Here is a 112,037-nt window from a genome sequence, read left to right on the forward strand (position 1 = left end):
TAGCCCGCGCCGCGGATGGTCTCGATCGCCCGCCGCCCGAAGGGACGGTCGACCTTGTTGCGCAGATGCCGGACGTAGACCTCGACGATGTTCGGGTCGCCGTCGAAGTCGCCGTCCCACACCGCATCGAGGATCTGGCGCTTGGACACCACGTCGCCCTGGTGCCGGGCGAGGAAGGCCAGGACCGCGAACTCACGGGCAGTGAGGCCGATCTCGTCCCCACCGCGGCGCACCCGACGGGCCGCGGGATCGATGACCAGGTCGCCCACCTCCAGCGAGGTCGGCCGCTCGCGGGCGCCCCGGCGCGCCACCGCCCGCAGCCGGGCGACCAGCACGGGGAACGAGAAGGGCTTGGTCAGGTAGTCGTCGGCCCCCGTGTCGAGGCCCTCCACCTGGTCCCACTCCCCGTCCTTCGCCGTGAGCATCAGGATCGGCGTCCAGTTGCCCTCGGCACGCAGCGTCTCGCAGACCTTGTAGCCGTTGATGCCCGGCAGCATCAGATCGAGCACGATCGCGTCGTACGGGTTCTCCCGGGCCAACCAGAGTCCGTCGGTGCCGTCGTGGGCCACGTCGACCGCGAAGCCCTCGGCGCCGAGACCGATCTCGAGGGTGCGGGCGAGCCGCCGCTCGTCGTCGACGACCAGGACACGCATGCGACCTCCGGGAAAGCAGTCAGGGTGGCTCCATTGTCGCGGAGCCACCCTGAACGTGCGCTGAAGGATCAGGCGTACGAGACCTGCATCTCCTTGATGGCGTTCAGCCAGCCCGAGCGCAGTCGGCGCGGCTCACCGGCGAGTGAGATGTTCGGGGCCAGGTCGGCGAGCGCGTTGAAGATCAGGTTGATCTGCAGGCGGGCCAGGTTGGCGCCCAGACAGTAGTGCGCGCCGTGGCCGCCGAAGGCGACGTGCGGGTTGTTCTCGCGCAGGATGTCGAACTTGAACGGGTCCTCGAACACGTCCTCGTCGAAGTTCGCCGACGCGTAGAAGATGCCGACGCGGTCGCCCTTCTTGATCGCCTGGCCGGCCAGCTCGGTGTCCTTCTTGGCGGTGCGCTGGAAGACGGTGACCGGGGTCGCCCAGCGGACGATCTCGTCGATGGCGGTCTCCGGGCGGTCCTTCTTCCACAGCTCCCACTGGTCGGGGTTCTCGAAGAAGGCGTGCATGCCGTGCGTGGTCGCGTTGCGGGTGGTCTCGTTGCCCGCGACGGTCAGCAGGATGACGAAGAAGCCGAACTCGTCGTTGGTGAGCGCGCCGTGGTCGTCGTCCAGGCCGACGCTGATCAGCTTGGTGACGATGTCGTCCTGCGGGTTCGCGCGCCGCTCGTTGGCGAGCTGGTCGAAGTAGACGAGGATCTCCATGGACGCGACCGCCGGGTCGGCACCGATGTCCGGGTCGTCGTACCCCATCATCTGGTTGGACCACTCGAAGAGCTTCTTGCGGTCCTCCTGGGGCACCCCGAGGAAGTCGGCGATGGCCTGGAGCGGCAGCTCGGAGGCGACGTCCTCCACGAAGTCGCCGCTGCCCTTCGCGACCGCCTGCTCGACGATCTCGTAGGCGCGGTCCTTGAGGGCCTGCTTGAGCGAGCCGATGACCCGCGGGGTGAAGCCGCGGGAGACGATGCCGCGCATCTTGGTGTGGTCCGGCGGGTCGTGGTGGATCAGCATCGCGCGCTGGACCTCGACCTGGTCGCGGGTCATGTCCGGCGCGAACCGGATGATGACGCCGTTCTCCATGGCCGACCAGTTCTCGTTGTCCTTGGAGACCTGGCGCACCTCGGCATGGCGGGTGCACGCCCAGTAGCCGGTGTCGAGGAAGCCGGCGCGGGCCTCGGGGACCTGCTCGATCCAGCGGATCGGCTCGCTCGCGCGCAGCGCGCGGAACTGCTCGTGGGGCACGGCGACTTCGTTGATGTCGGGATCGGTGGGATCCCAATCCGTCGGGATGAGGAGCTCGGTCACACCACGAACCTTTCGCTACGGGACAGCCATGGGGTTGGAACACGTTCTAGAGCCACCGTACAAAGCATCGCGCCAATACGAAAGGGTTTCGTGAAATGACTTTCCCGAGGCGCGGCGTCGACAGGGACGAGACTAGAACGTGTTCTACTTGAATGCTACGGTGCGAGCATGGGAAACCCGGTGATCGTCGAAGCAGTCCGCACCCCTCTGGGCAAGCGCAAGGGCTGGTTGGCCGGCCTGCATCCGGCCCAGACCCTGGGGTTCATCCAGGCCGAGGTGCTCCGTCGCGCAGGCGTCGACCCCGCGCTCGTCGAGCAGGTGATCGGCGGTTGCGTGACCCAGGCCGGCGAGCAGTCCAACGACGCCGTACGCCGCGCGTGGCTGTATGCCGGACTCCCCCAGGCGACCGCCGGCACCGCCCTCGACGCGCAGTGCGGCTCCGGCCAGCAGGCCACCCACCTGGTCAACGACATGGTCGCGGCGGGCACCATCGACGTGGGCATCGCCTGTGGCGTCGAGATGATGTCGCGCATCCCCCTCGGCGCCAACGTGCCGCCCGGACTGGGCGACCCGCGGCCCGCCGACTGGTCGATCGACATGCCGAACCAGTTCGAGGCCGCCGACCGCATCGCGAAGCACCGCGGCATCACCCGCGCCGACCTCGAGGCGCTCGGCCTGGCGTCGCAGGCCAAGGCCCGCGTCGCCGTCGACGAGGGCCGCTTCAAGCGGGAGATCGCCGCGATCGAGGCGCCGGTCCTCTCCGAGTCCGGCGAGCCCACCGGTGAGACCCGGCTCGTGGACACCGACCAGGGCCTGCGCGCGACCACCGCCGAGGGCCTCGCCGGCCTGCGCTCCGTCCTCGACGGCGGCCTCCACACCGCAGGCACGTCCTCGCAGATCTCCGACGGCGCGGCCGCCGTCCTGATCATGGACGAGGACAAGGCAAGGGCCCTGGGCCTCCAGCCGCGCGCCCGCATCGTCGCGCAGTGCCTCGTCGGCTCCGACCCCTACTACCACCTCGACGGCCCGATCGACGCCACCCAGCGCCTGCTCGACAAGACCGGCATGGCGATCGGCGACTTCGACCTGTTCGAGGTCAACGAGGCCTTCGCGTCCGTGGTCCTCTCGTGGGCCGGCGTCCACGGCGTCGACATGGACAAGGTCAACGTCAACGGTGGCGCGATCGCGCTCGGCCACCCCGTCGGCGCCACCGGCGTCCGACTGATCACCACCGCCCTGCACGAACTGGAGCGCCGCGACGCCTCCACCGCGCTCATCTCGATGTGTGCCGGCGGCGCGATGGCCACGGGGACGATCATCGAGCGGATCTGAGGCCGCGCCGGCGACGACAGTTTCGCCGGTCGACCGGCGAAACTGTCTCCTGACCGACGAAGTTCCGTCGGCCAGGAGACAGTTGCATCGGTCAGGTCGGTGCGGGTCGTGCACCTCAATGACCGGTTGTCCACAGAGCGGTAGCTCGGCGGGGACGGGTCGGCGGGAATTCGAGCATCCTGATCCGCATGCTCGAATCGATGCTCGACGAGAACGGCATCCTCCTGCGCCGTGACGCGATCGCCATGGGCGCGGACGACAACTTTCTACGGCGCGCCCTCCGAGCCGGCCACATCGTCCGGATCAGGCAGGGCGCGTACACCCTGCGGGAACGTTGGGAATCAGCGAGCTCCGTCGAGCAGCACTCTCTGCTCCTGGCGTCTGTGCGAAAGCTGTACGGCGACACCGTGGCCGCTTCGCACGTCAGCGCCAGCGTCGAGCAGGGTGGGCCGACCTGGGGCCTGGACCTGTCATCCGCCCATGTGACGAGCCTCGACGGCACCAGTGAGCGCAATCAGGCGAAGGTCGTGCATCACCGGGGCGTGTGCCGGGTCGGCGACGTCACGCGTGACGCAACGGGCTGGATCACCGCTCCGACACGAACTGCTCTCGACACGGCCAGCCTCGCCGCGCAGGAGCCCGCGGTCGCCGTACTCGACTGGTTCCTGCAGGCTGGCTTGACGACACGCCCAGAACTCGAGGTCACCTTCGCCGCGATGAAGCACTGGCCGGACACCTTGGCCCTCCACCGGGTCCTCCAATTGGCAGACGGTGCCGCGGAATCGGTCGGTGAGACCAGGACGCGGTTGCTCTGCCGGCGCGAGGGATTGCCGATCCCGGTACCTCAACTCGAGATCCACCATCCCAGTGGGCGCCTCGCCGGCCGAGTTGACTTCGCATGGCCGGAGCGGCGCGTCATGTTGGAGTTCGATGGCCTGCAGAAGTACCACCGACTACGCCGCCCTGGGGAGACGATCGAACAGATGGTGATGCGGGAGAAGCACCGTGAGGACCTGCTCCGCGAACTCACGGGCTGGGTCATGATCCGCCTGGTGTGGGCCGATCTCGATCGTCCGCGCACGACGTCAGAGCGCATCCTCCATTGCTTCGCCATCGCCGCATGACGGACCACCCCTCGACCCGACCGTCAGAACTCGCACCTGACCGATGAAACCGCGTCGGTCAAGAGAGAGTTTCGCCGGTCGACCGGCGAAACTGTCCCGCGACTCAGGCCCCGTAGACCGGCTCGGGAACAGGCGCCTCACCCAACAGCTCCCGGAGGGCCGGACCGACCTTCTCGGCCTCCCAGCGGGCGCCGTTGTCGCGGGCCGGGCCGTGTGCCCAGCCACTCTCGACAGTGATCACCGACCCGTCGATCTCGATCACCCGGCCGGTCACGTCGCCGGCCTCCTCGGATGCCAGCCAGGCAACGATCGGCGAGTTGTCCTCGGGCAGGGCCATGGCGGAGGTGTCGAAGGCCCCCTCGGTCATCCGGGTCCTCGCCACGGGGGCGATCGCGTTCACGGTCACGCCGTACCTGCCCATCTCGGCAGCCGCGACGAGGGTGAGGCCGGCGATGCCCGCCTTGGCGGCGGAGTACGTCGCCTGGCCGATCGAGCCCTGGAGGCCGGCGCCCGACGAGGTGTTGACCACCCGGGCCGCACGCTGACGCCCCTCCTTCGCCTCGGCGCGCCAGTACGCGCCCGCGTGCCGCAGCGGCGCGAAGTGGCCCTTGAGGTGGACGCGGACGACGGAGTCCCACTCCTCCTCGCTGGTGTTGACGAGCATCCGGTCGCGCACGAAGCCGGCGTTGTTGACCAGGATGTCGAGGCCGCCGTACAGGTCGATCGCCTGGCGGACCATGGCCTCGGCGGCTGCGAAGTCCGCGACGTCGGCACCGTTGACGACCGCCGCGCCGCCCATCGCCTCGATCTCGGCGACGACCTCGTGGGCAGGGGTCTCCTCGGTGCCCTCGCCGGCGAGCGACACGCCGAAGTCGTTGACGACGACCTTGGCGCCGTGCCGGGCGAGCTCCAGCGCGTGGGCGCGCCCGATGCCTCGTCCGGCACCGGTCACGATCGCGACCCGCCCCTCCAGCAACCTGCTCACTTCGGTCTCCTCTACGACGTCGGGTCGTCCACTCGGACGCGGGACGCCACACATGCTACCAAGCAAATGCTTGGTAGCATGCGGGCATGACAGTCACCAGCGTGCTGCGGCCGGACGGGGTCCGCGTCGTCACCATGAACGCACCCCCGGTCAACGCCCTCACCGTGCAGGGCTGGTTCGACGTGGCGACCGCCCTCGACGAGGCCGGCCGCGACATGGCGACCAGAGCCGTCGTCCTGCGGGCCGAGGGCAAGGGCTTCAACGCGGGCGTCGACATCAAGGAGATGCAGAGCACCACCGGGTTCGACGCCCTCCTCGGCGCCAACAAGGGCTGCTTCGCGGCCTTCAAGGCCGTGTACGAGTGCGCGGTTCCCGTGATCGCGGCGGTCAACGGCTTCTGTGTCGGCGGCGGCGTCGGCCTGGTCGGCAACGCCGATGTCGTCGTGGCGAGCGAGGACGCCTACTTCGGCGTACCCGAGGTCAACCAGGGCGCCCTCGGCGCCGCCACCCACATGTCGCGCCTGGTCCCGCAGCACATGATGCGCACGCTGTACTTCACCGCCCGCACCATCCCCGCGAGGGACCTGGTCCGGTTCGGCTCCGTCCTCGAGGTGGTCCCCCGCGACCAGCTCGACGACGCCGCGTTGAAGGTCGCCGGCGAGATCGCCGCCAAGGACACCCGGGTCATCCGCGCCGCCAAGGAGGCGCTCAACGGGATCGACCCGATCGACGTCAACAAGTCCTACCGCTGGGAACAGGGCTTCACCTTCGAGCTCAACCTGATGGGCGTCAGCGACGAGCTGCGCGACGACTTCGCCGGAACCGACAAGGCCGACACCAAGGCCGACAACGAGGCAAAGGGAGCCTGATGAGCAGCAACCGCAAGCCGCGCGACAAGCGGATGTCGATCGACGACGTCGTCGGCAGCCTCGAGAGCGGGATGACCATCGGCATCGGCGGCTGGGGCCCGCGGCGCAAGCCGATGGCGCTGGTCCGCGCGATCTACAACTCCGACCTCACCGACCTGACCATCGTCAGCTGGGGCGGTGCCGACGTGGGCCTGCTCGCCCGCGCCGGCAAGATCCGCAGGCTCGTCTACGCCTTCGTGTCGCTCGACTCCGTCCCGCTCGAGCCGAACTTCCAGCGCGCCCGACAGTCCGCCTCGATCCCCGAGATCGTCGAGCTCGACGAGGGCATGTTCCAGACCGGCCTGCGGGCCGCGGCCGAGCGGCTGCCGTTCCTGCCCATGCGCGCCGGGCTCGGCTCCGACGTCCTGGTCAACAACCCCTGGATCACGACCGTCACCAGCCCGTACGACGAGGGGCACGGTCACGAGGAGCTCGTCGCCGTCCCGGCACTCCGGCTCGATGCCGCGCTCGTCCACCTCAACCGCGCCGACCAGCACGGCAACGCGTCGTACCTGGGTCCGGATCCCTACTTCGACGACCTCTTCGCGATGGCCGCGGACAAGACCTACGTCAGCGTCGAGCAGGTCGTCGACACGGCCGGCCTGACCGTCGACACGCCGGTCCAGCGCCTTCTGCTCAGCCGGATGATGGTGAGCGGTGTCGTCGAGACGCCGAACGGCGCGCACTTCAGCACGTGCACGCCCGACTACGAGCGCGACGAGAGGTTCCAGCGCGCGTACGCCGCCGCGGCGGCCGGCCCCGACGAGGACTGGCAGGCGTTCCACGACCGCTTCCTGTCGGGCGACGAGGCGTCGTACCAGGCCGCCGTCCAGGCCTTCACCGAGGAGAACGCCAAGTGAGCGACCGAACCAGCGACCAGGACTACACCCGTGCCGACGTCTGTGCCGCCGCGATCGCGGACGCCTTCAGCGAGGACGGCGAGATCTTCGCCAGTCCGATGGGGCTGCTGCCCACGCTGGGCGTCCGGCTGGCCAAGCTGACCTCGAACCCCGACCTGGTGATCAGCGACGGGGAGTCGGTCTTCCTCGGCGGCACCCCGCCGCTCGGCGGCAAGGACGTCGTGGAGGGCTGGATCCCGTTCCGCCGCGTGTTCGACGTCGTCGCCTACGGCAAGCGCCACGTGATGATGGGTGCCACCCAGGTCGACCGGCACGGCAACCAGAACATCTCCGCCATCGGACCGTTCGCGCAGCCCAAGCGCCAGCTCCTCGGCTCCCGCGGGGCCCCGGGCAACACGGTGAACAACCGGACGTCGTACTGGGTGCCGAAGCACTCCCCGCGCGTCTTCCTCGAGGACGTCGACATCGTCTCCGGCGTCGGCCCGCGCCGGGCCCGCGAGGCCGGTCCCGCGGCATCCCGCTTCAACGACATCCACCGGATCGTCAGCAACCTCGCGGTGTTCGACCTGGGCGGCGCCGACGGCACCATGCGGTTGGCCTCGGTGCACCCGGGCGTCACCGTCGACGAGGTCGTCGAGGCCACCGGGTTCGCCCTGGAGGTGCCGGCGGACGTGCCGACCACCCGCGAGCCGTCGTACGAGGAGCTGCTCCTCATCCGCGAGATGCTCGACCCGAGGGGCCTGCGCTTCAAGGAGGTCCCGGATGCGTGAGCAGCAGCTCCGGACGCCGTTCACCGACCTGGTCGGCGTCCCGCACCCGGTCGTCCAGACCGGCATGGGCTGGGTCTCCGGGCCCCGCCTGGTCTCCGGCACCGCCAACGCCGGCGGCCTCGGCATCCTCGCCTCGGCGACGATGACCTTCACCGAGCTGGAGCAGGCGATCGTCGAGGTCAAGGGCCGCACCGACGAGCCGTTCGGCGTCAACCTGCGCGCCGACGCCGGCGACGCGGCCGACCGCTGCCGGCTCCTCATCGACCACGGCGTCAAGGTGGCGTCGTTCGCGCTGGCGCCCAAGCCCGAGCTGATCGCCATGCTCAAGGAGCACGACATCGTCGTGATGCCCTCCATCGGCGCGGCCAAGCACGCCAAGAAGGTCGCCTCGTGGGGAGCGGACGCGGTCATGGTCCAGGGCGGCGAGGGCGGCGGCCACACCGGTGCCATCCCCACCACGCTGTTGCTGCCGACGGTGCTGGACGCCGTCGACATCCCGGTCATCGCCGCGGGCGGCTTCTTCGACGGACGCGGCCTCGCCGCCGCCCTGTCGTACGGCGCCGCCGGGGTCGGCATGGGCACCCGCTTCCTGCTGACCCGCGACTCCGCCGTCCCCGACGCGGTCAAGGAGCTCTACCTGTCCAAGGGGCTGGCCGACACCGTCGTGACGACCAAGGTCGACGGCATGCCGCACCGGATGCTCCGCACCGATCTGGTCGACTCGCTCGAGGAGACCTCGGCCGTGCGCCGCCTCGGCCCCACCATGCGCCGGACCCTGGAGTTCAAGAGGTCCTCCGGGATGTCGTGGACCGGCCTGCTCAAGGACGGGCGCGCGATGAAGAAGGCGCAGGGCCGCACGCTCGGCCAGATGGCCCTCGCCGCCAACACCCCGACCATGCTGCGCGCGGGCCTGGTCGAGGGCGACACGTCCGCCGGCGTCCTCGCCAGCGGGCAGGTCGTCGGCGTGATCGACGACCTGCCGTCGTGCGAGGAGCTGGTCGAGCGGATCGTGGTCCAGGCGGCCGCGGAGCTGAAGCGCGCGGCGTCGTACCTGATCTGATCTGGTGGCCGAGGACGCGACCGGTCAGTCCGGTCGCGTCCTCGCCGCGTCCTGCTGCGCACGTCGCTCGTGGAGCCGCTGCTCCGCCGCCGGCAGGAACTCCAGGCACGGCGCGTCGCTCGACGGGTGCTTCTCCCGGAGGTGGAAGACCCAGCGGTCCATCGCGGCCATGAAGCCGTTGTCGGCACCCGGACGGTAGGCCGACCACGGGCGGTGGCCCTTCGCCCTGCACTGGGTGCAGCTGATCTTGTAGACGAACTGCTCCTGCGCACCGACCTCGATCCGCACCTGGGCCAGCGGGCCGGCCTGCGCGGTCGCCTTGCGCTCGCGAGCGGATCTGCTCGCCACCATGTCGGCCCCTGACGTCGTCGGAAGCGTCGAGCCTAGCCCCACCCTCGGCAACTGTCGGACCACTCCCCTAGGGTCGGTCCCGTGAGCCGCCGATGAGCAAGATGGACGCAGTCCGCGCGATGCGCGAAGCCCGGTACGCCGAGGCCCAGGCCCGTGCCGGCCGCCCCGCCCCGGCAGCGAAGCGGGCGAAGCCCGCCAGCGCCGCTCCGGTCGCGCCTGCCGCGGCACCGACGCAGGACGACGGTGCCGCCGACGACACCGACGGCCTGTGCGGCCACCGCAACATGAGCGGCCGCACCTGCACCCGTGAGCGCGGGCACGCCGCCAAGAGCCACCGCTACTCCTGACGGGCGCCGCTCGTCACCCCAGCGGGCGCTGGTAGGCCCAGACCCGCCCCATGACCCGATAGGCGAGCACCTCGTTGACCTCGATCATCCTGTCGTTGGACTCGGCGTTCCAGGTGTCGATGGTGCGCAGCGCGGGCGCGGCGTCGCGCAGCCAGCGGAGCATGTCCGCCTTTAGCAGCACGCCGAGACGGTGGCCGCGGTGCGCCCGCGTGACGGACGTGTCGTGCTGGCCGCCCCAGGCCGGCTCGGTCCGGGAGACGGCGACGACGGTGTGGGCGGCCAGCTCGCCCGTCGGCACGTGCCGGGCGACCACGCGGTAGAGGTCGTCGCCGTGCGCGTCGACAGCGGTCTCGTAGGCGCGCATCCGCTCACCGTTGAAGACCTCGTCCTCACAGTCCAGGTCGTCGGTCGGCGCGTCGTTGATGGCGGAGGCCATCACGGCCAGCTCCTCGAGCCCCTCGTCCGGGGTAGGTCCGAATCGGCGCTCCAGGACGTAGTCGGCGGCGTGGGGAAGCGCCTCGTCGTAGCGGCGGTCGAGAGTGGCCCAGTCGATCTCGGCGAGGAACTGGCGCCGGTTGATCTCGGCGGACTTGCGGTCCAGGCCGTGCACCTTGGCGAAGCCGTCGGCCGCCTCGGACTCCCAGGCGTCGATGACGACGCTGGTCCGCCCGGCGCGCCGGGCCTCGGCCTCCATCGCGGCGAGCAGCGTCGAGCCGTGCCCCTGTCGCCGGTGGTCGGGATGGACGCCCAGGTCGAGCCAGGCCAGGTGCAGGTTGTCGTACTCGCTGGTCGAGTTCGCGGCCCAGCCGACGACGCGGTCGCCCACGCGGGCGAGGTACGGCGTCCCGGGCTCGCCGTCCCAGCCGTGGCGCCACCGGGCCTCGGCCCGCGCGGTCGTCATCGCCCGCTCCCAGGGCGCGTCGACCTGGGCGATCACGTTGACGAGGTCGGTCCAGGCGGCGAGCGCCGCGGTGTCGTCAGGGCCGAACGGGTGGATCTCCATGGGAGCAGCATGCGATGCCGCGGCCTCCGGTTCCACTGGATATCCTGAGAGCGTGAACCAGACGTCGCCGACCGGCTCCGCCAACGCAGGCACCTCGCGTCGGCGTCACCTGATGGACCCGAACGCGCCCCGCAAGGCGCCGGACCCGAAGGATCTCGAGCGGCTTCAGCGGGTGCAGCGCCGGGTCATCTCGGTGCTGGTGGTGACCACCATCCTGCACCTGTCCGTGGGATTCGTGATCGCGGCCGAACACGTCGCCGACGACCGGCTGGACGCCCGGATCGGGCTCAACCTGATCGCGGCGGCCTTCATGGTCGGCGGCATCGCGGCCACGCTGGTGATCAACGGCCGTTCGTGGAAGTCGGCCTGGCTGCTGCTCGGCCTGGTCCCCGGCCTCGTCGGCATCTGGTGGACGGTGCTCTGAGCTCACGCCGCCGGCGCCACGGCCGCCGCCGGCGCCACGGCCGCCGCGGCGCCGGCCGACGGCAGCGGGCTCAGCCGAGCCGCTCGATGATGGTGACGTTGGCCTGCCCGCCGCCCTCGCACATCGTCTGCAGGCCGTAGCGACCCCCGGTGCGCTCGAGCTCGGCGAGCAGGGTGGTCATCAGGCGGGCGCCGGTCGCACCGATGGGGTGGCCCAGGGCGATGCCACCGCCGTTGACGTTGACCTTCTCGTGGGGCGCGCCGGTCTCCTTCATCCATGCCAGGGTGACCGAGGCGAACGCCTCGTTGCACTCGAACACGTCGATGTCGTCGACGGTCAGGCCGGACTTCGCCAACGCGTGCTTCGTCGCCGGGATCGGGCCGGTCAGCATCCACACCGGATCGTCGCCGCGCACCGAGAGGTGCACGACCCGGGCCCGCGGCGTGAGTCCGTGCTCGCGCACGGCCTGCTCGGAGGCGACCAGGATCGCCGCGGAGCCGTCACAGATCTGCGAGGCCACGCCCGCGGTGATCCGGCCGCCGGGAGCGAGCGGCTCGAGGCCGGCCATCTTCTCCAGCGAGGTGTCGCGGGGACACTGGTCGGTCTCGAAGACGGTGCCGTCGTCGAGCGTCAGCGGCGCGATCTCGGCCCGGAACCGGCCGGCGTCGATCGCGGCACGCGCCCGCTCGTGCGAGGCGAGTGCGAAGCGCTCCATGTCCTCGCGGCTGATGTCCCACTTCTCCGCGATCATCTCGGCCGCGCGGAACTGGCTGACCTCCTGGTCGCCGTACCTCTTGAGCCAGCCCGGCGACTCCGCGAACGGCGTGGAGAATCCGTACTGCTGCCCCGCCAGCATGGCCGCCGAGATCGGGATGGCACTCATGTTCTGCACGCCGCCCGCGACGACGAGGTCCTGGGTCCCGGACATGACGCCCTGCGCGGCGAAATGGACCGCCTGCTGCGACGAGCCGCACTGGCGGTCGATCGTCACACCGGGCACGTGGTCGGGCAGCCCCGCGACGAGCCACGCCGTCCGGGCGATGTCGCCGGCCTGGGAGCCGAGCGTGTCGCAGCAGCCGAGGATGACGTCCTCCACCGCGCCGGCGTCGATGCCGGTGCGCTCGACGAGGGCGCCGATCGAGTGGGCGGCCAGGTCGGCGGAGTGGACGCCGGCCAGCGCGCCGCCGCGCTTGCCCACGGCGGTGCGGACCGCGTCGACGATGAAGGCCTCGGCCATGACTGGATCTCCTCTGCGTTGGGGTCGGGGAACAGGGATCAGGCGTGCTGGCTGCTGACGGAGAGGACCTCGCCCGTCAGGTACGACGAGTAGTCGCTCGCCAGGAAGACCATCACGTTGGCGACCTCCCACGGCGCGGCCGCACGGCCGAACGCCTCGCGCTGCTTGAGCTCGACGAGCAGCTCGGGCGACGTCACCTTCTCCAGGAACGGGTGCATCGCCAGGCTCGGCGAGACCGCGTTGACCCGGATGCCGTGGGGTGCGAGGTCGAGAGCCGAGCAGCGGGTCAGCGCCATGACACCGGCCTTCGCGGCGGCGTAGTGGGCCTGGCCCTCCTGCGCGCGCCAGCCGACGACCGAGGCGTTGTTGACGATGACGCCCTTCTTGCCCGCGGCGACGAACCGCTGGCCGACGGCGCGGGTGGCCCGCATGGTGCCGGTGAGGGTGATGTCGATGACCCGGTTCCACGTCTCGTCGGTCACCTCGAGGATCGTGTCCGTGCCGCCGAGCCCGGCGTTGTTGATCATGATGTCGACGCCGCCGAACTCCTCGGCCGCGTCAAGCAGCGCCGCGATGTCGGTCTCCTGCGTCACGTCGCAGACCAGCTGGCGGACCCGCTCGGCGCCGAACTCGGCGGCCAGCGTCTCCTCGGCCTCGGCCAGCCGGCGCGCGTGGGTGTCGCTGAAGACGACCGCCTTGGCGCCCTCCTCGAGCGCCCGACGGACGACGGCCGCGCCGATGCCCGCGCCCGCGGCCGCGGTCACGACGACCACCTTGCCGGCGAGCAGGTCATGGCCCGGGACGTAGTCGGGGGTGGGCTGCTCGGGTCGCATCGCAGTCATGGATTCAGGCTCCCTTGAGGTGCTTCGGATGGGTGACGCCGTCGCGAGCGTCGCGAGGCGCGTGCGATGGCAAGGCGCCGGAGTGAGGCATGCTGGTTGTACGTCGATCGACGGCAACGCGGCCAGCGTGCGTGGATCGCGGCGCGCAGCAGGCGTCATCCATTCGAAGCACCTCGAGGTTCGCGGGGCAGGCCGAGCACGCGCTCGGCGAGGATGTTGCGCTGGATCTCGTCGCTGCCGCCGTAGATCGTGTCGGCGCGCGAGAAGAGGAAGAGACGCTGGTGGTCGTCGAGGTCGTACGGCGTCGCGGACTGCCGCGCGAGGAGGCCGTCGCGCCCGGCGACGTCCATCGCCACCTCGCCCAGCGTCCGGTGCCAGCCGGCCCAGGCGAGCTTGAAGATCGACCCCGCTCCCCCTCCCGCGGCGGAGTCCTGGCCGCCTTCGACGAGGGCGAGCGCGCGCAGGGCGTAGCTGCGGATCACGGCGAGCTCGGCCTTGAGCGCGGCGAGCCGGTCGCGCACGACCGGGTCGTCGATCGAGCCGTTCTGCTTCGCACGGTCGACGACGCTCTCGAGCTCGCGGGCGAAGCCGACGGTCTGGCCGAGGGTGGACACGCCGCGCTCGAAGCCGAGCAGGCCCATCGCCACTCCCCAGCCGTGACCGGGCTCGCCGACGACCAGGTCGGCTGCGGTGCGGGCCCCGGTGAAGAAGACCTCGTTGAACTCGGATCCACCGGTCAGCTGCTCGATCGGGCGCACCTCGACGCCGTCCTGGCGCAGCGGTACCAGGAGGAACGAGAGCCCGTGGTGGCGGGCCGAGCCCGGGTCCGTGCGGGCCACGACGAAGCACCAGTCGGAGAGGTGGGCGAGCGAGGTCCACACCTTCTGCCCGTCGACCACCCACTCGCCGGTCGACTCGTCGCGGCGGGCCCGGGTCTGCACGTTGGCGAGATCGGAGCCGGCGCCGGGCTCGGAGTAGCCCTGCGCCCACAGCTCGCGAACCGCGACGATCTCGGGCAGGAACCGCTGCTGCTGCCGGGGTGTGCCGAAGGCGATGAGCGTCGGGCCGAGCAGCTGCTCGCCGAGGTGGTTGACGCCGGCCGGAGCGTTCGACCGTGCGTACTCCTCGTGGAAGATCACCTGCTGCCACAGCGAGAGTCCGCGGCCTCCGTGCTCCTTCGGCCAGCCGACGGCGGTCCAGCCGTGCTCGGCGAGGTGCTGGTTCCACGCGAGCCGCTCGTCGTGCGCCTCGTGCTCCCGCCCCGGCCCGCCCAGGCCGCGGAGCGTGGCCCACTCACCGGCCAGGTGGTCGCCCAGCCATTCCCGGATCTCGGCGCGGAACGCGCGGTCCTCGGACCCCTCGGTGAGGTTCATGGCTGGTACTCTACCAAGCAAGTGCTTGGTACGGTAACCATCCGGCGCACGTGTGCCGATCCCCACGCCGATGAGGAACGCGAACTGACATGGATCTCCAACTGAGCGAGTCGGAGCTGGCCTTCCAGGCCGAGGCCCGCGCCTGGCTGAGCGCCAACGTGCCGGCCGGGCCGCTGCCGTCCCTCGACACCCCGGACGGCTTCCGGCTCCACCAGGAGTGGGAGGCGAGGCTCGCCGCCGACCGCTGGTCGGTCGTGTCGTGGCCGGCGGACCACCACGGCCGCGAGGCGTCCCTCGTGGAGTGGGTCGTCTTCGAGGAGGAGTACTACCGCGCCGGCGCGCCCCTCCGGGTCTCGCAGAACGGCATCTTCCTGCTCGCGCCGATCATCTTCGAGCACGGCACACCCGAGCAGCAGGCCCGCTTCCTGCCGACCATGGCGACCGGGGAGCGGATCTGGGCCCAGTGCTGGAGCGAGCCGGAGGCGGGCTCGGACCTCGCCTCGCTGAGGTCCACGGCACGTCGCGACGACGCTCGCGGCGGCTGGGTCCTCAACGGCCAGAAGATCTGGTGCTCACGCGCCGCGCTCGCGCACTGGGGCTTCGGCCTCTTCCGCAGCGACCCGGACGCCCAGAAGCACGCGGGCCTGACGTACTTCCTCTTCCCGCTCGACGCCGCGGGCGTCACCGTCCGCCCGATCGCCCAGCTCGACGGCGAGGCCGGCTTCGCCGAGGTCTTCTTCGACGACGTGTTCGTGCCGGATGCCGACGTGCTCGGCGCGCCCGGCGACGGCTGGCGGGTCGCGATGAGCACCGCCGGCAACGAGCGCGGCCTCTCGCTGCGCTCCCCCGGCCGGTTCACCGCCGCCGCCGACCGGCTGCTGGCGCTGTACGACGAGCGGCCGGACCCCCGCGTCGCCGACCGCGTCGTCGACGCCTGGCTGAAGGCCGAGGCCTACCGCCTCTACACCTGGGGCACGGTGACGAGTCTGCGCGACGGCGGCGACGTCGGTGCGGCGGGCTCGGTCAACAAGGTGTGGTGGAGCGAGCTCGACGTCGCCCTCCACGAGACCGCCCTCGACCTGCTCGGCCCCGAGGCCGAGATCGAGTCGGCCTGGCTCGACGGCTACACCTTCTCGCTGTCCGGCCCGATCTACGCCGGCACCAACGAGATCCAGCGCAACATCATCGCGGAGCGGATCCTGGGCCTGCCCCGCGAGGCGAAGGGAAGCCGGTGACCAAGGTGACGGCAACGACCCACCGCACCCTCCCGGGTGTACTGAGCCTCGCGCACCAGCACAGTGAGGCGAAGGGAGATCAACAGTGAAGTTCGAGCTCACCACCGACCAGCAGGACTTCGCGGCCTCGCTGGAGTCGCTCCTGGCGGCCGCCGACACGGTCACCGTCGCCCGCGCCTGGGCCGAGGGCGACCACGGCCCCGGGCTGCGGCTGTGGCAGCGGCTCGCGGACCAGGGCGTGACCGCCCTGCTCGTCCCCGAGGACGCCGACGGCATGGGGGCGACCCCGGTCGAGCTGGTCGTCGCGTTCGAGGCGCTCGGCCGGCATGCCGTCCCCGGGCCCTGGGTCGAGGCCGCGGCCTACCTGGCCACCGAGCTGTCCGGAGAGGCCCGGACGGCCATCGCCGCCGGGGCGGTCGCGACCCTCGCCGTCGCTCCCCACACGCCGTACGCGCTGGACGCCGATGCTGCCGACCGCGTCTACCTGGCCGGCAGCGACGGCGTGCGCACGGCCACCGTGGGCGAGCCGCGCCCGTCGGTCGACCGGACCCGCCGGCTGTTCACGCTCGCCGCGGGACCGGTGCACGACACGGCCGACCGGTCGCGGGAGGCCTTCGACCTCGCCGTCCTCGCGACCTCCGCCCAGCTCCTGGGCGCGGGCGAGCGGGTGCTCGCCGACGCCGTGACGTACGTCAAGCAGCGCAAGCAGTTCGGCCGCGAGATCGGCTCCTACCAGGCGATCAAGCACAAGCTCGCCGACGTGCGCATCGCGCTCGACTTCGCCCGTCCGCTGGTGTTCGGCGCCGCCCTCGACCCGACCCCGCGGGCGGTGTCCGCGGCCAAGGTCGCGTGCGCCGACGCGGCCTATCTCGCCTCCCGCACCGGCCTGCAGGTGCACGGCGCGATCGGCTACACCCAGGAGTTCGACCTGAGCATCTGGATCACCAAGATCCGCGCGCTGGTCACGGCCTGGGGCACGCCCGGCTTCCACCGCGCCCGCATCCTCGAGACGCTGCGGAGCGCATGATGCGGTTCGAGCTGAGCGAGGAGCAGGCCGAGCTGGCGGCGACCGTGCGCGGCCTGCTCGCCAAGCGCGCCGACTCCCTCGCGGTCCGCACGGCGTCCACCGCCGAGACCGGCCACGACCCGGCCCTCTGGTCGGTGCTGTGCGAGCAGATCGGCGTGGCGGCGCTCGCCGTCCCGGAGGCGTACGACGGGGTCGGGGCGAGCTTCTTCGAGACGGCCGTGGTGCTCGAGGAGCTCGGCGCCACGTTCGCCCCGAGCCCGCTCCTCGCGACCACCGTCGCCACGGAGGCGCTGCTGGCCGGCGCGACCGAGGACGCCAAGCAGCGGCTCCTGCCCCGCATCGCGACGGGCGAGATCGCGACGATCGCACTGGACGACGAGCCCGTCCTCGACGGTGACCGCGCGGCCATCGTGCTCACCGTGCGTGGTGACGAGCTGGTGGAGGTGACCGGGGCGGTCGCGACCTGGGTCGAGTCGATGGACCAGAGCGTCCGGCTCGCCCGGCTCGACCTGTCCGGCGCGGAGCTCGCGGTGATCGGCGACGGCGCCGCCGCCCGGGCGCGGGCCGAGCTGGTGGGCGGCGCGGCCGTGACCGCTCTCGCCGTCGGCCTGGCGGACCGCGCCCTGCGGATGACGGTCGACTACAGCAAGGAGCGCGTCCAGTTCGGCCGCCCGATCGGCTCCTTCCAGGCGCTCAAGCACCGCATGGCCGACGTGCTGGCGCGGGTCGAGATGTCCCGCTCGGCCAGCTGGGCGGCGTCCTACGCCGTCGCGGACCCGGAGTCGGATCCCGCGGAGGCCGCGTTCCTGACGCACGCCGCGGCGTCGTACGCCCTGGAGACCGCCGCCCTGGCGGCCGGCGAGTGCGTCCAGCTGCACGGCGGCATCGCGATCACCTGGGAGCACGACGCCCACCTGGTGTTCAAGCGCGCGCACGCGCTCGGCCAGCTCTACGGCGCGCCGCACCGGCACCGGGCGGCCATCGAGCTGTGAGCCCCGAGCTGTGAGCCCCGGGCTGAGCCGGCGCTCAGCCCACGGGACTCGTGCAGCGGGTGGCGCTCACCACGGCCGGCGTGCGATCCAGCGGCAGCGGACACGGCAGGACCGTCACCACCACGGGCTTGCTGTGCTTCCTGCCCTTCCTCACCTTGATCCGGTACCACCGGGTCCCCGGCGAGAGGGCCTGGGTCACCACCGCGCCACCGCCGCGGGTCCGCACCGTGCCGACCCGCTGCCACGGCCCGGACGGCACCGTCCGGACCTGGAGCACGACCTTGCGCACCCGCCGGGTCGTCGCGATCAGCTGGTAGCTCTCGCCGAAGCCCACGGCGCTCGCCGTCGCGGTCAGCCGGAGCCGCGGCTTGCGCCCCTTCTGCGGGCGGTGGTCGAGGAGGCGCCCCGCGACCGGGCGCACAGCGGTCCGGGCGGCCGCGAGCAGACTCTCGATCGATGAGTCGAAGGGCGTCGCCAGCAGCACCGACCGCCCCTCGATCAGCCGTGAGGTGACCGCCCAGATGAAGCCGGTGTCGGCACTCGCCATCCGGAGGAACCACGGGCCGCCGCTCGATCCCTGGTTCATCGGGCAGGACAGCTGGGCATCGGTGCTCTGCGGCAGCGGGGTGGACGAGCCCGTGCACTCGTGCCGCGTCAGGCCGTCGTACGGCGGCTCGGCGGGCCAACCCACGATCCGTACGCCGTCCTCCCGCGCCGGGTAGTTCCAGGCCAGGCCGTTGCCGCCGACGACGTCCACCAGGTTCCGCCCGTTCAGCGGCGCCACCGTGATCATCCCCTGGTCGCGCGCGAACGCGTCGCACTGCTGGATCCACTCGCTGTGCGTCACCGCGTGCGTGCCGACCCAGGAGCCGAAGGGCGCCGCGCGCTGGTCGTAGCCGGGGACGAAGAGGAAGTTCGTGAAGTACGTGCCGGCGCGGCAGCCGAGGACCGTCGAGACCCCACCGGAGTTCACACAGTGTCCGGCGGTCACGACGAGGTTCCGCTCGGGCGTGTTCACGGCCGCGGCGGAGCAGACGTAGGTCGACGCCCCCTGGCTGAAGAACAGCTTGCCCGTGCTCCGTGGGCTCGGGTCGGCTGCGGCGGGCGCCCGCGCGGACGGCGCTCCCGTCACCCGCGGTGTCGTCGCGGGCAGCGGCTCCCCGGCCGGGTCGAGGTCGAGCGGCACCGCCTCCCGCATCCGCTCCGGCGTCCAGAAGGCGCGCACGCCCTGGTGGGTCAGCGCGTGCACCACCGGCTCCGGCGCCCGGACGCCCGGCGGCGTCGGTGTCGGGTCCGCTCGGGCCGCCGGAGCCGTCACGGACAGCCCGGCCGCCAGCCCGGCGGCCAGGGCGGTCGTCACGACCACCCCGAGCGACCTGCGCATCCTCATCGATCCCCCCGACCGGCGTCGTCGTACTCGAGTCAGGGGCTCAACGCACCGCGGTGAGGCAGGTCACGAGCCGGTGGTGCGGTAGCGCCCCTTGAAGTAGAGCAGCGGCTCGACGACGGGGGCGTCGTCGGCGTGGACCTCGAGGTGCTCGACCCGGCCGACCACGATGAAGTGGTCACCACCCTCGTAGACCGCGTGGATCGTGCAGTCCAGGTGGGCGAGGGTGCCGGCGATGACCGGCGATCCGGTGGACCGCGCGGGCGCCCAGTCGATGCCGGCGAACTTGTCGACGCCCTTGGTCGCCATCTGGCCCGAGACGTGCTCCTGGTCGGCGGCGAGGACGTTCACGCAGAACCGTCCCGCGCGCTGGATCAACGGCCAGGCCCGCGACGAGCGGGCGGGGATGAAGGTGACCAGCGGGGGGTCGAGGGAGACGCTCGAGAACGACTGGCAGGTCAGGCCCACCGGCTCGCCGTCGCTCATCGTCGTGATGACGGTGATCCCGGACGCGAAGCAGCCGAGCACGTCACGGAACCGACGCGCCGCGGCCTGAGCCTCGGGGTCGTCGTGGACCGCGACCTCCTCGCCCGGACGCAGCTCGAAGTCGACCTCGGCGTCACCGAGCCAGGACTGGATCAGCTCCGGGTGCGGCCAGGTCGCCCTCGCGTCGGCACTGATCCCTTCGGGGATGCCGCCCGCGGACGGGTCCTGGTTCTCTGCCGGCACGGCTCCCACGGTAGTGGCCCCCATCGTGACGTCCGTCAGCGCCCGCCGCTGAAATCGTGGCCCCAGTACGACACCGCCGTCGACTCCCGCGCGACCCAGCGGTCGTCGTCCACGGTCATGCCCTCGGTGCCGAACTCGACGTCGAAGCCTCCGGGCGACCTCACGTAGAACGAGATCATCTCGTCGTTCATGTGGCGCCCGAGCGTCGCCGACAGGGGCGCCTGGTGCTTGCGGACCCGCTCCAGCGCGCGGCCCACGTGGTCGAGCTTGTCGACCTCGAGCATCACGTGCACGCACTTGCTGGGGTTGGGCATCGGCAGGAACGCGAGCGAGTGGTGACGCGGGTTCACGCCGAGGAAGCGCAGCCAGACCTTGCTGCCCGGCTCCTTGCCGACGAACTCGCCGGGCATGCTCATCGAGTCGCGCAGCCGGAAGCCGAGCACCTCGGTGTAGAACCGCAGCGCCTCCACGTCGTCGAGCACCGGGACGACGATGTGGCCCATGCCCTGCTCGGCGGTCACGAAGGTCGCGGCGTACGGCGTCACGACGGGACGCGCCTCGTAGGTGATGCCGTGGAACAGCTCGAAGACGTTGTCCCACGGGTCGCGGAACCGGACCAGCTCCTGCACCCGGCGCTCGTCGAGCTCGGCGGGGGTGCCCTCCTCGAACTCCACGCCGGCCTTCTGCAGGTGCTCGCGCGCGGCCTGGAGGGCCTGGTGGTCGGCGAGCTCCCAGCCCGTGCAGTCGAGCTGGTCGACGTCACCGGGGAACACGACCAGCCGCGCGGAGACCTCGTCGATGCGCCAGTACTGGTGCTCGGGGTTCGGGCCGCGGCCCTCGGCCAGGCCGAGAACCTTGCCGGCAAAGGTCTTCCAGGCGCCCAGGTCGGTGCTGGCGACCCGGATGTAGCCCATGGACTTGATGTCGATCGACATCAGGAGCGCTCCTTGTGACGGTTGAGGAAGTTGACCGTGATCTCGCGGAACTCGTCGGCGGCCTCGATCTGCGCCCAGTGACCGCAGTTGGGGAAGACGTGCAGCTGCGCCTTCGGGATCAGCTTGAGTGCCGCGAACGCGCCGTCGAGCGGGTTGACCCGGTCCTCGCGGCCCCAGGTCAGCAGGGTGTGCTTGCGCAGGCGGTGCGCCTCCCGCCAGAGCATCCCGTCCTCGGCGGTCTCCGGGTTCCAGAAGGACATGCCCATCGAGCGCATCGCGTCCTGCGCGCCGGGGGCCGTCGCGTCGGCGAAGCGCTCCTCGACGAGCTCGTCGGTGACCAGGGCCTGGTTGACGACCATGGTCGAGATGAAGGCACGCAGGGACTCACGGCTGGGGTGGGCGCCGAAGTCCATCAGCCGCTGCACACCCTCGGTCGGGTCGGCGTGGAAGAGGTTCAGCGAGAGGCCGCCCGGGCCCATCAGCACCAGCCGGCCCACGCGGTCGGGATGGGTCAGCGCGAGCCGCATCGCCGTACCGCCGCCGAGGCTGTTGCCGAGCAGGTGGACCTTCTCGATGCCGAGCTCGTCGAGCAGCGCGACGACCGCGTCGGCGGCGAACCGGTAGAAGTTGCCCACCACAGGGGGCTTGTCCGACCCGCCGAAGCCGGGCTGGTCCACCAGGATCGTGCGGTACTCGGCGGCGAAGCCCGCGAGGGCCGGCCCGAAGTTAGACCAGGACGACGCGCCGGGTCCGCCGCCGTGCAGCATCACCAGCGGCAGGCGCCCGCTGTCGCTGGTCGAGCCTGTCGAGCCCCCCGCCTCGTAGTAGTTGAGGGTGATCTCGCCGGTCGCCTCGGTCTTCACCTGGGCGCTGCGACGCGACGTCTCCTTGAGCTGCTCCACCTCGGGGCCAGCCATCTCAGTACATCCCGGGGTCGACCTTGTGGCCGAACTGCTGCGCGCCGTACATCTGCAGCGCGCGCTCGGGGTCGTTGGCCGCGTGCACCCGTCCGGCGTGCGCGTCGCGCCAGGCCCGCTGGAGGTAGGTGCCCTCGGCGAGCGCCCGGCCGCCGGACGCCTCGAAGAGCGTGTCGATCGCCTCGATCGCCCGGGCGGTGCCGAGCACCTGGTCGCGCCGCACGCGCAGCCGCAGCTCGAGCGGGATCTGCTCCCCACGGGCGACATGGGCCTGCTCCTCGCGGATGTTGCTCGTGAGCAGCGCCCAGGCCGCGTCGATCTCGGAGGACGAGCGCGCGATCCGCACCGCGGCGAAGGGGTCGAGGGACGCCTTCTCCCCGAGGTACGCCGCACGCACGCGCTTCTGCTGCATCTCGACGTGCTCGGCGTACGCGCCCCTGGCCATGCCGATGATCGGCGTGGCGATGGTCGAGGTGAAGATCGAGTGGAACGGCAGCTTGTAGAGGTCGCTGGTGTTGACCGCCTGGCCGGGACCCTTGCACTGGCCGGTCTCCCCCATCGAGAGCGTGAACTCCTCGGGGATGAAGGTCTCCTCGACCACGATGTCGTTGGACCCGGTGCCGCGCAGGCCGACGACGTTCCAGACGTCGACGACCTGGTACTTCTCGCGCGGGACCATGAAGGTCCGGAAGTCGACCACCTGGCCCTCGGCGTTGAAGACCAGGCCACCGAGCAGCACCCACGCGCAGTGGTCGGAGCCCGACGAGAAGCTCCACTTGCCGGAGAGCGTGAAGCCGCCGTCGGCGACGACCGCCTTGCCCGTCGGGGCGTAGGACGAGGAGAGCCGGACGCTCCCGTCGTCCCCCCACACGGCCTGCTGGGCGCGGTCGTCGAACAGCGCGACCTGCCACGGGTGGACGCCGACCACGCTGGACACCCAGCCGGTCGAGCCGTCGGCCGAGGCGATGTCGCGCACGGCGGTGTAGAAGGCGAGAGGGTCGGCCTCCATGCCGCCGTAGCGCTTCGGCTGGAGCAGGCGGAAGAAGCCGGTCTCCTCGAGCTCCTTGACCGAGGCGTCCGGGATCACCCGGAGCCGGTCGCCCTCCTCAGCCCGCTCACGGAACGTGGGCAGCAGGTCGCGCACGCCGTCGAGGACGGCGGTCACCTCGGGGGCGAAGTCCTGGTTCATGGGAGCTCCTGTGTCTGCGACAGAATGTGTGCGGACCCAGATTAGAACAGGTTCTACTTTTGGGGCAAGCGGGCGACGCCCGACGCGCACGGGGCGGCGGACCCGAAGGTCCGCCGCCCCGTCCGGCACCGACGCTGTCGTCAGCCGGCGAGGTTGCGCCACCACACGGTCTGGGTGCCGTCCGGGTCCCAGTGGAACGGGTCCTTGCCATAGAGGACCGTCTCGCAGCCCTTCGCCTTGACCTTCTTCGCGGCGATGTTGAAGTACACCTTGTCGACGCCCGCGCCGCACGCGATCCTCATGCCCTTGGTCGGGTTCTTGATGTACAGCGTGTCATTGCCGGCACCCGGCCTGATGACACTGTCCTCGTCGATGTCGCCGATGTAGTACGTGTCGTCGCCGGCACCGCCGATGGCCTTGAACAGGCCGCTGAGCAGGCCGTACCGGTCACCGAACTCGTCGTTGCCGGCACCACCCTTGAGCACGTCGCCCTCAGCAGGGATCGCATCCTCGACGTAGACGTAGGAGTCGTAGTCGACCTCGACGAAGCGGTCGTTGCCGGCTCCGCCCTTGACCTTGTCCGCCCCCTCCCCGCCCGACAGGAAGTCGTCACCAGCACCGCCGCTGACCTTGTCCTCGCCACTGCCGCCCACGGCGACGTCGTGACCGTTGCCGGCCTTCACCTTGTCGTTGCCGGCGTCGCCGAAGAGGTCGTCAGAGCCCTCGGAGCCGACCAGCTTGTCGTTGTCCTCGCCGCCGTACAGGTCGTCGTTGCCGAACCCGCCCCAGACCTTGTCCCGGCCCGCGTCGCCGGACGCCTGGGCACCCCGATAGCCGTCGGGCACCTGGCCGCCGGTCGCCTCGTCGTAGCGCGTCTCGGGCTGGGTCGGATCGCCGTTCCCGGCGCGGATCCTGTCGTTGCCGTCGCCACCGGTGGCCCGATCGGATCCGTCGCCCGTGTTGATCCGGTCGTTGCCGAAGCCGCCACTGATGGTGTCGCCACCCGCCTCGCCCGAGATCCGGTCGTTGCCGTCCCCACCGATCAGGGCCCAGTCGTCGCCGTTGCCGCCGTAGATCCGGTCGTTGCCGTCGGCGCCCTCGATCCGGTCGTTGCCGTCGCCGCCCCAGAGCTTGTCCTTGCCCGCCAGGCCCATGATCTGGTCGTCCGCGGACGTGCCGACGATCTTGTCCTTCTTCGGCGTGCCGACGAAGTCCTGCGCGAGCGCCGGAGCGGCCACGCCGATCGCCAGGGTCGCCACGAGCCCGCAGCCGAACGCGTTGATTCTCCTCATGTTCACTCTCCCAAAGCCTGGTGCGAGGATTTCCCTACCGGGCGACGTGCCCGCTCAGCCGGCCCTCAAACCCGGACTAGAACCTGTTACAGTTTTGGCCATGAAGGACTCGTACGACGTCGTCGTGGTCGGCGCCGGCGGTGCCGGCATGTCTGCCGCGCTCGCCGCTGCGCACCTGGGGCTCGATGTCGTCCTGGTCGAGGCGAGCGGGCACTTCGGCGGATCCACCGCCCGCTCCGGCGGCGGGGTGTGGATCCCGGGCAACTACGCGCTACGGGCCGCGGGCCAGGTCGACGACGGCGATCGCGAGGCGGCGAAGACCTATCTCGACGCGATCGTCGGGGACGTCGTGCCGAAGGTGCGGCGCGACACCTACCTCGACCGGGGCCCCGAGGTCCTGGACTTCCTGCGGGAGACGACGCCGCTGCGCTTCACCTGGGTCCCGGAGTACGCCGACTACCTGCCCGAGCGACCCGGCGGCCGCCCGCGCGGGCGCAGTGTGGAGCCGGTCCCGATGGACGCCCGCTTCCTCGGCGACGAGCTCGACCGGCTGCATCCGCCGTACACCAAGGCCCCGGCCAACCTGATCGTCACCCAGGCGGACTTCCGCAAGCTCAGCCTCGGCCTGCGCACCATTCGCGGCCCGCTGACCATGATCAAGGTGATGGTCAAGCGGCTGCTCGCGATCGTGACCGGCAAGAAGATGTTCGCGATGGGCAACGCGATCGCGATCGGCCTGCGCAAGGGCCTGGTCGACGCCGAGGTTCCGGTCGCCTACGACACGCCACTGCTCGACCTGCTCGTCGAGGACGGCCGCGTCGTCGGCGTGGTGGTGGAGCGGGACGGCGAACGACGCTCGATCCGCGCGACCCGCGGGGTCGTCCTCGGCTCCGGGGGCTTCGAGCACAGCCAGGAGCTCCGCGAGAAGTTCCTCCCCCAGCCCACCTCGGCGGCGTGGTCCACCGGCGCGGCCTCCAACACCGGCGCCGGGCTGCTCGCCGGGACGGCGGCCGGCGCCGCGACCGACCTGCTCGACGACGCCTGGTGGGGACCGACGATCCCGCTCCCGGGCCGAGCCTGGTTCTGCCTGGCCGAGCGCAACCTGCCCGGGTCGATCATCGTCAACGCGGCGGGCGCGCGCTACATGAACGAGGCGCTCCCCTACGTGGAGGCGACGCACGAGATCTACCGGGGCGAGGCCACCGGCGTCGGCCACGTTCCCTCGTACATGATCTTCGACCAGACCTACCGCAACCGCTACCTCTTCGCCGGCGTCGCCGGGCGCCAGCCGTTCCCGGGCCGCTGGTACAAGGAGGGCGTGGTCACCCGCGCGGACACGCTGGGCGAGCTGGCCGCCGAGGTCGGCCTGCCGGACGGCTCCCTCGACGCCACCGTGGACCGGTTCAACGGCTTCGCCCGCTCGGGCGTCGACGAGGACTTCCACCGCGGCGAGTCGGCCTACGACAAGTACTACTCCGACCCGACGGTCACGCCGAACTGCTCCCTCGCCCCGATCGAGAAGGGCCCGTTCTACGCGGTCAAGATCGTGCCGGGCGACCTGGGCACGAAGGGCGGCCTGGTCACCGACGAGCGTGCGCGGGTGCTGCGCGAGGGCGGCTCGGTCATCCCCGGCCTGTACGCCGCGGGCAACGTCTCGTCCGCCGTCATGGGCAACACCTACCCGGGTCCGGGCGGCACCATCGGGCCTGCGATCGTGTTCGGGTACCTGGCCGCGCAGGACATCGCCGCCGAGGCAGCCGCCGCGAAGGAGAACGACTGATGCCCATCGACCCGTCCGTTGCGATCGGGGCCGACCTCGGCTCCCGGACCTTCTCGTGGACCGAGTCCGACGTCCTGCTCTACCACCTCGGCATCGGCGCCGGCTCCCGCCCTGGCGACAATCTCGCTCCGGCAGCGCTGCGCTACACGCTCGACGACGCGGCCCTGCAGGTGCTGCCGTCCTTCGGCGTGGTCGCGCCGACCTTCCACGAGACGAGCCCACCGCCGCTCGACCTGCCGGGCTGCGACATCAACCTGGCCCAGGTCGTGCACGGGGCCCAGTCGATCTCCGTGTCGGGCCCGCTCCCGACGTCCGGCACCGCCACCGTGCGGACGACGATCACCGACGTCTGGGACAAGGGCAAGGCCGCCGTCATCTGGCAGGAGGGCGTCGCCACCGCCGGGGCCGACGAGGCCGGCGAGGAGCTGTGGCGGGTCCGCTCGTCCATCTTCGTCAAGGGCGAGGGCGGCTGGGGCGGTGACCGTGGCTCGTCGGCCGCCGTCGAGGTGCCGACGCGCGACGCGGACCACGTGTCGTCGTACGCCGTGACGCCACAGCAGGCCCTGCTCTACCGGCTCTGCGGCGACCGCAACCCGCTGCACGCCGACCCCGGCTTCGCCAAGGCCGCGGGCTTCCCGGCCCCGATCCTCCACGGGCTGTGCTCCTACGGCATCGTGCTGCGCGAGCTCACCGACGGCCTGCTCGGCGGCGACGCCACCCAGGTCGCCGGCTTCGCCGGCCGCTTCGCCGGCGTGGTGTTCCCGGGCGAGACCATCCGCGTGGCCGGCTGGCGCGAGGGCGCGTCGGTCATCGGCTCCGCCACGATCGAAGGCGGCCCGCGCGACGGCTCTCCGGTCCTCGCGGACTGTGTGCTGAGTCTGGTCTGACCCCGGGCTGGGGCTGGGGGCATTGCGGTTTGGTCCCAAACCGCAACAATTGGGACCGGAAACATGCTGTTTCTGCCCAAATGAGACCTGTTCTCGCACGAGAGGATCCCCATGCCCACTCGCACCGGACGCACCGCCTGGACCGGCGGCCTTCAGGACGGCACCGGCCAGGTCGAGCTGACCTCGTCGGGCGCCGGCACCTTCGACGTCTCCTTCCCCAAGCGCGCGGCGGACGACGCCGACGGCACCACCAGCCCGGAGGAGCTGATCGGCGCCGCCCACTCCGCGTGCTACGCGATGTCGCTGTCCAATGAGATCGCCAAGGCCGGCGGCACCCCGATCGCGCTCGACGTGTCCGCCGACGTCACCCTCGGCCCCGACCCCGCCGGCGGCTTCCAGCTCACCGGCATCGTGCTGACCGTCCGCGCCGAGGTCGACGGCCTCGACGCCGCGGGATTCGACGCGGCCGCGGGTGCGGCCAAGGTGGGCTGCCCGGTCAGCAAGGCGCTCTCGGGTGTGGCGATCACGCTGGATGCCGCCCTCGAGGGGTGACGCGACGACAGTTTCACCGGCCGGCCGGTGAAACTCACGCTGGGACGAGGAAACTTCCTCGTCCCAGCGTGAGTCTCGTCGTCCAGGCTCAACCTCGGGCAGCCTCGGCCCGCGCCCGTAGGGCGGCGACCATGGCGTCGGGGTCCTGCGCCGAGTAGACCGCCGAGCCGGCCACGAACACGTCGGCGCCCGCCTCGGCACAGCGCTCGATGGTCTCCAGCGAGACCCCGCCGTCGACCTGCAGCCAGGTCTCGACGCCGTGCTTGTCCATCAGCGCCCGGGCGCGGCGGATCTTCGGGAGGCACAGGTCGAGGAACCGCTGACCGCCGAAGCCGGGCTCGACGGTCATGATCAGCACCATGTCGAGCTCGGCCAGCATGTCCTCATAGGGCTCGATCGGCGTCGCGGGCTTGAGCGCCATCGACGCCCGCGCCCCCGCAGCCCGGATCTCCCGCGCGAGCCGGACCGGTGCCTTCGCCGCCTCCACGTGGAAGGTCACCGAGCCGCAACCGGCCTCGACGTACGCCGGGGCGTTGCGGTCCGCGTCCTCGATCATCAGGTGGGCGTCCAGCGGCACCGGGCTCACCCGCGCCAGCGCCTCGACCATCGCCGGGCCGAACGTCAGGTTCGGCACGAAGTGGTTGTCCATCACGTCGACATGGACCCAGTCGGCGCCCGGGATCCGGGCGACCTCCTCGCCGAGCCGCGTGAAGTCGGAGTTGAGGATCGACGGGGTGATCTGGATATGGCCCACGGGCGGCCAGTCTAGGAGGTGCCGGGCGTTCGGGCATGATCGAGGCCGTGCCCACCGACGATCACCACGATCCCGACGACCAGGCCGTCCGTGCGGTCGTCGACCGCTTCTTCGCCGCCTTCGTCAGCGGAGAGGACGCCGCCGAGCACGCCGCCGACCTGCGCCGGGTGCTGCTGCCCGAGGCGATCCTGGTCAGCCTCGCCGGCGCCGAGCCCACGACGTACGACGTCGAGTCGTTCGTCGCCCCCCGGGTGGCCCTGCTCGGCGGCGGCACGCTGGCGGACTTCCGGGAGTGGGTCGTCGACGCTCGCGTCGACCGCTTCGGTGACATCGCGCAGGTCTGGTGCACCTACGCGAAGTCATGGCGGCAGGGCGGCGTGCCCGCACGCGGCACCGGGGCCAAGTCGCTGCAGCTCGTGCGGACCGTCGCGGGCTGGCGGATCAGCGCCGTCGCCTGGGACGACGAGCGTCCTGGTCCCGACGGCGCGCCGATCCGGCGCTAACGCTCCGCCGGGCTCTACTGAGGCGTCGCGCCCAGCGCGCTCCCGATCGCGGCCACCCCCGCCGCGACCTCCGCGAACGAGGTCGACAGCGGCGAGAGGCCGATCCGCAGGCCGTCGGGCATCCGGAAGTCGGGGATGACGTCGCGCGCCCACAGGGCGGCGGTGACCTCCCGCATCCGCGGGTGCGCCAGCGTCACGTGCCCACCGCGCCGCGCCGGATCGCGCGGCGAGGCGATCCGGACGCCGGGGAGGTCGCACTCGACCAGCGCGACGGCGTACTCGGTGAGCGCGACCGACTTGGCCCGGACCGCCTCGATCCCGGCCTCGGCGAGCAGGTCGAGCATGTCCTCGAGGCCGAGCATGCCGACGATCGGCGGCGTGCCGCTGAGCAGCCGCCGGATACCGGCGGCCGGGACGTAGGCCGGGCCCATCGTGAACGAGTCCGCCGCGCCCATCCAGCCCTGGACCGGCTGCGCGAACGTGCCGTCGGCGAGGTGCCGGGCCGCCACATAGCCGAAGGCGGGTGCGCCGGGACCGCCGTTGAGGTACTTGTACGTGCAGCCGACCGCGACATCGATCCCCCAGGCGTCGAGCTCGACCGGCACCGAGCCGCCGGAGTGGCACAGGTCCACGAGGATCCAGGCACCCGCGTCGTGCGCCTGTCGCGCCAGGGCCGCGACATCGGCGAGATAGCCGGACTTGTACGCCACGTGGCTCACCACGACCAGCGCCGTGTCCGGGCCGAGCACCGGCGCCAGGTCGTCCACCGTCATGCCGCCGTCGGGGTCGACGTCGAGCCAGCGGACGGTGAGCCCGCACTCCCGCGCGACCCCCTCGACGACGTACCGGTCCGTGGGGAAGTTGTCGCGGTCGACCACGATCTCGCCACGTCCCGGTCGAGCGGCGACGGCCGCGCGCACCATCTTGTAGAGCAGGACCGTCGTGGAGTCGCCGATCGCGACCTGTCCGGCGGCTGCCCCGAGGGCGATCCGGCCGAGCCGGTCCCCCAGCGTCAGCGGCAGGTCGAACCAGCGCTCGTCCCAGCCACGGATCAGCCGCCCGCCCCACTCCTCCTCGACGAAGGCGGCCATCCGCGCCGCCGTCGTGCGCAGCGGCCGGCCCAGGGAGTTGCCGTCGAGGTAGACGATCGGCCCCTCCGCCCCGACGAAGCGGTCCCGGTGGCCGAGGAGCGGATCGGCGGCGTCGAGCGCCGCTGCGTCGAGCGAGGTCAGCGTCACGCTCGCAACCTACCCCTCGGGCCCGTCCTCGTCCGGCAGGTCGTCACGGTCCGCCCACGCCAGCAACGGGGCGATGTCGAAGACGTGGTCGTCGATGTCGTGGTGCAGATCGCCGAGCTCCGCGAACCGGGCCGGTACCGTGCGGATCGTGAAGTCCCGCGGGTCGGCGGCGTCGACCTCGTCCCACCGGATCGGGGTGGAGACGCGGGCATCGGGCAGGCCGCGCACGGAGTACGCCGCCGCGATGGTGTGGTCGCGGGCGTTCTGGTTGTAGTCCACGAACACCGCGGCCGGATCGCGGTCCTTCTTCCACCAGGTCGTGGTGACCAGGTCCGGCGCGCGCCGCTCGACCTCCCGGGCGAAGGCGAGCGCCGCACGACGCACGCCCTTGTGGTCGTGCTCGGGCTTGATCCGGACGTAGACATGCAGGCCCTTGCTGCCGCTGGTCTTCGGGTAGCCGACCGCGCCCAGCTCGTCGAGCACCTCGTGGGCGACGTGGGCGACCCGCCGGATGTCGTCGTAGGACGACGCGGGGCCCGGGTCGAGGTCGATGCGCCACTCGTCGGGCTGCTCGGTGGCGCCGCGGCGGCTGTTCCACGGGTGGAACTCGACCGTCGACATCTGCACCGCCCAGATGACCGAGGCCAGCTCCGTGACGCACAGCTCGTCGGCCGTCCGCTTCCACCGGGGGAAGAAGAGCTGGACGGTCTCGACCCAGTCCGGGGCGCCGGCGGGCAGGCGCTTCTGGTGCACCTTGTCGCCGTCGAGGCCCTTCGGGAACCGGTGCAGCATGCAGGGCCGCTCCCACAGCGCGTTGACGATGCCCTCGCCGACGGCGAGATAGTACTCGACGAGGTCGAGCTTGGTCGCCCCGATCTCGGGGAAGTACACCCGGTCCGGGTTGCTCACCCGCACCACCCGGCTCTCGACCTCGATCTCCACCGCCGGCGACGCCATGGCGCGAGGGTACCGAAAGGGTCAGCCGACGCGGCCCAGCGCGACGAGCGCGAGGAGCAGACAGGCGAGGCTCTCGCCGTCGGAGATCTCGCCGCGGCCGACCCGGGCGAGGAGCTCGTCGAGCGGGACCCGGTGGACGGCGACGATGCCGTCCTCGAGCATGGCGTCGCCGCCGACGTACGTCAGGCCACGGGCGAGGTAGACGACCTCCGGAGCGTCGGCCACGCCGACGAGGGCGTTCATCCGGCCGATCTCCTGCCACTCCGACGCGGCGAGGCCGGTCTCCTCGCGCAGCTCGCGCCGCGCGGCCACGAGCGGGTCCTCGCCGTCCGCTCCGCCGGCCGGCAGCTCCAGTGACGCGCGGTCGCCGGTGGTGTAGCGGTCGATCTCGACCAGGACGACCTCGTCGTCCTCGGTGAGGGGGACGACGAACACGGCCGGCTGGCGTACCTCGACGACGCCGTAGATCCCGTCGCTGCCGTCGGGGCGCACCACCTCGTCCTCGCGGACCCGGATCCACGGGTTCTCGTAGGCGATCCGGGTCGAGCGGCGCTGCCACGTCCTCATCGGGTCAACCTAGGACATGCCACCACGTAGCGTGAGCGTGTGGACTTCGACCAGCCGCCCGTGGTGCGGGTGAGCGCCGAGGAGCGGCTCGACGCCGCGGCCTGGCCGATGACGATCCCAGCGGTCGCCCAGGTGGTCCGCGAGGGCCTGGAGCTCGCGAAGGGGGTCACCTTCCTCGTCGGCGAGAACGGCTCCGGGAAGTCGACCCTGGTCGAGGCGGTCGCCGTCGCCTACGGTCTCTCACCCGAGGGCGGAACCGCCCAGGGCCGACACACGACGCGTCCCTCGGAGTCGCCGCTGCACCGCGCGCTGCGGATCCAGCGCGGGCTCGGGGCCGGCCGCTGGGGCTTCTTCCTGCGCGCCGAGACCATGCACGGCTGGTACACGTTCCTCGAGGCCAATCCCGGCACCAGGGATCCCGTGTTCCACGAGATGAGCCACGGCGAGTCCTTCCTCGAGGTGCTCCGCACCCGGTTCGACTCCCCCGGCTTCTACTGCCTCGACGAGCCCGAGGCGGCGCTCTCGTTCTCGTCGTCGCTCGGGCTGATCTCGGTGCTCGACCGGGTGGTCCGCGAAGGCGGCCAGGTGCTCTGCGCGACCCACTCGCCGCTGCTCGCGGCGATGCCCGGCGCGACGATCCTCGAGGTCGGTGACTGGGGCCTGCGGCGTACGACGTGGGAGGAGCTCGAGCTGGTCCAGCACTGGCGGCGCTACCTCGACGACCCGCGGCGCTACCTGCGCCATGTGCTGGACTGAGAGTGCTCGTGGATCGGGTTGTCACGCGACCCGGCGCCCGGAGCGTCTGGTGGGTGTGAAGGCAGACCGGCAGGCCGAGGAGTTCACCGCGTTCGTGCGCGCGACCGGTGCCCAGCTCCACCATGCCGCCCTGCTGCTGACCGGCGACCACCACCTCGCGGAGGACCTCGCCCAGGCGACGTACGCCAAGGTGTTCGTGCGGTGGCGTCAGGTGCAGGCGGCGCAGAGCCCGGTCGCCTACGCCCGGACGATCCTGCTCAACACCTTCCTGTCGCACCGGCGGCTGCGGCGCAACGGCGAGCGGCCGAGCGACCTCACCGACACCGACGTCGGTCCGCCGGAAGCCGGTCCGGACCCGGCACTGAAGGTGGACCTGCTGGTCGCGCTCACCGGCCTCGCGCCGCTCGACCGTGCCGTCGTGGTCCTGCGCTACTGGGAGGACCGCAGCGTCGCCGACACCGCCGCCGAGCTCGGGATCAGCGAGTCGGCGGTGCGCACCCGCGCCCGCCGCGCCCTGCAGCGGCTGCGTCCCCTGATCGACCCGATCTCCGAGAGGACCCACCCATGACCGACCACGACTCCCTCGACACCCTCGTCGGGCCCGCGCTCCGCGAGCGGCTGAACGACGAGCGCCCCGACCTCGAGCACCTCGCCGCCACCTCGCTGTCCGCGGGGCTCCGGCTGCGCCGTCGTCGGCTCGCGGTCTCCGGGGCCGCCGCGGGCGTCGCGGCGGTTGCCGCCGTCTCGGTGGGCGCCGGCCTGCTGTCCGGTGGCGGTACGGCGGCCCGCGACGACTCGGGCGCGCAGCGCCCGACCGCGACCGCGACGGTGACGGCTCCCGGAGCCGCGACGACGGCCCCGGCCGCCGAGGGCGACCCCGCGTTCCCGGTCGTGGTCGACGTGCCCGGCTGGACCTGCGAGTACTTCGCGATCGACGAGAAGGCCTGGTGCACCCGCGGCGAGCTGGGCGTCTCCGTGGTGGCCCGTCCGCGCTCGGAGTACGAGGCCTGGAAGGGCAACCCCGACAAGGAGGGCTCGGCCCTCTGGATGAGCGCTCCCCACGGCAACTACTTCGCCACGCTGCAAGGTGGCGAGGGCGGCCTGTCGCCCGCCGACCTCGACGCCTTCGTCGACGGGCTCGTGTTCGCCCCGCGTTGGGACCGCCCGGCCCGCTAGACCGTGCTGGCGGGCGACGTCGGGGTCGGCGTCGGGGTCGGCGTCGAGGCACGGGTGGCACGGGCCAGACCGAGCGCGGCCACGGCGATCAGGGTCGCCGCGGGCAGTCCGAGTGCGCCGACGCCCTGCGCCGCGACGATGCCGGACGCCAACGCAGCACCGACCGCGATCCCCCCGTTGAACAGCACCGGGATCAGCGCGCCGGCCAGCGCCCGATGACCGGGGCCGGCGAGACGCAGGATGAGCGTCTGCGCGAAGGGCGGCAGCGCACCGGACGCGAGGCCCCACAGCGCGACGAGCGGCAGGCCGCCGTACCGGCCGACGGCGAGGACCCCGACCGCCGTGAGGACCGCCGCGACCACCAGGCCGGCCCCGGTCCGCTCGAAGCGGCCGGCGACCACGACGCCGACCGCCGACGAGAGGCCGAACACCAGCAGGGCAGCGGCGGGCGGCCCGGCCAGCCGGGTGACGAAGGTGTACGCGCCGTAGTGGCCGACCAGCACCAGCGCGACCAGCAGGGTCACGACGACCATCGCCCGCAGCGAGCCGTGCGACCCTCCGTCGCTCGCCTGGGACGCCGGCACGGCCCCGGCGACGGGCACCGTCCGGAGCACCAGCACGGCGGCGATCAGGCTGATCCCGGCCAGCACCACGAACGACGCCCGCCAGCCCGCGAGGTCTGCGACCAGCCGCCCGATCGGCGTACCGAGCACCATGCCGAGGGTCGCCCCACCGAGCACCACGGACGTCGCACGGCCGAGGAGCCGGTCTGGCACCAGGTCGGCGACGTGGGCGTTGACCGTGGACCAGAGCAGGCCGACCGCCGCGGCCCCGAGGGTGCGGGCGACCACCGCGACGACGTACGACGGCGCGAGGGCGGTGCCGACCGCGGCCACCGCGAACGCGACCAGACTGCCCGCGATCACCGTCGGGCGAGGGACACCGCGGGTGAGCCGGACGAGCGGGATGCTCGCCACGACGACCACCGCCGCCCAGAGGCTGACGAGCAGGCCGGCGGCGGACTCCGCGACCCCGAGGCCGCGGCTCATCGGGCTGAGGACGGCGGTCGGCAGCATCTCGCCGGTGACCATGACGAGGGTGGCGCCGCCGAGGGTGAGCAGGACGGGCCAGGGCAGGCGGTCGGTCGGGTCGGCCGGCGTCAGAGAGGTGGGTGCGGGGGTGGTGAGGGCCATGTCCTCGACGCTAGACTCTGACACTGGTGTCAATGTCAAGGTATGTCGACGGGGATGTGAGGCAGGGAACATGAGGATCGGCGAGCTGGCCGAGCGGACCGGGGTAGCCGCCCGCCTGATCCGCTACTACGAGCAGCAGGGCCTGCTCAGCGCGGACCGCCTCCCCAACGGCTACCGCACCTACGCCGAGGCCCACGTCGAGCGGATCGAGCGCGTCGCCGGCCTGGTGCAGGCCGGCGTGCCCACCCGACTGGTCAAGGTCCTCCTCGACGCCGAGGCCGCCTGCGCCCTGGAGCGGCCCACCTGCTCGGCCGAGGTCGCGACCCTGCTCGCCGACGAGCTCGTCGGGCTCGAGCGGCGGATCTCGTGCCTGAGCCGGAGCCGGGACACGATCCGGCAGTTCCTCGCCCAGGTCAGCGCCAGCCCAGCTCCGGCGCCAGGTGGGTGAGGACCGACTCGAGGACGTGGGCGTTGTAGTCGACACCCAGCTGGTTGGGGACCGTCAGCAGCACCGTGTCCGCCTCGGCGATGGCCTCGTCGTCGCGCAGCTGCTCGACGAGCCGGTCCGGCTCGGCGGCGTACGAGCGGCCGAAGATCGCCCGCATGTCGTCGATCTGGCCGACCTGGTCGTCCTCGGGACGCCCACCGAAGTACATCCGGTCCTCGTCCGAGACGAGGGGGAAGATGGAGCGGCTGACGGAGACCCGCGGCTCGTGGGTGTGGCCCGCCGCGGCCCACGCCTCGCGGAACACCCGGATCTGGTCGGCCTGCTGCACGTGGAACGGCTGGCCGCTCTCGTCCTCCTTGAGGGTGGAGCTCATCAGGTTCATGCCCATCTCGGCTGCCCAGCGCGCGGTCCCGTTCGAGGCGGCGCCCCACCAGATCCGCTCGCGCAGGCCCTCGGAGTGGGGCTCGAGGCGCAGCAGCCCGGGCGGGTTGGCGAACATCGGCCGCGGGCTGGGCTGCGCGAAGCCCTCCCCCTTCAGCGCCTGGAGCAGGACCTCGGTGTGCCGGCGGGCCATGTCGGCCTCGGTCTCGCCCTCGGCGGGCGCGTACCCGAAGTGACGCCACCCGTCGACGACCTGCTCCGGTGATCCGCGCGAGATGCCGAGCTGCAGGCGGCCGCCGGAGATCAGGTCGGCGGCGCCGGCGTCCTCGGCGAAGTACAGGGGGTTCTCGTAGCGCATGTCGATCACGCCGGTGCCGATCTCGATCCGGCTGGTCCGCGCGCCGATCGCGGCCAGCAGCGGGAACGGACTGGCGAGCTGGCGGGCGAAGTGGTGCACCCGGAAGTAGGCGCCGTCCGCACCCAGCTCCTCGGCGGCGACCGCGAGGTCGATCGACTGGAGCAGCGTGTCGGACGCGGTCCGCACCTGCGAGTGCGGGCTCGGCGACCAGTGGCCGAACGAGAGGAACCCGATCTTCTTCATGACTGGTTGAACCGTCAACTACTCCGGGTCATTCCCGGCGCAGCAGGGCGAGGAACATCGCGTCGGTGCCGTGACGGTGCGGCCACAGCTGGACGGTGCCGAGCAGCGGCCCCTCCGCGTCCGGTACGGCGGGCAGGTGCTCGCGCACGTCGTCGAGCCGGAGCCCCGACGCAGCGTGGTCGGCGAGGGTCGCGGTCACGACGTCGGCGGTCTCGGCCAGCGCGGGCGAGCAGGTCGCGTAGAGCAGCGCTCCCCCGGGGCGCAGCACCCGGGCCGCCTCGCCGAGAAGCGCCCGTTGGAGCGGGACGAGCTCGGCGAGGTCCGCGGGGGTGCGGCGCCAGCGTGCCTCGGGGCGCCGGCGGAGAGCCCCCAGACCGGTGCACGGCGCGTCGAGCAGGATCCGGTCGGCGCTGCCGTCGGCGAACGGGGCCCGGGTGGCGTCGGACTGGACCACGCCCGCGAGGCCGGGCCCGGAGGCGACCGCACGCGCGACGAGGCGGGCCCGGTGGTGGTGCAGCTCGACCCCGGTCACGGCGGCACCGCGCTGGGCGGCGAGGGCGGCGAGCAGGGCCGCCTTGCCACCGGGGCCGGCGCACAGGTCCACCCAGCGCTCGTCGCGCCCCGCGACGGGAGCCGCCGCCAAGGCCAGCGCGACCAGCTGGGAGCCCTCGTCCTGGACACCCGCCCGGCCCTCGGCGACTGCGGGGACGTCGGCCGGGTCGCCGCCGTCGAGGACGACACCATGGGGCGAGTAGCGGGTCGGCGTGCCGGGCAGCTCCTGGCGCTCCGCGCGTCCGGGCCGAGCGACCAGGGTGACCCGTGGCGGCAGGTTGTCGGCGGCCAGCAGCTCCGGGAGCTCGTCGGCGTGGCTGCCCAGGGCGCGTCGCAGCTCCTCGACCATCCACGCGGGGTGGCTGTGGGCGGTCGCGAGGTCCGTCGGCGCCACCTGCGCCAGCCAGGCATCGAGGTCCTGCGCCGCGATCTTGCGCAGCACGGCGTTGCAGAAGCCGGCCGCCCCCTGGTTGACCTGGACCCGGACGAGCGTGACCGTCGTGTCGATGGCCGCGTGGGTCGGCACGCGCATGGCCAGCAGCTGGTGGACTCCGAGGCGCAGGGCGTCGAGCACCTTCGCCTCGACCTTGCGCAGCGGCCGGTCGACGCAGGCGGCCAGCACGGCGTCGTACGTGCCCTGTCGACGGATCGTGCCCGAGGCCAGCTCGGTCGCGAAGGCGGCATCGCGCCCGGTCAGGCCGTGCCGAGCCAAGACGGTGGGGAGCAGCAGGTTCGTGTAGCCGTCGTCGACGCGCACCGCCTTCAGGACCTCGAAGGCGGCCAGCCGGGCGGGGTCGACCACCCGCCGCGTCGGTCTGCTCGAGGGAGGCCTACTCAAAGGTCGCGGTCTCCGGCAGGCGCACGCCGCGCGCCCAGTCGGCCGCGCCCATCTGCCTCTTCCCGAACGCCTTGACCTCGGTCAGCCGCACCGGGTCGCTGCCCGTGCCGACGAGGACCTCGCTCTTCCCGACGCTGATCGCACCGGGCAGGAGCTCGGGGCCTTCGGAGTTGGCGGGGACGATCTCGACCCGGCCGAGCTTGACCCGCTCGCCGTCGAGCGTGGTCCACGCACCGGGGCCGGGGGTGCAGGCGCGGATCCGCCGGTCGACGCCGACCGCGGGCTCCTTCCAGTCCACGCGCGCGTCGTCAACGGTGATCTTCGGGGCCAGGCTGATCCCGTCGGCGGGCTGCTCGCGGGCCTCGATGGAGCCGTCGGCGATGCCGTCGAGCGTGGCGACCAGCAGGCTCGCCCCGCCCTCCGCGAGACGGCCGAGCAGATCGCCGGCGGTGTCGGTCGGCCGGATCCGCTCGGTCATCACCCCGAACGTCGGGCCGGCGTCGAGCGCCTCGACGATCCGAAACGTGGTGGCGCCGGTGTACTCGTCGCCACCCCAGATCGAGTGCTGCACCGGCGCCGCGCCGCGCCAGGCCGGCAGCACCGAGAAGTGCAGGTTGACCCAGCCGTGCCGCGGGATGTCGAGGGCGCTGCGCGGGATGAGCGCGCCGTAGGCCACGACCGGGCAGCAGTCCGGCTCCAGCGCCCGCAGCGCCTCCTGGAACTCCGGATCGCGGGGGTGCACGGGCTTGAGGACGGGAACGCCCAGCTCCTCCGCCCGCTGCGCCACCGGGCTCGGCGTGAGCTTGCGCCCGCGACCGGCGGGCGCGTCGGGGCGGGTGACCGTGCCGACCAGCTCGTGGCCGGACGCGACGATCGCGTCGAGTGCGGGGACAGCGACCTCGGGGGTGCCGGCGAAGACGAGTCGTAGGGGCCTCATCGACCGAAGCCCCCTGTCGCGTGCGGCGACACCTTGACGGTGGGCTTCTCCAGGCCGAACCACTCCGACTCGCGGATCTCGCGCATCGCGGCCTTGCGGCCCGCGTCGTCGAGGCGGTCGATGAACAAGATCCCGTCCAGGTGGTCGGTCTCGTGCTGGATCGCGCGGGCGAGCAGGTCGGAGCCCTCGACGGTCACCGGCTCGCCGTGCATGGTGAAGCCGCTCGCGACCACGGAGAGCGCGCGCAGGCAGTCGTAGGTGAGCTCGGGGAGCGACAGGCAGCCCTCGGGGCCGTCCTGGGTCTCGTCGGACAGCCGCAGCGTCGGGTTCACGAGGTGACCGACCTCGCCGTCGACGTACCAGGTGAAGACCCGCAGGCCCACGCCGATCTGGGGCGCGGCCAGACCTGCCCCCGGCGCGTCGAGCATGGTGTCGGTCAGGTCGGTGACCAGCTGGCGCAGCTCGGCGTCGAAGTGGACGACCTCGATCGCGGGCTTGCGCAGGACGGGGTCGCCGAAGAGTCGGATGGGTCGGATCGCCACTGCGTCAGCCTAGCCACGTGCCCGGCACTCACAGCTCCCAGGGATCGACCTGGATCCGGACGGGGTCGAGCTTGCGCGCCGAGCGCAGCCGCTGGGCCTCCCCCAGCGCCCGGGCGAGCTCGCCGCCCTGGGCGCGCGGGACCCGCAGGACCAGCCGCTCGACGTCGGGGTCGCTCGTCGGGACCGGACCGAGCACCTCGGCGCTCTCGGGGAGCGCCAGCAGCGCCTGCAGGTCGTCGAGCGCCCCCGGCGGGCCGACGACGGTGGCCAGTCGGGCCGCGGGCGGCAGCCGGGCCTCCCACCGCTCCTCGGCCTCGCGTACGGCGAACCCGGCCGGGTCCCAGCGCACCAGCGCCTGCAGCGCGGGGGCCGCCGGATCGCCGACGGCCAGCGCCCGCCCGCCGGTCCCGAGCAGCCCGACGGCATTGCACCAGCGACGCAGCGCCTCCTCAGGAGCGCGCATGCTGTCACGCCCCAGCGCCCACCAGGTGTCGAGCAGCACGACGACGGCGTACCCGCCGTCGGCGACCGGCTCGGCCCCCGGTGTGGCGACCACGATCCGCGGCTCCGGACCCACCCGGGCCCTGACCTGGTCGCCCGAGGACGACACCACCGGGACCTTCGGGAAGCTGCGGCCCAGCTCGTCGGCGGTCCGCGCGTCGCCGACGACCGGCGCCCGCAGCCCGGTCGCGCCGCACTCGGCGCACGACCAGCCGGGCGCCTCGGTGGCGCACCAGCGACAGCGCGGCGGCGTGGTCGGTCCGGTCAGCTCCAACGGTCCTGAGCACGCCCGGCAGCGCGCCGGCGTCCGGCACCGTTCGCAGGCCAGCCGCAGGGCGTACCCGGAGCGCGGGGTCTGGACCAACGCCGGTCCCCGCGCGAGACCCCAGCGCAGCGCGTCGTGGGCCTCGTGGGGCACCCGGGCGGCGCCGGCGCTCGGGTCTCGCGCGATCGCGACATCGGTCGCCCCGCTGATGCCGATCAGCGCCCGCTCCCGCACCGCGGACCGCGGCAGCGCGATCTCGCGCGCCCAGCCGGTGTGGAGCAGGTGCTGGGCCTCGACGGTCCGGGCGAAGCCGCCCACCAGGGCCGCGGCCCGCTCCTGCTCCGCGCGCAGCAGCAGCACCTCACGGACATGCGGGTAGGGCGCCCGCGGCTCGGCGTGCAGGTCGTCGCCGTCGTCCCACATCGCCACGAGCCCCAGGTCGCGGACCGGGGCGAACGCCGCGGAGCGGGTGCCGACCACGATCCGTCGCTCCCCCCTGCTGACCGCGAGGAACTCCCGATAGCGCGCCGCGGGCCCGGGGTCGGCGTGCAGCGCGACGTGGTGGCCCGCGCCCAGCAGTGCGGTGAGGGCGGCATCGAGGCGGGCGACGTCACGGTGGTCGGGCAGGCACAGCACGCTTCCCCGACCGGCCGCCAGGGCGGCGCCGGCGAGGTGGGCGAGCAGCAGCGGCCAGTCCTCCCCCGGCCCGGCCGACCACACCGCGCGCGGCGGATGCCCGCTGCGCAGGTGAGCCAGGAACGGGCCTGCTGCGGGATAGGCCGACCAGGCGCGCTCGGCCCCGTCGGCGTCGTACGTCAGGAGCGGCTCGGGGGGCGTCGGCTCCCGCTCGGTGGTGGCGTGGCGGGGCGGGACCGCGAGCCGGCGCACGTCGGCGCTGACGCCGGCGTACCGCTCCGCCACCCGGGAGCACAGCTCCGCCACCGCGGGGCTCAGGACGGGCTCGGGGCTGACCGACCGCTTGAGCGGAGTCAGCCGGCCCTCGTGGTCGGAGGCGGCGGACCGGCTGACGACGAACCCGTCGACGTCCTGTCCACCGAAGCGCACCTTGACCCGGCTGCCGGGCACGGCCCCCTCCGCCATCGCGGCCGGGACGGCGTAGTCGAAGACCCGGTCGAGGTGGGCCAGCGCCACGTCGAGCACGACCCGGGCCACCGGGTCGACCTCGGCGATCTCCGCCTCGGCCACCTTCCGCGCCCGCGTCGCGGCCGCCTTGGCACGCCCCTCGGCCGCCCGGTCCCGGACGAGGCCCGGCAACTCCAGCGCCGGCTCGTCGGGAGTGGGGGTCATGGCGGAAGTTCTACCAGCGGGTTCCGATCCATCCCCGACCCGTCGCAGATTGAACTCGAAAACGCGCCGACCCGGCGCAGATTGACCACATTCGAGTTCAATCTGCGCCGGGTCGAGGCAGAAGACGGTTCAATCTGCGCCGGGTCGGCGGATCAGATGCCGGCTGCGGCCTTGAGCGCCTCGGCGCGGTCGGTGCGCTCCCAGGTGAACTCGGGGAGCTCGCGACCGAAGTGGCCGTAGGCGGCCGTCTTGGCGTAGATCGGGCGACGCAGGTCGAGGTCGCGCAGGATCGCGGCCGGACGCAGGTCGAAGACCTCGAGCACGGCCTCCTGGATCTTCTCGTCGGCGACGACACCGGTGCCGAAGGTCTCGACGAAGACGCCGACCGGCTTGGCGACGCCGATCGCGTAGGCGACCTGGACCTCGGCGCGACGGGCCAGGCCCGCGGCGACGATGTTCTTGGCGACCCAGCGCATGGCGTAGGCCGCCGAGCGGTCGACCTTGGACGGGTCCTTGCCCGAGAACGCGCCGCCACCGTGCCGGGCCATGCCGCCGTAGGTGTCGACGATGATCTTGCGCCCGGTCAGGCCGGCGTCACCCATCGGGCCACCGACGACGAAGCGGCCGGTGGGGTTGATGAAGAGCTGGTGGCCCTCGGACGGGACGGACGAGGCGAACTGCTCGAGGACCGGCTCGATCACGTTGACGGTGATGTCCTTGGCCAGGGTGTCCTGGTCGACGTCCTCGGCGTGCTGGGTCGACAGCACGACGGTGTCGACGCGCACCGGGCGGTCGTCCTCGTCGTACTCGATGGTGACCTGGGTCTTGCCGTCGGGACGGAGGTACGGCAGCGTGCCGTCCTTGCGCACCGCGGTGAGCCGCTCGGCCAGCGTCTGCGCGATCTTGATCGGCAGCGGGAAGAGCTCCGGGGTGTCGTCGCAGGCGTAGCCGAACATCAGGCCCTGGTCGCCCGCGCCCTGGCGGTCGAGCTCGTCGCCTGAACCGTCGACCCGCTCCTCGAACGCGTCGTCGACGCCCTGCGCGATGTCGGCCGACTGCGCGCCGATCGCCACCTGCACGCCACAGGAGTTGCCGTCGAAGCCCTTCTCAGAGGAGTCGTAGCCGATCTCGAGGATCTTCTCGCGCACCAGCTGAGCGACCGGGGCGTAGGCCTCGGTCGTCACCTCGCCCGCGACCACCACCAGGCCGGTGGTCAGCAGGGTCTCGACAGCGACCCTGCTCTGGGGATCGTGCTCGAGCAGGTAGTCGAGCACGGTGTCGCTGATCTGGTCGGCGATCTTGTCCGGGTGACCCTCGGTCACCGATTCCGACGTGAACAGACGTCCGGTCATGGTGGTGGGAACTCCTGGTTGGGGGCGGGTGGGGCGGTGGTCCAACGATACGGATGAGCTGGGGTGATGCCCGATTCGTCTCAGGAAAGTCTGGCGGCGACCTGGTCCCAGATGAGGTGGGCGAGGGCCGACTTCGTGCCGTGGGGTACGTCGACGGCGGAGCCGTCGGCGCCGAGGATCACCGCCTCGTTGTCGAGGCTCCCGAAGACGGCTCCCCCGCTGACGTCGTTGACGACGAGCAGGTCACAGCCCTTGCGGGCCAGCTTGGTGCGGGCCAGCTCCAGCACGCTGCCGGTGGCATCGCCGGTCTCGGCGGCGAATCCGACGATCACGGCCTCCGGGCGGGCCCGGTGGGTCGAGATCTCCTTGAGGATGTCGGGATTCTGTTCCAGGGTGATCGACGGTGCCGATCCGTCGTCGGCCTTCTTGATCTTCGTCTCCGAGGTCGACACCGGCCGGAAGTCGGCCGGTGCCGCCGACATGACCACGGCGTCGGCGGTGGCCGCGGCTGAGAGCACCGCGTCGCGCAGCTCGGACGTCGACTCGACGCGGACGACCTTGACCCCCGCCGGGTCGGGCAGGCTCACGTTGGCCGCGATCAGGGTGACCTCGGCTCCGCGCGCCGTCGCGGCGCGCGCGAGGGCATAGCCCTGGCGGCCCGAGGAGCGGTTGCCGAGGAAGCGGACGGGATCGAGGCGCTCGCGGGTGCCGCCGGCGGAGACGACGACGTGGCGTCCGGCCAGGTCCTGTACGGCGCCCGCCGCGGCCGACTGCGAGCGGGCCAGCACGTCGCGGGCGACCTCGAAGATCTCCTCGGGGTCGGGCAGGCGGCCCTTGCCGGTGTCGGCACCGGTGAGCCGGCCCTCGGCCGGCTCGATCACCAGCACGCCGCGGGAGCGCAGCGTGGCGACATTGGCGGTGGTGGCCGGGTGCTCCCACATCTCGGTGTGCATGGCCGGCGCCAGCACGACCGGGCACCGGGCGGTCAGCAGCGTGTTGGTGAGCAGGTCGTCGGCCAGCCCGTGGGCGGCCTTGGCCAGGAGGTCGGCGGTCGCGGGCGCGACGACGACGAGGTCCGCCGTCTGCCCGAGCCGCACGTGCGGCACCTCGTGGACGCCGTCCCACACCTCCGCGGACACCGGCTTGCCCGACAGCGCCGCCCAGGTGGGGGCACCGACGAACTCCAGCGCCGCGGCCGTCGGCACGACGGTCACGTCGTGCCCGGACTCCGTGAGCCGCCGCAGCAGCTCGCATGCCTTGTAGGCGGCGATGCCGCCCGAGACGCCGAGCACCACCCTGCGGCCGGACATGGAGGGCGTCAGATCACTCGGCGTCGGCGACCGGGGCCTCGGTGGCGACCGCGGCAGCGGCCGCGGCGGCCTGCTCGGCGGCGAGCTCGGCGGGGTCGATGTCCTCGCAGGTCAGCAGGTCCTCGTTGATCTCGCGCAGCGCGATCGAGAGGGGCTTCTCCTGGACGTGGGTCTCCACGAGCGGGCCGACGTACTCGAGCAGGCCCTCACCGAGCTGCGAGTAGTAGGCGTTGATCTGCCGCGCGCGCTTGGCGCTGTAGAGCACCAGCTTGTACTTGCTGTCGGTCTTGGACAGCAGGTCGTCGATGGGAGGGTTGGTGACACCCTCGGCGGCGATGTTCGGGGCAGACACGTAGGAAGCCTCACAGAGATGGACGGGCGGAAGACAAACGGCCGCCGATCGGGTCGATCAGCGGGGATCAACCATCAAGGCTACCAACTCCTCGACGGCAGCGTGAACTTCGCGGTTCACGATGGTCACGTCGAACTCCGCCTCAGCGGCCAGCTCCTCACGCGCGGTGGCCAGGCGACGCTCGCGCTCCTCCTCGTCCTCGGTCCCGCGGCCGACGAGCCGGCGGACCAGCTCCTCCCATGTCGGGGGCTTGAGGAAGACGAAGACCGCCTCCGGCATGGACGTCCGCACCTGCCGCGCACCCTGGAGATCGATCTCGAGCAGCGCGGGGCGGCCGGCGGCCAGGGCGGCGTCGACCGGTCCGCGCGGCGTGCCGTACCGGTGGACCCCGTGCACCACGGCCCACTCGAGCATCTGGCCGTCGGCGACCATGCGGTCGAACTCCTCGGCGGAGACGAAGTGGTAGTGGACCCCGTCGAGCTCGCCGGGCCGCGGCGGACGCGTGGTGCTCGACACGGACAGGTAGATCTCCGGATGCCGCTCGCGCATCGCAGCCGCGACCGTGCCCTTGCCGACCGCGGTGGGCCCGGCGAGGACGAAGAGCTGTGCCGGCATTACTGGTCGGCGAACTCGCGCTCGAGCGCGGCGACCTGCTTGGCGCCGAGCCCGCGGACCCGGCGCGACTCGGCGATCCCGAGGCGCTCCATCACCTGCCGGGCACGGACCTTCCCGAGGCCGGGCACCGACTGGAGGAGGTCGAGGACCTTCATCTTGCCGATCACCTCGTTGACCTGGCCCTGCTGCAGCACGTCCCGGATGGAACCGCCCGAGTTCTTCAGCCGGTTCTTGACCTCCGCCCGCTCCCGGCGGGCAGCCGCTGCCTTCTCGAGGGCGGCCTGGCGCTGTTCAGGGGTCAGGGGAGGCAGAGCCACGAGTGCGAGATCCTTCGGTCGGACGGTCGGCGGGTGCGAGCCGGCTGCCAATCTAGCCACAGGGGTTCCCCGTCGGCAACGCGGCCCGGTCCGCGTCGAGGTCACAGGCTCAGCGGCGTCTTGCAGACATCGCGTGCCTGCTGCTCGACCCGGGCCAGCGCGGTCGCGGTCTCCTGCGAGCCGAGCCGGACCGCGGCCGTCTCGATGGCCGTCCGATCGTCGTCACCCAGCCCGGACGGCGGCGCGTCGGGACGGTACGTCGCCGGGTCGACCCCGGCGGCGTCGAGAGCCTCCTCCAGGTCGGCGATCCGCTCGACGACGAGCGTCCAGTCCGCCCGGATGTCGTCGGGGGACTCCTCGGCCAGCGCCGCGAAGCTCGGCAGGGCCCTGAGCAGGCCGGTCGTCTCGCCGGCGGACAGCGCGGCGCCCACGTCCTCGCGACGGTCGGCGATCTCGGAGCAGTAGTCGGCGAAGGGATCGTCCTCGCCACCTCGCACGACGAGGAAGCCCGCCACCAGCACCGCGGCGACGGCGAGGAGCAGCAGCGGCAGGTGACGGCGCACGCTCGGCATCGGGGCTCAGCCCCGAAGCGCGCGCAGCTCGTCGTTGGTCCGCAGCACCGCGTCGCGCATCGCCACCGGGTCGGGACCGAGCCGCAGCACGCCACGCGACGAGCTCGCCAGGACGTTGCCGGCGCTGGCCCCGAAGATCCGGCGGACGTCGTCGGTCGTGCCGCCCTGCTCGCCGTACCCGGGCGCCAGGATCGGGCCGTTGAACGCGAGGTCCAGGCCGCGGTCGTCCGCCAACGTGGCGCCGACGACCGCGCCGAAGGAGCCGAGCGGGACGGCACCGGCGTTGAGCCCGCGCAGATGGTCGAGCACGGTCGCCGAGACCGTGCGGCCGTCGGTGACGGCGCTCTGCACCTCCGGCCCCTCCTTGTTGGAGGTCGCGGCCAGCACGAAGAGGCCGCCGTCGTGCTTGACGGCGGTGTCCACGAAGGGCTGCAGCGAGCCGAAGCCGAGGAACGGGCTCACCGTGACCGCATCGCACGCCAGCGGCGAGGCGGGATCGAGGTACGCGTCGGCGTAGGCCTGCGACGTCGAGCCGATGTCGCCGCGCTTGACGTCGAGCAGCACGAGCGCGCCGGCGGCCCTCGACTCGGCGATGACCCGCTCCAGCACCGCCACACCGCGACTGCCGAAGCGCTCGTAGAAGGCGGACTGCGGCTTCACGACGCCGCAGTGCGGCGCCAGGGCCTCGACCGCGCCGAGCGCGAACCGCTCCAGCCCGGCGACGTCGTCGTCGTACCCCCAAGCGCGGAGCAGGCTCGCATGAGGGTCAATGCCGACGCAGAAGGGACCGCGCTCGGCCACGACCGAGGACAGGCGGGCACCGAAGGTCATGTGGGGATCCTCCGCAGGGCGTCGGGGCCGAGATCGGCCAGGGCGGGATAGCCGTCGACGGCCATGATCAGGTCGATCTCGGCCTGCAGGGCGCGGACCTGGTGGATCGCGCCCGGGACGCCGCCGAGGGCGAGCGCGTAGACGTAGGGCCGGCCGATCGCGACCGCGTCGGCACCGAGGGCGAGTGCCTTGACGACGTCGGCGCCGGTGCGCACGCCGGAGTCGAACACGACCGGCGCGCGGCCGTCGACCGCCGTCACGACGTCGGGGAGCCAGTCCAGCGCCGCTCCCCCGCCGTTGGCCTGCCGGCCGCCGTGGTTGGAGCAGTAGATGCCGTCGGCGCCCTCGTCGATCGCGCGGCGGGCGTCGTCGGGATGGCAGATGCCCTTGAGCAGGATCGGCAGGTCGGTCAGGGACCGCAGCCAGGGCAGGTCGTCCCAGGTGACGGGGTGCCCGAAGGTGCCGACCCAGGTCATCACGACGGTGCCCGGGTCCGGGTTCGGGCCGGTCATCTCCTGGAACACCGGGTCGGAGGTGTAGTTGGCCAACGCCTTCCCGCGCAGCTGGGGGAAGTTCCCGCTGGCGAGGTCGCGCGGTCGCCAGCCGGGCACCCACGTGTCGAGGGTGATCACGATCGCCTCGTAGCCGGCCCGCTCGGCGCGCCGCACGAGGCTGGCGGCGAGGTCGCGGTTCTTCGGCGTGTAGAGCTGGAACCACCTCCCCGCGTCTCCCGCCGCGACCGCGACATCCTCGAGCGGGTCGCTCATCAGCGTCGACCCGATGAGGGGCACACCGGTCGCCGCCGCCACCTCGGCGCCGTGGACGTCGCCGTGCTGGTCGGGCGTGCAGAGACCGAGGACACCGACCGGGGCCAGCAGCAGCGGGCTGGCCAGCGTCCGCCCGAACAGCTCCACCGACAGGTCGCGCTCGGCCGGCGCGCGCAGCATCCGCGGCACCACGGCGTAGCGCTGGAAGGCCGCGACGTTGGCCCGCTGGGTGGCCTCGTCGCCGGCTCCCCCGGCGACATAGGTCCGCAGCTCCGGCGGGAGCGCCGCGAGGGCCCGGGCCTCCAGGTCGGCGTAGTCGAAGGGGTGGGCGGGGAGCACCCCGCCGAGCGCACCGAGGTAGAGCTCGATCTGGTAGTCCCCGAAGCTCATCTCACAGACCTTTCAGGATCCGGCGTGGCCACATCGGGCCACCGTAGATGAGCGCGCTGTAGGCCTGCACCAGGTCGGCGCCGGCCGCGACCCGCGCGCGGGCCTGCTCGGGCGTGCCGATGCCGCCGACGCCGATCAGGGTGAGCCGGTCGCCGACCCGGCCGCGGAGCAGGCGGAGCACCTCGGTCGAGCGCTCGGTCAGCGGCGCCCCGGACAGACCGCCCGCGCCGATCTCCTCGACCTTCGCCGCCGGAGTGCGCAGCCCCTCGCGGGAGATCGTCGTGTTCGTCGCGATGATCCCGGCCAGGCCGAGGTCGAGCGCCATGTCGGCGACCGCGAGCACGTCGTCGTCGGAGAGGTCGGGGGCGATCTTGACGAGGAGCGGCAGCGGGGCGGCGGTCACCTCGTCGGCGGTACGGCGCACGTGGCCCAGCAGCGGCGCGAGCTTCTCGACCGCCTGCAGGTTGCGCAGCCCCGGCGTGTTCGGCGAGCTGACGTTGACAACGAGATAGTCCGCGTGGGGGGCGAGCAGCCGGGTCGAGGTCTCGTAGTCGGCCTCGACCGCCGCCTGGTCGTCGTCGGGGACGACCTTGGACTTGCCGATGTTGACCCCGAGCACCAGGTCGCCGCGCCGGCGCGTGGCCAGCCGCGCCGCGACGGCCGTGGCCCCGTCGTTGTTGAAGCCCATCCGGTTGACGATCGCCCGGTCCTCCGGGAGGCGGAAGAGCCGGGGCCGGGGGTTGCCGGGCTGGGCCAGCGCGGTGACCGTGCCGATCTCGACGTGGCCGAACCCGAACGCGCCCATCCGGTCGTAGACCTGGGCGTTCTTGTCGAAGCCGGGCGCGAGCCCGAGCCGGTTGCGGAAGGTCAGGCCCATCGCGCGGACGGGCGTGCCGCCCGGGATCGGGATCCGCGAGAGCACGGGACCGCCGGCCCGCAGCGCGTCGTACGTCAGGTGGTGCGCCCGCTCGGCGCCCATCCGGACCAGGACGTGGTCGAAGACCTTGTCGTAGAGCGTCACCGGGCGGCCTCGGCGGCCCGGTTCCACTCCTGCAGCGAGCGCACACCGATCGATCCCGCGCGCATGGCGGCGATGCCCTGCACGGCGGCGGCGAGACCCTGCACGGTGGTGATGCACGGCGTCCCGGTGAGCACCGCCGACGAGCGGATCTCGTAGCCGTCGACCCGGGAGTCGCCACCGCCGGTCGCCCCGTGCGGGGTGTTGACGATCAGGTCGATCTCACCGTCCAGGATCATCTGGACGACCGTCGGCTCGCCGCCCGGGCCGGTGCCCTCGAAGTGCTTGCGGACGACGGTCGCCTGGACGCCGTTGCGACGCAGCACCTCCGCGGTGCCCTGGGTGGCGAGGATCTCGAAGCCGTAGTCGACGAGCACCCGGGCCGGGAACACCATGGTCCGCTTGTCGCGGTCGGCGATCGAGATGAAGACCTTGCCCGACGTCGGCAGCGGACCGTACGCCGCGGCCTGCGACTTGCTGAACGCCGTGCCGAAGTCGGCATCGAAGCCCATCACCTCGCCGGTCGACTTCATCTCCGGGCCGAGCACGGTGTCGACGAACTGGCCGTCCTTGGTGCGGAACCGGTTGAACGGCAGCACCGCCTCCTTCACCGCGATCGGCGCGTCGGCGGGCAGGGTGCCACCGTCGCCCTCGGCCGGGAGCACCCCGCCGGCACGCAGCTGGGCGATCGACTCCCCGAGCATCAGCCGCGCCGCGGCCTTGGCGAGCTGGGTGCCGGTCGCCTTGGAGACGAAGGGCACCGTGCGGGACGCGCGCGGGTTGGCCTCGATGACGTAGAGCACGTCGGCCCCCAGCGCGAACTGGATGTTGATCAGGCCGCGCACGCCGACGCCCCGGGCGATCGCCTCGGTCGCCTCGCGGATGCGGCCGATCTCGGCGTTGCCGAGCGTGATCGGGGGAAGCGCGCACGAGGAGTCGCCCGAGTGGATGCCGGCCTCCTCGATGTGCTCCATGACGCCGCCCAGGAAGAGGTCCGTGCCGTCGTAGAGCGCGTCGACGTCGATCTCGACCGCGTCGTCGATGAACCGGTCGACCAGCACCGGCCGGTCGGGGCTGATCTCCGTGGCCGTCTCGATGTAGGCCTCGAGCGCGGCGTCGCTGTAGACGATCTGCATGCCCCGCCCGCCGAGCACGTACGAGGGCCGGACCAGCACCGGGTAGCCGATGGAGTGCGCGATCGCCTGGGCGTCCGCGAAGGACACCGCGGTGCCGTGCTTCGGCGCGACGAGCCCGGCCTCGGCCAGCACCCGCCCGAAGGCGCCGCGCTCCTCGGCGAGGTGGATCGCCTCGGGGCTGGTGCCCACGATCGGGACGCCGGCGTCCTGCAGGCCCTGCGCGAGCCCCAGCGGCGTCTGGCCGCCGAGGGTCGCGATGACGCCGGCGATCGGTCCGGCCGCCCGCTCCGCCTCGTAGATCTCGAGCACGTCCTCCAGCGTGAGCGGCTCGAAGTAGAGCCGGTCGGAGGTGTCGTAGTCGGTGGAGACGGTCTCGGGGTTGCAGTTGACCATGATCGTCTCGTAGCCGGCCTCGGCCAGCGCGAGGCTCGCGTGGACGCACGAGTAGTCGAACTCGATGCCCTGCCCGATCCGGTTCGGTCCCGAGCCCAGGATGATCACCGCCTGCTTGCCCTCGGGGCGCGGCTGCACCTCCGTCTCCTCGTCGTAGGAGGAGTAGTAGTACGGCGTCTGCGCGGCGAACTCCGCGGCGCAGGTGTCGACGGTCTTGTAGACCGGCCGCACCCCGGTGGTCTGCCGGGCGATCCGCACCTCCGACTCCTGCAGCCCACGGATGGCGGCGATCTGGGCGTCGGAGAAGCCGTGCCGCTTGGCGACGCGGAGCGCGTCGGCGTCGAGGAGGTCGGTCGCGGCCACCTGCTGGGCGATCTCGTCGATGAGGAACAGCTGGTCGACGAACCAGGGGTCGATCTTGGTGGCGTCGTGCACCTCCTCCGGGGTGGCGCCGGCGCGGATCGCCTGCATCACCTCCTGCAGGCGGCCGTCGTGCGGGACCTTGACCTGCTCGAGGAGCACGGCCTTGTCGCCCAGCGGCGCCGCCCAGTCGAAGGGCGCGTGCTTGTCCTCGAGCGAGCGCAGCGCCTTGTTGAGCGCCTCGGTGAAGCTGCGGCCGATGGCCATCGCCTCGCCGACCGACTTCATGTGGGTCGTGAGCGTCGGGTCGGCGGTCGGGAACTTCTCGAAGGCGAACCGCGGCACCTTCACCACCACGTAGTCGAGGGACGGCTCGAAGGAGGCCGGGGTCTCCTTGGTGATGTCGTTGGGGATCTCGTCGAGGGTGTAGCCGACCGCGACCTTGGCGGCGATCTTGGCGATCGGGAAGCCGGTCGCCTTCGATGCCAGCGCCGAGGAGCGCGAGACGCGGGGGTTCATCTCGATGACGATGACCCGGCCGTCGGCGGGGTTGACGGCGTACTGGATGTTGCAGCCGCCGGTGTCGACGCCGACCTCGCGGATGATGCCGATGGCCAGGTCGCGCAGGTGCTGGTACTCGCGGTCGGTCAGCGTCATCGCCGGGGCGACCGTGATCGAGTCGCCGGTGTGGACGCCCATCGGGTCGAAGTTCTCGATCGAGCAGATGATGACGACGTTGTCGGCCTTGTCGCGCATCACCTCCAGCTCGTACTCCTTCCAGCCGATGATCGACTCCTCGATCAGCACCTCGGTGGTGGGGCTGGCGGACAGGCCCGCGCCGGCGATCCGCTGGAGGTCGGCGGCGTCGTAGGCGATGCCGGAGCCGAGGCCGCCCATCGTGAACGACGGGCGGACCACGACCGGGAACCCGAGCTCGCCGGCGGCCTTCTCGACCTCGTCCATCGAGTGGCACACGAACGAGCGGGCGACCTCGCCGCCCACCTTCTCGACGATCGCGTTGAACAGCTCGCGGTTCTCGCCGCGGTGGATCGCCTCGAAGCTGGCGCCGATCATCTCGACGTCGTACTTCGCGAGGACGCCGCTCTCGTGGGCCGCGATCGCGGCGTTGAGCGCGGTCTGGCCGCCCAGGGTCGGCAGGATCGCGTCGGGGCGCTCCTTGGCGATGATCTTCTCGACGAACTCAGGGGTGATCGGCTCGACGTAGGTCGCGTCGGCGAACTCCGGGTCGGTCATGATCGTGGCCGGGTTGGAGTTGATCAGGATGACCCGCAGGCCCTCCTCCTTGAGCACCCGGCACGCCTGGGTGCCGGAGTAGTCGAACTCGCAGGCCTGACCGATGACGATCGGCCCGGAGCCGATGACCAGGACGGACTTGATGTCTTCGCGCTTCGGCATCAGATCGTGTCTCCCTGCTCCAGCAGCGCTGTGTTCGATGGTCGCTTCAGTCGCTCCGGTCGTTCCTCGCTGCGCTCCATCAGCGACAGGAACCGGTCGAAGAGGTACGCCGCGTCGTGCGGGCCGGCGGCGGCCTCGGGGTGGTACTGGACGGAGAAGCTCTTGAGCCGGCCCTCCGCGGTGCGCAGCTCGAGGCCCTCCACGACGTCGTCGTTGAGGCAGACGTGGCTGACCGTGGCGACGCCGTACGGCGTCTCGGTGGGGGTGTCGCGCGGGGCGTCGACCGCGAACCCGTGGTTGTGCGCGGTGACCTCGACCTTGCGGGTGGTCAGGTCCATCACCGGCTGGTTGATGCCGCGGTGACCGTACTTCAGCTTGTAGGTGCCGAAGCCGAGGGCGCGGCCGAAGAGCTGGTTGCCGAAGCAGATGCCGAAGTAGGGCAGCTCGCGCTCCAGCGCCTGCCGGAGCAGCGCGACCTGGCCGGTCGTGGCCGCCGGGTCGCCGGGGCCGTTGGAGAAGAACAGGCCGTCGGGGCCGTTGTCGCCGACGGCCAGCACGTCGTCGATGCTCGCCGTGGCGGGCAGGACGTGCACCTCGATGCCGCGCTCGCTCATCCGCTGCGGGGTCATGTCCTTGATGCCGAGGTCGAGGGCGGCCACGGTGAACCGCTTCTCGCCCTGCGCCGCCACGACGTAGGCCTCGCTGGTGGAGACCGCCTCGGACAGGTTGGCGCCCGACATCTCGGCGGACGCCTTGACCTTGGCGAGCAGCGCCTCGGGGTCGGTCTCGACCGTGGAGATGCCGACCCGCATGGCGCCCCGCTCGCGCAGGTGGCGGGTGAGGGCACGGGTGTCGATCCCGGAGATCCCGACGACGCCCTGAGCCTTGAGCTCGTCGTCCAGCGAGCGGCGCGAGCGCCAGTTGCTGGGGATGCGCGCGGGCTCGCGGACGACGTACCCGGCGACCCAGATGCGCTTGGACTCCGGGTCCTCGTCGTTGACGCCGGTGTTGCCGATGTGCGGAGCCGTCATCACGACCACCTGCTGGTGGTACGACGGGTCGGTGAGCGTCTCCTGGTAGCCGGTCATGCCGGTGTTGAAGACGGCCTCGCCGAAGGTCTCCCCCTCGGCGCCGTAGGCCTCGCCGCGGAATGTGCGGCCGTCCTCGAGGACGAGCAGTGCGGGGGTGCTCATGCGAGCGCTCCTTCCAGGACGGTCGGCGTGCCGCGCAGGAGCGTGGCGACGACGCGACCGGTCAGCAAGTGGTCGTGCCAGGGGTTGTTGCGACTCAGCGAGACGCTGGCGGCGCGGTCGACGACGACCTTCGCGGCCGGGTCGACGAGGGTCAGGTTGGCGGGCTCGCCGACGGCGATCGGGCGGCCGTGCGCGCCGTCCAGCCCGGCGATCCGGGCAGGGCTCGCGCTCATCACGCGGGCCACGCCGGCCCAGTCGAGCAGGCCGTTCTCGACCATCACGGTCGTGACGACGGGGAGTGCGGTCTCGAGGCCGAGCATGCCGAACGCCGCGTCCACGAACGCGTGCTCCTTGTCGTGCCGCGCGTGCGGCGCGTGGTCGGTGGCGACCGCGTCGATCGTGCCGTCGGCCAGCGCCGCGCGCAGCGCCTGGACGTCCTCGTCGGGACGCAACGGCGGGTTGACCTTGAACGTCGGGTCGTAGCCGGTGAGCAGGTCGGTGGTGAGCAGCAGGTGGTGCGGGGTCACCTCGGCCGTCACGTCGATGCCCTGGGCCTTGGCCCAGCGGACCACCTCGACGCTGCCGGCTGTCGAGACGTGCGCGACGTGGACCCGGCTGCTTGTGTGGCGGGCCAGCATCACGTCGCGCGCGACGATGATCTCCTCGGCGACGCCCGGCCAGCCTGGCAGGCCGAGCTGACCGGAGAGCTCGCCCTCGTGGCAGCACGCAGTGGGGCCCGCCAGCGACGGGTCCTGGCTGTGCTGGCTGACCACGCCGCCGAACGCCTTGACGTACTCCAGCGCGCGGCGCATCACCCGCGGGTCGTGGACGCACCTGCCGTCGTCGGAGAACACCCGCACCTTGGCCCGGCTGCGCGCCATCAGGCCGAGCTCGGCGAGCTCCTCGCCGGCCAGGCCCTTGGTCACCGCGCCGACCGGCTGGACGTCGACCAGGCCGGCCGCGCGGCCCAGGTCGAGGACGCGCTCGGCCGCCTCGGCCGTGTCGGTCACCGGGCTGGTGTTCGCCATCGCGAGGACGGCGGTGTAGCCGCCCACCGCCGCCGCGCGGGAGCCGGTGAGCACCGTCTCCGCGTCCTCCCGACCGGGCTCGCGCAGGTGGGTGTGCAGGTCGACGAGGCCCGGCAGCAGCCGCAGTCCGTCGGCCTCGATGGTGCGCTCGGCCTTGGTGGCGAGCGTGCCGAGCTCGGTGACGGTGCCGTCCTGCACGAGGACGTCGGTCGTCGTACCGTCGGGCAGGGTGGCACCCTTGATGAGGATCGAGGCGGTCACTTGGTCTCCTCCCCCGCCAGCAGGTGGTAGAGCACGGACATGCGGACGGCGACGCCGGCGGAGACCTGGTCGAGCACGACCGAGTCGATGGCGTCGGCGGCGTCCGCGGAGATCTCCAGGCCGCGGTTCATCGGTCCGGGGTGCAGGATCGGCGTCCCCGGCTTCAGCACAGCGAGCCGGTCGCGGGTCAGGCCGTAGCCGACGGTGTACTCGCGCGCCGTCGGGAAGAACCCGCCGCTCATCCGCTCGCGCTGGACGCGGAGCATCATCACCGCGTCGGCTTCGGGGAGCACCGCGTCGAGGTCGTACGACGTCGCGAAGCCCGCCGTCCTGGACCAGTCCCCCACGCCGGCCGGCATGAGCGTCGGCGGCGCCACCGCGGTGACGGTGGCACCGAGCTTGGCCAGGCACTTGATGTTGCTGCGGAAGACCCGGCTGTGCGTCAGGTCGCCAACGATCGCGACGTGCTTGCCCTCGAGCGAGCCGAGCTTGCGGGTCAGCGTGTAGCCGTCGAGCAGTGCCTGCGTCGGATGCTCGTGCGTGCCGTCGCCGGCGTTGATCACCGGGACGTCGATCCAGCGGCTGATCTGCTCGGCCGCGCCGCTGGCGCCGTGGCGGACCACGAGTCCGTCGACGCCCATCGCCGTCACCGTCAGCACGGTGTCGCGCAGTGACTCGCCCTTGCTCGCGCTGCTGCCCTTGGCGGACAGGTTGATCACGTCGGCGGAGAGCCACTTGCCGGCGATCTCGAAGCTGGAGCGGGTACGGGTGGAGTCCTCGAAGAAGAGGTTGATGACCGTGCGGCCGCGCAGCGCCGGGAGCTTCTTGACCTCCCGCTGCTGGACGTCGTGCATCTCGGCCGCGGTGGTGAAGATCTGCTCGATGTCAGCGGTGCTCAGGTCGTCGATGCTGAGGAGGTGCCTGGTCATGCGATCCGCACCTCGTCCTCGCCGTCGGTCTCGACCAGCCGCAGGCTCACCCGCTCGCTGCGCGCGGTCGGCAGGTTCTTGCCGACGTGGTCGGCCCGGATCGGGAGCTCCCGGTGGCCGCGGTCCACCAGCACCGCCAGCCGTACGACGGCCGGCCGGCCCAGGTCCGACAGCGCGTCCAGCGCGGCCCGGATCGTGCGCCCGCTGTAGAGCACGTCGTCGACCAGCACGACGGTCTTGCCGTCGACACCGCCGGCCGGCACCTGTGTGCGATGTGGCGCCCGGGTGGGGTGGGACCGCAGGTCGTCGCGGTACATCGTGACGTCGAGCTCACCGGTCGCGACCGTCGTACCCTCGACGGCGGCGATGTTCTCCGCCAGTCGTCGGGCGAGCGGCACGCCGCGCGTGTGGAGCCCGAGAAGCAGAAGATCCTCGGCGCCCTTGTTGCGCTCGAGGATCTCGTGGGAGATGCGGATCAGCGCCCGGCTGATGTCGCCGGCGTCGAGAACGACGCGTCCGCTGGCGGTGCCATCGTGAGCCTTCGGGGTCTGCTGTGCAGGCAAGACTGAATGACCCTCCTTCTCCGCCTCACAGGACGGCTCGTTAAAGGATGTCGAACAGGCCGGACTCTACCGGCTCCCGGTCGTCCGGGGCGAACCGGGTCGGCGCGCCGCTGGTGGGCTCGCTTGTTGCGGTTTGGTCCCAAACCGCAACAAGTCGGGCCCTGAACGTGTGGTCTCTGCCCAATCGATGGCCGTCTCGAGCGCCGGACATGCCGGAGGGGCCCGGCGACCCCGGGCCCCTCCCCACACGTTCGCAGGCCTACTTGAAGGCGTCCTTCACCTTCTCGCCGGCCTGCTTCAGACTGCCCTTGGCCTTGTCGACCTTGCCCTCGGCCTCGAGGTCCTCGTCGTCGGTGGCCTTGCCCACCGCCTCCTTGGCCTCGCCCACCTTCTCCTCAGCCTGGTTGCGCATCTTGTCGTCGAGACCCATCGGTCGGCTCCTCTCGGTCGTCGGTTGCCATCCCGTCCCAGGTACCCGCGCGCGGCGGGCCGATCCGGGCCGCCCCCGCCCGAAGCCATGCGGTTTGGTCCCAAACCGCAACAATTCCCGGCCTGGCACTGCGGTTCGTGCCCAAACGACGGCGCCCGCTGATGCTGGTCCGCGCCAGGTCGGGTGTGTCAGGGTGGCGCCATGACAGGCCAGCTGGAAGCCGATGTCGTCGTCATCGGGCTCGGGCCCGGCGGTGAGCACCTCGCCGCCTCGCTGGCGCGGGCCGGACTCTCCGTGATCGGGGTCGACCGCCGCCTGGTCGGCGGCGAGTGTCCCTACTTCGGCTGCATCCCGTCGAAGATGATGATCCGGGCCGCGGACGCGCTGGCCGAGGCCCGGCGGGTGCCGGCGCTGGGCGGCGCGACGGACGTCCGTGCGGACTGGACGACCGTGGCAGACCGGATCCGCGACGAGGCCACCGACGACTGGGACGACGCCGTCGCGGTCGAGCGGCTGGAGCAGGCCGGCGCGCGGTTCCTGCGCGGGCACGGCCGGCTGGCCGGACCCGGGCGGGTCGTGGTCGCCACCGACGCGGGCGAGCAGGAGATCGTCGTACGCCGGGGCGTGGTCCTCAACACCGGCACCGAGCCGGCCGTCCCGCCGATCGACGGACTGGCCGACACGCCGTACTGGACCAACCGTGACGCCGTACGCCTCCGCGAGCTGCCCACCAGCCTGGTCGTCCTCGGCGGTGGCGCCATCGGCTGCGAGCTGGCCCAGGCCTTCTCCCGGTTCGGGGTCGAGGTCACCCTCGTGGAGGCTGGGGAGCGGATCCTCGGCCCCGAGGAGCCCGAGGCCAGCGCGGTGGTCGCCGCCGCGCTGGAGGCGGAGGGCATCGCGGTCCGGGCCGGGGTCGGGGTCACCGCAGTCGCCCACGATGGTGCCTTCCGGATCGGCCTCGCCGACGGGACGTCCCTCGCCAGCCAGACGCTGCTGGTGGCCGCGGGGCGTCGTACCAACCTCGGTGACGTGGGGCTCGACACCGTCGGCGTCGACCCGGCCGTCCGCTCGATCGACGTCGACGAGCGGATGCGGGTCGCGGGGGCCGAGGGCCTGTGGGCGATCGGCGACATCACCGGCAAGGGCGCGTTCACGCACATGTCGATGTACCAGGCGAACGTCGCGATCCGCGACCTCTCCGGCGAGGACGGGCCGTGGGCCGACTACCGCGCCGTGTCCCGCGCGACGTTCACCGACCCCGAGGTCGGCTCGGTCGGCCTGAGCGAGGACCAGGCCCGTCGTGCCGGGCTACGTGTGGGGGTCGGCACGGCAGCGCTGCCGGAGTCGAGCCGCGGTTGGATCCACCAGGTCGGCAACGACGGGCTGATCAAGGTCGTGGCCGACCTGGACCGCGGCGTGCTGGTCGGCGCGACCGCCGTCGGGCCGGCCGGCGGCGAGATCGTCGGGATGCTCGTGACGGCCGTGCACGCCGAGGTCCCGCTCGCGACGCTGCGGGGGATGCACTTCGCGTACCCCACCTTCCACAGGGCGATCGAGACGGCACTGTCGGACGTGTCCTGACGCCGCGGGACCGGGGTAGGTTGGCGGGCGAGCGCTGCCTATCTCGGAGGTAATCGTGAGTCACTCGTCGACCGATCCCTTGTTCGATCCGCTCACCGATCCGCTCGGTGAGCGTCCGACGCCCCCGTCCACACCCCCACCGGTGTCGCCGCCGGTCTCGCCCCCGGTCGCCGTGGCACCGGCGGACGAGCACACGGCGGTCCGCGGCCTGCACGCGGGGGCACCGGCTCCGGTCGGCCCGCCCCCGAGTGGCCCGCCGCCGAGTGGACCGCCGCCGAGCGCGCCACCGGTCGCCGTGCCACCGGCCGAGCCGCGACGGTTCATGACCGCCACCGACTTCCTCGACCGGCGTGACCAGGAGCTGACCTTCGGCGCGGCGACCTGGGGCTGGCGCGGGCGGGTACGCCGCTGGAGTGGCGGCCTGCTCAAGCCGGCGATGGGCGTGAGGGAGCGGGCCTACGAGGCGGACCGGGCAGCGATCCAGAAGGACTTCGACGGCCCGCGGACGATCGCGTTCGTCAATCCCAAGGGCGGCGCGGCGAAGACCACCGGCGTCCTGGCGGCCGGCTACACGTTCGGCACGGTCCGCGGTGGCGGCGTGATCGGCTGGGACAACAACGAGACGCGCGGCACGCTGGGGATCCGCGGCGCTCGCAGCACCCACCGCAACACCACCCGCGAGCTGCTCGACGACCTCGGCCGGTTCAAGGACGTCTACCAGTCCCGGATCGGCGACCTCGGCGCCTTCGTCCGCTCGCAGGGCGACGCCCACTTCGACGTCCTCGCCTCCGACGAGCGCCCCGACGTCACCGGGGTCATCCACGCGAAGGACTTCAGCGAGGTCCACGCCCTGCTCGAGCGCTTCTACCGGATCCTGCTGATCGACACCGGCAACAACCTGCGTGCCGAGAACTGGCTCGCCGCCGCCGACGCCGCCGACCTCCTGGTCGTGACCAGCACGGTCCGCGAGGACACCGGCTACAGCGGCCTGTGGATGCTCGACGCCCTCCAGGACGCCGGCCACGAGAACCTCAAGTACAAGACCATCACCGTCCTCTCCGACCCCAGTCCCAAGGTGGACGAGGCGCTCGCCCGTGACCTGGTCCAGGTCTACGAGCAGCGGACCCGTGGCGTCTACCGGGTCCCCTACGACCCCGTCCTCGTCTCCGGTTCGGTGGTGCCCTACGCCGAGCTGTCCCAGGAGACCCGGAGGTCGTGGCTGCGGGCGTGCGCGGCCATGGCGGCGGCGCTCTAGGGGTACTCCCCGGATCCCCGAACGACCTACCCGGCCGCGATCAACAGACCGAACAACGCGACGTGATCGCTCGTACGTCGTCCGTCCGACGCCGACCCGTGGGTCGTTGATTGGGCAGAGACTGCACGTCTGGGAGCCAATTCGTTGCGGTTTGGGACCAAACCGCAACACTTCAGACCAGCGTGGCCTTCTGGCGCTGGATCGCGCCGAGCACGCCGTTGACGAAGGCCGGCGAGTCGTCGGTCGACAGCTCCCGCACGAGGCCCATCGCCTCGGTGACGGCGACCGTGTCGGGCACGTCGTCGGCCCAGAGCAGCTCCCACACGCCGATCCGGAGCACGTTGCGGTCCACGGCCGGCATCCGGGCCAGGCTCCAGTCCGTGGAGAACTCCTCGAGCACCTCGTCGATCCGCTCGTTGCGCTCACTGACGCCGCGCACGATCACGGCGGTGTAGGGGTTCGCCGGGGCTTCGCCCTCGGCGGCGACCCGCGCGAGCGCCTCGACGCCCGTCTCGCCGCGCAGGTCGGCGGCGTACAGGACGTCGAGGGCGCGCTTGCGGGCCTTGGTCCGGGCTCCCACGAGGTGGATCAGCCCTTCACGCGGGAGAGGTACGAACCGCCGTCGCGGGTGTCGACCTTGATCTTCTCGCCCTGATCGATGAACAGCGGCACCTGGATCTCGGCACCGGTCTCGAGCGTGGCGGGCTTGGTGCGGCCGGTGGCGGAGTCGCCGACGACACCAGGCTCGGTGTAGGAGACGAGGAGCTCGACCGAGGCGGGCATCTCGATGAAGAGGACGCGGCCCTCGTTGGTGGCGAGGATGACCTCCTGGTTCTCCAGGAGGAAGCCGGCGGCGGTGCCGACGATGCCGGGCTCCACCTCGACCTGGTCGTAGTCCTGCACGTCCATGAAGACGAAGTTGGTGCCGTCGTTGTAGAGGTACTGGAACGAGCGGCGGTCGACCGTGGCGGTCTCGACCTTGGTGCCGGCGTTGAAGGTCTTGTCGACGTTCTTGCCGGACTCGACGTGCTTGAGCTTGGTGCGGACGAACGCGGGACCCTTGCCCGGCTTCACGTGCTGGAACTCCACCACCTGCCAGAGCTGGCCCTCCAGGTTGAGAACCATGCCGTTCTTGAGGTCGTTCGTCGTTGCCATGCGTCAGCCTTCTCTGCAGATGTCCAAGATCGGGTGGCCGCGGCGCCGCCTCAGCGGGGGCACACGGGGCCAGCAGACGAGTCTAGTGCGCGCCCCGCGCTGCGATGAATTCGAGCGCCTGCCGGTAGCCGTCGATGCCCTCGCCCTCGATCACCTTCGCCGCATGCGGCGTGACCAGCGAGGTGTGCCGGAACACCTCCGGCCGCTTGGACGGGGCGCTGATGTGGACCTCCACGAGCGGGGCGGTGAGCTGCGCGCAGGCGTCGTAGAGGGCGTAGGAGTAGTGGGTCCAGGCACCTGCGTTGAGCACCACCGGCCAGTCGCGGTCGGCCGCGTTGTTGAGCCAGTCGAGCATCTCGCCCTCGTGGTTGGTCTGCGAGAAGTGGATCTTGAGGCCCAGCTCCTTGCCCCACGCCGGCATCAGGCGATCCTGGAGGTCGAAGTGGGTCGTGCTCCCGTAGATCTCGGGCTGGCGGCGCCCCAGCCGGCCGAGATTGGGTCCGTTGAGGACGTAGACGTCTTGCTTGCCCATGGTCAGGATCCTTGCCGGTCCGACAGTGCGGAGTACGCCGCGCGCAGGTCCTCCTCGGAGGGCCCGGCCAGCACGACCGGCCGGGCGAGGTCCTCGAGGACGACGAAGCGCAGCTGGTTGCCGCGGGCCTTCTTGTCCACCCGCATCGTCGCCAGCAGCGTCTCGAAGTCGGCCCCGTCCCACGACGTCGGCAGCCCGACCTTGCCGAACGCCGTGCGGTGGCGGGCCACCAGCTCGGGCGACAGTCCGCCGGCGCGGGCGGCCAGCTCGGCGACGTACACGCAGCCCAGGGCGACCGCCTCGCCGTGGCGGATGGAGTAGTCGGTGGCCCGCTCGATCGCGTGGGCCAGGGTGTGGCCGTAGTTGAGGACCTCACGGCCGGGGTGACCGTCGACTCCCCCGGTCTCCCTGAGGTCGCCGGCGACGACGTCTGCCTTCACCCGGATCGCCCGCTCGACCAGCTCCCGCAGCACCGGCGAGTCCGCCGTGAGGTCCGACGGCTCGGTGGACTCGACGAGCTCGAGGATCCGCGGGTCGGCGATGAAGCCGCACTTCACGACCTCGCCGAGCCCGGCGACGACCTCGGCGCGCGGCAGCGTGGCGAGCAGTGCGAGGTCGCAGAGCACGCCGGCCGGCTCGTGGAAGGAGCCGACCAGGTTCTTGCCGGCCGGGGTGTTGATGCCGGTCTTGCCGCCGACCGCCGCATCGACCATGCCCAGCACGGTCGTCGGGATGTGGATGACAGCGACACCCCGCAGCCAGGTGGCGGCCACGAACCCGCCGAGGTCGGTGGTCGCACCGCCGCCGAGGGTGACGACGGCGTCGGAGCGGGTGAAGCCCTCCTCGCCGAGCGACTCCCAGCAGGCCGCGGCGACCTCCCAGTTCTTCGCCTCCTCGCCGTCGGGTACCTGCAGCACGATGACGTCGAGGCCCTCGAGCAGGTCGGCGAAGGGCTCGAGCAGGTCCTCCAGCGACTCCGGCGTGATGATCGCTACCCGCTGGACGCCCGCGGGGAGCAGGCCGCGGAGGCGGTCGAGGATGCCGTGGCCGACCACGACGTCGTACGGCGCCGCGGTGGTCACCGGGATGACGGTGAGGTGATTCATGCGAGGTCTCCCTGGAGGGCGGTGAGTATCTCGGCCGCGATCACTGCGGGCTCACGGCCGTCGGTGTCGACGACGACCCGGGCGAGGCCCTCGTAGACCGGCGTGCGCTCGTCGAGGAGCTGCTTGACCCGGGCGCGGACGTTGCCGAGCAGGAGCGGGCGACCGGTGCCGAGCCCGACCCGCTTGACCGCGTCGGCGAGCCCGACGCGCAGGAACACGACCTGCTGGGAGGCGAGCAGCGCCTGTGTCGCGGGATCGAGGACGGCACCGCCCCCCAGAGACAGCACTCCGCCGTGCTCGTCGAGCGCCCGGGCGACGGTGGCGCGCTCGAGCGCCCGGAAGGCCGACTCGCCGTCCTCGACGAAGATGTCCTGGACCGACTTGCCGGCCTGCTCCTCGATCAGCTCGTCGCTGTCGGCGAACCCGACGCCGAGGCTTGCCGCGACCAGACGGCCGACGGTCGTCTTCCCGGCGCCCATGGTCCCGATCAGGACCGCGCGCGGCCCGCCCGCACCGCTCACCTGAACCGGAGCGTGTCGAGGTAGGACTGCACGTTGCGCCGGGTCTCCTGGACGGAGTCGCCCCCGAACTTCTCCAGCACGGCCTCGGCGAGCACGAGCGCCACCATCGCCTCCGCGACGATGCCGGCCGCGGGGACGGCGCACACGTCGGAGCGCTGGTGGTGGGCGACCGCCTCCTCGCCCGTGGCGAGGTCGACGGTGCGCAGTGCCCGGGGGACGGTGGCGATGGGCTTCATCGCGGCGCGCACGCGCAGGATCTCACCCGTGGTCATGCCACCCTCCGTGCCGCCGGAGCGACCGGACAACCGCCGCAGGCCGTCGTCGGTGGCGACGATCTCGTCGTGCGCGAGCGAGCCCGGGGTCGCGGCGAGCTCGAAGCCGTCGCCCACCTCGACCCCCTTGATCGCCTGGATGCCCATCAGCGCGCCGGCGAGACGCGCGTCGAGCCGGCGGTCCCAGTGCACGTGGGATCCCAGGCCGGGCGGCAGCCCGTGGACGACGACCTCGACGACGCCGCCGAGGGTGTCCCCGTCCTTGTGGGCCTGGTCGATCCGCTCGACCATCAGCTTGGAGCCGTCCGGGTCCAGGCAGCGGACCGGGTCGGCGTCGAGGCGTACGACGTCCTCGGGCGCGGGGAGGTCGCGCGACGGGGTGCGGACGCCACCGATCTCCAGCACGTGGCTGACGATCCGGGCGCCGGTGGCCTGCTCGAGGAAGTTGCTCGCGACGCGGCCCAGCGCGACCCGGGCCGCGGTCTCCCGGGCCGAGGCCCGCTCGAGGATCGGGCGCGCGTCGGGGAAGTCGTACTTCTGCATGCCCGCGAGGTCCGCGTGCCCGGGACGAGGGCGGGTCAGCGCGGCGTTGCGGGCCTGAGCCTCGAGGATCGCGGGGTCGACCGGGTCGGCCGACATCACCGTCTCCCACTTGGGCCACTCGGTGTTGCCGACCTGGATCGCGACCGGGCCGCCCTGGGTCCGGCCGTGCCGGACGCCGCCGGTGACGGTCACCTCGTCGGCCTCGAACTTCATCCGCGCCCCGCGGCCGTAGCCGAGACGACGACGGGCGAGCGAGTCGGAGATGTCCTCGGTCGTCACCTCGACGTGGGCCGGCAGGCCCTCGAGGATCGCGACCAGGGAGGGGCCGTGGGACTCCCCCGCAGTCAGCCAGCGCAACATGGGCACCAGTCTCCCACGGTGGGATCAGGCGCTGAGGACCTGTCCCACCACCACGGCGACCAGCGCGCCGAGGACGAGGAACGGCCCGTACGGCACCCGCCGCCGGATCATGGTGCCGCTACGTCGCATCGGCACCATGGCCACGACGCCGAGCACCGCGGCCGCCAGTACCGACACGATCAGTACCCCCGTGCCGTAGGGCCCCAGCGCGATGCCGAGCAGGGCCCCGAGCCGGACGTCGCCGCCCGCCATCGCCCGCGGGCTGACCAGGCGCATCAGGCCGTAGTAGCCGCCGAGCGCCGCGAACCCGATCAGTCCCCACCCGGCGACCCACACGTCGCCCACGATGACGGCGGCCACCGCGACCAGCACGCCCGTGACCAGCCAGGCCGGCCGGATCAGCCGCGAGGGGAGGTACCAGGTCACGTAGTCGATGACCGTCAGCGCACAGCAGACCGGCACGAGGACGAGCAGCCACAGCAGGCCCCAGCTCCAGCCGAGCGCCAGGCCGAGTACGCCGGCCGCGACCGCGCAGGCCACGAGGGACCGGATGCGCAGGCCCGGGCGGCGGGCCAGCTGCGCGAAGGGCACGTGGTCCGGGTAGTCCTCGGGATTCTCAGCCGGGTCGTGGTCGGGCTCGGGACACTGCGCGATCAGCCACGGGACCAGGAGTCCGCCCAGGGCTCCGATCAGGGCGCAGACCAGCGCGGGGACGACGTGCATGCCGTGACGCTACCGGGACGCGAGCGCGGCTTCGCCCGCCGAGCGCATCGCGTCGAGTGGCCCGTCCTGACCAGTGAACATGCCGAACTGGAGCACCGCCTGGTGCACCAGCAGGTCGAGCCCCGAGACCACCGTGGCGCCCGCGCGCAGCGCCGCCGCGACCAGGGGCGTCGGCCACTCGTTGTAGGTCACCTCGAACACGACGTCGACCGATTGCACCCGCGCCACCAGATCGGGCGTCTGGGCCGCAGCGGGGATCGTCGAGACCAGGACTCCGCCCGTCCCGCCGACCTCGTCGAGCGGCAGCACGACCACGTCGGGGCGGGCAGGGTGCCGCCGGATCGCCTCGACCGCCTCGGTCGCCTTGTCGGGGTTGCGCGCCGCGACGACGATCCGGCCGATGCCGAGGTCGGCCAGCGCCAGCCCGACGCTGGCGGCGGTCGCGCCACCCCCGAGGATCGTGGCCAGGTGGCTCGGGCCGGCGAACCGCTCCCGGATCGCGGCGACCGCACCCGGCACGTCGGTGTTGTCGGCGAACCAGCCGTCGACCGTCCGGACGAGGGTGTTGGCCCCCCCGGCGAGCCGCGCGACCTCGGACACCTCGTCGGCCAGCGCCAGCGCCTCCCGCTTCAGCGGCGCGGTGACCGACAGACCCCGCCACTGCGGCCCCAGACCGGCCACGAAGCCGGCCAGCTCCCCGGACGGCACCCGGACGGCGTCGTACGCCGCCGCGATGCCGAGCGCGGCGTACCCGGCCCGGTGCAGGGTCGGCGACAGCGAGTGCGCCACCGGGTCGCCGACCACGGCGCAGCGGGCCGGCTCAGCCTTGACCACTAGCAGGCGCCCTCGGACTCGTTCGCGCAGTAGTCGCGCAGCTCGTTGGTGTAGGTGAGGAACTCGTCGTAGGTCGTCGCGAACTTCGTCTCGCCGGTGCGCAGGTTGACCGTGACGTAGTAGTACCAGTCGCCCTCGGTCGGGTTCATCGCCGCCGTGATGGCGTCGTCGCCGGGGGCACTGATCGGACCCGGGGGGAGCCCGACCACCCGGAAGGTGTTGTAGGGCGAGTCGGTGTCCTCCCGCTCGGCCTGGGTCAGCCCGACGGTGAGCTTGCGACCGAGCGCGTAGTCGACGGAGGCGTCGATCTGCAGGCGTCCGACCTGGCCCGCCGTCCCGGGGTTCTCGACCCGGTTGAGGATCACCCGCGCGATCTTCGCCATGTCGTCGGCGGTCTTGCCCTCCACCTGCACCAGCGAGGCGATGGTCATCAGCTCGTGCGGCGTGTAGCCGAGACGCTCGGCGGCCGCGTCGAGACCGGCGTCGTCGGCCGCCTGCTTCCACCGGTCGACCATCGCCTTCAGGAAGCCGGCGGCGGTGTCGTTGGGACTGATCGTGTAGGTCGCGGGGAACAGGTAGCCCTCGGGATTGCCGCCGGCGTAGTCGGGCAGTCCGAGGTCGGGACTCCGCAGCGCCGCGTTCAGGTCCTTCTTGGTGAAGTCGGTCTTCTTCGCCAGCACGTCCACGATGTCGACGACGCGCAGCCCCTCCGGGACGGTGACCGTCTCGGTCGACACATTGGCCGGGTCGACGAGGATGGCCACGACGTCGGCGGCCTTCATCTCGCTCTTGAGCAGGTAGGTGCCGGCCTGGATCCGCGTGGACCGGTCGTTCTTGGCCGCGGCGTCGACGAACGCCTCGCCGGAGGCGACGACACCGAGGTCCTCGAGCTCGGCACCCATCGAGCCCACGGTCTGGCCGGGGTCGATCACGAAGGTGACCTCACCGCTGCCGGGTCCGGAGAAGTCCTCGGGCCCGGCGAACATGTCCTTGACGTCGGAGATCGCGCCCCGCGCGAACCACGCGACGAGGCCGCAGAAGAGCACCACCACGAGCAGGATCGGCAGACAGCCGCCCCGTCGCGACTTGGCGGCACGGCGGCGCCCGCCGGCCGGCGTACCGGGGAGCAGGCCGAGGTCCTCACCGGGCTCGACGGGCTCCATCGGCGGCTGCTCAGTCATGCGTCTCCTCGTCCGTGGGGGGCGTCACCAGCTCCCCCGGAGGGGTGTCGGTGGCACGTTCGGCATCCAGCGCCTGCTGCAGGATGACGACGGCCGCGACCTGGTCGACCACAGCGCGTCGCTTCGCGCCCTTGCGCTGGTCGCGCAGCATAGCCTCCGCCGTGACCGTGGTGAGCCGTTCGTCGACCAGGCGCACAGGGACCGGCGCCAGGCGGCGCGCCAGCCGCGCGGCGAACTCGCGGGTCTTCACGGCCGCCGGGCCCTCTCTCCCGGAGAGCGAGCGGGGCAGCCCGACGATCACCTCGACGGCCCCCTCGGCCCTCAGGATCTGGTGGATCCGGCGCAGGTCCCCCTTGCCGCGCCGGACCGTCTCGACCGGCGTGGCGAGGATCCCGGACGGGTCGCTGCGGGCGACGCCGATCCGGGCGTCCCCCGGATCGACGCCGAGGCGGACGCCGCGGCGCATCAGGCCGCTATCCCTGTGCCACCGCGGCCGTCACGGCGGCCAGTGCCTCGTCGATCCGGGTCACGTCGGTCCCGCCGCCCTGCGCCAGGTCGGCCTTGCCCCCGCCCTTGCCGTCGAGGAAGGGTGCCGCGGCGCGGACCAGGTCGCCGGCCGCGAGACCGCGTGCCTGCGCCGCGTCGTTGAGGGCCGCCACGATCGCCGCCTTGCCGTCGGCAGCCCCGACGAGGACCACGACCGCCGGCGCGTCGCCGGCGAGGCGGGCCCGCACGTCGGTCGCGAGGGTGCGCACGTCGCCGCCACCGGCACCGTCGAGGCGCTGGGCGACGAGGCGGACGCCGTTGACGTCGGTCGCCCCGTCGGCGAGGGCCGCGCCACCGGACAGGAGCTGGGCGAGACGGATCCTCTCCATCTCCTTCTCGGTCTGCTTGAGCCGCTCCACCAGGTCGCCGACCCGGCCGACGAGGTCGCCGGGCTGGGTCTTGAGCAGCGTGGAGAGCTGACCGACGACGTCACGCTCGCGGGCGAGGTAGGCGAAGCCCTCGACGCCGGTGAGTGCCTCGATGCGGCGGTTCCCGGAGCCGACCGACGCCTCGCCGGTGACGACGACGGTGCCGACCTGGCTGGAGTGCTCGACGTGGGTGCCGCCGCAGAGCTCGCGGGACCAGGGCCCGCCGATCTCGACGACACGGACCTTCTGGTCGTCGTAGGTCTCGCCGAACAGGGCGATCGCGCCCCAGTCCTTGGCCTCGCCGAGCGTCATGTACTGCCAGCCGACCGGCAGGTCGGCGCGCAGGGCGTTGTTGGAGACCTGCTCGATCTCACGGACCTGCTCGGGTGAGAGGGCGTTCAGCCAGCCGAAGTCGAGGCGCAGGTAGCCCGGCCGGTTGTAGGAGCCGGACTGCAGGGCGGTGGGCCCGAGCACCTCGCGCAGCGCGGCGTGCACGATGTGGGTGCCGGAGTGCGCCTGGCGGGCACCGATGCGCCACTGCGGGTCGACCTTCGCGTGCAGCAGTCTCGCGTCCGCGGGCAGCTCGCCGTCGACGACGCGGACCTGGTGCACCACGAGTCCCCGGACCGGGCGCTGGACGTCGAGCACCTCGACGGTGCCGCCCTCGAACTCGATGACGCCGGCGTCGGCCACCTGGCCACCGGACTCGGCGTAGAAGGGCGTGCGGTCCAGCACCAGCTCGCCGATCTCGCCGCCGCCAAGGACGGGCACGGCGGCCCCCTCGCGCAGCAGCGCCAGCGGCCGGGACTCGGTCTCGAGGGTCTCGTAGGCCAGCCACTCGGTCGGGCCGTTGGCGTCGAGGATGTCGCGGTAGACCGCGGTGTCGGCGTGCTGGCCCTTCTTGGCGCGCGCGTCGGCCTTGGCCCGCTCACGCTGCTCGGCCATCAGCTGCCGGAAGCCCCGCTCGTCGACGGAGAGGCCCGCCTCGGCCGCCATCTCGAGGGTGAGGTCGATCGGGAACCCGAAGGTGTCGTGGAGCGCGAACGCCTTGTCACCGGGGATCGTGCTGGCACCGGCCTCCTTCACCTCGCCGGCGGCGAGGTCGAAGATCTGGGTGCCGGCCTGGAGCGTCTTGCGGAACGCCTCCTCCTCGGCGTACGCCACCTGGGCGATCCGGTCCCACCCGGAGACCAGCTCGGGATAGCTCTCCCCCATCTTGTCGCGGGACACCGGGAGCAGCTCGGGCAGCGACGGGTCCTGGTAGCCCAGCAGGCGCATGTTGCGCACCGCGCGGCGCAGCAGGCGGCGCAGCACGTAGCCGCGGCCCTCGTTGCCCGGCGTGACGCCGTCGCCGATGAGCATGAGCGAGCTGCGCACGTGGTCGGCGACCACCCTGAACCTGACGTCGTCGAGATGCCCGGCCGTGTTGTTGGGACCGGCCGCGCCGTACTTCTTCCCGGACAGCTCCATGGCCTTCTCGATCACCGGGAAGATGGTGTCGATCTCGTACATGTTGTGCTTGTCCTGCAGCAGGTACGCGACCCGCTCCAGGCCCATGCCGGTGTCGATGTTCCTGCTCGGCAGCGGTCCGGCGATGTCGAAGTCGTCCTTGGCGCGGACGGCGCTGAGCTCCTCCTGCATGAAGACCAGGTTCCAGATCTCCAGGAAGCGGTCCTCGTCGGCCTCGGGACCGCCGTCCGGACCGAACTCGGGGCCGCGGTCGACGTAGATCTCGCTGCACGGACCGCCCGGCCCGGGGACGCCCATGTTCCAGTAGTTGTCCTTGAGGCCGCGCGGCTGGATCCGCTCCTCGGGCAGGCCCGCGATCCGCTTCCACGCGTCACGTGCCTCGGCGTCGTCGGGCAGCACGGTGACCCAGATCTTGTCGGGATCGAAGCCGAACCCGCCGTCGGCCTGGGCGTTGGTGATCAGCTCCCAGGCGTACTGGATGGCGCCTTCCTTGAAGTAGTCGCCGAAGGAGAAGTTGCCGTTCATCTGGAAGAACGTGCCGTGCCGGGTCGTCTTGCCGACCTCCTCGATGTCGAGGGTGCGCACGCACTTCTGCACGCTGGTCGCGCGCTGGAAGGGCGGCGTCTCCTGGCCCAGGAAGTAGGGCTTGAAGGGCACCATGCCGGCGTTGACGAAGAGCAGGTTCGGGTCGTCCAGCAGCAGCGAGGCGGACGGGACCACCGTGTGGCCACGCGCCTCGAAGTGGGCGAGGAACCGGTTGCGGATCTCCGCGCTGCTCAGGTGCTGGTCGTTCAACGGGTGCCTTCTCTGCTGGATGTGGTGGTGGGGTTGGTCAGCTGGGGTGGTCCGGCGTCGGCACCGTCGAAGCGCTGGCGCAGGTGGATCTCGGCCTCGGCCTGCCCGCGCGCGACCTCCTCGCCGAGCAGCCGGGCACCGAGGAACGCGGCCCCGATCCGGTCGCGCATGCCGTCCGGGGTGAACGCCTCGGCGAGGCGCCGCGCCCGGACCATGCCGTAGACGCCGGCGGCCGCGCCGGCGGCGAACCAGACGCCCGCCTTCACGACGGCACCTCGACATCCGTCCGGACGGCGGAGCGCTGACGGTCCTCCCAGTCACGGCGGGCGGCCTTGAGCACGAGGCGACGCTCCTTGCGGGAGCGCTTCACCTCGCGCTTCATCTCGAACCGGATCCGGTTGCGGACCTCCGGCGACAGCGCGCGGCGCAGGCCCGCGGCCAGGGCTGCTGTCTTGATGACACTCTCCCGGAGCAGGATGTCGGCGAACATCGGGGCGGGGACGACCCGCGCCGGGACCCGCGGCCCGTTCTCCTGGCCCAGGTCGGTGATGACGTACTCCCGGTCGTCGACCATCGCGACCGGTGTCCGCTCCCGGCGGCCGGCGAGCTCCTGCCTCTCCTGCAGCTCCGCCTCGATGCCGGCCAGCTGCTCACGCAGCGCGTCGGCGTCCTGGGCGGCCGCCGCGAGCAGCGCCTCCGTGTGACTGCGGGCCTGGCGCGCGGACCGGGACAGCCGGAGCGCGGCGACCGCGAGCGCCAGGACGGCGACAGCGGTCAACGCGGCCAGCCAGGCCGGGACGACGAGCTCGTTGGTCACGACGAGCAAGCCTACTTGCTCGCGGGGCCGCGGATGATGCGGCGTACCCGCTCCCACCGCTGCTTGACGGCGGCCTCCGCGCCGAACTCGGTCGGCCGGTAGTAGGCGGCGTCGAGGACGACGTCGGGGGCGTACTGCTGCTCGGCGATGCCGAACGGCGCGTCGTGGCTGTAGACGTAGCCCTTGCCGTGCCCCAGCGCCTTGGCTCCGGCGTAGTGGGCATCGCGCAGGTGCGGCGGCACCTGCCCGATCTTGCCGGCCCGGACGTCGCCGATCGCCTCGGAGATCGCGGTCGTGACGGCGTTCGACTTCGGGGCCACGGCGAGCGCGATGGTGGCATGAGCCAGGGTGAGCTGGGCCTCGGGCATGCCGATCAGCTGTACGGTCTGCGCCGCGGCGACCGCGGTGGTGAGCGCGGTCGGGTCGGCCAGGCCGATGTCCTCGCTGGCCAGGATCATCAGCCGTCGAGTGATGAAGCGGGGGTCCTCGCCGGCCTCGATCATCCGGGCCAGGTAGTGCAGCGCGGCGTCCGCGTCGGAGCCCCGGACCGACTTGATGAAGGCACTGACGACGTCATAGTGCTGGTCGCCGTCGCGGTCGTAGCGGACCGCCGCCTGGTCGGCCGCCGTCTCGGCCGTCCCGACGTCGATGGTGGTGCTGCCCTGGGCCCGGGCCGCACCGGCGGCCGCCTCCAGGTAGGTCAGCGAACGGCGCGCGTCGCCGCCGGCGAGGCGCACGATGTGCTCGCGCGCCTCCTCGGCGAGCTCCAGCTCACCGTCGAGGCCGCGCTCGTCGGTGACCGCGAGATCCAGCACGGCCGCGATGTCCTCGTCGGTCAGCGACTGCAGCCGCAGCAGCAGGCTGCGCGAGAGCAGCGGCGAGATCACGCTGAAGGACGGGTTCTCCGTGGTCGCGGCGACCAGCGTCACCCAACGGTTCTCGACTCCGGGCAGGAGCGCATCCTGCTGCGCCTTGCTGAACCGGTGCACCTCGTCGACGAAGAGGACCGTCTCCTCGCCGGTCGCGACCAGCTGGCGACGCGCGCTGTCGATCGCCGCGCGGACCTCCTTGACCCCGGCCGAGACCGCCGAGACCTCCACGAACCGGCGGCCGGTCTGCTGGCTGATGATCGAGGCGATCGTCGTCTTGCCGGTGCCCGGCGGCCCCCAGAGCAAGAGCGAGAGCGACTGGTCGCCCTCGACCAGCTGCCGCAGCGGCGAGCCGGGTGCCCGCAGCTGCTCCTGCCCGACCAGCTCCTCCAGCGTGCGCGGACGCATCCGCACCGCCAGCGGCGCCGAGGCATGGGTGGCGTCGGCGAGGGAGCCGCCCGACGCCGCACCTCGCGACCCGGGGGTGTCGAACAGCTGGGGCTCGTCATCCACGATGAGCAACCCTAGACGCTCATCTCACCCGTCCGCGCGCCCGCTCGGGCCATATGGTCAGGCGCGCCCGATCGACTTGTTGTCGAGGTCGAACCAGGTGTCGGCGTACCCGGGCTGCTCGACCAGGTCGGTGCTGGGGGTTGGCGCCGAGACCCTCCGGTCGCTCGACAGGAGGGGCTCGTCATGTCTGGCTGTCAACCGCCAGCTGCCAGGGCCCCCGTCGGGTTCCCCAGGGCGAGGCCTGCTACGGCAACGGCACGAGGGCCAGCGGCCGGTGCCATCGATCGGCTGAGGTGCCCGTCGAGCTTCCCGGTCGGGCAGGCAGCCAGGCCGATGCTGCCGATCGAGAGCCACGCCACGCCGATGGCCGCGCCGACCTGGGTCAGCCCTTCCTGTAGCCCCGCCGCTCCATACTGCTCCTCGGCAGCGACCAGATCGAGGTAGAAGAGGACCATTGCGGCAGCATGGTTGAGCCACTCCGCACTGTTGTCGCCGGCCTCGCCCCAACCAGATTCAGCTGGGAACGGACCGAGCCCTCGGCATGCGCCGTCCGTGACCACGATTCGCCCGAGGTTACCGGGCCACGATGGTGACACGAAGACAGGCGTGAACAGTTCTGTGCCAGCGAACAGCGTGCGATGGTTGACCGAGATCGCATCAGCAACCTGCTCGCAGACCTCCGCCGGAACTGGTTCTGAGGAGAACTCACGAACCGCAGCCCGTTGTTCCATGAGAGTCGCAATGGGCAGGCTGGGCGGGTGAGGTGAGGCATCGCACTTGACCTGCCAAGGCGTCGGCGCGGGCGTCGGAACGATGACCGCCCCGTCGGTGATTCTCGCGTCACGTGCCCCTAGGCGATCTCTGCGCGCCTCGGCGGCCTCGTTGTGCAATCGCAGACGCAGGTCCGCCTCAGCAACACCGCTGTCGATCACGTGCTCAACCCGTTCCCTCCGGCCCGGCGCCTGCTGCGCAGCCGGGCGCGGCCGGATATCCATCGAAGGATCGGCAAGCTCAGGCTTCGCCCAGGTCAGATGCACAACGCCAGCAATCACCTGGTGCTCGGAGTGAATACGGAGGGCTCGCCCCAACTGGGCATCGTCCCACGACGTGAGGGCATGTGCCTGCCATCCGTGCATGCCAGCGGCCAACCGGACACTCGTCATCGCAACGCCGGAGTCGAGATGACCGAGCACGTAGGAGAATTCCCCGTACTTCTGAGCCAACCTCGCACGGTCGAATACGAGGAAGAGCACGACGCCACCCTCCCAACCAGTCCTCAGAGACTGGAGCCGCCTGCGGTCGCTGTCATCGAGCAAGTCGAGGGCGCCGAGACCGACGCCTGCGAACCCGTGAGCTCGCTTGTCATAGTGGAACAGGGACGGCACGCCGGCGACGTCTTCGCCGAGCAGCCCGTAGAGTTCTGGTGACCCGAAGTTGCCGCCGCTACCGGTCCAACGAGCCGGTCCTCCCGGAACTTCGTCCGGCTCGATCTGCTTCAACCCAACAGCAAGCCTGCACACCTGGGCGACCGAGTCCAGATCTGGGTGCGCGGCCGCCGCCACGTCGACGACGTCGATGTCTCCCACCGTGACGCTGACCGCGGGATCCGGCGCCGTGTCGGCGGCGCGACGCAGCAAGCTGGACGCCGAATCGACTGACTCGTTGGCGAGCGCACGCCCCTTCGTAAGGGATTCTCCGGTGGCCTGGTCTGGAACTCGGTGATCGACCTCGAGCAACTGCAGGAACGAGTAGGACGCGTACGTCGACTCAACCTCCCGGCAGAATCGGCAAACAGGTCGTACGACGTGCCCTCGGGAATGAGTCCAGTTGTGCACAGCGAAACGGAGAAACCGGCCGCTGGCGAGCCACGGTTCGCCCACCACACGTTGCTGCACCAACTGGTCGGCCGTAGCCGCAGCGAGCAGGAGCACTGCGGCGTCCACCGGGCCATGGGCCGGTGGTCCCTCCACCTCGCCCGTCAGACAGGTAGCGAGACAGTCGAGACAGCCGGAGTGGCGATCGATCCACGGTCCGGCCGTGTATCCCGTCTTGCCCGTGACGACCGGCAGCACCGCCTCGATAGTGGGCTGGGCCAACCATTCCTCGATTCGATGGACAAGGTCCGCACCGCCCTCGCTGTGCACCACCACCCATCGCGAACGGCCTGTGACGGCGTCTCCTGGCCGTGCGGGCTGACACCGTGATGGACAGCGTGCGAGTTCCTCGGCAAACCCCTTGGATGTTGCCGACGAGCACACGCCCCACTGGTCTTGGTTCGGGATCGTGACTGGCGCCCCTTCACGGGTCAGCAACCGCTCGAGGTGGGCCTGTTCGTCGTCAGACCAGGTCGGGTCGACGGCACCCGCGTGCTCGTCAAACAGCAGCCGCCGATCTACGCAAGCATCGACGAAGGCCGCGACCGTCTCAGGCGCCGCTCCCGACAACTCCTGTAGTCGCGCGGTCGTCAGTACGCCGTCCTCCGCCTCCAACAGCCTGCGTGCGAGACCGGGCAACTCCCCCCACAGCCGCACCGGTCTCCTCCCGCCAAGAGCGACGATCCCCCCGGGAGCGGATGCAATCACCAGGCCCCGATTAAGGCGGTACCGCCCTTCGTCACTCACTGCTTGCCCCGATCGTGGCCAGGAGACTGTCGGCCTGCCATCGCTGATGCTCCGCTACCCCGCACACCGAGCAAAATGCCGACGGAAGGAGCGCGACCGCCTGCAACTCCGGCTGGTCTCGCGGAATCAGCCACACTCTTCGACCGGGGTAGTGCTGTTCAGCGGCAGCGCGCAACCAGAGCGCGACGAGCCGGATGACGTGTGCGTGCGTGATTGCGGGGATCACGTGATCTGGCCGATCAGCATCCGCCGCGTCCTCAACGCGAAGACCCTCATCCTGACCGGACCTCCACCAGCGAAAGCACCGATAGCATCCCGGCGCGCCAGGCTCGAGGAAGGGTCCCACCCGAAGAACCTCTGCCTCTGGCACCAGACATGACCAGCGCAGGCGGCGGGCACGGGTGGCCAGGTCAAGTCGGCCCATGGCGTCGTGCATCGAACTGGAGCCGACAACAAGCAGCAACGACGACGGACCGAGGTCGCCGAGGAGGTCCTGGTTGTGTCGCAGAGCGTTGCTCAAATCGGTGGCGTTGGCGAATCTCGTGCTCCGTGATTCCATCCGCTCACCGATCCGCTCGGCGACCCGAGCACCGACGTCTCCCACCACGAACAAGTGCAGGTCTTCATGCCAGGTCACGTGGTGTCCTTAAGCGAAGGGAAGCGGATAGGGGTTCAAGTCACCCTCGGGCCGAACCGGGTAGCCCCACACAGCCGGAGCCTCGTACAGCCGTCGATGTCCACGGTACCGAGGGCCGACCCACGGAATCATCGGCTGTAGGTCGGGACAGAAGACGTGAGCAACGCGGAGACCCACGGCGTGGGTCATGGAATTGCTCAGCGATGTCGCGAAGATCTGCATCGATCGCGCTTCGAACTCGACCACAAGGTGCGCCAGCTGCTCAGCTGCGCCGTCGCCTGGAAGGTCAGATGGTTGCGACAGCGGACGGTCCGACAACGCGTCAGTGAGGAAGTCGAACGCGTGGCGTTGTGGCCACAACGCCATGAACTTGCTTGTGTCGGACAGTTCCTCACCGCAATCCTCGATGGTGGCCGGGGGTTCCTCCTTCGCCATCCTGATGAGTTCGTACATGTTCAGCAGTTCCCGGATGCACTTGGTCAAGGCATGGGACACCGTGGCCGCAGTCCCGCACCCGATCAATCGTGCGGCCTTCCGGGATGCGTCGTCGATGATGAGTCCAACGATGGTGGGAGCACCGAACTCGGACGTGCCGTCGAACAGGCGCAGCTTAATCCCGCCGTGCGCCAAGTCGTCCTGAATCTGGGTGGCCCACGCGGTGAGCGCCGTTGGGTGCAGCCTCCGGAGAGGAAGTCGCTGTTCCCAGAAGATCTCGATGACGTCGCGTTCGATGACCTCGAGGAGACCACTGAGCACAGCCAGGTCGTCGGACTGGTGGGCGGCCGTGCCGGTGGAGATCTGCGCCCAGAAGCGCTCTCCACGCCACTCCTCGAGTCCGAGGAAGACACAGACGGCGGGCACCAGCATCTCTCGCCGTGAGGTCAACTCGGTTGCCCTGACCCAGCGCACCATAGATCTGACATCGGGCGCGCCTGGCGCGCCATCCGCTACTTCGCGTGCCGAATGCCGAGGCAGACGAGCGACGTCGACGGCGCGAGCCCCGAGATCGAGCGGCGCGGCCATCAGGAGATCCCCAGGATCCCACTGGAAGTTGGTGACCCGCTCCAGTGCCTCGACTTTGGCCAGGGTCACCGCATCAGCAGCTCTCACAGAAGAATATCCAGCGGAGCCGTCCTTCAGTACGAAGCCGTCAGGTGAGGCAATAGCCGGTGGACTGGCGGCGTACGCCGCGTGCAGATCCTTCTGCACCGTCGGAAGGGCAATCGAGTCGGCGAAGGAGATCGGACCGTAAGGCGGACCCACCAGATCGTCCGCGATGGTCGGCACGGACATGGTGCGCGGGGGCTCAGGCATGGTTGCTAGCGGTCGTTGTCAAGCACTGATGGTGGTGGTGCCGCGAGATCGACGGGACCACCACCACCGTTGCGAAATGATCGGTCCTACTACTTGGGATTCCTGCAGCATCCGCCGCCATTGCAGGAACCCTGGCTACCGCCAGGGCCAGTCGGGCGATCCCGCGTTGCGTTCGCTTGCGGTGACTGCAGGTCCTCGATCACGAATGCCAGATCCTCAGTCACAAATGCCGGAGCCTGTTCCACGAGTTCCATCCTCTCATTGACGATTTCTGCGTTTCGGTTCGCCGAGCATACAGCGTGGACCGCCTCGGCGCCAGGAAACTCCCGCAAGAACGGGAAGCGTCAAAACCGTGACATGGAGGGTGGGGGAATTCCTCAAGTCGACCCTGCCGCGCAGCTCTGGCTCACGATGATGCGCTTGTGTAGGAGCGGATCGCTCGCCGCCACAGGAGCCGTGAGGCCACCACCGTCGCGATGACGAGGGCGAAGGCGAAGGCGATCGTCTCTCCGTCGGCCCGTGCCGTGATCGCCTGAGACGGCACCGTGACCGCGAATCCCACCGGCAGGACGACGGTGAGTCCCCACTTGAGCCAACGTGGATAGATCGCAAGCGGCCACTTTCCGGCCTCGCTGAAGGACATGGCGAAGACATCGATGAAATTCGTGACGTTCACGAACCAAAAACAAGTCGTGCACAGCAGCATCACGAAGGACGACAGGATCACCGCGCTGAAGACCAGCGTCAGTATGAACCAACCGACCGCGGAAGCCGAGGTGCCAACGGTAGTCACACCGACGACAACAACCAGCAAGCCGCTCGCCAGAGTGCTCAGGCCCGCTGGGTTGAATCGCTGGATGATCGTCAGCAGTTGAGCATCGATCGGCTTGATGAGAACGAAGTCGAAGCTGCCCTCACGCACCGCGTCGACAAGGTCGTACAGCGATGGGAGAACCAAGAGCTCCAACCATCCCTCCAACGTCGCGTGCACCCCGAGCAGCACGACCATCTGCCCTGCGGTCCAGCCATTGAGCACGCTGGTGTGGTTGAAGATGATGGCGATGGTGACGATCTGCACGACGAGCCTGAGCGCGATCTGTACACCGGACAGCACCAGATCAGCCCGGTAGGCGAGCAGGTTAGCGATACCAATCCCCAGCACTGCCCTGATCAACCCGGCGCCGTGCCGCATGGAGGTAATCATCCGCCCACAGCCGAGTGACGTCGTGCGGCGTGTTTCCATACCAAGGGAAGCAACAGAACGATGACGCAGGTCCACACCACCTGCCAACCGAGGCCCATCCACACCTGAGCGCCGGTTCGCGTGCCCATCGCGACCTCCACGGGAAACGCGACCATCCAGGGGAAGGGTGTTGCCGCGGCGCCGGATTGCGCCCATTGCGGCAGCACCGACAACGGCATCAGACTGCCAGAGAGCAAGAGCATCATCGAGTAGTACGCGGCGTTGAGCGCCGATGTCCGCACGAACCAGAAAGCGAGGCAACCCACCATCCACTCCAGGACGAACCGCATCAACGACGCCAGCAGCACGGCCGGCAGGAACGCCACGAGACCGCTCATGGAGAGCGCCGAGGTATCGGCACCGAAGACGACCGTCAGCAGCAGCAAAGACGGAACCATCACCACCGCGCCCACTATCCGGTAGGCCACCACGGTGCATATGTCATGGTGGATCGGATGAACCGGACGGAGTAGGACCTGGGAGAAGTAGCCGTGCTGAACTCGGGCCCCGAACTCGATGACAACGAAGTTGAGCGTCAGGAAGGTAACCAGCGTTTCGACAACGAAGTAGGTGACGAAGAGTCCCTGCGAGTAGCCACCGATCTGCCCGTCGCCCGTTGTGGTCTGCCATGCCGGGATCAACACCAACGGCTGTATCAGGGAGCCGGCCAGCCAACCGACCACTTGGGCGCGATAGGCCAGGTAGATCCCAAGCGACATCTCGAGTTGCGCCCGATAGTACGTCGGCAGACCACGCCAACGACCATACTTCCGATCCGAGACCGACCTACGATCGTCGGCCAGCCAGGGCGTCATCAACCGTTCGAACGGCTTTCGCTATGGGCAAAGGCAGCCTCGATGACACTTTCGAGATCTGGCTCCGTGACAGTCAGGTCCACCACGTCGAAATTCGTCAGCAGCCGGTTCGTGACTGCGGCGACCAGTCCTGCGGGCACGGAGATCTGCACCTGGTTGCCAACCAGGTGATACTCATGTTCGGCGAAGAGCCGCCGAAGTTCGCCTTCCCGATCGGCATCCACTCTGCCCAACTCTGCACGCACTGACTTGCCAGCGGCGAATCTGGACGTCAACTCGCGAAGCTGTCCGTCAAAGAGAATCCGTCCCTGGTGGATCAGGATGACCCGCTTGCACATGGCCTCCACGTCCGCCATGTAGTGGCTTGTCAACATCACAGTCGAGCCCTGTCGCGAGTTGAACTCCACTACAAACTCACGGATGCGGCGCTGCGTCTCCAAGTCTAGGCCGATCGTGGGCTCATCGAGAAACAACAACTGCGGGGCATGAAGCAGCGACGCTGCGAACTCACACTTCATCCGTTCACCCAAGGACAGGTTGCGAGAAGGCCGATTCATCAAGTCGCCAAGATCCAGCAACTCGGTCAACTCACGCACTCGAGTCGCGAAGTCACCGTCGCCGATTCGGTAGATCGCCTTGTTGAGCGCGAAGGAGTCGACGACGGGGAGATCCCACTGCAACTGAGAGCGTTGCCCGGCGATGAGCGCCAAAGTCCCCAGGTATTCAGGACTCCGACGCCACGGGATGTGCCCGTTGACACGCGCTGTCCCCGCGCTCGGTTCCAGCAAGCCCGTCAGCAGCTTCAGCGTCGTGGTCTTGCCAGCCCCGTTAGGGCCGATGAAACCGACCACCTCGCCAGGGGAAATGGTGAAACTGACATTGTCGACAGCACTCACGGTGCGCTTGGCGCGACGAACCACCGATCGGAAAGCAGCCGACAAGCCGGCGTCACGCACAGGGACCCGGTAGGTCTTCGACATGCCATCGACAACAATTCCTTCGCGCCCGATCATGTACGGAGCCTACCGGCGCTAATGACATCGGCGATGAATGTAGCCAGTTCGGCACCGCCTCGAATTGTGCCCAACTGGCGCGAAGAACTGCCGAGAGCCCCTGAGCCGCGCAATCGCGACCACGACGAGGGTGTCGACCTGCCGACTGCCTGCGCCCGGCCAATGTCGAGCCGCCACCTTAGTTCCAGCCGCAGTCGACCCGGCACAATGCCCCTGAGCATCAACATCGCAGGCCCTGAGACCTTAGGCCCGCCCGATCGACTTGTTGTCGAGGTCGAACCAGGTGTCGGCGTACCCGGGCTGCTCGACCAGGTCGGTGCTGGGGCTGGCGCCGGGGTCTGGCCGCCCCTCGGAGTCCACGCCAAGCAGGCCCGCTGTCAACGGCTCACGCGGCGCCTCGCCGAGGCGTCCCGGGAAGTGACAGGCGACCTTGTGCTTGCGTCCGATCTGCAGCAGCGGCGGCTCGTGCCGAGCGCAGATCTCCTGGGCGATCGGGCACCGCGTCCGGAACCGGCATCCCGACGGCGGGTTGATCGGGCTGGGTACGTCACCCTGCAGCCGGATCCGCTCCAATCGTCCACCGGCCGCCGCCTGCTTCACGTCGGGCACCGCCGAGAGGAGCGCCTGCGTGTAGGGATGGTGCGCGTTGGTGTAGATCGACTCGCGGTCGCCGATCTCGACGATCTTGCCGAGGTACATCACCGCGATCTCGGGGCAGAAGTGCCGCACGATCGCGAGGTCGTGGGCGATGAAGAGGAATGCGACGCCGAACTCGTTCTGGATGTCCTGGAGCAGGTTGATGACCTGCGCCTGGATCGACACGTCCAGCGCGGAGACCGGCTCGTCGGCGACGAGCAGCTTCGGTTGGAGCGTCAGCGCGCGGGCGATGCCGATGCGCTGGCGCTGGCCACCGGAGAACTCGTGCGGGTAGCGGTTGTAGTGCTCCGGATTGAGACCGACGATCTCGAGCAGCTCCTGGACCCGCGGGAGGATCTTGTCCTTCGGCAGGACCTTGTGGATCACCAGCGGCGCCCCGACGATCGAGCCGACCGTCTGGCGCGGGTTCAGCGACGTGTAGGGGTCCTGGAAGATCATCTGGATCTCCCGACGCAGCGGCTTGAGCTCGCCCGCCCTCGCGTGCGCGATGTCCTGACCCTCGAACCGGATCGCACCCGCGGTCGGCTCGTAGAGCCGCGTGATCAGCCGGCCGGTGGTCGACTTGCCGCAGCCCGACTCACCCACCAGCCCGAGCGAGGTCGCCTCCGCGACCTGGAAGGACACCCCGTCCACCGCCTGAACGTGACCGACGGTGCGACGGATCAGGCCCGGTGACTTGACCGGGAAGTACATGCGCAGGCCGTCCACCTCGAGGATCGGCTTCGCGTCAGCGGGGGCGACGGCGGCGCTGTGCCCCTCGATCCTCGGCGCGACCGCCATGTCGTCCGGGTCCCCCTCGATGGGCTGGTTGATCGTCTCGTTCGTCATCACAGCTCCTTGGCCCGTTCAACGGCCAGGTCCGGCGCGATCTCCGGCAGCACCTCGGTCGCGTAGATCGCATCGGGGTTCGGCAGGTGGCACCGTTTGGTGTGATGCCCACCGCGCTCACCCGGAACGAGCAGCGGCAGCTCGGTGCGGCACAGGTCGCCGGGCACCTTGTCGCGGTGGGGGCAGCGCGGGTGGAACGCGCAGCCGGACGGCGGGTTCAGCAGACTGGGCGGGTTCCCGGGGATCGGCACCAGCCGGGCGCCGGTGTCACCCGAGAGGTCGGGAACGCTGGAGAGCAGACCCCACGTGTAGGGCATCTCGGGGTGCGTGAGGATCTCCTTGCAGGGGCCGTGCTCGACCGCCCGGCCGGCGTACATCACCAGCACGTCGTCGGCCATCTCCGCCACCACGCCGAGATCGTGGGTGATGATGATGACCGCCGAGTTGAACTCGCGCTGCAGGTCCTGGAGCAGGTCGAGGATCTGCGCCTGGACGGTCACGTCGAGAGCCGTGGTCGGCTCGTCGGCGATGAGCAGGCCGGGGTCGTTGATCAGCCCCATCGCGATCATCGCGCGCTGGCGCATGCCGCCGGAGAACTGGTGCGGGTAGTCGTTGACCCGCTTCTCCGGGGTCGGGATCCCGACCCGGTCGAGCATCTCGACGGCGCGCTGCTTCGCGATCTTGCGGGAGACGCTGTGGTGCACCCGGTACGCCTCGGCGATCTGGTTGCCCACGGTGTAGTAGGGGTGCATCGCCGAGAGCGGGTCCTGGAAGATCATCGACACATCGCGGCCGCGCTTGCGCCGCATCTCGTCGGCGGAGATGTCGAGCAGGTTGACCCCGGCGAGCTCGATCTCGCCGGAGACCTGGGCGTTGGTGCCGCGGTGCAGGCCCATGATCGCCATGCTGGAGACCGACTTGCCGGAGCCCGACTCGCCCACGATGCCGAGGGTCTTGCCGGCCTCGAGGTCGAACGTGAGGCCGTCGACGGCCTTGACCAGGCCGTCCTGGGTCGGGAAGTGCACCTGAAGCTCGCGGACCGACAGCAGCGGTCCAGGCCTGGTCGCGGCAGTACTGGCGGTGGACGGGGAGGTGGTGGACATTTCGAGGTTCCTCTCAGCCCAGCCGCACGCGCGGGTCGATGACGGCGTACAGCAGGTCCACGACGATGTTCGCCGCGATGACGAAGCCGGCCAGCAAGATGACCAGGCCGACCGTGGTGGGTAGGTCGAAGTCGGTGCTCGCCAGCACAGCCAACTTGCCCATGCCGGGATAGTTGAAGACGGACTCGGTGATGATCGCGCCGCCCATCAGGCCGGCGAAGTCGAGACCGGCCATGGTCACGATCGGAGTCAAGGCCGCGCGGAGTGCGTGCTTGAAGGTGACCGTGCGCTCAGGCAGGCCTTTCGCTCGTGCCGTGCGGACGTAGTCCTCCTGGAAGGACTCGATCACGTACGAGCGGGTCATCCGGACGTAGGCGGCCATGAAGAACAGGCACAGCGTGATAGCGGGCAGGGTCAGGCCCGACAGCCAGCCACCGATGCCTCCCTCGGCTATCGAGGTGTAGCGCGGGATCTCAGTCAGGCCCCATTGGATCGCGACGAACTTGTAGAGTAGGAGCCCGACGAAGAAGGTCGGGAACGCGAAGCCGATCAGCGAGAGACCTACCACGCCGCGGTCGATGAGCATGCCCTTCTTGAGCGCCGCCAGCACGCCGAACAGGATGCCGCCAGCCATCCACAGCACGAACGCGGCGACGGCCAGGGAGAACGACACCGGGAAGGTGTCCTTGATCAGGTTCGTGACTGTGTCGCCACGTTCACGGGAGTAGCCCAGGCAGGGCGCCTCACAGCGAACGATCGTCTGGGGCGCCGTCTCGCGCAGCTTGGGGTCGTCCGGGAAGTCGCGGCCCGCCACGACACCCTTGGCGAAGTCCGACCACTGGTTGATGAAGCTGTCGTCGTAGCCCATCGCGGCAGCGGTCTCCTTCTTCTGCGCGGCGGAGCAGTTCTTGCCGCAGATGAAGGACTCCTGATCGATCGGCGAGGCGAAAAACAGCGCGAAGGTGACGATGCTCATCACGATGAGCATGATCACGCCGGCGAAGACACGGCGGATGACGTACGCGAGCACAGCAGACCTTCTCGAAGGGTTGGTGGCCGGTGGGCACCGACGAACGGGGGCCGCCGTGAGGGCGGCCCCCGATCGTCAACTGGTTGTCGACAGAGTCACTTCTCGACGCCGAGCACGGCGAGGTCGGCGTAGCCGTTCACCGACACGTTGTTGGCGTAGCCGGTGACCTTCCCTCCGTGGACGAAGTTGAAGATCGTGATCTCCAGCGGGATGTAGGCGACGTCCTCACCCAGCTTGGCGTCGACCGCGGCCCACTTGTCGGCCGCCGCGTCGAGGTCGGGCTCGGCGTAGGCGTCGTCGATGAGCTGGTCGACCTCGGGGCCGCCCTTGTAGTTGCCGTAGTCGTTGCCGTTGGAGTCACCGGTCAGGTTGATCCGGCTGTCGAACAGCGGCGGGATGACGGTGCCGGCGGACGCCCAGTCAGCGCCCCAACCACCCCAGGTGACGTCGAAGTCGGCGTCCGGCTTCTGGATCACGGCGTAGTAGGTGTCCTCCAGCGGGTCCAGCTCGGTCTCGAAGCCGGCCTTGTCCCAGGCGGCCTTGAGGGCGGAGGCCTGGTTGTCGGAGGTCGGCGTGCCGCCCGAGTAGGTGAACTTGATCTTCACCGGCTTCGGGGCGGAGCACTTCTCGAGCGCGGCCGCGGCGGCGTCCGGGTCACCGGCGGCCGGGATGTCCGCGAATGCCGGGTTCGGCTGGTAGCCGGGCACGCTGGGGTTGATCACCGAGTCGGTGGCCTTGAAGTACTGGTCGCCACCGCCGGCCTTGATCCAGCCCGCGCGGTCGGTCGCCAGCTTGAGCGCCTCGCGGCAGTTGGCGTCCTTGAAGACCGGGGAGTTGAAGTTGGGCAGCACGTAGTCGACGTACGGCGACTCGACCTGGGTGTAGCGGTCCCCGGCCTCGTCCTTCCGGCTGAACAGGGCCGGCGGGAGACGACGCTCGGTCACGGCGTACTGCGCGTCACCCGAGTCCGCGAGCAGTTGCTCGTAGATCGCCTCGTCGGTGTCACCCTCGCGGAAGTCCCAGGTGTCGGGGTAGGCCTTGCGGATCGGGTCGGTGGACTCGTCCCAGTTCTCGTTGCGGACGAACTTGCCACCGGTGCCCTCCTTCCAGTCACCGTCGAGCTTGTAGGGACCGTTGGAGATGATCTCGAAATTGTTGGCGTCACCCTTGTCGAGGTCGGCCCGGTACGGGTCGAGGTAGCGCAGCTGCGCGATCGACAGCGGGAAGTCCGGCCACGCCTTCTTGAAGCGGTACGTGATCGTCTGCCCCTCGCAGGTGACGGCCTGGTCGTAGAGCTCCTGACCCTTCTTCGAGTAGGGGCCCTTGTAGGCCGGCAGGTCGTCGTCCCCGGTGGGGATGTCGAGGTAGGTGAACAGGTAGTTGGCCGGGCCGCCGATGATCACGTCGGTCGCGAAGTTCCGCGACGCGCCGTACTTGAAGTCCTCACACGTGATCGGCTGGCCGTCCTCCCACTTGACGTCGTCGCGGACCGTGAAGGTCCACGTCTTGCCAGCGTCCTCGGTGGTGCCCGTGTCGGTCGCGAGGTCGGGAACGGGGGTCGTGCCCTCCACCGGGTCGTTGGACGCGGGCAGCGCCACCAGGCTCCGGTAGAACAGGCGACCCGAGTTGTTCAGGTCACGACCGATGTACATGCGCTGGGGGTCCCAGTGCTCGACGGTACGTGGACCGACGAAGAAGATGGCGTCGCCACCCTTCTCCGCCTTGCCGCTGCTGCTGCCGCCGCCGTTGTCGTCGTCGCCGCTGCCACCGCCACACGCGGCCAGCGTGGCCGCGAGCGCTGTGGCCGCGAGCGCAGCCAATGGCTTCTTGGTGAAGGCCATTCAACTATCTCCTTTTCGGTGAGTGACGCCGGCGGGGCCGGCGCCTCAGAGCTCCGCGTCCCGAATGTCGGCGGAGCACTGGGTCCTGTTATCGGTGCGACTTGGGGTCGAGCGCGTCGCGGGCGCCGTCGCCGACGAGGTTGAACACCACGACGATGAGAGCCAGCAGGAAACCTGGGAGGAAGAAGTACGTCGGGTCGCCGCTCGTGTAGTCCTTCGAGTGGGCGAGGATGTTGCCGAGCGTCGGGGTCGGCGGCTTGATGCCCACGTTGAGGAAGTTGAAGGCCGCCTCCGCGGAGATGTAGGCGGGGACGAGCAGCGTGAGATAGACGAGCACGGGCGCCCAGACGTTGGGCAGCACCTCGCGGAAGTAGAGCCGGCGGCGCGACGCGCCGAAGAGCCGGGCCGCCTCGATGAACTCGCGCTCACGGATCGAGAGCACCTGGCCGCGCACGACGCGGGCCACCGGCGGCCAGCCGAACACCGCCAGGATGCCGATCACGAACACGCCGTTGGCCAGGTCGGCCTTCCCGAGGAAGCCCAAGCCCGGGAGGTCACCGACGTCGTTGCGCAGCAACTGCACGGTCGGCGCTGCCATCGCCAGCAGCATCATGGTCTGCGGGAACGAGAGCGTCAGGTCGATGATCCGGCCGATGGTCGCGTCGATCAAACCGCCGGAAAAGCCCGCCACGATGCCGAGAATCGAGCCGATGATGACTGTGATGACCGTCCCGGTCAGCGCGATGGCCAGCGAGGAGGAGATCGCCAGCATCAGCCGCGAGAGCAGGTCGCGGCCCAGGCCGGGGTCGACGCCGAGCGGGTGGTCCCAGCTGACGCCGCCGAAGGCGCCTTGTGGGAGGACGCCGTCGTCGGACAGGAGGTTCTGGTGCGGCTCGTTGGGGTTGAGGACTCCCAACGCGACCAGGATCGGTGCCGCGATCGCGCAGAGCACGATCAACACGGACAGGACGAACGAGATCATCGACAGCTTGTCCGCCCGGAACCTGGCGATCGCCAGCTGGGTCGGAGACCGCCCCGCGACCTTGACGACGGCGTCGTCCTCGACCGGAACCGCAGCCTCGTGGATCTCCAGTTCGGAGCCCGGGATCGTCATCTTCACCTCGTCGCCGTGCGTCACGGATGCGACGCGGACCCTGGGGGCCACGCGCCGTCCGTGACACTAGGCGTACTTGGTGCGTCAAGGCGATAGCGACGCGGTAACGGTTTGGTCTCGACGCCCGGCAAAGCGTCCGGCGAGCAGGCCTCAGGCCTTGGTTTCCTCCGCCGGACGGGCGTCCACACCGGCTTCCTTCCGCTGCTCCGGCGTGATCGGTGCCGGCGCCGCCGTCAGCGGGTCGAAGCCGCCGCCGGTCTTGGGGAAGGCGATGACGTCGCGGATCGACTCGGTGCCGGCCAGCAGCGCGACGACGCGGTCCCAGCCGAACGCGATGCCGCCGTGCGGCGGGGCGCCGTACTTGAAGGCCTCCAGCAGGAAGCCGAACTTCTCCTCGGCCTCCGCCGCGCCGATGCCCATCACCTCGAACACCCGCTTCTGGATGTCCTCGCGGTGGATACGGATGGAGCCGCCGCCGATCTCGTTGCCGTTGCAGACGATGTCGTAGGCCCACGCCAGCGCGGTGCCGGGCTCGCTGTCGAAGGACTCGAGGTCCTGCGGGCTGGTGAAGGCGTGGTGGACCGCCGTCCACGCTCCCCCGCCGACCGCGACGTCGCCGGCCGCCGTCGCCTCGTCGGCCGGCTCGAAGAGGGGGGCGTCGACGACCCACAGGAAGCTCCAGGCGTCCTCGTCGAGCAGACCCGCCCGGCGGCCGATCTCCAGGCGGGCGGCGCCCAGCAGCGCGCGGCTCGACTTCACCGCGCCGGCGGCGAAGAAGATGCAGTCACCCGGCTGCGCCCCGACGTGGGCGGCCAGACCGGCCTTCTCCTCGTCGGTGATGTTCTTGGCGACCGGGCCGCCGAGCTCGCCGTCCTCCTGGACCAGGACGTAGGCGAGGCCCTTGGCGCCACGCTGCTTGGCCCACTCCTGCCACGCGTCGAGCTGCTTGCGGGGCTGACTCGCCCCGCCCGGCATCACCACCGCGCCGACGTACGGCGCCTGGAAGACGCGGAAGGGCGTCTCCTTGAAGTAGTCGGTGCACTCGACCAGCTCCAGGTCCATCCGCAGGTCGGGCTTGTCGGATCCGTAGCGGGCCATCGCCTCGGCGTACGTCATCCGCGGCAGGGGCAGCGGGACGTCGACGCCGATCAGCTTCCAGAGGGCGGCGACGATCTGCTCGCCCAGGGCGATCACGTCGTCCTGGGTCACGAAGCTCATCTCGATGTCGAGCTGGGTGAACTCCGGCTGTCGGTCGGCGCGGAAGTCCTCGTCGCGGTAGCAGCGCGCGATCTGGTAGTAGCGCTCCATGCCGGCGACCATCAACAGCTGCTTGAACAGCTGGGGGCTCTGGGGCAGGGCGTACCAGCTGCCCGGCCGCAGGCGCGCGGGGACGAGGAAGTCGCGGGCGCCCTCGGGCGTCGACCGGGTCAGCGTGGGCGTCTCGATCTCGACGAAGCCGTGTCCGGCGAGCACGTCGCGCGCGGCCTTGTTGACGTCGCTGCGCAGCCGGATCGCGTTGCCCGGTACCGTGCGGCGCAGGTCGAGGTAGCGGTGCTTGAGCCGCACCTCCTCCCCCACGTCGATGTGGTCGCTGATCGGGAACGGCAGCGCCGCCGCGGCGCTGAGCACCTCGACGTCGGTGGCGACGACCTCGATCGCCCCGGTGGGCAGGTTGGGGTTCTCCCGGCCCTCACCGCGCTCGGTGACCTCGCCGGTCACTTGCAGGCAGTACTCCGAGCGCAGGCTGTGGGCGACGTCCTCGTCGCGGATCACGACCTGGACGACGCCACTGGCCTCACGCAGGTCGATGAAGGCCACCCCACCGTGATCGCGTCGGTTGGCCACCCACCCGGCGAGGGTGACCACCTGGCCGACGTTCTCGGCGCGCAGGGCGCCGGCACTGTGCGTCCTCATCGGGAGGGTGCGGATCACGAGGATTCCCCTTCGTTCTTGTCTTCTGTGGTGGTGACGACCTGCGGACGCAGGTCCTGGGGAGGAGGCTGCCAGGTCGCGGGGTCGGCCGCGACCTGGTTGCCGCTGCGGATGTCCTTGACCTCGCCGCGGCCGTCGGCGTCCGGGAACCAGACATACGGGATGCCACGCCGCTCGGCGTGGCGGATCTGCTTGCCGAACCTCGCGGCGCTCGGCGCGACCTCGCACGGGATGCCGCCGGCCCGCAGCGCGGTGGCGACCGTGTCCGCGTCTGCTCGGGACTCCTCGTCGGTCACGGCCACCAGCACCACGCTCGGCACCGAGCGGTCCGCGGTCAGCACGCCGCGCTGGACGAGGGGTACGAGCAGCCGACTCAGGCCGAGCGAGATGCCGACGCCGGGGTACGTCGTGCGGCCGTCGGACGCGAGCGCGTCGTACCGCCCCCCGGAGCAGATGGAGCCGAGCGACTCGTAGCCGTCGAGGCGGGTCTCGAAAACGGTGCCGGTGTAGTAGTCCAGGCCGCGCGCGATGGAGAGGTCGGCCTCGATCCGGGCCTGGCCGGTGACCAGCGGCGCGCAGGCGCGCACCAGCGCGGCCAGCTCGTCGAGGCCCTCGTCGAGCAGGTCGTGGCTGACGCCGAGGGCGCGGACCCGGTCCACGAAGGTGTCGTCGGTCGCGCGGATCGTCGCGAGGGCGAGCGCCTTGTCGGCCTGGTCCTCGGCGATCCCGGCCTCGGTGAGCAACAGCTCGCGTACCCGGGCGGGCTCGAGCTTGTCCAGCTTGTCCACCAGACGCATCACCTCGTCGATGCCGTCGGCGTCGAGCCCGAGGCCGGCGTAGAAGCCCTGGATCAGCTTGCGGTTGTTGACCTGGAGCCGGAACCCGGGCAGGCCGATCGCGTCGGGTCGGGCCAGGTTCGCCAGCGCCTCGAGCATGACCCGCGCGATCTCGACGTCGTGGTGGAACGCCAGCGTGTCGCGCCCGACGATGTCGATGTCGGCCTGGGTGAACTCGCGGAAACGGCCCTCCTGGGGGCGCTCGCCACGCCAGACCTTCTGGATCTGGTAGCGGCGGAAGGGGAACTCCAGCCTCCCGGCGTTCTCCAGCACGTAGCGCGCGAACGGCACGGTCAGGTCGAAGTGGAGACCGATCCCCTTGTCCCTGCCGCTCTCGTCCTCCTGGAGACGACTCAGGACGTAGACCTCCTTGGAGGTGTCCCCCTTGCGGAGCAGCTGGTCGAGGGGCTCGACCGCCCGCGTCTCGATGCTGCCGAACCCGTGCAGCTCGAAGGTGCGCGCGAGGCTCGCGATCACCTCCTGCTCCACGAAGCGCTGGGCAGGCAGGAACTCGGGGAATCCGCTGAGCGGAGTGGGCTTCGCCATGCTGGTCGTCACAGTCCTCGGGTGACTCGTCCGGCCCTGCTGGCGCCGGAGTCGATGAGGTCGAGCAGGAAGGGGTTGGTCGCGCGCTCGCGGCCGATGGACGTCTGCTCGCCGTGCCCGGGCAGGACCACGATGTCGTCGGCCAGGGGCAGCACCTTGGCGCTGAGCGAGCGGAGCATCGCGTCGTGGTCGCCGCCCGGCAGGTCGGTCCGGCCGATCGAGCCCTGGAAGAGCAGGTCGCCCGAGAACATCAGCTCGGAGATGTACGGGCCGCCGGCGGCGTCGTCCCAGGGCGTGCGGAAGGTCACCGAGCCCGCCGTGTGTCCCGGCGTGTGGTCGACGGCCAGCGTGAGCCCGGCGAGCTCGAGCTCGGCGCCGTCGGACAGCTCCGCCACCTCGTCCGGCTCCCTGAACTCGTAGTCGCCGCCGAGCAGCATGGCCGCCGACTCGCGCGAGATCCCGGCCATCGGATCGGCCAGCAGGTGCCGGTCGCCCGGATGGATCCACGCGGTGGCGTCATAGGTCCCGGCGACAGGGGTCACCGACCACATGTGGTCGATGTGGCCATGGGTCAACAAGACCGCCACCGGCTTCAACCGGTGCTCGCGGACGACCTCGGCCACACCCTCCGCGGCGTCCTTGCCCGGGTCGATGACCACGCACTCGGCGCCCGGTGCCGTGGCCGCGACGTAGCAGTTGGTGCCCCATGGTCCGGCGGGGAAAGCGGCTATCAGCACCGGCCCAGCCTATCGAGCGCTCCGGCTTTGATTAGCATGGGCCATTGTGACTACCTCCGACTGGGGCCGCGTCAGCGACGACGGCACCGTCTACGTGAAGACGACCGATGGCGAGCGGGCAGTCGGGCAGATGCCCGACGCGACACCCGAGGAGGCCCTGGCCTTCTACACCAAGCGGTACGACAACCTCTCGCTCGAGGTGGACCTGCTCCACCAACGGGTGCTGACCGGCGTGCTCTCGCCCGAGGAGGCGACCTCCTCGGTCAAGCTCGTGCGCGACCAGATCGTCGACGTGCACGCCGTCGGAGACCTCAGCGCCCTGGTGCGCAAGCTCGACGAGCTCGGCCCCGTGATCGCGACGCAGCGCGACGCCCGGCGGGCCGCCAAGGCCCAGCGCGTGGCCGAGGCGCGGGCCGAGAAGGAGCGCCTCGCGGCCGAGGCCGAGAAGATCGCCGGCGGCCGGGACTGGCGCAACGGGGCCAACCGGCTGCGTGAGCTGCTCGAGGAGTGGAAGAAGCTCCCCCGCATCGACAAGGCCGCCGACGACGAGCTGTGGCGCCGGTTCTCCTCGGCGCGCTCGGCGTACACGAAGGCGCGCAAGTCGCACTTCGCCGAGCAGGACGAGAAGCGCGAGGGCGCGCGCGTCGTCAAGGAGCGGCTGGCCAAGGAGGCCGAGGCGCTCGCCTCCTCCACCGAGTGGGGACCCACCTCGGGCCGCTACCGCGACCTGATGCGCGACTGGAAGGCCGCCGGTCCCGCGCCCAAGGCCGTCGACGACGAGCTCTGGCGGCGCTTCCGCGGTGCCCAGGACACCTTCTTCGGCGCCCGCGACGCCGCCAACGCCGCTCTCGACACGGAGTTCGCCGCGAACGCCGTCGTCAAGGAGGCCCTGCTGCTGGAGGCGGAGGCGATCCTGCCCGTCCTCGAGTCGTCCGGCGACCTCGCCGCCGCGAAGGCCGCCTTCCGGGCCGTCGCCGACAAGTGGGACGAGGCCGGCAAGGTCCCCCGCGACCGGATCAAGGACCTCGAGGGCCGGATGCGCGCCGTCGAGCAGGTCATCCGCCGCGCCGAGGACGACCAGTGGCGTCGTACGGACCCCGAGAAGTCCGCCCGGGCCGACGACATGGTCTCCAAGCTCGAGTCCGCCATCGCCGAGGCCGAGGCCAAGCTCGACGCCGCCCGCGCTCGGGGCGACGAGAAGAAGGTCCGTGAGCTGGAGGAGAACCTCGAGGGGCGCCGGTCCTTCCTGGAGATGGCGAAGAAGGCGTCCGCCGACTACCGCTGAGCGCGCGACGAGGCCGCACGGGTTCCACCGAGCTCGTGCGGCCTTGCTGCGTCTACGACGTCACGCGGTAGGCGTCGAAGACGCCCGGCACGGTGCGCACGGCGCTGAGGACCGTGTCGAGGTGCTTGGCGTCGGCCATCTCGAAGGTGAAGCGGGACTTCGCGACCCGGTCACGAGACGTGGTGAGGTTGGCCGACAGGATGTTCACGTGGGCGTCGGACAGCACCATGGTGATGTCGGAGAGCAGCCGTGAGCGGTCGAGCGCCTCGACCTGGATGTTGACCAGGAAGGTCGACTGACCGGTGGGGGCCCACTCGACGTCGACCAGCTTCTCGGGCTGGGCCAGCAGGCTGGCGGCGTTGGTGCAGTCCTTGCGGTGGACCGAGACGCCTCCGCCCTTGGTGACGAAGCCGAGGATCGTGTCAGGGGGCACGGGCGTGCAGCACTTGGCGAGCTTGACCCACACGTCGGGTGAGCCGGTGACGATGACGCCGGCATCGCCGCCGGTGGCACGGTGTGGGCGCCCGCGCCGCCCGGTGATGGTGACGGCCTCGGCGAGGTCCTCCTGGGCGCCCTCGTCGCCCCCGTGCAGCTCGATGAGCTTGCGCACCACGGCCTGGGCCCCGAGGTTGCCCTCGCCGACGGCGGCGTAGAGGGCGGAGACGTCACTGATCCGGAAGGCGCTGGCGACCAGGGTCAGCGAGTCGTGGGAGAGCAGCCGCTTGAAGGGGAGTCCCTCCTTGCGCATCAGCTTGGCGATCTCGTCCTTCCCACGCTCGATCGCCTCCTCGCGCCGCTCCTTGGTGAACCACTGACGGATCTTCGAGCGGGCCCGGGGGGACTTCACGAAGTTCAGCCAGTCGCGCGAGGGACCGGCGCCCTCGGCCTTCGAGGTGAAGACCTCGACGACGTCGCCGTTCTCGAGGGTCGACTCCAGGGGCACGAGGCGCCCGTTGACCCGGGCGCCGATGGTGCGGTGGCCGACCTCCGTGTGCACGGCGTACGCGAAGTCGACCGGTGTCGAGCCCGACGGCAGGGCGATCACGTCGCCCCGCGGCGTGAAGACGTACGTCTCGGCCTGGTTGATCTCGAAGCGCAGCGACTCCAGGAACTCACCCGGGTCCTCGACCTCGCTCTGCCAGTCGAGCAGCTGACGCACCCAGCTCATGTCGTCGAGGTCGCCCGGCTTGTCGGTGTCGTTGCCGGCGCGGCCGTCCTCCTTGTACTTCCAGTGCGCCGCGACGCCGTACTCCGCCCGACGGTGCATGGCGAAGGTCCGGATCTGCATCTCGACCGGCTTGCCCTGCGGGCCGATGACGGTGGTGTGCAAGGACTGGTACATGTTGAACTTCGGCATCGCGACGTAGTCCTTGAACCTGCCCAGGACCGGGTTCCAGCGCGAGTGGAGGACACCGAGCACGCCGTAGCAGTCGCGGTCCTCCTCGACCAGGATGCGGATGCCGACGAGGTCGTAGATGTCGGAGAAGTCGCGACCGCCGACGATCATCTTCTGGTAGATCGAGTAATAGTGCTTCGGCCGGCCGGTCACCGTCGCCTTGATCTTGGCCTCGCGCAGGTCCTTCTCGACCTGGGAGATGACCTCGGCGAGGAAGGAGTCGCGCGACGGCGCGCGCTCGGCGACCAACCGGACGATCTCGTCGTAGATCTTGGGGTGGAGGGCCGCGAAGGCGAGGTCCTCGAGCTCCCACTTGATGGTGTTCATGCCGAGGCGATGAGCCAGCGGGGCATAGATGTCGAGGGTCTCGCGGGCCTTGCGCTCCTGGGTGGACTGCTTGACGAAGCGCAGCGTGCGCATGTTGTGCAGCCGGTCGGCGAGCTTGATGACCAGCACCCGGATGTCGCGGGACATCGCGACGATCATCTTGCGGATCGTCTCGGCGTTGGCCGAGTCGCCGTAGACGACCTTGTCGAGCTTGGTCACCCCGTCGACCAGCAGCGCAACCTCGTCACCGAAGTCGCGGCGACACTCCTCCAGCGTGTACGGCGTGTCCTCCACGGTGTCGTGCAGGAGCGCCGCGACCAGCGTCGGCTCGGTCATGCCGATGCCGGCGAGGATGGTGGTCACCGCGAGCGGGTGGGTGATGTAGGGGTCACCGCTCTTGCGCTTCTGGTCGGCATGCAGTCGCTCGGCGGTGAGGTAGGCGCGCTCCAGCAGCGGGAGGTCGGCCTTCGGGTGATTGGCCCGGACCGCGCGGAACAACGACTCCAGCACGGGGTTGGCGACCTGCGCGCGGCTGCCCATCCGGGCCAGCCGGGCGCGCACGCCACGTCCACCGCCCGGCTCGCTCGGGACCGCGGCGGGCACGGACGGGCCCCGCGGTGATACGCGTGGGGTCGTGCGCTCCTCGGTCATCGCCCCAGTCTAGTGGCGTCCTCGCGCACGCCGTCGAGGAGTGGCGAGCGCCGTCAGACGGTCAGCAGCGAGCTGACGGGGACCTCGCCCAGGGCGCTGTGCCCGTCGAGGAAGCCGAGCTCCAGCAGCACCGCGAAGCCCACCGGCCGCGCGCCGCAGCGACGCACCAGCTCGCAGGTGGCCGCGGCGGTGCCGCCGGTGGCGAGCACGTCGTCGACCAGCAGCACCCGCTCCCCCGGCGCGACGGCGTCCCGGTGCAGCTCGAGCACGGCCTCGCCGTACTCCAGGGCGTAGTCGACCCGGTGGGTGTGATGCGGCAGCTTGCCGGCCTTGCGGACCGGCGCGAAGCCCACGCCGAGCGCCAGGGCGACCGGCGCGGCGAAGATGAACCCCCGCGCCTCCATGCCGACGACCTTGTCGACGACGACCGCGCCCCGCTCGTCACGACCGGCCTCGGCCATCGCCGCGACGACCGCGCCGAAGCCGGCCGGGTCGGCCAGCAGCGGCGTGATGTCCTTGAAGACGATGCCCGGCTCCGGGAAGTCCGGGATGTCGCGGACCAGCCGGGTCAGGGCATCGACCGCGCGGTCCTGGACCTCCCGCGGACGGGGATCGCCCACCGCGCTACTTCTTGCCGCGCTTGGACCGCGCCTGGCGCACCGGCTGCTTGCGCCCCGAGCTGCCGCTGTCGCTGACCGGGCGGGTGGTGGCTGGCACCACGCGGCCCTTTCCGGTGGCATCCGTGTTCGGGGCCGTACGACGCGGGGCCGACGTGTCGTCGGCGTCCACCTCGATCTCGAACTCGTCCTCGAGCAGCTCGTCCGGGACGGCGTCGAGAGCCTCGCCGCGACCACCGGCGACCACCGCGTCATCGGTGGCGACGGGGACCGAGGCGTACCGGTCGGCCAGCGCCCGCTGCTTGGCCTTCGCCCGGCGGGCCTGGACCTGCATCTCGGTCTCCTGCATCTTCAGGTGGACCAGGACGCGTGGCGCGAGCATGACCGAGGAGTACACACCGACGCCCATGCCGACGAACTGCGCGAGCGCGAGGTCCTGCAGCGAGCTGGCACCCAGCTGGACCGCGCTGACGTAGAGGATCGCGCCGATCGGGATCAGCGCCACGATCGAGGTGTTGATCGAGCGCACCAGGGTCTGGTTGACCGCGAGATTGGCCGCGTCGGCGTACGACTGCGTGTTCTTGCGCAAGGTCGTGGTGTTCTCCTTGACCTTGTCGAAGACGACCACGGTGTCGTAGAGGGAGAAGCCGAGGATCGCGAGCACGCCAGTGACGGCGGCCGGTGTCACCTGGAACCCGGAGAGGGCGTAGACGCCGACCGTCAGCACGACGTCGTGGATCAGCGCGACCAGCGCCGCGACCGACATCCGCCACTCGCGGAAGTAGGCCCAGATGAAGATGACGACGAGGACCAGGAAGATGAGGACGCCGATCAGGGCACGCTTGGCGACCTCCTGCCCCCAGCTCGGCCCGATGTCCTGGACCGAGAGGTCACCCTCGCTGACCTGGGGGAACTCCTCGTGGACCAGCGCGGTGATGTCGCCGCGCTGCTCCTCGCTGAGGTTCTCGACCTGGATGGTCAGGGTCGAGTCGCCCTCGGTCGTGACGGTCGGGTTCTCGGCGTTCTCGATCCCCGAGTCGGCCACCTTCTCGAGCAGGCTGTCGGCGGCGTCCTGAGTGGCGTTGCCCGCCCCGACCGGTACCGCGACGGTCGTGCCGCCGGTGAACTCGACGCCCATGTTGAGCGGCTTGAGGAAGAGCACCAGGATCGCGGCGGCGACCAGCACCGCGGAGATCCCGTAGAAGAGCCATGCCTTGCCGACGAAGTCGATGGACTTGCGGCCCTGGTACAGCTCGTTGCCCAGGCGAGACATCTTGCCCATCAGGCGTCACCTCCCGCGACGGCGGGACGGTGGGAGGGCGTCACGTCCATGCCCAGCGTCTCCTTGCTGAGTCCGGACAGCCTGTGCCCGGAGTTGAAGAGCTTGAACTGTGCGAGCCAGGACACCATCGGCTTGGTGAACCAGAACAGCACCGCGAGGTCGATCAGCGTGGTCAGTCCGAGTGCGAAGCCGAAGCCCTTCACCGCGCCGGTGGCGAAGATGTAGAGCACCAGCGCCGAGAGGATCTGCACCGTGTTGGCCGCGACCCGGGTGACCCGGGCCCGGGCCCATCCGGTCTCGACCGCGACCCGCATCGACTTGCCCTCGCGCATCTCGTCCCTGATGCGTTCGAAGAAGATGACGAACGAGTCGGCGGTGACACCTACGGCGATGATCAGACCGGCGATGCCGGGCAACGTGAGCGTGAAGCCGGCGGTCTCGCTCAGCAGCAGCACCATGGCGTAGGTGACCATGGCCGCCACGAACAGCGAGCTCACGACCACCAGCCCGAGGCCGCGGTAGTAGACGAGGCAGTAGAGCATCACCAGCGCGAGCCCGATCGCGCCGGCCGTGAGGCCGGCGGACAGCTGGTTGCCGGCCAGGGAAGGCCCGATCTCCTCGACGGAGGTCTGCTCGTCGTTGAACTTGATGGGCAGGGCGCCGAACTTGAGGCTGTTGGCGAGGTCGAGCGCCTCCTGCTCGGTGAAATCGCCCTCGATCTGCGACCGGCCGTCGGTGATGACGCTGTTCATGACCGGGTAGGTCAGCACCTGGGCGTCGAGGACGACGGCGAACTGCTCCTCGGTGCCCGCGAAGGCACGGGAGACGGCCTCGAAGTCCGAGGAGGCACCCGCGGAGCCCTTGGGGTGGGCGCGGTCCTTGCTGTTGCCCATCTCGATCGCGACGACCCAGCCGACACCGTTCTGCGGGGTCTGGGCGCTCGCGTCGTCGAGCTCGGTGCCCTCGACCACGGAGCGGCTCAGCAGGAACTTGATGACGCCGTTGTCCTTGTCGGGCGTGGAGCACGCCACGATCGGCTGGTCCGAGTCATCGGGCAGGTCGGCCGGCTTGCCCTCGGCGTCGACCAGGACGCCCTTGGCGTCACACGTGTAGGAGTTGAACGCCGTGATCGACGCCTGGTCCGGTCCGCGCGACCAGGCGATGTCGTCCTCGACGGTCCACTTCTCGCCGTCACCGGCGGGATCCCCCGCGGCCGGCGTACCCGTGGCGCCGTCGGTCGGGGCATCCGTGGGGACGTCCGTGGCGCCGTCGGCCGGCGCGTCGGTGGCACCGTCGGTCGGGGCGTCCGTCGCACCGTCGGTCGGGTCGTCCTCGGCCAGCGACAGCGGTGCGCGGCCCAGGCCGCCCATGCCCTCGGTGCCGGTGCTCGCGGCACAGGCGCCGGGCCGGACGTCCGAACAGGCGACCAGACGGAAGCGCAGCTGCGCCTGACGCTTGACCGTGTCCTCGAGCTGGCCACGGTTCTTGGTCTTGCCGGGGACCTCGACCACGATGTTGCGGCCGCCCTGGGTGGTGACCGCCGCCTCGGCGACGCCGGAGCCGTTGACGCGCTGGTCGATGATCCGGCGTGCCTCGTCGAGGTTCTCCTGGGAGGGAGCCTCCTCAGCGGTCAGCGTGATCCGGGTGCCGCCCTGGAGGTCCAGGCCGAGCGCGGGGCGCCAGGGCTTCTCCGGCTCGTCGACACCGGCCTGTGAGAGCGCCGTGAGGCCGTAGAGGACGGCGAGACCGAGGAAGAAGACGATGAGGTTGCGTCCGGGGCGCGGACGGCGGGCCGCCATGACTCAGCGCTCCTCTTCGTCGTCGGGGAGGGCGTCGGACCGCGACTCGGTGGTCTCGGGCTCGGGCTCGGCCTCGCGGCGCACCGAGGCGACCGCTCCGCGCACGACCCGGATCACGACGCCGGGGGCGATCTCGATCTCGACGTGCTCGTCGGTGGACCCGGTGATCGTCCCGAAGATGCCGGAGGTCAGCATCACGTCGTCACCGACCGAGAGCGCCGCCTGCAGCTGGGCTGCCTGCTTGCGCTGGCGCGAGGCGGGGCGGATGATCAGCAGCCAGAAAATGGCCGCGATCGCCACGATCGGCAGTAGGGACACAGCGTCTTTCACGGACCAACCTTCTCCACGGGGGCAAGGACGGACGCCGAAGGACAGGATCGTCCCCGGGACCGACTGGGAAGTGTAGCCACGGAACCTTGCGCGGCACTGATCGACGGGAGAATCCGTGCCCACCAGGCGTCGCGATCGGCGCGGGTCAGTCCTCGAAGAGGGTCGGTCCGGTCTCGTCGTAGGGCAACGCCGGCGGGGTGAGCCCCAGATGCGTCCAGGCGGCGGGCGTGGCGATCCGGCCGCGCGGTGTCCGGGCGAGGAAGCCGTTGCGGACCAAGAAGGGCTCCGCGACCTCCTCGACGGTCTCGCGCTCCTCGCCGACGGCGACGGCGAGCGTGGAGACGCCGACCGGACCGCCGCCGAAGCGCCGGCACAGGGCGTCCAGGACCGCGCGGTCGAGCCGGTCGAGGCCGAGCTCGTCGACCTCGTAGAGGTCGAGCGCCGCCTGCGCCACCGCGCGGGTGACGACACCGTCGGCGCGGACCTGGGCGTAGTCGCGGACCCGGCGCAGCAGCCGGTTGGCGATGCGGGGGGTGCCTCGCGAGCGGCCGGCGATCTCGACCGAGCCGTCGGCGGTCAGGTCGACGCCGAGGAGTCCGGCCGAGCGGTGCACGATCCGGTCGAGCTCGTGGGGCTCGTAGAACTCCAGGTGCGCGGTGAACCCGAACCGGTCGCGCAACGGGCCCGGCAGCAGGCCGGCCCGGGTGGTGGCGCCGACCAGGGTGAACGGTGGGAGCTCGAGCGGGATCGCCGTCGCGCCGGGGCCCTTGCCGATCACCACGTCGACCCGGAAGTCCTCCATCGCGAGATAGAGCATCTCCTCGGCCGGCCGCGACATCCGGTGGATCTCGTCGACGAAGAGGACCTCGTCCTCGTTGAGGCCGGACAGGATCGCCGCGAGGTCGCCTGCGTGGGTGATCGCCGGCCCGCTGGTGATCCGCAGCGGGGCGTTCATCTCGTGGGAGATGATCATCGCCAGCGTGGTCTTGCCCAGGCCCGGGGGTCCGGAGAGCAGCACGTGGTCGGGCGCCCTCCCCCGCTGCCGCGCGGCCTCGAGGACCAGGCCGAGCTGGTCGCGGACCCGGGACTGGCCGACCACCTCGTCGAGGCTGCGGGGGCGCAGCGCGGCCTCGACCGCGCGCTCGTCGCCCTCGGCCTCCGCAGCGGTCAGCGAGCGGAGGTGGCCGTCCTCCGCCGCCGCCAGGTCGTCCTCGTGGAAGGCCATCCCAGGAGCCTCTCAGGCCTTCGACAGGGAGCGCAGGGCGGCACGCAGGAGCGCGCGTACGTCGGGGGCCGGGCCCGCCTCGCCGGCGACCGCGTCGACGGCCTTGTCGGCGTCCTTGGCGTTGTAGCCGAGACCGACCAGTCCCTGGTGGACCTGGTCGCGCCACGCGGCCGCACCGGCGACGGCCCCACCGGACGTCGCGCCCGTCGCGGCACCGATGCGATCCTTGAGCTCGAGGATGATCCGCTGCGCGCCCTTCTGGCCGATGCCGGGGACCTTGGTGAGGGTGCGGACGTCGTCGGAGGCGATGGCGTTGCGCACGCCGTCTGGCGAGAGCACGGCCACGATCGCCTGGGCGAGCTTGGGTCCCACGCCGGAGGCGGTCTGGACGAGCTCGAAGATCGTCTTCTCCTCCTCGTCGGCGAACCCGAAGAGGGTGAGGGAGTCCTCGCGCACGACCATGCTCGTCGGCAGCATCGCGGAGGAGCCGGTACGCAGCTGCGCGAGCGTGCCCGGGGTGCACATCAGCTCGAGCCCGACTCCGCCGACCTCCACCACGGCGCTGGTGAGGGTCAGGGCGGCGACGTTGCCGCGGACGAACGCGATCATCGGGCTCCTCGCAGGTTGCGGGTCGGGCGGGACGCGGCGAGTGCGGCATCGAGTCGCGCCTGCGTGCCGCCACGCCAGATGTGGGTGATGGCCAGCGCGAGTGCGTCCGCGGCGTCGGCGGGCTTCGGCATCGCGTCGAGCCGCAGGATCCGGGTGACCATCAGGCCGACCTGGTTCTTGTCGGCGCGGCCGTTGCCGGACACGGCCGCCTTCACCTCGCTCGGCGTGTGCAGCGCGACCGGGAGGCCACGCCGGGCCGCGCAGACCATCGCGATCCCGGCGGCCTGGGCGGTGCCCATGATCGTGCTGACGTCGGAACGGGCGAAGATGCGCTCGATCGCGACCGCGTCGGGCCGGTGCTCGTCGAGCCGTGCCTCGATGCCCTTCTCGATCGTGACCAGCCGCTCGGGGACACCGAGCTGGGCGGAGGTGCGCACGACGCCGACATCCACGAGCGTCAGCGGCCGCCCGACGGATCCCTCCACCACGCCGAGCCCGCAGCGGGTCAGCCCCGGGTCGATCCCGAGCACGCGCACGTCATCACCTTCCGTCCGAACAGGTGTTCGGAGACCAAGTTAGACGCTTCCCGTGCCAAGGACGACAAAGACACGCCCGGCGGCGTATCTCAGTCCTCGATCTGGTCCAGCACCTCGTCGGGGATGTCGGCGTTCGAGAAGACGTTCTGCACGTCGTCGAGGTCGTCGACGACGTCGACCAGCTTGAACACCTTGCCGGCCGCGGCCGGGTCGGTGACCGGGATGTCCATCGAGGCGACGAACTGCACCTCGGCCGAGTCGTAGTCGATCCCGGCCTCCTGCAGGGCGGTGCGGACGGCGACGACGTCGGTCGCCTCGGTCTGGACCTCGAACGCCTCACCGAGGTCGTTGACCTCCTCGGCACCCGCATCGAGGGTGGCCTCGAGGAGGTCGTCCTCGGAGACCTCCTTGCCGTCCTGGGCCTTGGCGACGACGACGACGCCCTTGCGGGTGAACAGGCGGGAGACGGAGCCGGGGTCGGCCATGGTGCCGCCGTTGCGGGTCACCGCCGTGCGCACCTCCATCGCCGCGCGGTTGCGGTTGTCGGTGAGGCACTCGACGAGGAGCGCCACACCCTGAGGGCCGTAGACCTCGTACATGATCGTCTCGTAGTCGACGCCGCCGCCCTCGAGGCCACCGCCTCGCTTGACCGCGGAGTCGATGTTCTTGTTCGGGACCGACTGCTTCTTCGCCTTCTGGATGGCGTCGAACAGCGTCGGGTTGCCGGAGGGGTCGGGACCACCCATCTTCGCGGCGATCTCGATGTTCTTGATGAGCTTCGCGAAGAGCTTGCCGCGCTTCGCGTCGATCACGGCCTTCTTGTGCTTGGTGGTCGCCCACTTGGAGTGGCCAGACATGAGGACTCCTTAACATCCCGACAACAGCGGGGAAGTCTACTGCCGCACCAGATCGAGGAAGATCCGGTGCACCCGTCCGTCACCGTCGACCTCGGGATGGAAGGACGTCGCCATCAGGTGTCCCTGCCGTACGGCGACCGGATGGCCCTCTGCCTCGGCCAGCACCTCGACGCCCGGTCCGGTGTGCTCGACCCAGGGAGCACGGATGAACACCGCATGCACCGCATCGGGCAGCCCGGCGAACGACAGGTCCGCCTCGAACGAGTCGACCTGGCGTCCGAAGGCGTTGCGGCGGACCGTCACGTCGAGCCCGCCGATCGTCTCCTGGTCGGCCGTGCCGCCCTCGATCCGGTCGGCCAGCAGGATCATCCCGGCGCAGGTGCCGAAGGTCGGCATCCCCTCCTCGACCCGGGTCCGCAGCGGCTCCAGCAGCTCGAAGGTCCGCGCCAGCTTGGCCATCGTGGTCGACTCGCCGCCCGGCAGCACCAGGCCGTCGCAGCGGGCGAGCTCGGCGGGGCGGCGTACCGGGAACGCCTCGGCACCGAGGGCGGTCAGGGTCTGCAGGTGTTCGCGTACGTCGCCCTGCAGCGCGAACACTCCGATGGCGGGCACCTGCGCAGGCTATCGATGCCCGCCCGTCGGCCAGGACTCAGCCCTGCCCGCAGTACATCCACCAGTTGGGGCCGTTCGGGCGCGGGCCGGAGTGGAGCAGCGTCGTCGTCGGGGAGCCCACGTTGGAATGGTCGCTGACCAGCCTGGTCCAGACCTTGGCGTAGTAGCTGTCGTTGCCACCGCCTCCCGACACGATGCCGAACATCAGCGTGACCGACGTGGGCGGGTTCACGGGGTTGAGGGTTCCTGAGCTGTACAGGCTCCCACCGGGGCTGGTGCCCTTCCACAGCTCCCAATGGAACTCGTACTGCGGGCCGAGCCCGGTCCAGGTGAGCTTCGCCTCTGCCTTGTTCTGCCCGCTGCCCTCGTTCGACGTGCACACCGGCTGCTGGTGCGACCCCGGCGCCGGGGTCGTCGCCCGGACCGTGGCGTCGGCCGTGTCGGTCCAGTACGCCGACGTGAAGGCCCAGGGCGTGACGCCGCTCGCTCCCAGGCCGACGCCCAGCGCCACGGTCGACGCCAACCCGACCGGCACCAGACGGTGCCCGCGTCCGAAGCCGATCAGGAGCAGGGCCAGCACCAGCAGCGCAGCGGCCACGAGACCGAACGGGCTGGCCGCGGCATTGAGCACGTAGCCGGCGTACGGGACGCCGAGGACGACGCGGTCCGCCGTCTCGACGACATAGGGATGTGCGTCCGCCACCTCGTTCGCGTCGCCCCGCAGCGTGAGGACGGCGGCGCCGCCGTCGGCGTCGAGGCCGGTGATGCGGTGGGTGACCCGCTGCCCCTGCGCGTCGAGGACGCTCACGACGTCACCGACGGCGAGGTCGGAGGCCGGGACCTCATGGGCGATGCCCAGCGCGCCGGCGGCGTAGGCCGGGCTCATCGAGCCGGACGAGAAGACCAGTGGCGTGACCTGGAAGAGCCAGCCGGCGAGCAGGGAGAGCAGGCACAGGGCGCCCAGCACTCCACCAACCCAGAGGAGGGTCTCGCGGGCGACCCGCTTCGCGGCGGACATCACTGCTCCTGCCTGGCCGGGAAGGTGAACGTCACGGCCGACGTCGCGTTCGCGGACACACCCGAGCTCGACGGCAGCCGCACCTGGATGCAGAGGTTGTGCGACTGGCCCCGGGCCAGGTGGGCGCCGACGGCCTCGTCGAAGCCGTCGAGCGAGACGTTCGCGCCGCCGACCAGGGTGCCGTTGACGCAGGCGCCGGAGCTGATGGTGCCGCCCCGGCGAACCGTGATCGACAGCGCCGCGCCCAGGGGGTTGGTGGCGGCGGCCTGGACCCGGTAGGAGAGCTTCGCGTCGCCCACGCTGTTGTTCGCGACCGTCATGAGCGCCGCCCTGGTGTCGCCGTCGGCCATGCCGGTCAGGCTCAGCTCCGGCCAGTCGGTGATGGTCTCCGGCTTGACCTGCTGGTTGTTCTCGAGGTCGATGTGAAGCGCTCCGGTGGAGAACCCGACGCCGGCGACGGTGCCGCCGTCGGTCCAGTACGCCGACGTCCCCACCGCGCCGACACCGACCAGGAGCCCGGCCGAGAGCAGGGCCCGGGTCCGGCCCCGGCCGAACCAGCCCGGACGGGGGCCGCGGTGCCGCGATGCCTGCCTAGCCACGGACGCTCACCTCCTGACGACGGTGCCGCCCGGGTCGGACCAGGGCGATGCCCGCGCCCACGAGTCCGGCGGCGATCCAGATCAACCCGATCCCGAAGGGCGAGCCCGTGTCGGGCAGCGCCCCACCGCTCACCCCGCCGCCCCCGTCGTCCTCGACGCCGGCGACCTCGCCGGTCTCGGCCATCGTCACGCGGACCTCGAAGGGCGCGACCTCCTGGAAGCGCGCGGTGGCCTCCGGGCGGAAGGTGCCGCGGACGGTCACGCTGGTGTCGCCGCCACGAGGCACGCCGAGGACCGTCGGCTGGATGCGCGTCGTGCCGACGAGGACCTCGGTCCAGGGCCCCTGGCCGACCCGGGCCTCCAGGTGGAAGTCGGGCGAGGCGAGCAGACCGGCGGGGTCGGTGGCGAGGACCTCGACGGACAGCTCGCCGGCCGACGGGCCGTCGTTGCGGACCCGGAAGGACCGCTCCTCGACGTCGCCGGGCACCCAGCGGAAGGCGGCGTCGTAGAGCGGCGCGGTGAGCTGCGGCAGCCAGGTGACGCCGTCCGTGCTCAGCCCGGTCTCGTCGTCCGCGTGGGCCGGCGCGGCCCCGGCGCCGACGGCCAGCACGGCTGCGGCGAGCAGCGCGGCGAGGCGGCGGATCATGGTCGGCCTTCCTTCGTACGTCGGATGAAGCGGATCGGGTCGCGGCGCCGGGTGCGGCGACGAGTGCGGCGCCAAGTCAGCAGGAGCAGCGCGGCGACGGCGAACGTCACCGGCATCACCAGGACGGGGGCGTCCCGCCGGATGGACCGGTCCGTCGGTGCCGCCGGGCCTGCTGCTGTGTGGAGTTCTGGGGTCCTGGCCCGGTCCGCCGGAGCAGGCCCCGCCGCCGTACCGGCGGGCGGTTCCTCGACCGCCGGCACCCGGCGCCCGCGCCGCCGGTCCCTGACCGCCCCGACGAACATGAAGGTCGCGTAGCCGACCAACCCGGTCGAGACGACCAGGACGGCGACCTGGCGCTGCCTGCCCGTCAGTGCGTTGTTGACATATCCGAGGTACGGCACCGAGTACCAGAGCCAACCCTTGATCTGGACCTCGCGGACCGGTGCCGGATCGGGAGCGTCGTTGGCGTCCCCCTGGGTGGTGAACGCCTTCTCCCCGTCGAGCCGGGAGCCGACGCCGACGACCCGGTGGGTCACCACCGTCGACCTGCCCGACGCACGCTGGTAGGTGATCACGTCACCGATCCGGATCCGGTCCACCGCGACCGGTTTGACCACGACCAGCGCGCCCGGCGGGTAGTCCGGCTCCATGGATCCCGTCAGCACGGTGTACGGCGTGCCTCCGGCGATCCGCGGAACCAGGACCGCTGCCGCCAGCGCGACCGCGATCAGGAGGAGCACCAGCCAGACGACGACCTGGGTGACCCAGCTGATGACGGAGCGCACCGGCGACTCGCGAACCCTCGGACCCTCGGATCAGTGGTTGTCGTCCTGCGTCAGCGACACCGTGATCGCGTCGAGCGTCCCGGCCTTGAGCTGGGTGTCGTTCGCGTTGACCGTGGTCTGCGTGCCGTAGGGGAAGTCGACGGTCACGGTCGCGACGAGGTACTTGCCGTCGTGGCTCGAGGTGATCGTGCCCGGAACCGCGATCGGGTTGGTCGTGCCGGCCGCGTCGTCGGCCACGACGTAGGAGGCGTTGACCGGTGCCGACTCCGTGGTCGAGACCGACTCCAGCGTGCCCGTGAGCGGGACAGCGGCCGGTGTGGTCAGCGTCGCCTCCAGGTGGGCGCCGCTCGCCTCGATCTGGAAGCTGCACACGCGGGTCAGGCTGTCACCCGGCACGAGGAGCTGGTTGGTGTAGACCGCCTCGTTGACCACGTCGCCCTTGTCCAGGACCCAGCCGCCGCAGTTGTCGTTCTCCAGCGCCAGGCTGCCGGTGCTGATCGACGTGCCGCCGATGTTCGCCGTGTCACTCCAGTACGCCAGGGTGCCCGCACCACCCATGAGCAGGACGGCCGCGGTCCCAGCTGCGAGCGCGCCCTTCGTCGTCTTCTTCATTTGTACTCCGGTCCCCATGCCCTGTTGTCCCCAGGTCTGGTTGTCATGGTCGCGACGCAGGGAGCGCCTCGCGATCCACAACGAAGGCAAACACAGGCCGACACGGCGGGTGACGGGAATCGGGACGAACGTCCCGAGATTTAACCGAGGCCGTGCTGCTGCTCACGCAGCACCACGGCCTCGGACGGAACGTCAGGCTCGGCGGGCGATCCCGCCGCGGGTCACCAGCCGCGCTCGGCCAGGCGGTGCGGCTGGGGGATGTCCTCGACGTTGATCCCGACCATCGCCTCGCCCAGACCGCGCGACACCTTCGCGACCACGTCCGGGTCGTCGAAGAACGTCGTGGCCTTCACGATCGCCTCGGCCCGCTGCGCCGGGTTGCCCGACTTGAAGATGCCCGAGCCCACGAACACGCCCTCGGCACCCAGCTGCATCATCATCGCCGCGTCCGCCGGGGTCGCGATGCCACCCGCGGTGAACAGCACGACCGGCAGCTTGCCGGTCCGCGCGACCTCGGCCACCAGGTCGTACGGCGCCTGGAGCTCCTTCGCCGCGACGTACAGCTCGTCGTCGGCCAGCGCGCCGAGGCGGCGGATCTCCCGACGGATGGTGCGCATGTGGGTGACCGCGTTGGACACGTCGCCGGTGCCGGCCTCGCCCTTGGAGCGGATCATCGCCGCACCCTCGGTGATCCGGCGCAGCGCCTCGCCCAGGTTGGTCGCGCCGCACACGAACGGGATCGTGAAGTTCCACTTGTCGATGTGGTTGGCGTAGTCGGCCGGGGTGAGGACCTCGGACTCGTCGATGTAGTCCACACCCAGCGACTGCAGCACCTGCGCCTCGGCGAAGTGACCGATCCGGGCCTTGGCCATCACCGGGATCGACACCGCCGCGATGATCCCGTCGATCATGTCGGGGTCGCTCATCCGGGACACCCCGCCCTGGGCACGGATGTCCGCCGGCACCCGCTCCAGCGCCATGACGGCGACCGCGCCCGCATCCTCGGCGATCTTGGCCTGCTCCGCGGTGACGACGTCCATGATGACGCCACCCTTGAGCATCTCGGCCATGCCGCGCTTGACCCGGGTGGTGCCGTGCTCCTGCTGCTCGCTCATGCTCCCGAGTCTACGACCCGGGGCGGGCTCGCTACGCGGGAGTCTCACCCTCGGACGCGAGCGCCTGGCGGCGTACCTTCAGCACCCGGAAGACCACCGTGTAGGTGCTCGCGAGGGCCAGCGCCCACAGGGTCACGTACATCAGGATCGGCAGGTCGAAGATGGCGCTCAGACCCGTCATCACGAGGATCGAGACGAGCCGGTCGGCACGCTCCGCCAGGCCACCCTTGGCGTCCATGCCGAGGGACTCGGCACGGGCCCGGGCGTACGAGGTGACCGAGCCCATCACCAGGCACCACAGGGTCACGCACAGGTAGAGGTAGCTGTCGCCCTGGTCCTTGCCGGTGCCGGCGAAGTAGAGGGCGAGGCCGCCGAAGATGGCTCCGTCGCCGATCCGGTCGAGGGTGGAGTCCCAGAAGGCTCCGAACTTCGAGACCCGACCGGTCTCGCGCGCCATCCGGCCGTCGATCAGGTCGCTGAACACGAAGGCGGTGATGAACAGGACGCCGATCAGCAGCTCGCCCTGCGGGAAGAAGATCAGGGCACCGGCGCTGACGCCGAGCGTGCCGACGAGGGTCACCGCGTCCGGGCTGATGCCCAGCCGGATGAACAGTCGCACCACGGGGTGCAGCACGGTCCCGGCCCAGAACTCCTTGAAGCGATCCAACACGGTTCAGGAACCTACTCGATGGTCACGTCGCCGGCGCCATCTGCCAGGCCTCGGCGAGGAGGCCGCGGGTCTCCCCCAGCAGCTGCGGCAGCGTCTTGGTGCCGCCGATGACGGTCATGAAGTTGGCGTCCCCGGACCAGCGCGGGACGACGTGCTGGTGCAGGTGGCCCGAGAGCGAGCCGCCCGCGGCACCGCCAAGGTTGAGGCCCACGTTGAACGCGTGCGGCTGGGCGACCGCGCGGATGGTGCGCAGCGCCGCCTTGGTCAGCGCCGTGACCTCGTCGGTCTCCTCGTCGTCGAGGTCGAGGTAGTCGGCGACGTGGCGGTACGGCAGGACCATCAGGTGCCCGGGGTTGTACGGGTAGAGGTTGAGCACGACATAGGCCGTGCGTCCTCGTACGACGACCAGCTCGTCGTCGCTCGACGTGGCCGGGTCCGGCGTGATCCGGCAGAAGGGGCAGGCCGGGCGCGGGTCGGCGTGGGCGGGCTCATCGTCCGGGTCGGCCTCGCCACGGACATAGGCCATCCGGTGCGGCGTCCAGAGCCGCTCGAGCCCGTCGGGGCCGGGAGTGGGCCGACTCATGCGCCGCCCTCAGTGCCGTCGGACGGTCCCAGCGCCTGGAGCAGCTCGGCCACCGGCAGGTCGGGCAGGTTGAGCCCGCGCGCCAGCGCCATGCCGTTGATCTGCAGCCAGATCGACTCCGCGAGGATGCTGATGCAGACGTCGATCCCGGGCTCGCGCACCTCGCGCCCGAGCCAGCGGCGGACCGCGGCGAAGACGGCGCCGATCATCCCGAAGACCCACGGATCCAGCGCCGCCCGGTCGTCGTCGGTGAGCTCGACGCCCAGCGCGGCCACGACGACCGCCATGATCCCCTCGATGCCCTCGGCCACCTGCTCGACGGCCTGGCTGAGCGGGCTCGGACCCCAGCCGGCGAGGTCGCGCTCGGCGAACCAGTAGAGCGTGGGATGCGCCTCGGCCCAGCGGACGAAGCTGCCGACGATGCGGTGGATGATCTGGTCGGGCGTGCCGTCGTACGACAGCGCGGGCAGCAGCTCGCTGCCGACGTGCTCGCAGATCTGTCGCTGCACGGCCCGGTCGAGGTCCGAGCGGTCCTCGAAGTGCCGGTAGATGACGGTACGGCTCATGCCGGCCTCGTCGGCGACGGCCTGGACCTGGAACTCCTCCCCCGGCGCCTGGCGCTCCAGGACGGCGATCGCGGCGTCGATGATCACCTGGCGACGCACCTGGTTGTGCTCCTGCCAGCGCCGGCGGCGGCCGTCGAGCGGCTCCGTCTCCACACCCTCCGAGGTCACTGGCAAACCCTCTCACGTCCCCTCACGGGCCCACCCGCGGTCACGAGAAGCGGTGGAACCAGCGGCCGAGATCGGCGGCGATCCCCGGGCAGGTGACGTTCTGGTCGCGCTGCTGCTCGACCCACTGCCCCATCACGGCGGTGCCACCCTGGATGGACCAGTCGGCTCCGCACCGGTCGAGCGCCTCGGCCCGGGAGGTCTGGCCGGCCGCGCGCCACTCCGGCACCCCGCCCAGGCTCAGGTCTCCGACGACTCGCCGATACAGGCTGGGCGTCGAGTAGACGCCGATGTCGTAGCCGGCGTCGGTGTAGCCGCGCGCGACGCCCTCGATCACGGCCGCATTGGCCTGCAGGTCGCTGCTCCAGTCGAAGTTCGGGACCGGCTCGACGTCGATCCACACGATCGGGCTGAGCAGCCCGACCTGGCCCATGGTGCCGATGTTGTAGCGCGCCTGCTGGTAGCCGACGTTGCGCAGCCGGCCGAGCCGATCGCTCGCGTCGTGGGGTCCGTCGGCGCCGTACTCCTCCAAGGTGGCCTTGCTCGGATAGCTCGACACCGCGTAGACGGACACGAGCACGTCGTTGTCCTTGGCCCACCGGACCTGGTCGGCCAGGCAGGGGTTGGGGGTGAAGCCCGGCCCGTTGGTGAGGCCGAGCACGACGTACTCCGCCTCCGGGAGCGGCATCGGCATCCCGAGGCCCTGCTTCTCCGGGATGCCCATGCCGGGTGGGCACTGCGGCCAGCTCACGTCACCCCCGAGGACCTCGCCGTCGCGCGGGGCGATATTGCTGGTCGCGATCTCGCTGGCCTGGCGCGCCGCCTCCTCCGCGAGCTTGGCCAGGTCACTGGCGCCGGCTCCCGGATCACCGGCATCACCGCCGGGCGCGCCCTGGTCGACGGACTCGGTCGCGGTGGGCGTGCTCGACGGCGGGCGGGGCGGCGCGGCGGACGGCGAGGATCCGCCGCATGCCGTCAGCACGGCGGCCGCCAGCGTCAGGGCAGCTGCCAGAGCAGCGCGCCGTCCGGCGTCCCCCATGACGCCGGCCACGGCTCAGACCTGCTCGCGCGCGTCGACCGCGGCGACCACGCGTGCGATCGCCTCGGCGATCGGCACGCCGTTGTCCTGGCGACCGTCGCGGTAGCGGAAGCTGACCGCTCCCGCCTCGACGTCCTGGTCGCCCACGATCACCATGAAGGGGACCTTCTGCAGCTGGGCGTTGCGGATCTTCTTCTGCATGCGGTCGTCGGAGTCGTCGACCTCGACCCGGATGCCGTGCTTGCGCAGCTCGGCGGCCACCTCGTAGAGGTAGTCGACGTGCCGCTCGGCGACCGGGATGCCCTGCACCTGGACCGGGGCGAGCCACGGCGGGAAGGCGCCGGCGTAGTGCTCGACGAGGACGCCGAGGAAGCGCTCGATCGAGCCGAACTTGGCCGAGTGGATCATCACCGGCTGCTGCTTGGTGCCGTCGGAGGCGGTGTACTCCAGACCGAAGCCCGCGGGCTGGTTGAAGTCGTACTGGACCGTGCCCATCTGCCAGGTGCGGCCGATCGCGTCCTTGGCCTGGACCGAGATCTTCGGGCCGTAGAAGGCGGCACCGCCCGGGTCCGGCACGAGATCGAGACCCGACTCGGAGGCCACCCGCTCGAGGACCGCGGTCGCGACCGCCCAGTCCTCGTCGCTGCCGACGAACTTGTCCTTCTTCGCGTCGTCGCGGGTCGACAGCTCCAGGTAGAAGTCGTCGAGGCCGAAGTCGCGCAGCACGCTGAGCATGAACTCCAGCAGGTGCTTGACCTCCGCGGGGGCCTGCTCGGGCGTGCAGTAGGAGTGCGAGTCGTCCTGGGCGAAGCCACGGACCCGGGTGAGTCCGTGGATGACGCCCGACTTCTCGTAGCGGTAGACGCTGCCGAACTCGAACAGGCGCAGCGGCAGCTCGCGGTAGGAGCGCCCCCGGGCGCTGAAGATCAGGTTGTGCATCGGGCAGTTCATCGCCTTCAGCTGGTAGTTCGCGCCCTCGAACTCCATCGGCGGGAACATCGTGTCGGCGTAGTACGGCAGGTGACCCGAGGTGTGGAACACGCCGTCCTTGGTGATGTGCGGCGTGCCGACGTAGGAGAAGCCCTCCTCGATGTGCCGGCGGCGGACGTAGTCCTCCATCTCCCGCTTGATCACACCGCCCTTGGGGTGGAACACCGGCAGGCCGGAGCCGATCTCGTCGGGGAAGCTGAACAGGTCCAGCTCACGGCCCAGCTTGCGGTGGTCGCGACGCTCGGCCTCCTCGAGCCGGTGCAGGTGCTCCTCGAGCGCCTCCTTGCTCGGCCAGGCGGTGCCGTAGATGCGCTGGAGCTGCTTGTTCTTCTCGTCGCCGCGCCAGTACGCCGCCGCGCTCCGCATCAGCTTGAATGCCGGGATCCGCTTGGTGGTCGGCAGATGGGGCCCGCGGCAGAGGTCCTTCCAGGCGACCGCGCCGTTGCGGTTGATGTTGTCGTAGATGGTCAGCTCGCCGGCGCCGACCTCGGCGCTCGCGCCCTCGGCCGCGTCGGCGGCGTTGCCCTTGAGGCCGATCAGCTCGACCTTGTAGGGCTCGTCGGCCAGCTCGACCAGCGCGTCCTCGTCGGTGGTGACGCGACGGTCGAAGCGCTGGTTCTCCTTGACGATCTTGCGCATCGCGGACTCGAGCTTGACCAGGTCCTCCGGCACGAACGGGGTCTCGACGTCGAAGTCGTAGTAGAAGCCGTCCTGGATCGGCGGGCCGATGCCGAGCCTGGCCTCCGGGAACACCTGCTGCACCGCCTGCGCCAGCACATGGGCGGTCGAGTGCCGCAGGATGTCGAGGCCGTCGGCGCTGTCGATCAGCACGCCCTCCACCTCGTCGCCGTCGACGAGCTCGTAGGACAGGTCCTTCAACTGCCCGCCCACCCGGGCGGCGATCACGTCGGCGTCGTCGCGGAACAGCTCCCAGGCCTTCGTGCCCTCCGTGACCGTCGACTCCCGGCGCGCGTCAGGGATGAGTACGGCGACCTTGATGTCGGACACGGAGGAGCTCCCTCGGGTGGTTCGTGACGTGGCGCGACCGGTCGGCGCACCGGTCACGATCGTACCGAGCGGACCGCATCCGCCGCGCGGCAGTTGGCCGACCCGTCTGATCCGGCCGCGACGGCGTACTGAACGAGCATGGCCCACACCCAGACCCTGCACTTCACCACACCCGGCCTCGACGAGAAGGCCGCCGAACGCGTCGTCGAGCTCCTCCAGAGCCGGCTCGACGCCTGCACCGACCTGCACCTGACCCTGAAGCACGTGCACTGGAACGTGGTCGGCCCGCACTTCATCGCCGTCCACGAGATGCTCGACCCCCAGGTCGACACGGTGCGGGGCTTCGCCGACGCGCTCGCCGAGCGCATCGCCACCCTCGGCGGCTCGCCCCAGGGCACGCCCGGTGCGCTGGTCGCGCGCCGGCCGTGGGACGACTACGACATCGGGCGGGCCACCACCCAGCAGCACCTGGCCGCCCTCGACGTCGTCTACCAGGGCGTGATCACGACCTACCGCGACGGCATCAAGGAGCTCGACGACCTCGACCTCGTCACCCAGGACATGTTCATCTCCCAGACCGAGCAGCTCGAGCTCTTCCACTGGTTCGTCCGCGCGCATCTCGAGGACACCGGCGGCCGGCTCAGCACCGCCGGCGACGTCACCGAGAAGGACGCCGCCGCGGACGCCTGAGCGGGCTCAGAGCTTCTCGCAGGCGATGCCGTCCTTGTCGCGGTCGCTCTTCGCGTTGGCCTTGTAGAGCTT

113 protein-coding genes (2 of these 113 running past the window's edge) are annotated in these 112,037 nt (G+C 71.0%); 23 read left to right on the forward strand and 90 right to left on the reverse strand.

Going from position 1 to position 112,037, the window contains the following annotated elements:
* Together KVF89_RS10700 and KVF89_RS10705 are read right to left on the reverse strand one after the other, a co-directional pair.
* On the reverse strand, positions 1–653 hold the 5' portion of the coding sequence (locus KVF89_RS10700; RefSeq protein WP_257425519.1) for a response regulator transcription factor. The gene continues 25 nt to the left of window position 1, outside the view; only the first 653 of its 678 coding nucleotides appear in the window; its start codon is at positions 651–653; its stop codon lies off the left edge, out of view.
* Positions 654–721: 68 nt separating this feature from the next.
* A complete protein-coding gene (locus tag KVF89_RS10705; protein WP_257425521.1) occupies positions 722–1,957 on the reverse strand; it encodes a cytochrome P450 in 1,236 nt (411 codons plus the stop codon).
* A gap of 168 nt (positions 1,958–2,125) precedes the next feature.
* On the opposite strand from KVF89_RS10705, the gene KVF89_RS10710 reads away from it, so the two are divergent.
* Both KVF89_RS10710 and KVF89_RS10715 read left to right on the forward strand, forming a co-directional pair.
* Positions 2,126–3,289 carry a steroid 3-ketoacyl-CoA thiolase gene (locus tag KVF89_RS10710; protein ID WP_257425524.1) on the forward strand — a complete coding sequence of 388 codons (1,164 nt, stop codon included), beginning with the start codon at positions 2,126–2,128 and terminating at the stop codon, positions 3,287–3,289.
* Between the two features lie 188 nt (positions 3,290–3,477).
* Positions 3,478–4,413, forward strand: a complete 936-nt coding sequence (locus tag KVF89_RS10715) for a type IV toxin-antitoxin system AbiEi family antitoxin domain-containing protein (RefSeq protein ID WP_257425525.1) — start codon at positions 3,478–3,480, stop codon at positions 4,411–4,413.
* Between the two features lie 103 nt (positions 4,414–4,516).
* Here KVF89_RS10715 and KVF89_RS10720 read toward each other — a convergent pair whose 3' ends face one another.
* Positions 4,517–5,398: an SDR family oxidoreductase gene (locus tag KVF89_RS10720; RefSeq protein WP_257425526.1), complete on the reverse strand. Its 882-nt coding sequence runs from the start codon at positions 5,396–5,398 to the stop codon at positions 4,517–4,519.
* Between the two features lie 86 nt (positions 5,399–5,484).
* Here KVF89_RS10720 and KVF89_RS10725 point away from each other — a divergent pair, with 86 nt between their 5' ends.
* The 4 genes from KVF89_RS10725 to KVF89_RS10740 are packed head-to-tail and all read left to right on the forward strand — an operon-like array spanning position 5,485 to position 8,996.
* Positions 5,485–6,267 carry an enoyl-CoA hydratase family protein gene (locus KVF89_RS10725; RefSeq protein ID WP_257425527.1) on the forward strand — a complete coding sequence of 261 codons (783 nt, stop codon included), beginning with the start codon at positions 5,485–5,487 and terminating at the stop codon, positions 6,265–6,267.
* Positions 6,267–7,166 (forward strand): CoA transferase subunit A, encoded by a 900-nt coding sequence (locus KVF89_RS10730; RefSeq protein ID WP_257425529.1) that lies wholly within the window; start codon positions 6,267–6,269, stop codon positions 7,164–7,166. The genes KVF89_RS10725 and KVF89_RS10730 overlap by 1 nt, the downstream gene beginning before the upstream one ends.
* The gene (locus tag KVF89_RS10735; protein WP_257425531.1) at positions 7,163–7,936 is read left to right on the forward strand and encodes a CoA-transferase subunit beta; all 774 of its coding nucleotides are present in this window, start codon (positions 7,163–7,165) and stop codon (positions 7,934–7,936) included. The genes KVF89_RS10730 and KVF89_RS10735 overlap by 4 nt, the downstream gene beginning before the upstream one ends.
* Positions 7,929–8,996, forward strand: a complete 1,068-nt coding sequence (locus KVF89_RS10740; RefSeq protein WP_257425532.1) for an NAD(P)H-dependent flavin oxidoreductase — start codon at positions 7,929–7,931, stop codon at positions 8,994–8,996. Before KVF89_RS10735 ends, KVF89_RS10740 begins: the two co-directional genes overlap by 8 nt.
* 24 nt (positions 8,997–9,020) lie before the next feature.
* On the opposite strand, the gene KVF89_RS10745 is transcribed toward KVF89_RS10740, so the two are convergent.
* Entirely contained in the window at positions 9,021–9,347 is a 327-nt protein-coding gene (locus KVF89_RS10745; RefSeq protein WP_257425534.1) for a hypothetical protein, read from the reverse strand.
* Positions 9,348–9,439: 92 nt separating this feature from the next.
* Between KVF89_RS10745 and KVF89_RS10750 the strand changes: the two genes are divergently transcribed.
* Positions 9,440–9,694 carry a hypothetical protein gene (locus KVF89_RS10750; protein WP_257425535.1) on the forward strand — a complete coding sequence of 85 codons (255 nt, stop codon included), beginning with the start codon at positions 9,440–9,442 and terminating at the stop codon, positions 9,692–9,694.
* Positions 9,695–9,707: 13 nt separating this feature from the next.
* Here KVF89_RS10750 and KVF89_RS10755 read toward each other — a convergent pair whose 3' ends face one another.
* Entirely contained in the window at positions 9,708–10,697 is a 990-nt protein-coding gene (locus KVF89_RS10755; RefSeq protein ID WP_257425537.1) for a GNAT family N-acetyltransferase, read from the reverse strand.
* A 52-nt stretch (positions 10,698–10,749) separates the two neighbouring features.
* Here KVF89_RS10755 and KVF89_RS10760 point away from each other — a divergent pair, with 52 nt between their 5' ends.
* Entirely contained in the window at positions 10,750–11,121 is a 372-nt protein-coding gene (locus KVF89_RS10760; RefSeq protein ID WP_257425538.1) for a hypothetical protein, read from the forward strand.
* Between the two features lie 70 nt (positions 11,122–11,191).
* On the opposite strand, the gene KVF89_RS10765 is transcribed toward KVF89_RS10760, so the two are convergent.
* The 3 genes from KVF89_RS10765 to KVF89_RS10775 all read right to left on the reverse strand — a co-directional run bounded on the left by KVF89_RS10765 (position 11,192) and on the right by KVF89_RS10775 (position 14,573).
* Positions 11,192–12,358, reverse strand: coding sequence for an acetyl-CoA C-acetyltransferase (locus tag KVF89_RS10765; RefSeq protein ID WP_257425539.1), 1,167 nt, complete (start codon positions 12,356–12,358; stop codon positions 11,192–11,194).
* 38 nt (positions 12,359–12,396) lie between these two features.
* Complete coding sequence (locus KVF89_RS10770; protein WP_257425541.1) at positions 12,397–13,200, reverse strand: SDR family oxidoreductase; 804 nt, start codon at positions 13,198–13,200, stop codon at positions 12,397–12,399.
* Between the two features lie 155 nt (positions 13,201–13,355).
* Complete coding sequence (locus KVF89_RS10775) at positions 13,356–14,573, reverse strand: acyl-CoA dehydrogenase family protein (RefSeq protein WP_257425543.1); 1,218 nt, start codon at positions 14,571–14,573, stop codon at positions 13,356–13,358.
* An 89-nt stretch (positions 14,574–14,662) separates the two neighbouring features.
* Here KVF89_RS10775 and KVF89_RS10780 point away from each other — a divergent pair, with 89 nt between their 5' ends.
* The 3 genes from KVF89_RS10780 to KVF89_RS10790 all read left to right on the forward strand — a co-directional run bounded on the left by KVF89_RS10780 (position 14,663) and on the right by KVF89_RS10790 (position 17,827).
* The gene (locus KVF89_RS10780; RefSeq protein ID WP_257425545.1) at positions 14,663–15,808 is read left to right on the forward strand and encodes an acyl-CoA dehydrogenase family protein; all 1,146 of its coding nucleotides are present in this window, start codon (positions 14,663–14,665) and stop codon (positions 15,806–15,808) included.
* 85 nt (positions 15,809–15,893) lie between these two features.
* Complete coding sequence (locus KVF89_RS30395; RefSeq protein ID WP_257425547.1) at positions 15,894–16,835, forward strand: acyl-CoA dehydrogenase family protein; 942 nt, start codon at positions 15,894–15,896, stop codon at positions 16,833–16,835.
* Complete coding sequence (locus KVF89_RS10790) at positions 16,835–17,827, forward strand: acyl-CoA dehydrogenase family protein (protein WP_257425548.1); 993 nt, start codon at positions 16,835–16,837, stop codon at positions 17,825–17,827. The genes KVF89_RS30395 and KVF89_RS10790 overlap by 1 nt, the downstream gene beginning before the upstream one ends.
* 34 nt (positions 17,828–17,861) lie before the next feature.
* Here the strand turns inward: KVF89_RS10790 and KVF89_RS10795 are convergent, their stop codons facing one another.
* From KVF89_RS10795 to KVF89_RS10820, 6 genes are all read right to left on the reverse strand, one after another.
* Positions 17,862–19,211 carry a trypsin-like serine peptidase gene (locus tag KVF89_RS10795; RefSeq protein WP_257425550.1) on the reverse strand — a complete coding sequence of 450 codons (1,350 nt, stop codon included), beginning with the start codon at positions 19,209–19,211 and terminating at the stop codon, positions 17,862–17,864.
* Between the two features lie 69 nt (positions 19,212–19,280).
* On the reverse strand, positions 19,281–19,943 hold the full coding sequence (locus KVF89_RS10800) for a flavin reductase family protein (protein WP_257425551.1): 663 nt from the start codon (positions 19,941–19,943) through the stop codon (positions 19,281–19,283).
* Positions 19,944–19,978: 35 nt separating this feature from the next.
* Entirely contained in the window at positions 19,979–20,878 is a 900-nt protein-coding gene (gene hsaC, locus KVF89_RS10805; protein ID WP_257425553.1) for an iron-dependent extradiol dioxygenase HsaC, read from the reverse strand.
* Positions 20,878–21,795: a 4,5:9,10-diseco-3-hydroxy-5,9,17-trioxoandrosta-1(10),2-diene-4-oate hydrolase gene (hsaD, locus tag KVF89_RS10810; protein WP_257425554.1), complete on the reverse strand. Its 918-nt coding sequence runs from the start codon at positions 21,793–21,795 to the stop codon at positions 20,878–20,880. The genes hsaC and hsaD overlap by 1 nt, the downstream gene beginning before the upstream one ends.
* A gap of 1 nt (position 21,796) precedes the next feature.
* Entirely contained in the window at positions 21,797–22,984 is a 1,188-nt protein-coding gene (gene hsaA / locus KVF89_RS10815; RefSeq protein WP_257425555.1) for a 3-hydroxy-9,10-secoandrosta-1,3,5(10)-triene-9,17-dione monooxygenase oxygenase subunit, read from the reverse strand.
* 140 nt (positions 22,985–23,124) lie between these two features.
* The gene (locus KVF89_RS10820) at positions 23,125–24,276 is read right to left on the reverse strand and encodes a calcium-binding protein (protein WP_257425556.1); all 1,152 of its coding nucleotides are present in this window, start codon (positions 24,274–24,276) and stop codon (positions 23,125–23,127) included.
* Positions 24,277–24,376: 100 nt separating this feature from the next.
* Here KVF89_RS10820 and kstD point away from each other — a divergent pair, with 100 nt between their 5' ends.
* The 3 genes from kstD (at position 24,377) to KVF89_RS10835 (ending at position 27,495) form a co-directional block, all read left to right on the forward strand.
* Positions 24,377–26,056: a 3-oxosteroid 1-dehydrogenase gene (gene kstD / locus KVF89_RS10825; protein ID WP_257425557.1), complete on the forward strand. Its 1,680-nt coding sequence runs from the start codon at positions 24,377–24,379 to the stop codon at positions 26,054–26,056.
* Positions 26,056–26,943 carry an enoyl-CoA hydratase ChsH3 gene (gene chsH3, locus KVF89_RS10830; protein ID WP_257425559.1) on the forward strand — a complete coding sequence of 296 codons (888 nt, stop codon included), beginning with the start codon at positions 26,056–26,058 and terminating at the stop codon, positions 26,941–26,943. The genes kstD and chsH3 overlap by 1 nt, the downstream gene beginning before the upstream one ends.
* A gap of 111 nt (positions 26,944–27,054) precedes the next feature.
* Complete coding sequence (locus tag KVF89_RS10835) at positions 27,055–27,495, forward strand: OsmC family peroxiredoxin (protein WP_257425561.1); 441 nt, start codon at positions 27,055–27,057, stop codon at positions 27,493–27,495.
* An 88-nt stretch (positions 27,496–27,583) separates the two neighbouring features.
* Here the strand turns inward: KVF89_RS10835 and rpe are convergent, their stop codons facing one another.
* Complete coding sequence (gene rpe, locus KVF89_RS10840; protein WP_257425562.1) at positions 27,584–28,249, reverse strand: ribulose-phosphate 3-epimerase; 666 nt, start codon at positions 28,247–28,249, stop codon at positions 27,584–27,586.
* 47 nt (positions 28,250–28,296) lie between these two features.
* On the opposite strand from rpe, the gene KVF89_RS10845 reads away from it, so the two are divergent.
* A complete protein-coding gene (locus KVF89_RS10845) occupies positions 28,297–28,752 on the forward strand; it encodes a DUF4440 domain-containing protein (RefSeq protein ID WP_257425564.1) in 456 nt (151 codons plus the stop codon).
* A 14-nt stretch (positions 28,753–28,766) separates the two neighbouring features.
* Here KVF89_RS10845 and KVF89_RS10850 read toward each other — a convergent pair whose 3' ends face one another.
* The 3 genes from KVF89_RS10850 to KVF89_RS10860 are packed head-to-tail and all read right to left on the reverse strand — an operon-like array spanning position 28,767 to position 31,514.
* Positions 28,767–29,990, reverse strand: coding sequence for a kynureninase (locus KVF89_RS10850; protein WP_257425565.1), 1,224 nt, complete (start codon positions 29,988–29,990; stop codon positions 28,767–28,769).
* A gap of 9 nt (positions 29,991–29,999) precedes the next feature.
* Positions 30,000–30,947, reverse strand: coding sequence for a non-homologous end-joining DNA ligase (ligD, locus tag KVF89_RS10855; RefSeq protein WP_257425567.1), 948 nt, complete (start codon positions 30,945–30,947; stop codon positions 30,000–30,002).
* Between the two features lie 21 nt (positions 30,948–30,968).
* Positions 30,969–31,514, reverse strand: a complete 546-nt coding sequence (locus tag KVF89_RS10860) for an NUDIX domain-containing protein (protein ID WP_257425569.1) — start codon at positions 31,512–31,514, stop codon at positions 30,969–30,971.
* A 39-nt stretch (positions 31,515–31,553) separates the two neighbouring features.
* On the opposite strand from KVF89_RS10860, the gene KVF89_RS10865 reads away from it, so the two are divergent.
* From KVF89_RS10865 to KVF89_RS10875, 3 genes are read left to right on the forward strand one after another with little or no spacing between them, the layout of a single operon-like run.
* Positions 31,554–32,270: an AAA family ATPase gene (locus KVF89_RS10865; protein WP_257425571.1), complete on the forward strand. Its 717-nt coding sequence runs from the start codon at positions 31,554–31,556 to the stop codon at positions 32,268–32,270.
* Between the two features lie 49 nt (positions 32,271–32,319).
* Positions 32,320–32,838: a SigE family RNA polymerase sigma factor gene (locus KVF89_RS10870; RefSeq protein WP_257425572.1), complete on the forward strand. Its 519-nt coding sequence runs from the start codon at positions 32,320–32,322 to the stop codon at positions 32,836–32,838.
* Positions 32,835–33,446 carry a hypothetical protein gene (locus KVF89_RS10875; RefSeq protein ID WP_257425574.1) on the forward strand — a complete coding sequence of 204 codons (612 nt, stop codon included), beginning with the start codon at positions 32,835–32,837 and terminating at the stop codon, positions 33,444–33,446. Before KVF89_RS10870 ends, KVF89_RS10875 begins: the two co-directional genes overlap by 4 nt.
* On the opposite strand, the gene KVF89_RS10880 is transcribed toward KVF89_RS10875, so the two are convergent.
* On the reverse strand, positions 33,443–34,639 hold the full coding sequence (locus KVF89_RS10880; RefSeq protein ID WP_257425576.1) for an MFS transporter: 1,197 nt from the start codon (positions 34,637–34,639) through the stop codon (positions 33,443–33,445). The two genes, KVF89_RS10875 and KVF89_RS10880, sit on opposite strands and share 4 nt — an antisense overlap.
* Before the next feature lie 70 nt (positions 34,640–34,709).
* Between KVF89_RS10880 and KVF89_RS10885 the strand changes: the two genes are divergently transcribed.
* Positions 34,710–35,087 carry a MerR family transcriptional regulator gene (locus KVF89_RS10885; protein WP_257425577.1) on the forward strand — a complete coding sequence of 126 codons (378 nt, stop codon included), beginning with the start codon at positions 34,710–34,712 and terminating at the stop codon, positions 35,085–35,087.
* On the opposite strand, the gene KVF89_RS10890 is transcribed toward KVF89_RS10885, so the two are convergent.
* The 20 genes from KVF89_RS10890 to KVF89_RS10985 all read right to left on the reverse strand — a co-directional run bounded on the left by KVF89_RS10890 (position 35,053) and on the right by KVF89_RS10985 (position 56,245).
* Entirely contained in the window at positions 35,053–36,069 is a 1,017-nt protein-coding gene (locus KVF89_RS10890) for an LLM class flavin-dependent oxidoreductase (RefSeq protein WP_257425578.1), read from the reverse strand. The genes KVF89_RS10885 and KVF89_RS10890 overlap by 35 nt on opposite strands.
* Before the next feature lie 28 nt (positions 36,070–36,097).
* Positions 36,098–37,423: an RsmB/NOP family class I SAM-dependent RNA methyltransferase gene (locus KVF89_RS10895; RefSeq protein ID WP_257425579.1), complete on the reverse strand. Its 1,326-nt coding sequence runs from the start codon at positions 37,421–37,423 to the stop codon at positions 36,098–36,100.
* A 28-nt stretch (positions 37,424–37,451) separates the two neighbouring features.
* Positions 37,452–38,396, reverse strand: coding sequence for a methionyl-tRNA formyltransferase (fmt, locus tag KVF89_RS10900; protein ID WP_257425581.1), 945 nt, complete (start codon positions 38,394–38,396; stop codon positions 37,452–37,454).
* Positions 38,393–38,938 carry a peptide deformylase gene (gene def / locus KVF89_RS10905; RefSeq protein WP_257425582.1) on the reverse strand — a complete coding sequence of 182 codons (546 nt, stop codon included), beginning with the start codon at positions 38,936–38,938 and terminating at the stop codon, positions 38,393–38,395. Before def ends, fmt begins: the two co-directional genes overlap by 4 nt.
* 28 nt (positions 38,939–38,966) lie before the next feature.
* Entirely contained in the window at positions 38,967–41,012 is a 2,046-nt protein-coding gene (locus tag KVF89_RS10910; RefSeq protein ID WP_257425583.1) for a primosomal protein N', read from the reverse strand.
* Between the two features lie 152 nt (positions 41,013–41,164).
* Positions 41,165–42,364 carry a methionine adenosyltransferase gene (gene metK, locus KVF89_RS10915; RefSeq protein WP_257425585.1) on the reverse strand — a complete coding sequence of 400 codons (1,200 nt, stop codon included), beginning with the start codon at positions 42,362–42,364 and terminating at the stop codon, positions 41,165–41,167.
* A gap of 80 nt (positions 42,365–42,444) precedes the next feature.
* Positions 42,445–43,731, reverse strand: coding sequence for a bifunctional phosphopantothenoylcysteine decarboxylase/phosphopantothenate--cysteine ligase CoaBC (gene coaBC / locus KVF89_RS10920; RefSeq protein ID WP_504928547.1), 1,287 nt, complete (start codon positions 43,729–43,731; stop codon positions 42,445–42,447).
* Positions 43,688–44,026, reverse strand: coding sequence for a DNA-directed RNA polymerase subunit omega (gene rpoZ / locus KVF89_RS10925; RefSeq protein ID WP_257425587.1), 339 nt, complete (start codon positions 44,024–44,026; stop codon positions 43,688–43,690). The genes coaBC and rpoZ overlap by 44 nt, the downstream gene beginning before the upstream one ends.
* Before the next feature lie 57 nt (positions 44,027–44,083).
* On the reverse strand, positions 44,084–44,641 hold the full coding sequence (gene gmk / locus KVF89_RS10930; RefSeq protein WP_257425589.1) for a guanylate kinase: 558 nt from the start codon (positions 44,639–44,641) through the stop codon (positions 44,084–44,086).
* Entirely contained in the window at positions 44,641–44,958 is a 318-nt protein-coding gene (gene mihF / locus KVF89_RS10935) for an integration host factor, actinobacterial type (RefSeq protein ID WP_257425591.1), read from the reverse strand. Before mihF ends, gmk begins: the two co-directional genes overlap by 1 nt.
* A 101-nt stretch (positions 44,959–45,059) precedes the next feature.
* Entirely contained in the window at positions 45,060–45,530 is a 471-nt protein-coding gene (locus KVF89_RS10940) for a hypothetical protein (RefSeq protein ID WP_257425594.1), read from the reverse strand.
* A gap of 6 nt (positions 45,531–45,536) precedes the next feature.
* A complete protein-coding gene (pyrF, locus tag KVF89_RS10945; RefSeq protein WP_257425596.1) occupies positions 45,537–46,361 on the reverse strand; it encodes an orotidine-5'-phosphate decarboxylase in 825 nt (274 codons plus the stop codon).
* Positions 46,358–47,518, reverse strand: a complete 1,161-nt coding sequence (locus tag KVF89_RS10950; protein WP_257425599.1) for an alpha-hydroxy-acid oxidizing protein — start codon at positions 47,516–47,518, stop codon at positions 46,358–46,360. The genes pyrF and KVF89_RS10950 overlap by 4 nt, the downstream gene beginning before the upstream one ends.
* 1 nt (position 47,519) lies before the next feature.
* Positions 47,520–48,539, reverse strand: a complete 1,020-nt coding sequence (locus KVF89_RS10955) for a quinone-dependent dihydroorotate dehydrogenase (RefSeq protein WP_257425600.1) — start codon at positions 48,537–48,539, stop codon at positions 47,520–47,522.
* Positions 48,536–51,841, reverse strand: a complete 3,306-nt coding sequence (carB, locus tag KVF89_RS10960) for a carbamoyl-phosphate synthase large subunit (RefSeq protein WP_257425601.1) — start codon at positions 51,839–51,841, stop codon at positions 48,536–48,538. The genes KVF89_RS10955 and carB overlap by 4 nt, the downstream gene beginning before the upstream one ends.
* Complete coding sequence (gene carA, locus KVF89_RS10965) at positions 51,841–53,034, reverse strand: glutamine-hydrolyzing carbamoyl-phosphate synthase small subunit (RefSeq protein WP_257425602.1); 1,194 nt, start codon at positions 53,032–53,034, stop codon at positions 51,841–51,843. The genes carB and carA overlap by 1 nt, the downstream gene beginning before the upstream one ends.
* On the reverse strand, positions 53,031–54,323 hold the full coding sequence (locus KVF89_RS10970; RefSeq protein WP_257425603.1) for a dihydroorotase: 1,293 nt from the start codon (positions 54,321–54,323) through the stop codon (positions 53,031–53,033). Before KVF89_RS10970 ends, carA begins: the two co-directional genes overlap by 4 nt.
* A complete protein-coding gene (locus KVF89_RS10975; RefSeq protein ID WP_257425604.1) occupies positions 54,320–55,252 on the reverse strand; it encodes an aspartate carbamoyltransferase catalytic subunit in 933 nt (310 codons plus the stop codon). The genes KVF89_RS10970 and KVF89_RS10975 overlap by 4 nt, the downstream gene beginning before the upstream one ends.
* A complete protein-coding gene (gene pyrR, locus KVF89_RS10980) occupies positions 55,249–55,815 on the reverse strand; it encodes a bifunctional pyr operon transcriptional regulator/uracil phosphoribosyltransferase PyrR (RefSeq protein WP_257425605.1) in 567 nt (188 codons plus the stop codon). Before pyrR ends, KVF89_RS10975 begins: the two co-directional genes overlap by 4 nt.
* 259 nt (positions 55,816–56,074) lie before the next feature.
* Positions 56,075–56,245, reverse strand: a complete 171-nt coding sequence (locus tag KVF89_RS10985) for a CsbD family protein (protein ID WP_257425606.1) — start codon at positions 56,243–56,245, stop codon at positions 56,075–56,077.
* Positions 56,246–56,446: 201 nt separating this feature from the next.
* Between KVF89_RS10985 and KVF89_RS10990 the strand changes: the two genes are divergently transcribed.
* Together KVF89_RS10990 and KVF89_RS10995 are read left to right on the forward strand one after the other, a co-directional pair.
* The gene (locus KVF89_RS10990; protein ID WP_257425607.1) at positions 56,447–57,826 is read left to right on the forward strand and encodes a dihydrolipoyl dehydrogenase family protein; all 1,380 of its coding nucleotides are present in this window, start codon (positions 56,447–56,449) and stop codon (positions 57,824–57,826) included.
* Positions 57,827–57,881: 55 nt separating this feature from the next.
* Positions 57,882–59,081, forward strand: coding sequence for a MinD/ParA family ATP-binding protein (locus KVF89_RS10995; RefSeq protein ID WP_257425608.1), 1,200 nt, complete (start codon positions 57,882–57,884; stop codon positions 59,079–59,081).
* 172 nt (positions 59,082–59,253) lie between these two features.
* Here the strand turns inward: KVF89_RS10995 and nusB are convergent, their stop codons facing one another.
* The 29 genes from nusB to KVF89_RS11140 all read right to left on the reverse strand — a co-directional run bounded on the left by nusB (position 59,254) and on the right by KVF89_RS11140 (position 89,953).
* Complete coding sequence (nusB, locus tag KVF89_RS11000) at positions 59,254–59,661, reverse strand: transcription antitermination factor NusB (RefSeq protein ID WP_257425609.1); 408 nt, start codon at positions 59,659–59,661, stop codon at positions 59,254–59,256.
* Between the two features lie 8 nt (positions 59,662–59,669).
* On the reverse strand, positions 59,670–60,236 hold the full coding sequence (gene efp / locus KVF89_RS11005; RefSeq protein ID WP_257425610.1) for an elongation factor P: 567 nt from the start codon (positions 60,234–60,236) through the stop codon (positions 59,670–59,672).
* An 82-nt stretch (positions 60,237–60,318) separates the two neighbouring features.
* Entirely contained in the window at positions 60,319–60,768 is a 450-nt protein-coding gene (locus KVF89_RS11010; protein WP_257425611.1) for a type II 3-dehydroquinate dehydratase, read from the reverse strand.
* Between the two features lie 2 nt (positions 60,769–60,770).
* Positions 60,771–61,874, reverse strand: a complete 1,104-nt coding sequence (gene aroB / locus KVF89_RS11015; RefSeq protein WP_257425612.1) for a 3-dehydroquinate synthase — start codon at positions 61,872–61,874, stop codon at positions 60,771–60,773.
* On the reverse strand, positions 61,871–62,395 hold the full coding sequence (locus tag KVF89_RS11020) for a shikimate kinase (RefSeq protein WP_257425613.1): 525 nt from the start codon (positions 62,393–62,395) through the stop codon (positions 61,871–61,873). The genes aroB and KVF89_RS11020 overlap by 4 nt, the downstream gene beginning before the upstream one ends.
* On the reverse strand, positions 62,392–63,570 hold the full coding sequence (gene aroC, locus KVF89_RS11025) for a chorismate synthase (RefSeq protein ID WP_257425614.1): 1,179 nt from the start codon (positions 63,568–63,570) through the stop codon (positions 62,392–62,394). The genes KVF89_RS11020 and aroC overlap by 4 nt, the downstream gene beginning before the upstream one ends.
* Before the next feature lie 24 nt (positions 63,571–63,594).
* The gene (locus KVF89_RS11030) at positions 63,595–64,293 is read right to left on the reverse strand and encodes an A24 family peptidase (RefSeq protein ID WP_257425615.1); all 699 of its coding nucleotides are present in this window, start codon (positions 64,291–64,293) and stop codon (positions 63,595–63,597) included.
* Between the two features lie 9 nt (positions 64,294–64,302).
* The gene (locus KVF89_RS11035; protein ID WP_257425616.1) at positions 64,303–65,127 is read right to left on the reverse strand and encodes a shikimate dehydrogenase; all 825 of its coding nucleotides are present in this window, start codon (positions 65,125–65,127) and stop codon (positions 64,303–64,305) included.
* Complete coding sequence (gene mltG, locus KVF89_RS11040) at positions 65,127–66,308, reverse strand: endolytic transglycosylase MltG (RefSeq protein ID WP_257425617.1); 1,182 nt, start codon at positions 66,306–66,308, stop codon at positions 65,127–65,129. Before mltG ends, KVF89_RS11035 begins: the two co-directional genes overlap by 1 nt.
* Positions 66,301–66,774 carry a Holliday junction resolvase RuvX gene (gene ruvX, locus KVF89_RS11045; protein WP_257425618.1) on the reverse strand — a complete coding sequence of 158 codons (474 nt, stop codon included), beginning with the start codon at positions 66,772–66,774 and terminating at the stop codon, positions 66,301–66,303. The genes mltG and ruvX overlap by 8 nt, the downstream gene beginning before the upstream one ends.
* A 7-nt stretch (positions 66,775–66,781) precedes the next feature.
* Positions 66,782–69,472: an alanine--tRNA ligase gene (gene alaS, locus KVF89_RS11050; protein WP_257425942.1), complete on the reverse strand. Its 2,691-nt coding sequence runs from the start codon at positions 69,470–69,472 to the stop codon at positions 66,782–66,784.
* An 11-nt stretch (positions 69,473–69,483) separates the two neighbouring features.
* The gene (locus KVF89_RS11055) at positions 69,484–69,753 is read right to left on the reverse strand and encodes a DUF6167 family protein (RefSeq protein ID WP_257425619.1); all 270 of its coding nucleotides are present in this window, start codon (positions 69,751–69,753) and stop codon (positions 69,484–69,486) included.
* Positions 69,750–70,304: a hypothetical protein gene (locus KVF89_RS11060; protein ID WP_257425620.1), complete on the reverse strand. Its 555-nt coding sequence runs from the start codon at positions 70,302–70,304 to the stop codon at positions 69,750–69,752. The genes KVF89_RS11055 and KVF89_RS11060 overlap by 4 nt, the downstream gene beginning before the upstream one ends.
* Positions 70,305–70,315: 11 nt before the next feature.
* Positions 70,316–71,686, reverse strand: a complete 1,371-nt coding sequence (locus KVF89_RS11065) for a replication-associated recombination protein A (protein ID WP_257425621.1) — start codon at positions 71,684–71,686, stop codon at positions 70,316–70,318.
* 57 nt (positions 71,687–71,743) lie between these two features.
* A complete protein-coding gene (locus tag KVF89_RS11070) occupies positions 71,744–71,884 on the reverse strand; it encodes a hypothetical protein (protein WP_257425622.1) in 141 nt (46 codons plus the stop codon).
* Positions 71,881–74,217 carry a nitroreductase family protein gene (locus tag KVF89_RS11075; RefSeq protein ID WP_257425623.1) on the reverse strand — a complete coding sequence of 779 codons (2,337 nt, stop codon included), beginning with the start codon at positions 74,215–74,217 and terminating at the stop codon, positions 71,881–71,883. Before KVF89_RS11075 ends, KVF89_RS11070 begins: the two co-directional genes overlap by 4 nt.
* Positions 74,218–74,299: 82 nt before the next feature.
* The gene (locus KVF89_RS11080) at positions 74,300–74,944 is read right to left on the reverse strand and encodes a TOMM precursor leader peptide-binding protein (RefSeq protein ID WP_257425624.1); all 645 of its coding nucleotides are present in this window, start codon (positions 74,942–74,944) and stop codon (positions 74,300–74,302) included.
* A 9-nt stretch (positions 74,945–74,953) separates the two neighbouring features.
* Positions 74,954–76,231 carry a YcaO-like family protein gene (locus KVF89_RS11085; RefSeq protein WP_257425625.1) on the reverse strand — a complete coding sequence of 426 codons (1,278 nt, stop codon included), beginning with the start codon at positions 76,229–76,231 and terminating at the stop codon, positions 74,954–74,956.
* Positions 76,232–76,664: 433 nt separating this feature from the next.
* Positions 76,665–77,450, reverse strand: coding sequence for an ABC transporter permease (locus tag KVF89_RS11090; protein WP_257425626.1), 786 nt, complete (start codon positions 77,448–77,450; stop codon positions 76,665–76,667).
* A gap of 8 nt (positions 77,451–77,458) precedes the next feature.
* A complete protein-coding gene (locus tag KVF89_RS11095) occupies positions 77,459–78,316 on the reverse strand; it encodes an ABC transporter permease (RefSeq protein WP_257425627.1) in 858 nt (285 codons plus the stop codon).
* Positions 78,316–79,329: an ABC transporter ATP-binding protein gene (locus KVF89_RS11100; protein WP_257425628.1), complete on the reverse strand. Its 1,014-nt coding sequence runs from the start codon at positions 79,327–79,329 to the stop codon at positions 78,316–78,318. The genes KVF89_RS11095 and KVF89_RS11100 overlap by 1 nt, the downstream gene beginning before the upstream one ends.
* A 243-nt stretch (positions 79,330–79,572) precedes the next feature.
* A complete protein-coding gene (locus tag KVF89_RS11105; protein ID WP_257425943.1) occupies positions 79,573–80,766 on the reverse strand; it encodes an ABC transporter ATP-binding protein in 1,194 nt (397 codons plus the stop codon).
* 47 nt (positions 80,767–80,813) lie between these two features.
* Positions 80,814–81,917: an ABC transporter ATP-binding protein gene (locus tag KVF89_RS11110; protein ID WP_257425629.1), complete on the reverse strand. Its 1,104-nt coding sequence runs from the start codon at positions 81,915–81,917 to the stop codon at positions 80,814–80,816.
* Between the two features lie 13 nt (positions 81,918–81,930).
* Positions 81,931–82,947 carry an ABC transporter permease gene (locus KVF89_RS30400; protein ID WP_257425630.1) on the reverse strand — a complete coding sequence of 339 codons (1,017 nt, stop codon included), beginning with the start codon at positions 82,945–82,947 and terminating at the stop codon, positions 81,931–81,933.
* A 95-nt stretch (positions 82,948–83,042) separates the two neighbouring features.
* Positions 83,043–84,788, reverse strand: a complete 1,746-nt coding sequence (locus tag KVF89_RS11120; RefSeq protein WP_257425631.1) for an ABC transporter substrate-binding protein — start codon at positions 84,786–84,788, stop codon at positions 83,043–83,045.
* 88 nt (positions 84,789–84,876) lie between these two features.
* Positions 84,877–85,953 carry an ABC transporter permease gene (locus KVF89_RS11125; RefSeq protein ID WP_257425632.1) on the reverse strand — a complete coding sequence of 359 codons (1,077 nt, stop codon included), beginning with the start codon at positions 85,951–85,953 and terminating at the stop codon, positions 84,877–84,879.
* 99 nt (positions 85,954–86,052) lie between these two features.
* Entirely contained in the window at positions 86,053–87,816 is a 1,764-nt protein-coding gene (aspS, locus tag KVF89_RS11130) for an aspartate--tRNA ligase (RefSeq protein WP_257425944.1), read from the reverse strand.
* A 14-nt stretch (positions 87,817–87,830) separates the two neighbouring features.
* On the reverse strand, positions 87,831–89,216 hold the full coding sequence (hisS, locus tag KVF89_RS11135; RefSeq protein ID WP_257425633.1) for a histidine--tRNA ligase: 1,386 nt from the start codon (positions 89,214–89,216) through the stop codon (positions 87,831–87,833).
* Positions 89,217–89,224: 8 nt separating this feature from the next.
* Positions 89,225–89,953 carry an MBL fold metallo-hydrolase gene (locus KVF89_RS11140; RefSeq protein ID WP_257425634.1) on the reverse strand — a complete coding sequence of 243 codons (729 nt, stop codon included), beginning with the start codon at positions 89,951–89,953 and terminating at the stop codon, positions 89,225–89,227.
* A gap of 46 nt (positions 89,954–89,999) precedes the next feature.
* Between KVF89_RS11140 and KVF89_RS11145 the strand changes: the two genes are divergently transcribed.
* The gene (locus KVF89_RS11145; protein ID WP_257425635.1) at positions 90,000–91,238 is read left to right on the forward strand and encodes a DUF349 domain-containing protein; all 1,239 of its coding nucleotides are present in this window, start codon (positions 90,000–90,002) and stop codon (positions 91,236–91,238) included.
* Positions 91,239–91,290: 52 nt separating this feature from the next.
* Here the strand turns inward: KVF89_RS11145 and KVF89_RS11150 are convergent, their stop codons facing one another.
* The 21 genes from KVF89_RS11150 to thrS all read right to left on the reverse strand — a co-directional run bounded on the left by KVF89_RS11150 (position 91,291) and on the right by thrS (position 111,275).
* Positions 91,291–93,612 carry a RelA/SpoT family protein gene (locus tag KVF89_RS11150; RefSeq protein WP_372497895.1) on the reverse strand — a complete coding sequence of 774 codons (2,322 nt, stop codon included), beginning with the start codon at positions 93,610–93,612 and terminating at the stop codon, positions 91,291–91,293.
* A gap of 53 nt (positions 93,613–93,665) precedes the next feature.
* Complete coding sequence (locus KVF89_RS11155) at positions 93,666–94,232, reverse strand: adenine phosphoribosyltransferase (protein ID WP_257425636.1); 567 nt, start codon at positions 94,230–94,232, stop codon at positions 93,666–93,668.
* Between the two features lie 4 nt (positions 94,233–94,236).
* The gene (gene secF, locus KVF89_RS11160; RefSeq protein WP_257425637.1) at positions 94,237–95,511 is read right to left on the reverse strand and encodes a protein translocase subunit SecF; all 1,275 of its coding nucleotides are present in this window, start codon (positions 95,509–95,511) and stop codon (positions 94,237–94,239) included.
* Positions 95,511–97,310: a protein translocase subunit SecD gene (gene secD, locus KVF89_RS11165; RefSeq protein ID WP_257425638.1), complete on the reverse strand. Its 1,800-nt coding sequence runs from the start codon at positions 97,308–97,310 to the stop codon at positions 95,511–95,513. The genes secF and secD overlap by 1 nt, the downstream gene beginning before the upstream one ends.
* Before the next feature lie 3 nt (positions 97,311–97,313).
* The gene (gene yajC, locus KVF89_RS11170; protein ID WP_257425639.1) at positions 97,314–97,640 is read right to left on the reverse strand and encodes a preprotein translocase subunit YajC; all 327 of its coding nucleotides are present in this window, start codon (positions 97,638–97,640) and stop codon (positions 97,314–97,316) included.
* 145 nt (positions 97,641–97,785) lie between these two features.
* A complete protein-coding gene (ruvB, locus tag KVF89_RS11175; protein WP_257425640.1) occupies positions 97,786–98,865 on the reverse strand; it encodes a Holliday junction branch migration DNA helicase RuvB in 1,080 nt (359 codons plus the stop codon).
* Between the two features lie 12 nt (positions 98,866–98,877).
* Positions 98,878–99,474, reverse strand: coding sequence for a Holliday junction branch migration protein RuvA (gene ruvA, locus KVF89_RS11180; RefSeq protein ID WP_257425641.1), 597 nt, complete (start codon positions 99,472–99,474; stop codon positions 98,878–98,880).
* Positions 99,471–100,010 carry a crossover junction endodeoxyribonuclease RuvC gene (gene ruvC, locus KVF89_RS11185; RefSeq protein ID WP_257425642.1) on the reverse strand — a complete coding sequence of 180 codons (540 nt, stop codon included), beginning with the start codon at positions 100,008–100,010 and terminating at the stop codon, positions 99,471–99,473. The genes ruvA and ruvC overlap by 4 nt, the downstream gene beginning before the upstream one ends.
* A gap of 89 nt (positions 100,011–100,099) precedes the next feature.
* The gene (locus KVF89_RS11190) at positions 100,100–100,867 is read right to left on the reverse strand and encodes a YebC/PmpR family DNA-binding transcriptional regulator (protein WP_257425643.1); all 768 of its coding nucleotides are present in this window, start codon (positions 100,865–100,867) and stop codon (positions 100,100–100,102) included.
* 36 nt (positions 100,868–100,903) lie between these two features.
* Positions 100,904–101,479 carry a pyridoxal 5'-phosphate synthase glutaminase subunit PdxT gene (pdxT, locus tag KVF89_RS11195; RefSeq protein WP_257425644.1) on the reverse strand — a complete coding sequence of 192 codons (576 nt, stop codon included), beginning with the start codon at positions 101,477–101,479 and terminating at the stop codon, positions 100,904–100,906.
* A 37-nt stretch (positions 101,480–101,516) separates the two neighbouring features.
* Positions 101,517–102,497 carry a signal peptidase I gene (locus KVF89_RS11200; protein WP_257425645.1) on the reverse strand — a complete coding sequence of 327 codons (981 nt, stop codon included), beginning with the start codon at positions 102,495–102,497 and terminating at the stop codon, positions 101,517–101,519.
* A complete protein-coding gene (locus KVF89_RS11205; RefSeq protein WP_257425646.1) occupies positions 102,497–103,096 on the reverse strand; it encodes a hypothetical protein in 600 nt (199 codons plus the stop codon). The genes KVF89_RS11200 and KVF89_RS11205 overlap by 1 nt, the downstream gene beginning before the upstream one ends.
* A complete protein-coding gene (locus KVF89_RS11210; protein WP_257425647.1) occupies positions 103,089–103,742 on the reverse strand; it encodes a hypothetical protein in 654 nt (217 codons plus the stop codon). Before KVF89_RS11210 ends, KVF89_RS11205 begins: the two co-directional genes overlap by 8 nt.
* Positions 103,739–104,527 (reverse strand): signal peptidase I, encoded by a 789-nt coding sequence (locus tag KVF89_RS11215; protein WP_257425648.1) that lies wholly within the window; start codon positions 104,525–104,527, stop codon positions 103,739–103,741. The genes KVF89_RS11210 and KVF89_RS11215 overlap by 4 nt, the downstream gene beginning before the upstream one ends.
* A gap of 30 nt (positions 104,528–104,557) precedes the next feature.
* Positions 104,558–105,139 (reverse strand): alternate-type signal peptide domain-containing protein, encoded by a 582-nt coding sequence (locus KVF89_RS11220; protein WP_257425649.1) that lies wholly within the window; start codon positions 105,137–105,139, stop codon positions 104,558–104,560.
* A gap of 221 nt (positions 105,140–105,360) precedes the next feature.
* Entirely contained in the window at positions 105,361–106,254 is an 894-nt protein-coding gene (pdxS, locus tag KVF89_RS11225; protein WP_257425650.1) for a pyridoxal 5'-phosphate synthase lyase subunit PdxS, read from the reverse strand.
* 31 nt (positions 106,255–106,285) lie between these two features.
* A complete protein-coding gene (gene pgsA / locus KVF89_RS11230) occupies positions 106,286–106,924 on the reverse strand; it encodes a phosphatidylinositol phosphate synthase (RefSeq protein ID WP_257425651.1) in 639 nt (212 codons plus the stop codon).
* Positions 106,925–106,946: 22 nt separating this feature from the next.
* Positions 106,947–107,507, reverse strand: a complete 561-nt coding sequence (locus KVF89_RS11235) for an HIT family protein (RefSeq protein ID WP_257425652.1) — start codon at positions 107,505–107,507, stop codon at positions 106,947–106,949.
* Positions 107,504–108,241: a TetR/AcrR family transcriptional regulator gene (locus KVF89_RS11240; RefSeq protein ID WP_257425653.1), complete on the reverse strand. Its 738-nt coding sequence runs from the start codon at positions 108,239–108,241 to the stop codon at positions 107,504–107,506. The genes KVF89_RS11235 and KVF89_RS11240 overlap by 4 nt, the downstream gene beginning before the upstream one ends.
* 40 nt (positions 108,242–108,281) lie before the next feature.
* Positions 108,282–109,289 carry a glycoside hydrolase family 25 domain-containing protein gene (locus KVF89_RS11245; RefSeq protein WP_257425654.1) on the reverse strand — a complete coding sequence of 336 codons (1,008 nt, stop codon included), beginning with the start codon at positions 109,287–109,289 and terminating at the stop codon, positions 108,282–108,284.
* A 3-nt stretch (positions 109,290–109,292) separates the two neighbouring features.
* Positions 109,293–111,275 (reverse strand): threonine--tRNA ligase, encoded by a 1,983-nt coding sequence (gene thrS / locus KVF89_RS11250; protein WP_372497897.1) that lies wholly within the window; start codon positions 111,273–111,275, stop codon positions 109,293–109,295.
* Positions 111,276–111,413: 138 nt separating this feature from the next.
* On the opposite strand from thrS, the gene KVF89_RS11255 reads away from it, so the two are divergent.
* Positions 111,414–111,965: a Dps family protein gene (locus KVF89_RS11255; protein ID WP_257425655.1), complete on the forward strand. Its 552-nt coding sequence runs from the start codon at positions 111,414–111,416 to the stop codon at positions 111,963–111,965.
* A gap of 6 nt (positions 111,966–111,971) precedes the next feature.
* Here KVF89_RS11255 and KVF89_RS11260 read toward each other — a convergent pair whose 3' ends face one another.
* Positions 111,972–112,037: the final stretch of an excalibur calcium-binding domain-containing protein gene (locus KVF89_RS11260; protein ID WP_257425656.1), read on the reverse strand. The gene runs 210 nt beyond the window's last position; 66 of the gene's 276 nt are visible here — the last part of the coding sequence; its start codon lies beyond the right edge, outside the window; the stop codon is at positions 111,972–111,974.

The organism is Nocardioides carbamazepini (genome assembly GCF_024614185.1).
Taxonomy (GTDB): domain Bacteria; phylum Actinomycetota; class Actinomycetes; order Propionibacteriales; family Nocardioidaceae; genus Nocardioides; species Nocardioides carbamazepini.

Excerpts from the sequence above, each read along its gene's own strand:
- KVF89_RS10750 (WP_257425535.1), top strand. The coding sequence starts at position 9,440 with ATGAGCAAGATGGACGCAGTCCGCGCGATGCGCGAAGCCCGGTACGCC.
- KVF89_RS10795 (WP_257425550.1), bottom strand. The coding sequence starts at position 19,211 with ATGCGCAGGTCGCTCGGGGTGGTCGTGACGACCGCCCTGGCCGCCGGG.
- KVF89_RS10885 (WP_257425577.1), top strand. The coding sequence starts at position 34,710 with ATGAGGATCGGCGAGCTGGCCGAGCGGACCGGGGTAGCCGCCCGCCTG.
- KVF89_RS11120 (WP_257425631.1), bottom strand. The coding sequence starts at position 84,788 with ATGGCCTTCACCAAGAAGCCATTGGCTGCGCTCGCGGCCACAGCGCTC.
- secD (WP_257425638.1), bottom strand. The coding sequence starts at position 97,310 with ATGGCGGCCCGCCGTCCGCGCCCCGGACGCAACCTCATCGTCTTCTTC.
- KVF89_RS11190 (WP_257425643.1), bottom strand. The coding sequence starts at position 100,867 with ATGTCTGGCCACTCCAAGTGGGCGACCACCAAGCACAAGAAGGCCGTG.
- KVF89_RS10765 (WP_257425539.1), bottom strand. The coding sequence starts at position 12,358 with ATGGCCGAGGCCTTCATCGTCGACGCGGTCCGCACCGCCGTGGGCAAG.
- pyrF (WP_257425596.1), bottom strand. The coding sequence starts at position 46,361 with ATGACCTTCGGTGCCCGCCTGTCCTCGGTCGTGGCCGAGCGCGGTCCC.
- KVF89_RS10755 (WP_257425537.1), bottom strand. The coding sequence starts at position 10,697 with ATGGAGATCCACCCGTTCGGCCCTGACGACACCGCGGCGCTCGCCGCC.
- KVF89_RS11200 (WP_257425645.1), bottom strand. The coding sequence starts at position 102,497 with ATGTCCGCCGCGAAGCGGGTCGCCCGCGAGACCCTCCTCTGGGTTGGT.
- ligD (WP_257425567.1), bottom strand. The coding sequence starts at position 30,947 with ATGGCGTCGCCGGCGGTGGAGATCGAGGTCGAGAGCCGGGTGGTGCGG.
- KVF89_RS10880 (WP_257425576.1), bottom strand. The coding sequence starts at position 34,639 with ATGGCCCTCACCACCCCCGCACCCACCTCTCTGACGCCGGCCGACCCG.
- aspS (WP_257425944.1), bottom strand. The coding sequence starts at position 87,816 with ATGAGGACGCACAGTGCCGGCGCCCTGCGCGCCGAGAACGTCGGCCAG.
- KVF89_RS10820 (WP_257425556.1), bottom strand. The coding sequence starts at position 24,276 with ATGAGGAGAATCAACGCGTTCGGCTGCGGGCTCGTGGCGACCCTGGCG.
- KVF89_RS11150 (WP_372497895.1), bottom strand. The coding sequence starts at position 93,612 with ATGACCGAGGAGCGCACGACCCCACGCGTATCACCGCGGGGCCCGTCC.
- KVF89_RS11010 (WP_257425611.1), bottom strand. The coding sequence starts at position 60,768 with ATGGGCAAGCAAGACGTCTACGTCCTCAACGGACCCAATCTCGGCCGG.
- ruvA (WP_257425641.1), bottom strand. The coding sequence starts at position 99,474 with ATGATCGCGTTCGTCCGCGGCAACGTCGCCGCCCTGACCCTCACCAGC.
- KVF89_RS10890 (WP_257425578.1), bottom strand. The coding sequence starts at position 36,069 with ATGAAGAAGATCGGGTTCCTCTCGTTCGGCCACTGGTCGCCGAGCCCG.
- gmk (WP_257425589.1), bottom strand. The coding sequence starts at position 44,641 with ATGCCGGCACAGCTCTTCGTCCTCGCCGGGCCCACCGCGGTCGGCAAG.
- KVF89_RS10875 (WP_257425574.1), top strand. The coding sequence starts at position 32,835 with ATGACCGACCACGACTCCCTCGACACCCTCGTCGGGCCCGCGCTCCGC.
- KVF89_RS10740 (WP_257425532.1), top strand. The coding sequence starts at position 7,929 with ATGCGTGAGCAGCAGCTCCGGACGCCGTTCACCGACCTGGTCGGCGTC.
- kstD (WP_257425557.1), top strand. The coding sequence starts at position 24,377 with ATGAAGGACTCGTACGACGTCGTCGTGGTCGGCGCCGGCGGTGCCGGC.
- pdxS (WP_257425650.1), bottom strand. The coding sequence starts at position 106,254 with ATGAGCGAGCAGCAGGAGCACGGCACCACCCGGGTCAAGCGCGGCATG.
- mltG (WP_257425617.1), bottom strand. The coding sequence starts at position 66,308 with ATGACTGAGCAGCCGCCGATGGAGCCCGTCGAGCCCGGTGAGGACCTC.
- KVF89_RS10940 (WP_257425594.1), bottom strand. The coding sequence starts at position 45,530 with ATGCCGAGCGTGCGCCGTCACCTGCCGCTGCTGCTCCTCGCCGTCGCC.
- KVF89_RS10710 (WP_257425524.1), top strand. The coding sequence starts at position 2,126 with ATGGGAAACCCGGTGATCGTCGAAGCAGTCCGCACCCCTCTGGGCAAG.
- KVF89_RS11030 (WP_257425615.1), bottom strand. The coding sequence starts at position 64,293 with ATGCACGTCGTCCCCGCGCTGGTCTGCGCCCTGATCGGAGCCCTGGGC.
- KVF89_RS10975 (WP_257425604.1), bottom strand. The coding sequence starts at position 55,252 with ATGACCAGGCACCTCCTCAGCATCGACGACCTGAGCACCGCTGACATC.
- KVF89_RS11255 (WP_257425655.1), top strand. The coding sequence starts at position 111,414 with ATGGCCCACACCCAGACCCTGCACTTCACCACACCCGGCCTCGACGAG.
- KVF89_RS11220 (WP_257425649.1), bottom strand. The coding sequence starts at position 105,139 with ATGAAGAAGACGACGAAGGGCGCGCTCGCAGCTGGGACCGCGGCCGTC.
- KVF89_RS10715 (WP_257425525.1), top strand. The coding sequence starts at position 3,478 with ATGCTCGAATCGATGCTCGACGAGAACGGCATCCTCCTGCGCCGTGAC.
- KVF89_RS10775 (WP_257425543.1), bottom strand. The coding sequence starts at position 14,573 with ATGAACCTCACCGAGGGGTCCGAGGACCGCGCGTTCCGCGCCGAGATC.
- aroB (WP_257425612.1), bottom strand. The coding sequence starts at position 61,874 with ATGAATCACCTCACCGTCATCCCGGTGACCACCGCGGCGCCGTACGAC.
- KVF89_RS11095 (WP_257425627.1), bottom strand. The coding sequence starts at position 78,316 with ATGACGCCCTGGCTGGCCGACGATCGTAGGTCGGTCTCGGATCGGAAG.
- KVF89_RS11235 (WP_257425652.1), bottom strand. The coding sequence starts at position 107,507 with ATGAGTCGGCCCACTCCCGGCCCCGACGGGCTCGAGCGGCTCTGGACG.
- KVF89_RS10860 (WP_257425569.1), bottom strand. The coding sequence starts at position 31,514 with ATGAGGACGTGGCAGCGCCGCTCGACCCGGATCGCCTACGAGAACCCG.
- KVF89_RS10770 (WP_257425541.1), bottom strand. The coding sequence starts at position 13,200 with ATGACTGCGATGCGACCCGAGCAGCCCACCCCCGACTACGTCCCGGGC.
- hsaD (WP_257425554.1), bottom strand. The coding sequence starts at position 21,795 with ATGGCTGGCCCCGAGGTGGAGCAGCTCAAGGAGACGTCGCGTCGCAGC.
- KVF89_RS11100 (WP_257425628.1), bottom strand. The coding sequence starts at position 79,329 with ATGATCGGGCGCGAAGGAATTGTTGTCGATGGCATGTCGAAGACCTAC.
- ruvX (WP_257425618.1), bottom strand. The coding sequence starts at position 66,774 with ATGCGCCGCGGCGTCCGCCTCGGCGTCGATCCGGGGGACGCCCGGATC.
- KVF89_RS10985 (WP_257425606.1), bottom strand. The coding sequence starts at position 56,245 with ATGGGTCTCGACGACAAGATGCGCAACCAGGCTGAGGAGAAGGTGGGC.
- carA (WP_257425602.1), bottom strand. The coding sequence starts at position 53,034 with ATGAGCACCCCCGCACTGCTCGTCCTCGAGGACGGCCGCACATTCCGC.
- secF (WP_257425637.1), bottom strand. The coding sequence starts at position 95,511 with ATGGGCAAGATGTCTCGCCTGGGCAACGAGCTGTACCAGGGCCGCAAG.
- KVF89_RS10745 (WP_257425534.1), bottom strand. The coding sequence starts at position 9,347 with ATGGTGGCGAGCAGATCCGCTCGCGAGCGCAAGGCGACCGCGCAGGCC.
- metK (WP_257425585.1), bottom strand. The coding sequence starts at position 42,364 with ATGACCGGACGTCTGTTCACGTCGGAATCGGTGACCGAGGGTCACCCG.
- KVF89_RS10730 (WP_257425529.1), top strand. The coding sequence starts at position 6,267 with ATGAGCAGCAACCGCAAGCCGCGCGACAAGCGGATGTCGATCGACGAC.
- chsH3 (WP_257425559.1), top strand. The coding sequence starts at position 26,056 with ATGCCCATCGACCCGTCCGTTGCGATCGGGGCCGACCTCGGCTCCCGG.
- hsaC (WP_257425553.1), bottom strand. The coding sequence starts at position 20,878 with ATGTCGATCGACATCAAGTCCATGGGCTACATCCGGGTCGCCAGCACC.
- KVF89_RS10780 (WP_257425545.1), top strand. The coding sequence starts at position 14,663 with ATGGATCTCCAACTGAGCGAGTCGGAGCTGGCCTTCCAGGCCGAGGCC.
- KVF89_RS11110 (WP_257425629.1), bottom strand. The coding sequence starts at position 81,917 with ATGTCCACCACCTCCCCGTCCACCGCCAGTACTGCCGCGACCAGGCCT.
- carB (WP_257425601.1), bottom strand. The coding sequence starts at position 51,841 with ATGCCGAAGCGCGAAGACATCAAGTCCGTCCTGGTCATCGGCTCCGGG.
- KVF89_RS11210 (WP_257425647.1), bottom strand. The coding sequence starts at position 103,742 with ATGATCCGCCGCCTCGCCGCGCTGCTCGCCGCAGCCGTGCTGGCCGTC.
- fmt (WP_257425581.1), bottom strand. The coding sequence starts at position 38,396 with ATGAGGCCCCTACGACTCGTCTTCGCCGGCACCCCCGAGGTCGCTGTC.
- KVF89_RS11090 (WP_257425626.1), bottom strand. The coding sequence starts at position 77,450 with ATGCGGCACGGCGCCGGGTTGATCAGGGCAGTGCTGGGGATTGGTATC.
- efp (WP_257425610.1), bottom strand. The coding sequence starts at position 60,236 with ATGGCAACGACGAACGACCTCAAGAACGGCATGGTTCTCAACCTGGAG.
- hisS (WP_257425633.1), bottom strand. The coding sequence starts at position 89,216 with ATGGCGAAGCCCACTCCGCTCAGCGGATTCCCCGAGTTCCTGCCTGCC.
- KVF89_RS10910 (WP_257425583.1), bottom strand. The coding sequence starts at position 41,012 with ATGACCCCCACTCCCGACGAGCCGGCGCTGGAGTTGCCGGGCCTCGTC.
- KVF89_RS10790 (WP_257425548.1), top strand. The coding sequence starts at position 16,835 with ATGCGGTTCGAGCTGAGCGAGGAGCAGGCCGAGCTGGCGGCGACCGTG.
- KVF89_RS10950 (WP_257425599.1), bottom strand. The coding sequence starts at position 47,518 with ATGAGCTTCGGGGACTACCAGATCGAGCTCTACCTCGGTGCGCTCGGC.
- aroC (WP_257425614.1), bottom strand. The coding sequence starts at position 63,570 with ATGTTGCGCTGGCTGACTGCGGGGGAGTCCCACGGCCCCTCCCTGGTC.
- ruvB (WP_257425640.1), bottom strand. The coding sequence starts at position 98,865 with ATGGCCTTCCACGAGGACGACCTGGCGGCGGCGGAGGACGGCCACCTC.
- KVF89_RS10835 (WP_257425561.1), top strand. The coding sequence starts at position 27,055 with ATGCCCACTCGCACCGGACGCACCGCCTGGACCGGCGGCCTTCAGGAC.
- KVF89_RS10990 (WP_257425607.1), top strand. The coding sequence starts at position 56,447 with ATGACAGGCCAGCTGGAAGCCGATGTCGTCGTCATCGGGCTCGGGCCC.
- KVF89_RS10725 (WP_257425527.1), top strand. The coding sequence starts at position 5,485 with ATGACAGTCACCAGCGTGCTGCGGCCGGACGGGGTCCGCGTCGTCACC.
- hsaA (WP_257425555.1), bottom strand. The coding sequence starts at position 22,984 with ATGAACCAGGACTTCGCCCCCGAGGTGACCGCCGTCCTCGACGGCGTG.
- KVF89_RS11105 (WP_257425943.1), bottom strand. The coding sequence starts at position 80,766 with ATGGCGGTCGCGCCGAGGATCGAGGGGCACAGCGCCGCCGTCGCCCCC.